The sequence below is a fragment of the Clostridium aceticum genome, assembly GCF_001042715.1.
GTDB lineage: Bacteria > Bacillota > Clostridia > Peptostreptococcales > Natronincolaceae > Andreesenella > Andreesenella acetica.
In genome coordinates this window covers 1,901,330-2,016,672 of the sequence record NZ_CP009687.1, presented here as the reverse complement: position 1 = coordinate 2,016,672, position 115,343 = coordinate 1,901,330, and the positions used below count along the sequence as shown (strand labels likewise).

Annotated in this window: 112 protein-coding genes and 1 riboswitch (2 of these 113 running past the window's edge); of the genes, 35 read left to right on the top strand and 77 right to left on the bottom strand. The window is 34.8% G+C overall.

All coding sequences use genetic code 11. The features are described from left to right. The 8 genes from mutL to CACET_RS09425 all read left to right on the top strand — a co-directional run. On the top strand, positions 1–1,423 hold the 3' portion of the coding sequence (mutL, locus tag CACET_RS09460) for a DNA mismatch repair endonuclease MutL (RefSeq protein ID WP_044822887.1). Its footprint begins 437 nt before the window's first position; 1,423 of the gene's 1,860 nt are visible here — the last part of the coding sequence; its start codon lies off the left edge, out of view; its stop codon occupies positions 1,421–1,423. 12 nt (positions 1,424–1,435) lie between these two features. Next, the gene (gene miaA, locus CACET_RS09455) at positions 1,436–2,377 is read left to right on the top strand and encodes a tRNA (adenosine(37)-N6)-dimethylallyltransferase MiaA (RefSeq protein WP_044822888.1); all 942 of its coding nucleotides are present in this window, start codon (positions 1,436–1,438) and stop codon (positions 2,375–2,377) included. A gap of 82 nt (positions 2,378–2,459) precedes the next feature. After that, positions 2,460–2,702, top strand: coding sequence for an RNA chaperone Hfq (gene hfq, locus CACET_RS09450; protein WP_044822889.1), 243 nt, complete (start codon positions 2,460–2,462; stop codon positions 2,700–2,702). Between the two features lie 107 nt (positions 2,703–2,809). Continuing rightward, on the top strand, positions 2,810–3,775 hold the full coding sequence (locus CACET_RS09445; protein WP_044822890.1) for an AAA family ATPase: 966 nt from the start codon (positions 2,810–2,812) through the stop codon (positions 3,773–3,775). Next, entirely contained in the window at positions 3,772–4,377 is a 606-nt protein-coding gene (locus CACET_RS09440; RefSeq protein WP_044822891.1) for a GTPase, read from the top strand. Before CACET_RS09445 ends, CACET_RS09440 begins: the two co-directional genes overlap by 4 nt. Next, positions 4,358–4,921, top strand: coding sequence for a hypothetical protein (locus CACET_RS09435; RefSeq protein WP_044822892.1), 564 nt, complete (start codon positions 4,358–4,360; stop codon positions 4,919–4,921). The genes CACET_RS09440 and CACET_RS09435 overlap by 20 nt, the downstream gene beginning before the upstream one ends. A gap of 16 nt (positions 4,922–4,937) precedes the next feature. Further along, positions 4,938–5,120, top strand: coding sequence for a hypothetical protein (locus CACET_RS09430; RefSeq protein ID WP_044822893.1), 183 nt, complete (start codon positions 4,938–4,940; stop codon positions 5,118–5,120). A gap of 32 nt (positions 5,121–5,152) precedes the next feature. Then, positions 5,153–6,436, top strand: coding sequence for a methionine gamma-lyase family protein (locus CACET_RS09425; protein ID WP_044822894.1), 1,284 nt, complete (start codon positions 5,153–5,155; stop codon positions 6,434–6,436). 307 nt (positions 6,437–6,743) lie between these two features. On the opposite strand, the gene CACET_RS09420 is transcribed toward CACET_RS09425, so the two are convergent. Genes CACET_RS09420 through CACET_RS09410 form a run of 3 tightly spaced genes read right to left on the bottom strand, consistent with a single transcriptional unit; the run spans position 6,744 to position 10,506 of the window. Then, positions 6,744–7,859: a Ger(x)C family spore germination protein gene (locus CACET_RS09420; RefSeq protein ID WP_044822895.1), complete on the bottom strand. Its 1,116-nt coding sequence runs from the start codon at positions 7,857–7,859 to the stop codon at positions 6,744–6,746. Continuing rightward, entirely contained in the window at positions 7,843–8,949 is a 1,107-nt protein-coding gene (locus CACET_RS09415) for a GerAB/ArcD/ProY family transporter (protein WP_044822896.1), read from the bottom strand. Before CACET_RS09415 ends, CACET_RS09420 begins: the two co-directional genes overlap by 17 nt. 18 nt (positions 8,950–8,967) lie before the next feature. Then, positions 8,968–10,506 carry a spore germination protein gene (locus CACET_RS09410; protein WP_044822897.1) on the bottom strand — a complete coding sequence of 513 codons (1,539 nt, stop codon included), beginning with the start codon at positions 10,504–10,506 and terminating at the stop codon, positions 8,968–8,970. A gap of 367 nt (positions 10,507–10,873) precedes the next feature. On the opposite strand from CACET_RS09410, the gene CACET_RS20925 reads away from it, so the two are divergent. Continuing rightward, entirely contained in the window at positions 10,874–10,984 is a 111-nt protein-coding gene (locus CACET_RS20925; protein ID WP_242846858.1) for a putative holin-like toxin, read from the top strand. 189 nt (positions 10,985–11,173) lie between these two features. On the opposite strand, the gene lexA is transcribed toward CACET_RS20925, so the two are convergent. The 6 genes from lexA to CACET_RS09380 all read right to left on the bottom strand — a co-directional run bounded on the left by lexA (position 11,174) and on the right by CACET_RS09380 (position 17,313). Next, positions 11,174–11,800 (bottom strand): transcriptional repressor LexA, encoded by a 627-nt coding sequence (gene lexA, locus CACET_RS09405; protein WP_044822898.1) that lies wholly within the window; start codon positions 11,798–11,800, stop codon positions 11,174–11,176. Positions 11,801–11,886: 86 nt separating this feature from the next. Beyond that, positions 11,887–13,005 carry a tyrosine-type recombinase/integrase gene (locus CACET_RS09400; protein ID WP_044822899.1) on the bottom strand — a complete coding sequence of 373 codons (1,119 nt, stop codon included), beginning with the start codon at positions 13,003–13,005 and terminating at the stop codon, positions 11,887–11,889. 94 nt (positions 13,006–13,099) lie between these two features. Beyond that, positions 13,100–14,182, bottom strand: a complete 1,083-nt coding sequence (locus CACET_RS09395; protein WP_158386029.1) for a GerAB/ArcD/ProY family transporter — start codon at positions 14,180–14,182, stop codon at positions 13,100–13,102. Between the two features lie 63 nt (positions 14,183–14,245). After that, on the bottom strand, positions 14,246–14,452 hold the full coding sequence (locus tag CACET_RS09390; RefSeq protein ID WP_044822901.1) for a hypothetical protein: 207 nt from the start codon (positions 14,450–14,452) through the stop codon (positions 14,246–14,248). A gap of 13 nt (positions 14,453–14,465) precedes the next feature. Continuing rightward, positions 14,466–15,650 (bottom strand): Ger(x)C family spore germination protein, encoded by a 1,185-nt coding sequence (locus CACET_RS09385; RefSeq protein ID WP_044822902.1) that lies wholly within the window; start codon positions 15,648–15,650, stop codon positions 14,466–14,468. A gap of 145 nt (positions 15,651–15,795) precedes the next feature. Then, positions 15,796–17,313, bottom strand: coding sequence for a spore germination protein (locus tag CACET_RS09380; protein ID WP_044822903.1), 1,518 nt, complete (start codon positions 17,311–17,313; stop codon positions 15,796–15,798). A 429-nt stretch (positions 17,314–17,742) separates the two neighbouring features. After that, positions 17,743–17,934: riboswitch (cobalamin riboswitch) on the top strand. Positions 17,935–18,012: 78 nt separating this feature from the next. Between CACET_RS09380 and thiC the strand changes: the two genes are divergently transcribed. From thiC to pdxA, 8 genes are all read left to right on the top strand, one after another. After that, entirely contained in the window at positions 18,013–19,317 is a 1,305-nt protein-coding gene (gene thiC, locus CACET_RS09375; protein WP_044822904.1) for a phosphomethylpyrimidine synthase ThiC, read from the top strand. Between the two features lie 121 nt (positions 19,318–19,438). Continuing rightward, positions 19,439–20,725, top strand: a complete 1,287-nt coding sequence (gene bzaB, locus CACET_RS09370) for a B12 lower ligand biosynthesis ThiC-like protein BzaB (protein ID WP_044822905.1) — start codon at positions 19,439–19,441, stop codon at positions 20,723–20,725. Between the two features lie 62 nt (positions 20,726–20,787). Further along, on the top strand, positions 20,788–21,858 hold the full coding sequence (cobT, locus tag CACET_RS09365) for a nicotinate-nucleotide--dimethylbenzimidazole phosphoribosyltransferase (RefSeq protein WP_044822906.1): 1,071 nt from the start codon (positions 20,788–20,790) through the stop codon (positions 21,856–21,858). Then, positions 21,851–23,377, top strand: coding sequence for a DUF2284 domain-containing protein (locus CACET_RS09360; protein ID WP_044822907.1), 1,527 nt, complete (start codon positions 21,851–21,853; stop codon positions 23,375–23,377). Before cobT ends, CACET_RS09360 begins: the two co-directional genes overlap by 8 nt. Positions 23,378–23,381: 4 nt before the next feature. Next, positions 23,382–24,704: a B12 lower ligand biosynthesis radical SAM protein BzaD gene (bzaD, locus tag CACET_RS09355; protein WP_044822908.1), complete on the top strand. Its 1,323-nt coding sequence runs from the start codon at positions 23,382–23,384 to the stop codon at positions 24,702–24,704. A gap of 1 nt (position 24,705) precedes the next feature. After that, the gene (locus CACET_RS09350; RefSeq protein ID WP_052661186.1) at positions 24,706–26,208 is read left to right on the top strand and encodes a B12-binding domain-containing radical SAM protein; all 1,503 of its coding nucleotides are present in this window, start codon (positions 24,706–24,708) and stop codon (positions 26,206–26,208) included. 269 nt (positions 26,209–26,477) lie between these two features. Then, a complete protein-coding gene (locus CACET_RS09345; protein ID WP_044822909.1) occupies positions 26,478–27,764 on the top strand; it encodes a four-carbon acid sugar kinase family protein in 1,287 nt (428 codons plus the stop codon). A gap of 5 nt (positions 27,765–27,769) precedes the next feature. Next, on the top strand, positions 27,770–28,765 hold the full coding sequence (gene pdxA, locus CACET_RS09340; RefSeq protein ID WP_044822910.1) for a 4-hydroxythreonine-4-phosphate dehydrogenase PdxA: 996 nt from the start codon (positions 27,770–27,772) through the stop codon (positions 28,763–28,765). A 262-nt stretch (positions 28,766–29,027) separates the two neighbouring features. Here the strand turns inward: pdxA and larA are convergent, their stop codons facing one another. Together larA and CACET_RS09330 are read right to left on the bottom strand one after the other, a co-directional pair. Continuing rightward, complete coding sequence (gene larA / locus CACET_RS09335; protein WP_044822911.1) at positions 29,028–30,302, bottom strand: nickel-dependent lactate racemase; 1,275 nt, start codon at positions 30,300–30,302, stop codon at positions 29,028–29,030. Positions 30,303–30,356: 54 nt separating this feature from the next. After that, on the bottom strand, positions 30,357–31,304 hold the full coding sequence (locus CACET_RS09330) for a 2-keto-3-deoxygluconate permease (protein ID WP_044822912.1): 948 nt from the start codon (positions 31,302–31,304) through the stop codon (positions 30,357–30,359). A 315-nt stretch (positions 31,305–31,619) separates the two neighbouring features. Here CACET_RS09330 and CACET_RS09325 point away from each other — a divergent pair, with 315 nt between their 5' ends. Beyond that, complete coding sequence (locus tag CACET_RS09325; RefSeq protein ID WP_044822913.1) at positions 31,620–31,949, top strand: hypothetical protein; 330 nt, start codon at positions 31,620–31,622, stop codon at positions 31,947–31,949. A 68-nt stretch (positions 31,950–32,017) separates the two neighbouring features. Here CACET_RS09325 and CACET_RS09320 read toward each other — a convergent pair whose 3' ends face one another. Beyond that, entirely contained in the window at positions 32,018–34,762 is a 2,745-nt protein-coding gene (locus tag CACET_RS09320) for a YheC/YheD family endospore coat-associated protein (RefSeq protein WP_052661187.1), read from the bottom strand. A 383-nt stretch (positions 34,763–35,145) separates the two neighbouring features. On the opposite strand from CACET_RS09320, the gene CACET_RS09315 reads away from it, so the two are divergent. Continuing rightward, positions 35,146–35,685 carry a nitroreductase family protein gene (locus CACET_RS09315; protein WP_044822914.1) on the top strand — a complete coding sequence of 180 codons (540 nt, stop codon included), beginning with the start codon at positions 35,146–35,148 and terminating at the stop codon, positions 35,683–35,685. Between the two features lie 88 nt (positions 35,686–35,773). On the opposite strand, the gene CACET_RS09310 is transcribed toward CACET_RS09315, so the two are convergent. Further along, a complete protein-coding gene (locus CACET_RS09310; protein WP_044822915.1) occupies positions 35,774–36,547 on the bottom strand; it encodes a helix-turn-helix domain-containing protein in 774 nt (257 codons plus the stop codon). A 200-nt stretch (positions 36,548–36,747) separates the two neighbouring features. Between CACET_RS09310 and CACET_RS09305 the strand changes: the two genes are divergently transcribed. The 10 genes from CACET_RS09305 (at position 36,748) to CACET_RS09260 (ending at position 50,264) form a co-directional block, all read left to right on the top strand. Next, positions 36,748–37,695, top strand: a complete 948-nt coding sequence (locus CACET_RS09305; protein WP_044822916.1) for an ABC transporter permease — start codon at positions 36,748–36,750, stop codon at positions 37,693–37,695. Continuing rightward, positions 37,692–38,642, top strand: a complete 951-nt coding sequence (locus CACET_RS09300) for an iron chelate uptake ABC transporter family permease subunit (protein ID WP_044822917.1) — start codon at positions 37,692–37,694, stop codon at positions 38,640–38,642. Before CACET_RS09305 ends, CACET_RS09300 begins: the two co-directional genes overlap by 4 nt. Further along, positions 38,639–39,394: an iron ABC transporter ATP-binding protein gene (locus CACET_RS09295; RefSeq protein WP_044822918.1), complete on the top strand. Its 756-nt coding sequence runs from the start codon at positions 38,639–38,641 to the stop codon at positions 39,392–39,394. Before CACET_RS09300 ends, CACET_RS09295 begins: the two co-directional genes overlap by 4 nt. Positions 39,395–39,509: 115 nt before the next feature. Beyond that, positions 39,510–40,484 (top strand): siderophore ABC transporter substrate-binding protein, encoded by a 975-nt coding sequence (locus CACET_RS09290; RefSeq protein ID WP_044822919.1) that lies wholly within the window; start codon positions 39,510–39,512, stop codon positions 40,482–40,484. Between the two features lie 328 nt (positions 40,485–40,812). Beyond that, positions 40,813–42,792, top strand: a complete 1,980-nt coding sequence (locus tag CACET_RS09285) for a toprim domain-containing protein (RefSeq protein ID WP_044822920.1) — start codon at positions 40,813–40,815, stop codon at positions 42,790–42,792. A gap of 30 nt (positions 42,793–42,822) precedes the next feature. Then, the gene (locus CACET_RS09280; RefSeq protein WP_044822921.1) at positions 42,823–45,009 is read left to right on the top strand and encodes a DNA gyrase/topoisomerase IV subunit A; all 2,187 of its coding nucleotides are present in this window, start codon (positions 42,823–42,825) and stop codon (positions 45,007–45,009) included. A gap of 89 nt (positions 45,010–45,098) precedes the next feature. Beyond that, on the top strand, positions 45,099–46,541 hold the full coding sequence (locus CACET_RS09275; protein WP_082058062.1) for an MATE family efflux transporter: 1,443 nt from the start codon (positions 45,099–45,101) through the stop codon (positions 46,539–46,541). A 34-nt stretch (positions 46,542–46,575) separates the two neighbouring features. Next, positions 46,576–48,357, top strand: a complete 1,782-nt coding sequence (locus CACET_RS09270; RefSeq protein ID WP_044822922.1) for a sigma-54-dependent Fis family transcriptional regulator — start codon at positions 46,576–46,578, stop codon at positions 48,355–48,357. A 131-nt stretch (positions 48,358–48,488) separates the two neighbouring features. Continuing rightward, positions 48,489–49,826: an L-cysteine desulfidase family protein gene (locus tag CACET_RS09265; protein ID WP_341412466.1), complete on the top strand. Its 1,338-nt coding sequence runs from the start codon at positions 48,489–48,491 to the stop codon at positions 49,824–49,826. A 234-nt stretch (positions 49,827–50,060) separates the two neighbouring features. Then, positions 50,061–50,264, top strand: coding sequence for a hypothetical protein (locus tag CACET_RS09260; RefSeq protein ID WP_044822924.1), 204 nt, complete (start codon positions 50,061–50,063; stop codon positions 50,262–50,264). Positions 50,265–50,355: 91 nt separating this feature from the next. Here the strand turns inward: CACET_RS09260 and CACET_RS09255 are convergent, their stop codons facing one another. Together CACET_RS09255 and tnpA are read right to left on the bottom strand one after the other, a co-directional pair. Beyond that, positions 50,356–51,453, bottom strand: coding sequence for an RNA-guided endonuclease InsQ/TnpB family protein (locus CACET_RS09255; RefSeq protein WP_201774978.1), 1,098 nt, complete (start codon positions 51,451–51,453; stop codon positions 50,356–50,358). Positions 51,454–51,457: 4 nt separating this feature from the next. Beyond that, positions 51,458–51,856: an IS200/IS605 family transposase gene (gene tnpA, locus CACET_RS09250; protein WP_044826404.1), complete on the bottom strand. Its 399-nt coding sequence runs from the start codon at positions 51,854–51,856 to the stop codon at positions 51,458–51,460. A gap of 275 nt (positions 51,857–52,131) precedes the next feature. Between tnpA and CACET_RS09245 the strand changes: the two genes are divergently transcribed. Together CACET_RS09245 and CACET_RS19855 are read left to right on the top strand one after the other, a co-directional pair. Next, positions 52,132–53,673 carry an LTA synthase family protein gene (locus CACET_RS09245; protein WP_052661287.1) on the top strand — a complete coding sequence of 514 codons (1,542 nt, stop codon included), beginning with the start codon at positions 52,132–52,134 and terminating at the stop codon, positions 53,671–53,673. 38 nt (positions 53,674–53,711) lie between these two features. Further along, entirely contained in the window at positions 53,712–53,861 is a 150-nt protein-coding gene (locus CACET_RS19855; protein WP_479722665.1) for a PEP-utilizing enzyme, read from the top strand. A gap of 194 nt (positions 53,862–54,055) precedes the next feature. On the opposite strand, the gene CACET_RS09240 is transcribed toward CACET_RS19855, so the two are convergent. Then, the gene (locus tag CACET_RS09240) at positions 54,056–54,385 is read right to left on the bottom strand and encodes a hypothetical protein (RefSeq protein WP_052661286.1); all 330 of its coding nucleotides are present in this window, start codon (positions 54,383–54,385) and stop codon (positions 54,056–54,058) included. Between the two features lie 1,006 nt (positions 54,386–55,391). Between CACET_RS09240 and uvsE the strand changes: the two genes are divergently transcribed. After that, positions 55,392–56,366: a UV DNA damage repair endonuclease UvsE gene (uvsE, locus tag CACET_RS09235; RefSeq protein WP_044824031.1), complete on the top strand. Its 975-nt coding sequence runs from the start codon at positions 55,392–55,394 to the stop codon at positions 56,364–56,366. Between the two features lie 168 nt (positions 56,367–56,534). Here uvsE and CACET_RS09230 read toward each other — a convergent pair whose 3' ends face one another. Then, positions 56,535–59,630 carry an efflux RND transporter permease subunit gene (locus tag CACET_RS09230; RefSeq protein ID WP_044824030.1) on the bottom strand — a complete coding sequence of 1,032 codons (3,096 nt, stop codon included), beginning with the start codon at positions 59,628–59,630 and terminating at the stop codon, positions 56,535–56,537. Then, the gene (locus tag CACET_RS09225; RefSeq protein ID WP_044824029.1) at positions 59,627–60,790 is read right to left on the bottom strand and encodes an efflux RND transporter periplasmic adaptor subunit; all 1,164 of its coding nucleotides are present in this window, start codon (positions 60,788–60,790) and stop codon (positions 59,627–59,629) included. The genes CACET_RS09230 and CACET_RS09225 overlap by 4 nt, the downstream gene beginning before the upstream one ends. Before the next feature lie 167 nt (positions 60,791–60,957). On the opposite strand from CACET_RS09225, the gene CACET_RS09220 reads away from it, so the two are divergent. After that, entirely contained in the window at positions 60,958–61,584 is a 627-nt protein-coding gene (locus CACET_RS09220) for a TetR/AcrR family transcriptional regulator (protein ID WP_044824028.1), read from the top strand. Positions 61,585–61,667: 83 nt separating this feature from the next. On the opposite strand, the gene CACET_RS09215 is transcribed toward CACET_RS09220, so the two are convergent. The 6 genes from CACET_RS09215 to CACET_RS09190 form a co-directional block, all read right to left on the bottom strand. Further along, positions 61,668–62,954 (bottom strand): FAD-dependent oxidoreductase, encoded by a 1,287-nt coding sequence (locus CACET_RS09215; RefSeq protein WP_044824027.1) that lies wholly within the window; start codon positions 62,952–62,954, stop codon positions 61,668–61,670. 18 nt (positions 62,955–62,972) lie between these two features. Further along, on the bottom strand, positions 62,973–63,905 hold the full coding sequence (locus CACET_RS09210) for a sulfide/dihydroorotate dehydrogenase-like FAD/NAD-binding protein (protein ID WP_044824026.1): 933 nt from the start codon (positions 63,903–63,905) through the stop codon (positions 62,973–62,975). Between the two features lie 310 nt (positions 63,906–64,215). Further along, positions 64,216–65,325 (bottom strand): D-alanyl-D-alanine carboxypeptidase family protein, encoded by a 1,110-nt coding sequence (locus CACET_RS09205; protein WP_044824025.1) that lies wholly within the window; start codon positions 65,323–65,325, stop codon positions 64,216–64,218. A gap of 147 nt (positions 65,326–65,472) precedes the next feature. Next, complete coding sequence (locus tag CACET_RS09200) at positions 65,473–65,895, bottom strand: MazG nucleotide pyrophosphohydrolase domain-containing protein (protein WP_044824024.1); 423 nt, start codon at positions 65,893–65,895, stop codon at positions 65,473–65,475. 115 nt (positions 65,896–66,010) lie between these two features. Next, positions 66,011–66,484, bottom strand: a complete 474-nt coding sequence (gene ytfJ / locus CACET_RS09195; RefSeq protein ID WP_479722664.1) for a GerW family sporulation protein — start codon at positions 66,482–66,484, stop codon at positions 66,011–66,013. Then, a complete protein-coding gene (locus tag CACET_RS09190; protein WP_044824022.1) occupies positions 66,468–67,070 on the bottom strand; it encodes a DUF2953 domain-containing protein in 603 nt (200 codons plus the stop codon). The genes ytfJ and CACET_RS09190 overlap by 17 nt, the downstream gene beginning before the upstream one ends. 331 nt (positions 67,071–67,401) lie before the next feature. Between CACET_RS09190 and speD the strand changes: the two genes are divergently transcribed. Continuing rightward, positions 67,402–67,815, top strand: coding sequence for an adenosylmethionine decarboxylase (gene speD / locus CACET_RS09185; protein WP_044824021.1), 414 nt, complete (start codon positions 67,402–67,404; stop codon positions 67,813–67,815). A gap of 74 nt (positions 67,816–67,889) precedes the next feature. Here the strand turns inward: speD and scpB are convergent, their stop codons facing one another. From scpB to steA, 17 genes are all read right to left on the bottom strand, one after another. Then, the gene (gene scpB, locus CACET_RS09180; RefSeq protein ID WP_044824117.1) at positions 67,890–68,456 is read right to left on the bottom strand and encodes an SMC-Scp complex subunit ScpB; all 567 of its coding nucleotides are present in this window, start codon (positions 68,454–68,456) and stop codon (positions 67,890–67,892) included. Positions 68,457–68,475: 19 nt separating this feature from the next. Then, positions 68,476–69,219: a segregation and condensation protein A gene (locus CACET_RS09175; protein WP_044824020.1), complete on the bottom strand. Its 744-nt coding sequence runs from the start codon at positions 69,217–69,219 to the stop codon at positions 68,476–68,478. A 12-nt stretch (positions 69,220–69,231) separates the two neighbouring features. Then, entirely contained in the window at positions 69,232–69,852 is a 621-nt protein-coding gene (locus CACET_RS09170; protein WP_044824019.1) for a site-2 protease family protein, read from the bottom strand. Beyond that, positions 69,845–72,466: a CBS domain-containing protein gene (locus tag CACET_RS09165; RefSeq protein ID WP_044824018.1), complete on the bottom strand. Its 2,622-nt coding sequence runs from the start codon at positions 72,464–72,466 to the stop codon at positions 69,845–69,847. Before CACET_RS09165 ends, CACET_RS09170 begins: the two co-directional genes overlap by 8 nt. A gap of 116 nt (positions 72,467–72,582) precedes the next feature. Continuing rightward, positions 72,583–73,752: a D-alanyl-D-alanine carboxypeptidase family protein gene (locus CACET_RS09160; RefSeq protein WP_044824017.1), complete on the bottom strand. Its 1,170-nt coding sequence runs from the start codon at positions 73,750–73,752 to the stop codon at positions 72,583–72,585. 106 nt (positions 73,753–73,858) lie between these two features. Further along, complete coding sequence (locus tag CACET_RS09155; protein ID WP_044824016.1) at positions 73,859–75,184, bottom strand: pyrimidine-nucleoside phosphorylase; 1,326 nt, start codon at positions 75,182–75,184, stop codon at positions 73,859–73,861. Further along, complete coding sequence (locus tag CACET_RS09150) at positions 75,181–76,011, bottom strand: purine-nucleoside phosphorylase (protein WP_044824015.1); 831 nt, start codon at positions 76,009–76,011, stop codon at positions 75,181–75,183. Before CACET_RS09150 ends, CACET_RS09155 begins: the two co-directional genes overlap by 4 nt. 18 nt (positions 76,012–76,029) lie before the next feature. Next, positions 76,030–76,851, bottom strand: a complete 822-nt coding sequence (locus CACET_RS09145) for a purine-nucleoside phosphorylase (protein WP_044824014.1) — start codon at positions 76,849–76,851, stop codon at positions 76,030–76,032. A gap of 40 nt (positions 76,852–76,891) precedes the next feature. Next, positions 76,892–78,061: a phosphopentomutase gene (locus CACET_RS09140; protein WP_044824013.1), complete on the bottom strand. Its 1,170-nt coding sequence runs from the start codon at positions 78,059–78,061 to the stop codon at positions 76,892–76,894. Positions 78,062–78,347: 286 nt separating this feature from the next. Further along, positions 78,348–79,232 (bottom strand): site-specific tyrosine recombinase XerD, encoded by an 885-nt coding sequence (gene xerD, locus CACET_RS09135; RefSeq protein ID WP_044824012.1) that lies wholly within the window; start codon positions 79,230–79,232, stop codon positions 78,348–78,350. A 122-nt stretch (positions 79,233–79,354) separates the two neighbouring features. After that, positions 79,355–79,990, bottom strand: coding sequence for a stage II sporulation protein M (gene spoIIM, locus CACET_RS09130; protein WP_052661285.1), 636 nt, complete (start codon positions 79,988–79,990; stop codon positions 79,355–79,357). Positions 79,991–80,062: 72 nt separating this feature from the next. Further along, positions 80,063–80,602 (bottom strand): NUDIX hydrolase, encoded by a 540-nt coding sequence (locus CACET_RS09125; RefSeq protein WP_044824011.1) that lies wholly within the window; start codon positions 80,600–80,602, stop codon positions 80,063–80,065. 52 nt (positions 80,603–80,654) lie between these two features. Further along, positions 80,655–81,743: a DUF3866 family protein gene (locus CACET_RS09120; RefSeq protein WP_044824010.1), complete on the bottom strand. Its 1,089-nt coding sequence runs from the start codon at positions 81,741–81,743 to the stop codon at positions 80,655–80,657. 28 nt (positions 81,744–81,771) lie between these two features. Beyond that, positions 81,772–82,587 carry an MraY family glycosyltransferase gene (locus CACET_RS09115; protein ID WP_052661284.1) on the bottom strand — a complete coding sequence of 272 codons (816 nt, stop codon included), beginning with the start codon at positions 82,585–82,587 and terminating at the stop codon, positions 81,772–81,774. Positions 82,588–82,610: 23 nt separating this feature from the next. Next, positions 82,611–83,288, bottom strand: a complete 678-nt coding sequence (locus tag CACET_RS09110; RefSeq protein WP_044824009.1) for a glycosyltransferase family 2 protein — start codon at positions 83,286–83,288, stop codon at positions 82,611–82,613. A gap of 15 nt (positions 83,289–83,303) precedes the next feature. Continuing rightward, on the bottom strand, positions 83,304–84,188 hold the full coding sequence (locus tag CACET_RS09105; RefSeq protein WP_044824008.1) for a copper transporter: 885 nt from the start codon (positions 84,186–84,188) through the stop codon (positions 83,304–83,306). A gap of 12 nt (positions 84,189–84,200) precedes the next feature. Beyond that, entirely contained in the window at positions 84,201–85,322 is a 1,122-nt protein-coding gene (gene steA, locus CACET_RS09100; RefSeq protein WP_044824007.1) for a putative cytokinetic ring protein SteA, read from the bottom strand. 206 nt (positions 85,323–85,528) lie between these two features. Between steA and CACET_RS09095 the strand changes: the two genes are divergently transcribed. Further along, positions 85,529–86,188: a RecX family transcriptional regulator gene (locus tag CACET_RS09095; RefSeq protein ID WP_044824006.1), complete on the top strand. Its 660-nt coding sequence runs from the start codon at positions 85,529–85,531 to the stop codon at positions 86,186–86,188. Positions 86,189–86,245: 57 nt separating this feature from the next. Here the strand turns inward: CACET_RS09095 and CACET_RS09090 are convergent, their stop codons facing one another. The 36 genes from CACET_RS09090 to CACET_RS08915 all read right to left on the bottom strand — a co-directional run. Next, on the bottom strand, positions 86,246–86,821 hold the full coding sequence (locus CACET_RS09090) for a 3'-5' exonuclease (RefSeq protein WP_052661283.1): 576 nt from the start codon (positions 86,819–86,821) through the stop codon (positions 86,246–86,248). 360 nt (positions 86,822–87,181) lie between these two features. Beyond that, on the bottom strand, positions 87,182–88,003 hold the full coding sequence (gene spo0A / locus CACET_RS09085; protein WP_044824005.1) for a sporulation transcription factor Spo0A: 822 nt from the start codon (positions 88,001–88,003) through the stop codon (positions 87,182–87,184). Between the two features lie 112 nt (positions 88,004–88,115). Further along, entirely contained in the window at positions 88,116–89,435 is a 1,320-nt protein-coding gene (gene spoIVB, locus CACET_RS09080) for a SpoIVB peptidase (protein WP_242846892.1), read from the bottom strand. Positions 89,436–89,683: 248 nt separating this feature from the next. Beyond that, positions 89,684–91,405 (bottom strand): DNA repair protein RecN, encoded by a 1,722-nt coding sequence (gene recN, locus CACET_RS09075; RefSeq protein WP_044824004.1) that lies wholly within the window; start codon positions 91,403–91,405, stop codon positions 89,684–89,686. Between the two features lie 14 nt (positions 91,406–91,419). Beyond that, positions 91,420–91,869, bottom strand: a complete 450-nt coding sequence (locus tag CACET_RS09070; protein WP_044824003.1) for an arginine repressor — start codon at positions 91,867–91,869, stop codon at positions 91,420–91,422. Between the two features lie 151 nt (positions 91,870–92,020). Beyond that, positions 92,021–92,836, bottom strand: a complete 816-nt coding sequence (locus tag CACET_RS09065) for a TlyA family RNA methyltransferase (protein WP_044824002.1) — start codon at positions 92,834–92,836, stop codon at positions 92,021–92,023. Positions 92,837–92,852: 16 nt separating this feature from the next. Beyond that, a complete protein-coding gene (gene dxs / locus CACET_RS09060) occupies positions 92,853–94,751 on the bottom strand; it encodes a 1-deoxy-D-xylulose-5-phosphate synthase (protein ID WP_201774915.1) in 1,899 nt (632 codons plus the stop codon). 5 nt (positions 94,752–94,756) lie between these two features. After that, positions 94,757–95,389, bottom strand: coding sequence for a hypothetical protein (locus CACET_RS09055; RefSeq protein ID WP_044824001.1), 633 nt, complete (start codon positions 95,387–95,389; stop codon positions 94,757–94,759). 756 nt (positions 95,390–96,145) lie between these two features. After that, positions 96,146–96,595 carry a divergent PAP2 family protein gene (locus CACET_RS09050; protein WP_044824000.1) on the bottom strand — a complete coding sequence of 150 codons (450 nt, stop codon included), beginning with the start codon at positions 96,593–96,595 and terminating at the stop codon, positions 96,146–96,148. Positions 96,596–96,612: 17 nt separating this feature from the next. Further along, positions 96,613–97,500 carry a polyprenyl synthetase family protein gene (locus tag CACET_RS09045; protein WP_044823999.1) on the bottom strand — a complete coding sequence of 296 codons (888 nt, stop codon included), beginning with the start codon at positions 97,498–97,500 and terminating at the stop codon, positions 96,613–96,615. A 2-nt stretch (positions 97,501–97,502) separates the two neighbouring features. Next, the gene (locus CACET_RS09040; protein WP_044823998.1) at positions 97,503–97,730 is read right to left on the bottom strand and encodes an exodeoxyribonuclease VII small subunit; all 228 of its coding nucleotides are present in this window, start codon (positions 97,728–97,730) and stop codon (positions 97,503–97,505) included. Next, a complete protein-coding gene (xseA, locus tag CACET_RS09035; protein WP_044823997.1) occupies positions 97,711–98,943 on the bottom strand; it encodes an exodeoxyribonuclease VII large subunit in 1,233 nt (410 codons plus the stop codon). The genes CACET_RS09040 and xseA overlap by 20 nt, the downstream gene beginning before the upstream one ends. A gap of 11 nt (positions 98,944–98,954) precedes the next feature. Then, positions 98,955–99,926: a Kae1-like domain-containing protein gene (locus tag CACET_RS09030; RefSeq protein ID WP_044823996.1), complete on the bottom strand. Its 972-nt coding sequence runs from the start codon at positions 99,924–99,926 to the stop codon at positions 98,955–98,957. Then, positions 99,919–100,338 carry a transcription antitermination factor NusB gene (gene nusB / locus CACET_RS09025; protein WP_044823995.1) on the bottom strand — a complete coding sequence of 140 codons (420 nt, stop codon included), beginning with the start codon at positions 100,336–100,338 and terminating at the stop codon, positions 99,919–99,921. The genes CACET_RS09030 and nusB overlap by 8 nt, the downstream gene beginning before the upstream one ends. Positions 100,339–100,678: 340 nt before the next feature. Then, on the bottom strand, positions 100,679–101,065 hold the full coding sequence (locus CACET_RS09020; RefSeq protein WP_044823994.1) for an Asp23/Gls24 family envelope stress response protein: 387 nt from the start codon (positions 101,063–101,065) through the stop codon (positions 100,679–100,681). 110 nt (positions 101,066–101,175) lie between these two features. Next, entirely contained in the window at positions 101,176–101,940 is a 765-nt protein-coding gene (locus CACET_RS09015) for a SpoIIIAH-like family protein (protein ID WP_044823993.1), read from the bottom strand. Between the two features lie 15 nt (positions 101,941–101,955). Beyond that, entirely contained in the window at positions 101,956–102,546 is a 591-nt protein-coding gene (gene spoIIIAG, locus CACET_RS09010; protein ID WP_044823992.1) for a stage III sporulation protein AG, read from the bottom strand. A 16-nt stretch (positions 102,547–102,562) separates the two neighbouring features. After that, a complete protein-coding gene (spoIIIAF, locus tag CACET_RS09005; protein WP_044823991.1) occupies positions 102,563–103,183 on the bottom strand; it encodes a stage III sporulation protein AF in 621 nt (206 codons plus the stop codon). Between the two features lie 4 nt (positions 103,184–103,187). Further along, positions 103,188–104,360: a stage III sporulation protein AE gene (spoIIIAE, locus tag CACET_RS09000; protein ID WP_044823990.1), complete on the bottom strand. Its 1,173-nt coding sequence runs from the start codon at positions 104,358–104,360 to the stop codon at positions 103,188–103,190. Positions 104,361–104,372: 12 nt separating this feature from the next. After that, positions 104,373–104,759 (bottom strand): stage III sporulation protein AD, encoded by a 387-nt coding sequence (gene spoIIIAD / locus CACET_RS08995; protein WP_044823989.1) that lies wholly within the window; start codon positions 104,757–104,759, stop codon positions 104,373–104,375. Positions 104,760–104,771: 12 nt separating this feature from the next. Continuing rightward, positions 104,772–104,975 carry a stage III sporulation protein AC gene (gene spoIIIAC / locus CACET_RS08990; protein WP_472234734.1) on the bottom strand — a complete coding sequence of 68 codons (204 nt, stop codon included), beginning with the start codon at positions 104,973–104,975 and terminating at the stop codon, positions 104,772–104,774. 22 nt (positions 104,976–104,997) lie between these two features. Continuing rightward, positions 104,998–105,519 carry a stage III sporulation protein SpoIIIAB gene (gene spoIIIAB, locus CACET_RS08985; protein ID WP_044823988.1) on the bottom strand — a complete coding sequence of 174 codons (522 nt, stop codon included), beginning with the start codon at positions 105,517–105,519 and terminating at the stop codon, positions 104,998–105,000. A 1-nt stretch (position 105,520) separates the two neighbouring features. Further along, positions 105,521–106,540: a stage III sporulation protein AA gene (gene spoIIIAA, locus CACET_RS08980; RefSeq protein ID WP_044824110.1), complete on the bottom strand. Its 1,020-nt coding sequence runs from the start codon at positions 106,538–106,540 to the stop codon at positions 105,521–105,523. A 122-nt stretch (positions 106,541–106,662) separates the two neighbouring features. Continuing rightward, positions 106,663–107,088 carry a CD1247 N-terminal domain-containing protein gene (locus CACET_RS08975; RefSeq protein ID WP_044823987.1) on the bottom strand — a complete coding sequence of 142 codons (426 nt, stop codon included), beginning with the start codon at positions 107,086–107,088 and terminating at the stop codon, positions 106,663–106,665. 69 nt (positions 107,089–107,157) lie between these two features. Next, the gene (gene efp / locus CACET_RS08970) at positions 107,158–107,715 is read right to left on the bottom strand and encodes an elongation factor P (RefSeq protein ID WP_044823986.1); all 558 of its coding nucleotides are present in this window, start codon (positions 107,713–107,715) and stop codon (positions 107,158–107,160) included. A gap of 26 nt (positions 107,716–107,741) precedes the next feature. After that, positions 107,742–108,809, bottom strand: coding sequence for a M24 family metallopeptidase (locus tag CACET_RS08965; protein ID WP_044823985.1), 1,068 nt, complete (start codon positions 108,807–108,809; stop codon positions 107,742–107,744). Positions 108,810–108,833: 24 nt separating this feature from the next. Beyond that, entirely contained in the window at positions 108,834–109,268 is a 435-nt protein-coding gene (gene aroQ / locus CACET_RS08960) for a type II 3-dehydroquinate dehydratase (RefSeq protein WP_044823984.1), read from the bottom strand. Between the two features lie 109 nt (positions 109,269–109,377). Continuing rightward, positions 109,378–109,641, bottom strand: coding sequence for a late competence development ComFB family protein (locus CACET_RS08955; RefSeq protein WP_044823983.1), 264 nt, complete (start codon positions 109,639–109,641; stop codon positions 109,378–109,380). Between the two features lie 66 nt (positions 109,642–109,707). After that, positions 109,708–110,313 (bottom strand): hypothetical protein, encoded by a 606-nt coding sequence (locus CACET_RS08950; RefSeq protein WP_044823982.1) that lies wholly within the window; start codon positions 110,311–110,313, stop codon positions 109,708–109,710. Positions 110,314–110,328: 15 nt separating this feature from the next. After that, positions 110,329–110,829 (bottom strand): PilW family protein, encoded by a 501-nt coding sequence (locus tag CACET_RS08945; RefSeq protein ID WP_044823981.1) that lies wholly within the window; start codon positions 110,827–110,829, stop codon positions 110,329–110,331. 16 nt (positions 110,830–110,845) lie between these two features. Next, positions 110,846–111,268, bottom strand: coding sequence for a PulJ/GspJ family protein (locus CACET_RS08940; protein ID WP_082058132.1), 423 nt, complete (start codon positions 111,266–111,268; stop codon positions 110,846–110,848). Beyond that, positions 111,264–111,701 carry a type II secretion system protein gene (locus CACET_RS08935; RefSeq protein ID WP_044823979.1) on the bottom strand — a complete coding sequence of 146 codons (438 nt, stop codon included), beginning with the start codon at positions 111,699–111,701 and terminating at the stop codon, positions 111,264–111,266. Before CACET_RS08935 ends, CACET_RS08940 begins: the two co-directional genes overlap by 5 nt. A 166-nt stretch (positions 111,702–111,867) precedes the next feature. Next, complete coding sequence (locus CACET_RS08930) at positions 111,868–113,184, bottom strand: hypothetical protein (protein ID WP_044823978.1); 1,317 nt, start codon at positions 113,182–113,184, stop codon at positions 111,868–111,870. Next, positions 113,171–113,734, bottom strand: a complete 564-nt coding sequence (locus tag CACET_RS08925) for a PilN domain-containing protein (protein WP_044823977.1) — start codon at positions 113,732–113,734, stop codon at positions 113,171–113,173. The genes CACET_RS08930 and CACET_RS08925 overlap by 14 nt, the downstream gene beginning before the upstream one ends. Before the next feature lie 20 nt (positions 113,735–113,754). After that, positions 113,755–114,870 (bottom strand): type IV pilus assembly protein PilM, encoded by a 1,116-nt coding sequence (gene pilM / locus CACET_RS08920; RefSeq protein WP_044823976.1) that lies wholly within the window; start codon positions 114,868–114,870, stop codon positions 113,755–113,757. 59 nt (positions 114,871–114,929) lie between these two features. Next, positions 114,930–115,343, bottom strand: partial view of a prepilin peptidase gene (locus CACET_RS08915; RefSeq protein WP_242849933.1) — the 3' portion only. It continues 324 nt past the right edge of the window; only the last 414 of its 738 coding nucleotides appear in the window; its start codon lies beyond the right edge, outside the window; it ends in the stop codon at positions 114,930–114,932.

The following is a 115,343-nucleotide window of genomic DNA, read 5'->3' as shown; positions in this document are numbered from 1 at the left end:
CATTATAAAGAACTTATTCTTTAATACACCAGCTAGACTAAAATTCATGAAAACTCCTCAATCAGATACAACGAAAATAGGAGAAATCATGTCGAGACTTGCCTTAAGTCAACCCCATATAGCCTTTAAATATATTAACAATAACAATATTATGTTTACTACCTCTGGTGCAAATCATCTGGATCAAACCATTTTATCTATACTAGACAAGGAGCTATTTAAGAGTCTTATACCCATTAAGGCTGAAAAGCAAGACATGGCATTAGAGGGGTACATAAGTCAACCGACTTATGTTAGAGGAAACCGAAATTATGAGATTGTTTTTGTTAACGGAAGATATATTAAAAGTAAGTTTCTTTACAGATCTATTGAAGAAGCTTATAAGGAAAAGCTGCCTATTAATAAGTTTCCTGTGTGTATTTTAAACTTAAAGATTCATCCAAGTTTCATTGATATTAATGTTCATCCAACAAAAACTGAGATAAAATTTCATAAGGAAGAAGTGGTCTATGATCTAATTTATCATAGTATCTCCTCTTCTCTAGTGAAAAGCACTTTAGTACCTAAACTGCTTTTACAAAACAAACAAAAATCCCCAACTGTAGACACAACTTTTTTAAATCCTCCCCTTAGAGAGAATAAAAGCATCTATAGTACACATAATAACAACAAACCCAATAGTTTACAGATTTCCTTTGAAGAAAAAGAAGATAAATACGAGGTAAATGCTGAAAAACCAGTTATCCCCACTATCAAAAGTGCTTCTTCTACTTTACAAAAAGACTTTGTGTCTCTCCAAGAGGATGAGCTTCATTTGGAAACTACACAAGAAAATTTTCTTGGTAGTTTATTAAATAATTATAAAGTTATAGGACAACTGTTCGACACCTATGTTATTATAGAAAAAGATCTTTGCATGTATCTCATTGATCAACATGCTGCCCATGAAAGACTGGTTTATAATAAAATGCTACAAGCGTTTCATCGTGATCAAGTTCCTACCCAAAGCCTGTTGGCACCAAATGTTTTAGAGTTGTCTCATGAAGACTTTCTCTTTATCACACAATATATAGACGGGTTTAAAAAACTTGGTTTCAACATAGAGATTTTTGGCAATAATACAATCCTTATTAGAGAAGTTCCTTTAATTATGGGGACACCCAGAGATTTTGACTTTATATTAAAAATCATTGATGAATTAAAGCAAGATCATCTCAATGAAGATTATTTTAACGAGACGATTATTAGAAAATCCTGTAGAGAGGCCATTAAAGCAATGGATAAACTGCATGTTTCTGAAATCAATGCATTGATCAAGGATCTAAGCACAATAAAACCTCCTTTGACCTGCCCACATGGGAGACCAATTTTATTATCCTTAACAAAATATGAAATTGAAAAACATTTTAAAAGAATTCAATAGGGAGGAGATGTTTTGAAAAAAAAGCTGTTAATTCTTGTTGGTCCCACTGCAGTTGGTAAAACGGATACCTCTATAGCATTAGCTATGAAACTAAAGGGAGAAATCATATCCGCCGATTCCATGCAAATCTATAAACATATGAATATTGGGACTGCAAAACCTTCTATAGAAGAAATACAGGGGATTCCTCATCATTTAATGGATATAGTAGAGCCTAATGAAGATTTTTCCGTTGCGGCATTTCAGCAGAAGGCTAAAGTAGCTATTGAGGAAATCACTTATAAAAATAAACTGCCCATCATTGTAGGGGGTACTGGTTTATATGTCAATGCTATTATTTATAACATGGACTTTACATCGACTATTTCCAATTGGGATTTAAGAAATCAATTACAGGAAGAAGCCGATAAGTACGGAAATGAATACCTCCACGATAAACTAAGAGAAATTGATCCTGACGCGGCTGAAAGAATACATAAAAATAACGTTAAAAGGGTTATTCGTGCTATTGAAATATTTCATGAAAGTGGAGAAAAAATAGGAAATTTTCGTGAAGATGTTCAATTGACAAATGAGTATGACTTTCTTTTAATAGGACTTACTCGAGACAGAGAGGAGTTATATGATAGGATTAATAAGCGGGTGGATATCATGATGGAGGAAGGTTTGATAGAAGAAGTAAAAAAGTTGCTAGAAATGGGCTATCCTGAAGATCTAGTAGCTTTTAAAGGACTAGGCTATAAAGAAATCATTAGTTATTTAAACGGAAGTATTCCTTTAGAGGAAGCTATTACTATTCTTAAAAGAGATACCAGAAGGTATGCAAAAAGACAATTAACTTGGTTTAGACGCTTTGAAAATATTCAATGGTATAATTTATCAGAATATCCTTCAAAAGAAGAATTAATTAATAATATTCAAGAATATATAGAAGGACATTTCAATGTCTTATAGAATACTAATACAAAAGGTCATAGCAATTAAATAGAACATCTTACATGAAGTAAATTTTAGAATAATTCGAGGAGGGTAAAACATGAAAAACAATATTAACTTACAAGATATCTTTTTGAATCAAGTAAGAAAAGAAAGTATTCCAATAACTATATACTTAGTGAATGGATTTCAGTTAAAAGGCTTGGTAAAGGGATTTGACAATTATACGATTGTACTAGATACTGATGGTAAACAACAATTGATTTATAAGCATGCAATCTCCACCATCGCGCCTAGTAGTGCTATCAACTTTATGCAAAATGCTAAACATCAAGCAGAATAAAATATAAATCACTAAACTTCTCTACAAATATTTGTAGAGAAGTTTTTTTGTCACTTTTTTTCTTTACAAGGAATATGATAATATAGTATCTATTTTGAGGTGATATCATGACAAATAAAGTAAAAAAAGAAGTGGATCATTTATATCAATTGGTTAGGAATGGCAGTATCGGCAGCAATGAATTTTTAAATCATTTAATGAATCAGTCCCAAAATCTAAAAGAAGGATCTAAAACTAGTGAGAGAAATAATGTGGAATCCTTAGAAGAAGTTATCAAGGAGTTAGAACAATTGATAGGGCTTCATGATGTAAAAAATATGGTAAATGAAATTATAGCCTATGTTGAAATACAGCAAAAAAGAAGACTTCAAGGATTAAATGCCTCACCACTTGTATTACATATGATTTTTAAAGGAAATCCTGGAACAGGAAAAACCACCGTAGCCAGATTATTGGGGAGAATATTTAAAGCAATGGGTCTATTGGAAAAAGGTCATATGATCGAAATTGAAAGGGCTGACTTAGTTGGAGAATACATTGGACATACAGCTTTGAAGGTTCGGGAACAAGTAAAACAAGGTTTAGGAGGTATTCTTTTTATAGACGAAGCATATTCTTTAGCAAGGGGAGGAGAAAAAGATTTTGGCAAAGAAGCCATCGATGCATTAGTAAAGGCTATGGAAGATCATAAAGATGAATTTATACTGGTTTTAGCTGGGTATCAAGAAGAGATGGAAAATTTTCTAAGTATTAATCCCGGTCTGAAATCAAGATTTCCTATACATATTGACTTTAAAGACTATTCTATCGATGAATTGGTAGAAATCGCAGAATCAATGGTAGATGAAAGACAATATACTATTTCTAAACCTGCCAAAGCAAAACTTTATCATATCCTAGCCTCTAAACGGAGAAGTGATGAGCGATATGCCGGAAACGCACGTTTAGTAAGAAATTTGATTGAAAAGTCTATTCGAAAACAAGCAGTTCGATTAAAGCCCCAGTCATTTTGTACTAGAGAAGATTTAATGCTTTTAAAAAAAGAGGATTTTATGGATGGTGAGAATCAATGAGCAATTGTATATTATTAGGCAAGCCCAATGTGGGAAAAACATCTTTCTTTTTAAACTTTGCTGAATTTTTAGGGATAGATAGGTGTATGCTGGAGTTTATAGATTTTGAAGGAAATGTCTTAACAAAGCACTATTCTGTCAATACAGCAAAGAACTATCTGATAAGCCCTTCACCCTTTAAGACAAGGGATGTATGCAAAATCAAATTATCTATCCCCATCTATAAAGGTAGGTCAGATTTTTTGTTGCATGATACAAGTGGTTTAATGGATGGCATTAATAAAAATGAGCATGTAAGAAAATCTATGGCAGAAACCCTCAAATACTTATACTTATCTAATATCGTACTGCATATGGTGGACACCTCAGCTATATTTACAAATCAAATCAGCACCATAAGTGAAATTGACTATCAAATCAATAAGTATGGTAATAGCAAAGGCTGTTACTGCATTTTAGCCAATAAAATGGACCTAAAGGAGGGGGCGAAGGGGCTTCAATTCCTTAAAAATGAATTTAGAAATACCTACATTATTCCTATGTCTGCTATAAAAGGGATGGGATTTAAAGAGGTGAGGCAATTTGTTGCTAGAAATATTTAAAAGATACATAGGCATCCTATTATTAGGAGTAGTAATCAAATTATTAGACGATGATGTTGATGGAGATAAAAACCAAAAAACACTTTATAGCAAGATTTATAGCGACCTTGCAGAGTATAAACTACCCTATTGTCTCCTATTTTTATCTTTATCCATGCTTTTAGAAACCTATCTTGTTTTTTCTTTGTTTACCTGTGCCTATATCATTGGCATGTTTCATTTCCCTAGTCAAAAATTGCCTTTACACTTAAAAGCTTATCAAGAAATGGCTTTGCTCATCATCGTCAATCTTTTACTAGTACCTTTAGAAATCTTCTCTTTTGCTTTTATTGCTATCCTTTTGATTCAACTGATAGATGATTTGATGGATGAAGCCTATGACTTTAAATACGGCTATAAAAATCTTGTAAATAGCTTCGGAAGAGGAGAGGTAATTCTTACCAGCAGTATTTTATTGATTTTGTGCTTAATGCTATCTTGGACAAACACAGTTATTGTGTTATCCTGTAGTTTTTTAATAAACTACTTGTATTCTAAATTATAGGAGGTATATAATTATAATGTTGCATGGATATATACTGATTTCTTGTTTAATATTACTTCTGATAGGCTATAGTATTGGACGAAGAGTAGGAATCAAAGAAGGGGATAAAAGAGCTGTAAATCATGCAGTAATTCAACTAAAACTAGACTATTATAATCATAAAAAGTGTCCTATTTGCTCCAATCATTCTGAGAAGTGATAGGACTCCTACGAAAGAGGAGGAAAACATAAATGCACTACGACAAAGAAATACTACATAATCTTTTTGGTATTGACGAGGATCTTCTTGATAAAATGGAAAAAATAGAGAAGGATTTAGATTCCACATACAAGCAAGTAGATAGGATTAAAAGTTTTAATCAATATAAGATATTATCTGCTATGCAGGAGGCAAGGCTTAGTGACCAACACTTTAATTGGACAACAGGTTATGGCTATAATGATTTGGGAAGAGATAAATTAGAAGAAGTCTATGCCAAGGTTTTTAAAGCAGAAGATGCCATCGTCAGACCAACCATTGCCAATGGGACCCATGCTTTAACCCTATCCTTAACGGGTCTGCTTCAAGCTGGAGAGGAAATGGTAGCGGTTACTGGAAAGCCCTATGATACACTAAATGAACTAATTGGCATCAGTGGTGACTATAGAGGCAGCTTTAAAAACACCAATATCAGCTATAAACAAATCGATATTTTACCAGATGGAGAAGTGGATTTTGAGTCTATAGAAAGGGAAGTGACAGAAAAGACAAGACTAGTCTATATTCAAAGGTCTACTGGTTATGGTTTTAGAAGGGCTTTAAACATTGAAACGATAGAAAAAATTGTTGGTTTAGTAAAAAGCAAGTTTCCTGAGATTCTATGTATGGTGGATAATTGCTACGGAGAGTTTCTTGAAACGAAAGAGCCAACAGAAGTGGGTGTAGATATTTTAGCAGGTTCTTTAATTAAGAATCCTGGTGGGGGACTGGCTTTATCTGGAGGCTATATTGTAGGCAAAAAAGATTTAATAGAATTGATTTCCTATAAACTAACTTCCCCAGGAATAGGCAAGGAATGTGGCCTTACTTTTGGTCTATCTAGAACCATGTTTCAAGGACTATTTTTAGCTCCCCTTATTGTAAGCGGTGCAATAAAAGGTGCTATCTTTTGTTCAAAACTATTTGAGGAAGAGGGCTATGAAGTGCAGCCTAAATATAAGGATCAAAGAAGTGACATTATACAGGCAGTAAAGTTGGAGAGTGAGGAAAAGGTATTAGCTTTTTGTAAAGGAATTCAAGCAGCAGCTCCTGTAGATGCCTTTGTGACCCCAGTTCCTTGGGATATGCCGGGATATGATCATCCTGTTATTATGGCTGCCGGTGCTTTTGTGCAAGGCTCCTCTATCGAACTCAGTGCCGATGCCCCCATAAGACCCCCTTATATCGTCTATTTCCAGGGAGGGCTGACCTACGAACACAGCAAACTAGGGGTGTTGAAGGCACTGCAAAATATAAAAGACTTGTCACGTGAATAGTATTGGTAAATACAAGAAATGTTTGATAAAATAGTTCGAGACTCATTGACGCTTAACCTTTATAAACTATCCCCAAATACCTTATTATCTATATAAATGATATCTCCTCTGTTTAATATTACGGTTGACAAACTCGCTTTATTTTATCAGCTGGAGATATTTTTTCTACTTATAGCCGTAAGTTTTTTGGCACGCCTCCATAGCAGGTGGTATTCGACAGTACAGTAAAAGCTCCTTATGATGTAGGAGTTTTTTTATCATTGTCGTTAGGCTTTTTATAAATTACAGTTCCTCGATTAGATATACACTATCGCATTGTGCCTACCATCTGAATTCTCACATTAGGTTTAATATGAATAACAGCTTGTGAGAATTGTTCATTCCAATTATCACCATCAAAAGATTCGGGATGGTTTACCTTCACATAACGTCCATACCCGATATTATCATTTTTATATTGACTTTGTAACTTGCGTATTAATTTATCACAAATAGCTTCTAAATGAAGATTAGCAGCCTGTTCCATACTTTTAATAATCTTTTCACCAAAAACTGATTCTGAGGAAGTATACTCAGAAATATGAGTTGTAAGAGAAATTTCGTGATAAATATGAAATTTCGAATCTTTGATTTCCGTTCTAACTTGACTTTTGTTTCCAATTACTCTTAAACTTAATACTGGATGCTCATCCATATCCCCTAAGGGATAGGACAGAGTCATAAAACCGTCTTGAATCTCACCTGTTAATACCATAAAGGTAAAACTTTCAATTCCATCTAGTTTGCCTATCATTTTATCCTGATTAAATAGACTAATGTTATTAATTAGAAATTCACTAGGCTTATTGCCATACTTGAGAAAAGGAATAACAGGTTCAATTCCATCTGTTTTTAGAGCATTGTTAAAGCGTCTTAAAGTTGTAAAGGGAATTGTCGATGTCTCATGACCTTGTCGCAACATATCAGCTATATAAAGACTGACCAGGGGGGTTGCTGGTGGATCTATTTGCATTAAATCAACAGCTCTACCCTCGGATACTAATAGCCTAATAGTACCTCGACCTTCTGGATCTCTTAGCAAAGAATCTATATGTTTTTCTATACCTCTTTTTGCTGTTTCTTCACCAATAAAAAATATCTTAGTATTGGCATAAGTAATGCGTCTATTTGCCTTATTTTGGATATTGTCTTGAGCATTTCTAAGAGAAGTTCCTTCGCTAGAGATTTCTATTTTAGGCTCTTTAGCTTCGGGGTGGATAGTTGGTGCTGCTATGGTAACTAGATATCTTGCTGGGTTTTCCTGACTAATATCTATTCCAATACCATAAACCAAATATAAATCATCTAGTTTCTTTGCATCCCAGCAAGAGGACATAAAGCTACATATAAGCATTAATAATAGCAATTTACATGCTTTCTTCATGGTTAACCCTCTTTCTTTTTACAAGATACATAAGCAACAGTAAAATCGGAAGAATGACACCAAAGCCAATGTTTGCTTTCCCTATCATCTCACTTAAGGATGCCACCTGCGCAGAATTTTTAGGTAATAGGGAGAGAATGAAAACTACTGGTGCTAATACATATACGAAGGTGTTTGTTCTTTTTGTCTTTAAGGTTGACTGAAAAGCAATACATCCAACTATATATTGTATGGTAAGGGTACCTAGCACTGCAAAGGTCCAAAAAAATGTGAAGAAAATTTCGATTCGTTCAATAATAGGAAAATCTAAGACGTCAAGGTAGTTGATAAAAGAATATAAGATATCAGTAATTTCTTGGTAACCAAATAGGGCAATTTGACTGGCTACAATACTAGTATATAGTAATGTTACAAAGAAAATAGATAATACAGAGTACTTTAAGTTATTTTTATTCTTATTTGCTATATACGGATAGATAATTAGTAGAACCTCATAACCAGCAAAAGCGTAAAAAGAAGGAGTTATCCCTTTGACGATATTAACAAATCCACTTCCTCCTACAGGCTTTAGATTAAGCAAAGAGGCTTCTGTAAGAGAGGGAAAAATCAAGAATATAAATGGAACAATTGAAAAAACAACAATTTCATTAAAACGGGCCACAAGAGTGAGTCCTTCCTTTGTAATATATATAAGAGTCAATACAGTAATCAAGGAAACCACAAACAATGGAGTTCGAGGTAAAAACCATGTACCAACCATTTCACATAGGAATCTAATACTTAGTGAAGTAACTAAAGTGGCGTAAACTCCGTATAGGAAAACGATGACAAGAGCAATAGGTTTTGTTAATAGGATAGAAGTAAATTGTAAGAAAGTAATCTCTGGAAATTTACTTTCTAACAAAACAATTAAGCCCACTATAAAGCTAATACCTATTCCATTAAGAAGAATAGAAATCCAAGCATCCTGTTGAGATGCCTCGGCAACAGACCTGGCTAGACCTAATACACCAGTTCCCACCATCATACTGATAAGCATTATATAACATTGACCTGATGATATTTCTCCAGTTCCATACTTTCTAATCATTGAGTTTATCCTCCGACCTTATTTTCGTTTCTTATTATTGCTAGATGCGGGTGTAGGGCGGCTCACAAATCCGCCGATAGGCACACGAAGAGCTGCGTCCTTCATATCTTTCATGTTGATTGGAGCAAAGGGAGCTAAAAAAGGATAACCAAAGGAATTCAGTTTGCACATGTGGGCGATAATCCAAGCCCAAGTAATGACTATGCCAAAGGCTCCAAAGGTTGCTGCCATTATAAGCATAGGAAGCCTTATAAAACGAACTGAGTAGGAAGTGCTAAAGTGTGGAAATATATAAGACCCTATAGCAGTAATTGCTACCACAATAACCATTACAGGACTGATTATACCAGCTCTTACTGCAGCATCCCCTATCACAAGTGCTCCCACGATACCAATGGTTTGTCCTATTCTAGATGGGAGTCGGGCACTAGCTTCCCTTAGAAGTTCTATTGTCCCTTCCATTAGAAGAGCCTCTACTATTGGAGGAAAAGGAACTTCAATCCTAGATTTTGCAATGTCTAATACAAAATCAGCCGGTAATAAATCCTGGTGAAATGTAGTAACTGCAACATAAATAGCTGGAAAAGTTGTAGCTATAATGAATCCGATGAAGCGAATAAAGCGTACAATATTTGCAAAAATGAATCTTTCATAATAATCTTCAGGTGATTGTAGAAATTGTACTAACCCGACAGGGAATATGAGGGCATCAGGAGTTCCATCAACTAAAATAGCCACTCTACCTTCTAATAAATTTCCACAAACTTTGTCGGGACGCTCTGTGACTTGTATTTGAGGAAAGATAGAAAAAGTACTGTCCTCAAGGAACTGTTCAATATAACCTGAATCAAAAATACCATCTATATTAATTATTTCTAGCTTCTCCAAAGCATATTGAAGAACTTCTTTATTGACAATATCTTCTACGAACATCACTGCTACACTAGTTTTGCTTCTAGAGCCCACCTTTAAGTCTTTAATTTTCAAATTAGGATCTTTAAGTTTTCGCCTTATCATAGCTGTATTAGTGCGAATATCTTCAATAAAACCTTCTTTAGATCCTCTAATAACGCTTTCTACTGAGGATTCTTCCACAGCCCTTGACTCCCAGCCACGGGTACTTAGTAGAAGTGCTTCATCTGAGCCATCTATTAACAACACTGTATCCCCAGATAAAATACTATTGATAATTTCATCAAATTTTTTTGTGGTTTTTATGTTATTAGTTAAAATAATTTCTTGTAATAGGGTGATATTTATGCAATCCTGTTTTCTTAATTCTTTGTAAAAGCTAATTGGCTTAATAATATTTTCGTTTACAGTTGAACTATCAACCAAACCATCAGTGAAAACTAGAAGTATTTGAGCAGATTGATTTGTAGAAAGATTTCTTTTTAACTCTCTAAAGATAATATCACTACAATCTTTAAATCTGTCTTTAAGATAAGTAACGTTATGGTGAATTTTTTTAGAAATATGTTTACTAGTTTCATCATTAGATTGATGATTTTTTTCAGAACTTGATTTAATCTTTTTAAACTTATTAAACAAACTCAATCTATACCACTCCAATTAGTAATGAGAATATATATATTATTGATATTACTGTTAAAAATATGCACTTAAAAACAAATCGATATTTTGTCAAATGGAGAAATTGGTTTTGAATCTATTGAAAGGAAAGTTACAGAAAAGACTGTTCTATATTCAAAAGTCTACTGACTAAGGAGTAAACAGAGCCAAAGAAGGGCTGACCTACGAACACAGCAAACTAGGGGTGTTGAAGGCACTGCAAAATATAAAAGACTTGTCAGGTGAATAGTATTGGTAAATACAAGAAATGTTTGATAAAATAATAATAAGGGTAGTCGGATAAATGCAGGTGTGATTACCACCTTACTTTCGGATGAAAGGAGGTGGTGCGATGGATACTTACCAAGCAGTTTCGCTAATGATAATGTTTGGAATGTTATTAGTATCGCTTATCTCCTTAATTGTGAGTCTTTCAAAGGATAACAAAAGAGGAAAAAAATAATCACCCTGCATGGCACTGCAGAGTGATTAATAGTACTTAAATCACCAGTGGTAATCGCATTTTGCCAAGCCGATTACCTTTATCTATAGTATAACATATATTTAGAAAATTAAACAAGCTTTCATATGCACTATTTTTTTCCCTTATCGTAGGAATATGCAGCTTTTCAAAGTATAGAACACACAGCCTTTACATCTTTCGAACAACACCTATGACTTTTCCTAAGATAGCAACGTCCTTCACAATAATAGGTTCCATATATTTATTTTCCGGCTGTAGTCTCACATGATCGCCTTCATGATAAAACTTTTTTACAGTAGCTTCATTGTCTAACAAGGCTACTACGATATCTCCGTTGGCAGCATGGGATTGTTTGCTAACAACCACATAATCTCCATCTAATATCCCAGCTTCAATCATACTTTCACCTTTAATGGATAAAATAAAAACATCTTCATTGCTGTTCCTTAGAAAATCTATAGGTAAAGGAAAAGTTTCTTCAATATTTTCTACTGCCAAAATAGGTTCTCCAGCTGTTACCTTACCAAGGATAGGAACATGAATAATCTCTTTATGTAGCTTTACATCATAACTATCACCGCTATTTAATATTTCTATTGCCCTAGGTTTTGTAGGGTCTCTTCGGATATATCCCTTTTCTTCTAACTTGTTCAAATGACCATGTACTGTTGAAGTGGATCTTAAGGCAACAGCCTGACATATTTCCCTTACAGAAGGCGGATAACCCTTAGAACTTATTTCTTGTTTCATATATTGTAAAATTTCTAATTGTTTACTACTTAGATCTTCATACATACAAGCAAAGGCTCCTTTCTACATCTCTAGTTACCTTTTATTATAGCATACAATTACAATATTACAAAACGTTTGTTCGTAATTTTCTATTCTTCTTCTATCCATTCAAAATTCTTAACGATTTCTCGTTTTACATCTATTTTATGAGCAGCATACAACTGAGTGGTGGTGACATTATCATGATCTAGAAGATTTTGTACATCATAGATGGAAAATCCCTGTTGAATCAATGAAGTAGCAGCCGTTGCCCTTAATTTATGGGGACTATAGCCCTGTCCACGACTTGTACCTAATGCCAATGCAGTATATTTTTTTACCAAATTTCGTATAGCTCTAATGGTCATCCTCTTATTTTGTAGAGATAAAAATAATGCATCTTTGCTCATCTCATCCAAAGAAGTCTCCGTAGAACGTTCCTTGGTGACATATTCTTTGATCACCTTTTCGCAGGTTTTATTTAAAGGCATAAGCACCTCTTTACCACGTTTTCTATAGATTTTAAAATCTCCTCTATTGAAGTTAAAGGAGGAAATATTCAGCTGTTGCAGTTCACTTACCCTCAATCCATAGGTGACAAAAAGGACAATAATAGCTTTATCCCTTAGCTTCGTTTTTTCCCAATAGATCTTTTCTTTATCGGTAAATACTTCTCCGGTTTCTACAATTTCCAGCATCTTTGCCACTTCATCGATTTCAAGACGTTTGATAGCGTCAGGTTGTGGTTTGGGAAGACGGATGGGATTAAAGCCATCCGTAATATTTTTTTCAACAATTTCATCTCTAAACAAAAATTTAAATAATACCGATAAAGAGGATTTTTTTCTTGCTAAGGCTCTATTATGATTTTCCATGACTTTGATATATTCACTATTTTCCATCGTATAGCGTGAACAATAGTCTCCTAAAAATCGATTAATATCTTTAGCATTGATCTTATTAAATTCCTCTATTGAAATCTCACTGATAGTATTGGCTTGAGATAAAGAAGATTCCTGCACCAAGTATCTGCAAAAGAAGAAAATATCTTCTAAGTAAGCTAGGCGGGTAGATAGGGCTACACCATTCTTTAAATATAAGAAAAAGTCCCTCATAAAATCAGGCAGCTGTGCCTCGATCTCTAAACATCTTTCAATGATTTGATTTTCTTTTAATACGATATTATCTGGCTTATCAGATTTGTTATGTATAGATAGTTTGTTTTTCATTGTAAAATCACCCCTTGCTAGTATCTATTTTAAGGTGTTACTAGGGTAAAGGCAAGAATATTATGGCAAAAAATATTAGCAAGGTGAAGGACATTCACTGTTTTTTAAAATTAGCAGGTAGATTTTTCTTTATGACGGAAATCATTAGCAAAATGATTGGTATAATGATTTGAAAAGGAATTGAGTAAATTGGCCACATTTCTATAGCCACTGTAGCTTGCTCCAAAACACTGCCATGAACCATCATAGATAAGGAAACAGTAAATGCACCTAACGGTAAAATAAATATTTTATAATCTGAAAGACCAAAAACTTCAGCGATTAACTTGCTTGCCGCATAAATACATATACAGGTTTTCACTACACCTGCCATAATAAGATTCATATCTAATAGTGGAGCTACATCTATTACGGGTATAAGTCTAAATACAATATGAGAAGGAAAGATATCTCTAGCCATCATATCAGCTCCCAGCACTAAAATATTTCTACATACTACAGTAAATAATATACAACCAGCTATTAAATAAGCAAGGAGAAAAGTTTTCTTATAGCTTTGCTGGTGATTGAGATTGGGTAAGACCATTAAAAAAATAAAAAATTCACCAAAAGGTAAAATCATTGTTGCCACCCCGCCTTTTAGTATAGGATCAAGTCCTTGAGACAATATAGGTTGAAAATTGTTTATATTGATAGAGGTCAAGGAGGCTGTAAAGGTGAAAATCAGAACGATAACGATAAAAGGAACAAAAATTTCGCTGATTCTACCGATGGTTTCTATGCCTATTTTTAATGCATAGATGACCACCAAGGTATAGGAAATCGAAAAAAAAAGCAGTGGGGTTTCTGGATAAGTTACAGTTGTTGTGTAATTAGAGTAAGTTCGAATCACCTCTGCTGCCAGATGTACAAAATACCATCCGTAGATGATTGCTATAAGCTTACCAAAGAAATTCCCAAAACAATCTATTAATATCCCTACAAAAGACTTGGTGGGATGTAGCATTACAATTTTTATAATAATAAATAGCAAGATCATTCCACCTCCCCAGCCTAGTAGAAAGGCTAACCATGCATCATGTCTTGCTGCAATGGCAGGGTTTACTACCAAAGCGCTTCCTGCCATGTAAGAGATGATCATCATTCCTAGCTGATAAGGGGATATTTTTTCCTCCATCATTTTAATTCACCTGCTGTTCTAAGTATTTTTAAGAAAATTATGGCATTTGTTTTGAAGTATTTATATTTTTTTAATGAAATTTCTTAAGATCAACATAGGACCTGGAATAAACTCCACGAATATCTGTAGAACACTAAGGAAAAAACCAAGGAGCACCAGTGTAAAATAGACAGCAATGTATTTTCTTCTATTATTATGTTTAAGCAGTTTAGGAAGATCAATGAAAGAGATAGTGATAAACACAATTAAAATAGCTATAAGTTTCATCAGATCACTCCTTTTATTGAACTCTTACAGGTTCTTTGATCAGTCCTGCTCCCTTAAGAGTAAACTTCACTTCAATATCTATCGGGGTGTTGGAGAATATATCCTCCCAATCCTTCTCAATTTTTACCCATTCCTTATATTGTTGTCTATAAAGCTGTGCCCCAAATCCAAATATATCACTCCTATATTCTTTTTGAGCCACCTTGACTACTTGATTGATCTCCTTTTTAATACTTTCTTCTATATTTCTTTCTAACTTATTTAACAAATTAAATCGTGCCAAATCTTTTTCTCCAATAATCTCTCCCAAATTTCCTGTTGCTACCACTTCAATTTTTAATGTTACTTGGTCATTATCAAGCTTTGCTGTGATATTGCCTTTACTATTAAGAACTTCTACTGCAAAAAGCTTCCCTAAGTGTACTGGATTAGGAACAGTAAGAATAGCACTTTGTATTTTGTCATCAGCAAATAAAAACCCTCTAGTCTCGATTGGTGTGAGAAAACCTATTAGTTTGGCTTGTTTAAAAACACTACTTCCTTGAAGTTGCATTTCCTCTATATAAACTTCTTTGGAGCTGGTGCTGGGATCTATTATACCTATTACTACAGAACGCTTAGGTTCATGAAGTTGCTGAATAATATCAAAGAGAGTGATTTTTTGAATTCTCCCAATAGCCTTGCTGGCCTCTAAACTTTTCATAAGATGTATAGAGGATAGTGGTTCGATATGGGTTTTAGCTTCAAGGATTTCTTTAGCTGTTCCACCCTTTACTATGAGAAAGTCTACTTTTCGTTTTGGTTCATGGTCACGCTCCCAAAAGTCTATTATCTCGATTAGCCCTTTTTTTGCAAGAGATTCTCCAATGAGGACTACCTGCATATGAGAAAACAACATTTTTTTACTAGTGTTACCGATTAAGTTCCTAGCAGCATCAAAAACTGTTACACCTGTAGCAGATATTTCAACACTGGCTTCTATATTGCCGCCACCCCCCACACCTTGGTCTGATTGCATTGCTGCAGGGTTTACCAGTTGAACAGTAAGTTGAATTTCTTCTCTATCTGTTAGATCAAGGGCTATTCCTACGGCAATAGCGATATCGGTAATGTCACGATTATTCCAACAAGAAGTTGTTAAGGATAAGCTTAAGAGGATTAGCAATAATAATGTTTTTTTTAGGATTTTTTTATTCATTGAGAGATCATCATCCTAGATTTTAGTATTTTTAAAAATAAAAATATAGTTCTATATCTATCTCATTAGCGTTAGCCTAACACAGTTATTACGAAATTTCTCTCCAAATGTCATCCTGAGGGTAGCGAAGGATCTTGGGATTCTGTCATGTTTTCCTGATAAAGGATTTGGGCTTTACTAATAGCCTCCAGATAGGATAACGAACAAAACTATCTTTTAGATCTGCCATTTCAAGGGGAGTTACAGGAGATAAATAAGGTACTTGGAAGGATTTTAAGCTGCACATATGGATGAAAAGGATCAGTGTACCTACTATAATTCCAAAAATTCCTACGATATTGGCAGCAAAGAGCAGCAACAACCGTATAATTAATAAACCTCCGGAAAGCTGAGGAATAATAAAGCTAGTAATTGCTGTAATAGCAATTACTACAACCATAGGAATGCTTACAAGCCCTGCTCTAACAGCTGCATCACCAATTACTAAAGCACCGACAATACTTACTGCCTGCCCGATAGGTCGAGGCATTCGAACCCCTGCTTCCCTTAATAGTTCAAAGGTGAAAATCATTAACAAAGCCTCTAAAAAAGCTGAAAAAGGAATACCTTCCCTTGAAGCTGCCATGGTCAGCAGCAGTTTGAAGGGAATTACATCTTGGTGAAAGCTTATTAAGGCTACATAGTAGGCTGGTGTCATGGTAGTAATCATAAAGGCCATCAATCGAATAGAACGTACAAGCAAAGAGTAAATCCATCTTGAATAATAATCCTCACCGGCTTGTAACACTTCAATAAACAGATGAGGAACGGTTAAAACAAAAGGTGTACCATCACAAAGAATGCCTACTCTACCCTCTAATATTTTGGCAGCAACAATATCAGGTTTTTCACTATTTGCTACCGTTGGAAATATAGAAAAAGGTGCATCTTGAATAAACTCCTCTATATATCCAGACTCCAAAATACTCTCTGTAGTAATCTTCTTTAACCGATTCTTTACTTCTGCAATGATTTCATTATTTGCTATCCCTTTAATATAGCAGATATTAATTTCAGTTTTAGTTTGATTTCCTATGGTTAAGGATTCAAATCTAAGATAAGGATTTCTAATTTTTCTCCTTAATAGAGAAGTATTTGTCACGATTGATTCAGTAAAGCCCTCTCTTGGTCCTCGAACCACGGACTCTGTTACAGGTTCTTCTACACTCCGCATATTTCCTCCCTGTACACTTATCTTTAGGGCTTTTTTTACACCTTCTACATATACAAGAGCGTTTCCACCTAGAATACCATCAATACTATCCTGAAAACTTTCTACCTCTCTTACATCACAATTGAAAACAATACTTTTTTTCAAAAATTCAAAAGAAGTAAAGCTCTCTTCCTCCAAAAGCGGCTTTATTACAGTATTATTGAGTAACTGTTTATCTATCATGCCATTAATAAAAACAATTATTACTGAAGCGGAAGGGTTTTTTCCAAAAAATATTCTTCTGATAATAAAATCACTGCTTTTTTCAAATATATTTTCCAATAACTTTTCAATAGCTTTTATCTCCTGTGGGATTTCTTGTGTTGGCAAAGTGATTTCCTGTGTTTTCGTGGATATCTCAGATTTTTTTTTGCTTAGGTATTTCAAAGGCCTTTTTATATTTCTAGACATGGTTTCCTCCATAAATAATAAATAATAAAGTTACTAAGTTACTAAGTTACTATTATGATGTCTACCTAACGAATATATTATGCAAACTCAAAAGTATAGCAATGTTTATAGATAAACAACATCAGGACTTAATTTTGATATATTAAGGGCTACATTTGCAGCCCACGGTTTTGAGGCGAAACCGTAGACCGTATATATCAAAATTAAAGTTTGAGCTTGCTTATCTATAGATATCCAACCCAAGATCTTAAGTTATACATTTAATTATTTGTAGTAATTTCAATGAGTTATCCTATAAAAATTTATAGATATAATGTAAGTTTTTAACTTGGATATCTATATAACATAGCATAAGGAATGAGTTATAAAATACTATTTATATATTGACAATCTTAAAAATCTGATTTATAATAATTTTCATAATCCAATAAAAAAGTTCAGTTATCAGGTGCCTCTTTATGAAGAGGAGAATAGGAAATCGGGTTAAATTCCCGAACGGTCCCGCCACTGTAACCGAGGAGTCTCTTGCATGATGTCACTGTTTATTTACAAATAAATGGGAAGGCGCAAGTAAGACTATGATCCGGAAGTCAGGAGACCTGCCTGGTATAAAATATTCTTATGTGAATCATGGTAAAGTTCGCGGTCATACGACTGTGGACTTTTTTTGTTGTCAATTTTATAAAGGAGGAAGATAGTATGACTTTATTAGAAAATGCAAGAAACGGTATCATCACTGATGAAATGAAACAGGTAGCTATAAAAGAAGGGGTGAGCGAAGAGTTTATCCGTCAAGGAATCGCTAAAGGGGAAATCGTATTGCTAGGAAGTAAGCACCACAAAGGTGTATGTCCAGTTGCAATAGGTACAGGACTATCTACCAAGGTCAGTGCCAGTATCGGTATGCATGGTGCTGAGGATAGTATTAGCGGAGAAATTGAGAAGATGATGACAGCAGTGGCAGCAGGAACAGATGCCCTTATGGATTTAAGTATAAGTGGAGATATAGATGGCATGAGAAAAGAAGCTTTAGCTGCTACGCCAAAACCGATTGGAACTTTACCCCTATATCAGGCTTTAGCTGATGCCAAGAAAAAACGAGGCTCTTCCCTCAAAATGACAGTAGATGATTTATTTGAGGTAATTGAAAAACATGCTGCTGAAGGAATAGACTTTTTGGCATTACATTGCGGTACCACGATGGATATTGTTGCAAGAGCAAAGCGTGAAGGAAGAATTGATCCTCTAGTAAGCTTTGGAGGTGCCCATCTAATTGGCTGGATGATCCACAATGAAGCAGAAAATCCTTTATATGAAAATTTTGATAGGCTGTTGGAAATAGCAAGAAAGTACGATGTAGTTTTAAGCTTTGCTGATGGTATGAGACCGGGATGTCTTGCAGATTCTTTAGATGGAGCACAGGTTCATGAACTTGTAGTCTTAGGAGAGTTGGTAACCAGAGCAAGAAATGCAGGGGTACAGGTGATGGTAAAAGGTCCAGGACATGTTCCTATCGATGAGATAGAGACAACAGTAAAGCTGCAAAAGAGCCTATGTAAAGGTGCCCCTTATTTTGTCTTTGGTCCGCTGGTAACAGATAGTGCAGTAGGTTTTGATCATATAAGTGCAGCTATAGGTGGTGCCATTAGTGCCTTTGCCGGTGCAGAGTTTTTATGCTATGTTACCCCAGCAGAACATGTAGGTTTACCTAATAAGAAACAGGTTTATGATGGTGTGATGGCTTCACGAATTGCTGCACATGCTGCAGATGTAGCTAAAGGGTTAGAAAAAGCTATTCAATGGGATTTAGAAATGTCACAGGCTAGAAGAAACTTAGATTGGGAAAAACAAATGGAATTATCCATCGATCCCGAAACTGCAAGAAGAATGTGGAAGGAAAGAAGCGATGACTTTTCTTCAGAATGTACCATGTGCGGAAAATATTGTGCTATGAAGATCGTATCACAATTCTTAAATAAGGATAACAATATGGCCACTGCTTAAAAACGGTAGGGATAGACTTAAATTGAAGTATCAAAGAGATCAATACAATGCTGTTAAACATAGCAACAATAGCATAGATGAGGTATTTAAAATAAAGTGAGTAAATCTAGGAGGGAAAAAAATGAATCAAATAGATGCGGCAAGAGCAGGCAAGGTTACAGAAGAAATGGAAATCGTTGCATTACAAGAACAAGTTGAAGTGGAATTTGTTAGAAAGGGTGTAGCAGAAGGAAGAATCGTTATACCTAAAAATAGAGTAAGAAACCGTTCGAAAATATGTGGTATTGGTGCAGGTTTAGATATTAAGGTGAATGCCCTCATCGGTACCTCCAGTGATCGAGACCAAATGGATATGGAGATGAAAAAATTAAGGATTGCTGAAGAAGCCGGCTGTCACTCCTTTATGGATTTAAGTACCGGAGGAGATATAGACGGTATGAGAAAACAAAGCTTATCTTTAGCCAACGTAGCTGTAGGGAGTGTACCTGTTTATCAAGCAGGGGTGGAGGCAATAGATAAAAAGGGTAGTATTGTAGGGATGACTTCTGATGATCTTTTTGAAACCATAGAAAAACACGCAGCTGACGGTATGGATTTTATGGCAATTCACTGTGCATTAAACTTTGATATCATCCATACCCTTCAAAAAACAGGAAGGGTAACAGATGTAGTAAGTAGAGGAGGGTCCTTCCTTACAGGCTGGATGCTGCAAAACCAAAAGGAAAATCCTTTATATGAAGAATTTGATAGGCTGTTGAAAATCATGAAGGCTTATGATGTAGTTTTAAGTATAGGAGATGCTATAAGACCAGGATCTACAGCAGATTCATTGGACCAATCCCAAATCAAGGGTCTGATGGTTGCAGGGGACTTAGTAAAAAGAGCTCTTGCGGCAGGGGTTCAAGTAATGATTGAAGGTCCAGGGCATGTGCCACTGAACCATGTAAAAACCACCATGGAACTACAGAAAAAACTATGCCATAACGTTCCTTATTACATATTAGGCTTCCTTGCAACAGATGTTGCTCCAGGTTATGACAATATCACAGGTGCCATCGGTGGTGCTTTTGCGGGAATGCACGGTGCAGACTTCCTTTGCTACTTAACACCTGCAGAACATTTAGGCTTACCTAATGAAGATGATGTAAGAACAGGGGTGATCTCTACAAGAATTGCTGCACAGGCGGCAAATGTTGCTAGAAAACGTGGTCATGTCATCAACAACGAACTACAGATGGCGAAGGCTAGAGTAGGAATGAACTTAGAACAGCAACTTCAAAGGGCAATTCATCCAGAAGTATTGAAGGCGGCAATGAAAAACCAGAAAAATGATAACCATCACTGTAGTGCTTGTGGGGATGATGATTGTGCGATGCAGGTGGCGGCGAAATACTTCGGTATTGCATAGATGCTGTTATAAACTTTTATGTTGAAGATAAGGAAGTCCCAATGATGAAAGGATGATGATCTATGTCTGCTAAATTAGCTGAAATAATTCAAGAAATTCAACCCAGTAATAAGGCGTGGGGATTGAAGGCAAAGGAATATTTAAATAATCTAGCAACACCTCCAGGAAGTCTGGGGGAGTTGCTTACGTTGGCAGAGCAATTGTCAGCAATAAAGGAAACCTTAAAACCTTCAGTAAAAAATAAAATGGTTATCGTCATGGCAGGAGACCACGGAGTAGTGGAAGAAGGGGTGAGTGCTTTTCCACAGGAAGTTACGCCTCAAATGGTGGCAAACTTTGTAAAGGGTGGAGCCAGCATCAATGTATTATCAGAAGTGGTAGGAGCAAAGGTTGTTGTAGTGGATATGGGGGTAGCAGTAGATTTGACGGACTTCGTTGAAAAAGGTAACGTGTTACCCTATAAGATAGATTACGGAACAAAAAATATGACAAAAGGACCGGCAATGACGAAAGAACAAGCGGAAAAAGCACTTTTAGCAGGAATCGAAGTGGCTGGCAAAATGATTCAAGAAAAGGGAGTAGAATTAATTGCCACTGGAGACATGGGTATAGGCAATACCACCCCTAGCAGCGCCATTGTGTCAGTGATGACAGGTAAAAGTGTTGTTGAAGTTACTGGTAGAGGCACTGGTGTAGACGATAAAGGGTTAGAAAATAAGGTTCTCGCCATAGAAAAGGCAATAGAAATCAATCATCCCGATGCTAAAGATGCTTTAGATGTTTTATCCAAAGTAGGAGGCTATGAAATAGCAGGAATAGCTGGGGTGATTTTAGGAGCAGCTTATCATAAAGTGCCAGTTGTTGTTGATGGTTTTATCTCTACTGCGGGAGCTTTGATTGCAAAAGGGTTAAATCCAAATGTAGTAGATTACATGATTGCCTCTCATAAATCTGTAGAAGTAGGTCATCAGCATATGTGGCAGGCGTTGGGCTTAAACCCTATACTTGATTTAAAGTTTCGGTTAGGTGAAGGTACTGGTGCTGCTATGGCGATGAATGTTGTTGAAGCTGCTGCTCAAGTAATCAATAAAGTACTTACCTTTGAAGATGCAGGGGTTAGCAAAGATGCTTAATCTCTTCTATGACCCTCAAAAATCTGGTGCCCAGTATTTAGAGGATTTAGCTTGCAGTTATTGGAATTCACAGGTAATCTTTACTGCTGTAGAGTTGGAATTGTTTGCCTACATAGGAACAGGGTCAAAAACCTTAGCAGAAATCACCCGTCACTATGCCAGCAATGAGAATGCAATGGATCGGTTTCTCAATACTTTGACAGTTCTAGGTCTGCTGGTAAAGTATGAGGCGTGCTATTATAACAGTCAGTTGGCTTCAGAGTACTTAATAAAGGATAAGGAATTGTATCAGGGGGATTCAATTTTATGGAGGAAAGAACTGCATGCTAACTGGCAGGATTTAAAGGAGACCTTAATCCACGGAAAACGTCTCAACTATATTCCTAATGAAGATGAAGAGGTGCTTAAACAGAGAACAAAGAAATATATCAGAGCAATGGACTGCATAGCAAAGTCTAAGGCAAAGGAAGTTGTCAAGTTCTTTGAAGGGTTACATTTAGAGGGCAGCCTTTTAGACGTTGGGGCAGGGTCCGGTGCCTTCTCTGTAGCTTTTCTAGAGGAATTTGATGGGATGAAGGCCACTCTTTTTGATTTAAGTTCTGTTATTGAAATAACCAAAGGAAATTTAGCAGATACGCAACCTAATATTTCCTACCATCAAGGAAATATATTAGAGGATTGGGATTTAGGAACAGAAAAATTTCATGTAATCCTATTATCCAATATTCTTCATGCCTACTCAGAGGAGGAAGTGGAGCATATTTTAAGCCAAGCGGCAAAATGGATTGATCCAAAAGGATTCATCGTTGCACATGATTTTTTTATGGAACATCATTCCCTAAAGGCTCGATTGTCTGACTTAAATATGATGGTGAATACCTATAACGGCAAGGTGTTTGAAGGGGATTGGGTATGTAAAACATTAAAAAACTTGGGGTTTTACAATGAAGGGCTTTTACCATTGGAAAGTGATACAGCCCTCATCATCGCCTCAAAGGATAAGGAACTTTTAAAAGAAATTCACAGAAATCCAAAACAAAGTCTGATGTTAAAGCTGAGAAGCCTTAACTTTAATAATTTACAACTTCTATCCACCGAAGACATAGCCTTCACTGAAGCAGCGGCGGTAAAATGTCAATTTGGTTGTGAACATTACGGATTAGGAAAGTGTCCTCCCAATAGTCTGCCTATAGAAAAAACAAAAAAACTTTTAGAAGAATTTAAATATGCCTTACTGCTAGAGGGGGAGCCCCCTACAAAGGATTTTCAACTTAAAATATTGGCAGCTGAAAAAGAGGCCTATCAGCAGGGATTTTACAAAGCCTTTAGTCTTTGGGCCGGTCCCTGTTGTCTATGCAGTCAATGTAAACCCAACAGCACTTGTCCCCAGGCAAGACCCTCTATGGAGGGATCAGGTATAGATGTTTTTCAAACAGTAAGAAATTTAAAGGGAAATCTTGAAACATTAAAAAATAAGAATGACTACGCCAAATATTTTGGTTTATTATTATTGGAGTGATTACATGAAGGTATTATTTATACAAGCCATGTCTACAGAGGCTGCTACATCTGAGATGGTCTATCCTATAGGGATTGTTACCTTAGCTACTTTGCTTAAAGAGGATCATACTATTGAGATTTTTGATATGAATATTCAAGAAGATCCCTTTAGTCAGTTAAAAGAGAAGCTGCAAAGCTACCCTCCAGAGGTAATCTGTGTTTCCTTAAGAAACATCGACCCTCTAGGAAATAAGATGACCTCTCTGATGCCTCCCTTTGTAGCCACTGTAAAGATGATTGCTGCCCTTGTCCCCAAAGGAAAAATTATTGTGGGGGGCACTGGATTTTCTCTTTTTCCTAAAAGAATCATGGAGGAACTACCAGAGATTCAGTATGGCATCATTGGAGAAGGGGAGAATACATTACCTCAACTGCTGGAGAACTTAGAAAATCCATCTCATCTTAAGGGATTATGCTTCAGAAAAGCAGGGGAGATCGTGATACTCAATCCCTCTAGGGAATTAGACATGGAATATGACTACATTCAGCCGGATAGAAAATTATTGAACCCAGAGCTCTACAATAGTAGAAATAGTTATGTGCAGGCTATGGGGGTAGAGACAAAAAGAGGTTGTCCCTTTCATTGTAGCTACTGCGTATATCCTAATCTACAGGGAAGAAAACTTCGCTGTAGAGATCCTAAACAAGTGGTGGATGAAATTGAATTGCTAAGTAAAGAATATGGTATCGAGAGAGTACACTTCACTGATCCAGTGGTAAATATACCAAAGGGGCATTTGGAGAGGATTTGTTCTCTATTAATAGAGCGAAATGTACAAGTAAAATGGAGTGGATTTTTTCGAGAGGATTACTTAGACGAAAAGAATATGATGCTTTTTAGAGATTCTGGTTGTGAATGTTTCTCCTTTTCTCCTGATGGTCTTTCTCAAGAAGCCTTAGATGTTTTAGGGAAAGGGCTAAAGATAGAGGATATTATAAGAGCCGCAAAGCTGTCTGCCAGCACAGGTGTTCTTAGTGTATATCATTTCATGGTAAATGTTCCAGGAGAAAGTGAAGCTACTATAAAAAAAGGTATGGAATTGATTGATGAAATCTATGCTATTCATCAAGAAACAAAAAGCCTAGGGACAGTTGTTCTAAACAATGTCAGGCTTTATCCAGATACACCTATTTATGAAATAGCTAAAAAGCAAGGTCTTCTTTCGCCTTCTACAGATCTGCTTTATCCCGTTTACTATAACCCTGAACCTTTTAGTAGTATTCGCCATCGCTTGGAAACCCTCCATTTATGTAAAAACATTTTTATGTGGCAGGAGTTGAAATAAAATGAAAATCCTATTATTAGAACATCCTCGACAAATTGGAGAGGAAAACATCAATGATATCGCCAATGCACCACTTTCCTCCTGTTTGTTTACTGGATATATTGCAGGGGTGCTAAAAGAACAAAGGCATCATGTAGATATAGTTGAAGGTTATTTAGAGAGACGCTGCTATGAAGAAATCTACCAAATGATTAAAGCCTTCAAACCAAAGGTACTAGGGGTTCATATGGTATATCAATGGAAGGCAGACACAGAGCTTTATCAGTTGTTAAGGCAAGTGAAGGAGGAGGGCTTGGTATCCTATATCACAGCCTACGGTTATTACCCTACCTTTGCTTATGAAGAAATTTTCCAAGAGTGTAGTGCCTTGGATTCTATTATTCTTGGAGAACCTGAAATGACTTTTTTACGGCTTGTTGAAGAATTAGAGACCCATAGTACACATCATCAATTGAAGGGAATTGTCTATAGAACATCATCAAACCAACTGCATATAGAGTATGCTGAAGCCTTCGAAGCTTTAGATCATATTCCTTTTCCCGAAAGAACTGCTGCCTCTCTATCTATAGGAGAAGTGAATATTATGGGCAGCAGAGGGTGTTACGGCAGCTGCAGTTTTTGCTATATTAATCCCTTTATTGGCAGTGGTTGTTCTAAATGGCGGGGAAGAAGTCCTGAAAACATCGTAGAAGAAATAGATGAAGTTATCGCTAAAACCGGTATGAGGTCCTTCTACTTTACAGATCCTAATTTTTTTGGTCCCGGAAAACAGGGTCAGGAAAGAGCCATAAAGTTAGCTTCTTTGCTAAAGTCTAGAAATATACAATTTGGCATAGAAGCAAGGGTTAATGATATCCACGATACATCTATAAAAGCTTTAGTAGATGCTGGATTAAAACATATCCTGGTTGGACTTGAAAGTGGTAAAGAAGAAAGCTTGAAAAGATTGAACAAAATGACCACTGTAGAACAAAACGAAGAAGCTTTAAAAATCTTAAGAAGTCACGGCATAAAACCCAATATAGGTTTCATCATGTTTGAGCCAGATTCTACAGTAGAGGATTTGAGGATCAACTATGACTTCTTAAAAAGAAATGAAATTCTTAACAGTCTTGATATTACCGTCAACGTTCTTTACCATCACCAGATTATTCTTCAAGGAACAAAATCCTATAAAGAATTAAAAGAGCAGGGGAGACTAAAATTATCTTCTTTATCCACCTATGAAGGAAGTGCTGATTACAAAGATCCTCAGGTAGCTGCCTTTGCCGCCATCATGCGGGAGATAACAAATTGTATTTTTGGTTGTTATAAAACATTGTGGTGCAACGGTACCTATAGTGCAGAAGAAATGAAGGAAAAGTATGATAAAGTCAACACCATGCTAATCGGTGTGTTTGAAGAAACTTTAACCCTATTGGAAAAGGGAATTTCCATCGAAAATCACTATAAATCAAATACTGTCAAGGTTTTAAAGGAATATGTTTGTAACACATTGAAATAAATTTTCTACTACTATCTCATTAGCATTAACTTAAGCCATAATTTGTCATTAATCCAAGATCCTTCGCTACCCTCAGGATGACATTTGGAGAGAATTTTGCTAATAATTGTATTAAGTTAATGCCTATGACTAACTACCTATAATTAGGAGCTTTCTAAAGAGAGCTTCTTTTATTTTATTAGAAAAGGAGTTCTATAAGTAGGATTATTTGAAATAGTATAACCTATAATGGTATGATAGATAATATAGATAAGATAGGAGTTGATAGAATGAAGAAAAAGCTCGCCATTATTGCGGATGACTTTACAGGTTCTAACGATACCGGTGTACAATTTGCAAAAAAAGGGTTAGAAACTGGTGTTCTAACTGACCTTGATAAAATTGAAGAGGCACTTAAAAATTTAGATGTAGTGGTAATAGATACTGAAAGCCGTTTTGATTCAAAAGAAACTGCTTATGAAAAAGTAGCAAAAGCCGCCAAAATCCTTTATAATAATAAAATTGATTATATTTACAAAAAACTAGATTCTACCCTCAGAGGAAACATTGGAGCAGAAATTGAAGGAGCAATGAATGCTGTAAAAGCAAAGCTAGCTATTGTAGTTCCCAGTTTACCCAAGAATGGTAGAAGGGTTGTAGGGGGAATCCATTTGGTCCATGATGTTCCCCTTGAAAAAACAGAATTTGCAAAAGATCCTATGAATCCCACACATTATTCTTATGTCCCAGACATCATCGCACTTCAGACAGATAAAAAAATAGATATCATCCATCTTCAGACGGTACTAAAAGGTCCTGAAGGCATTACAAGCAAAATAAAAGAACGCATTAAAGAAGGTATTGAAATTATCGTGATTGATGCAGTAAGCAGCGAAGATCTAATGAATATATCCCGTGCAATTTTAGGAATTGAAGAGAAGTTTATCTTTGTTGGTTCTGCTGGACTTGCTGAGTTTCTTCCTGAAACTTTAGGCATCATAAAAAAGGACGTAGCTAAAGTAAAAAAAGGAAATGTGGTGGTGGTGGCAGGAAGTGTAAGTGATGTTACCAGAGCGCAAGTAAACCATGCTGCCAAAAATTCCTCTGTAAAGGTTGTCGATATTGATATTGAGCATGTTTTTAACAGTCCTCAAAAGGAAAAGGAAAGTATCTTAAAGCTTGCCAATGATTATTTAGAAAAAGATCAAGACGTAATCATTCGATCAGCTAAAACCAGAGAAGCTGTGGAACAGGCTAGGGAAGTAGGCATAAAAAATGGCTTGTCAGCTGCCGATATAAGCAAAAAAATTGCTGAGTTTTTAGGGGAGGTAACAAAAGAAATTTGTACAAAGTTAGAGATAAAAGGGGTATTATTAACGGGAGGAGATATTGCTATTAAAGCAGCAAAACTTATGGAGGTTTCAGGAACAATTATTGAAGATGAGCTGTTGCCCGCCATCCCTATAGGAAGGTTCATCAGTAAAGAGTTTGGTCACATAGCTATTGTAACAAAAGCTGGAGCCTTTGGAGAAGAAGATGCTATTTCAAAAATTATAGAATCCTTAAAGAAAGGGTGATACATATGACAAAAAATAAACCGATTATTGGTATTACCATGGGAGATCCTGCAGGTATAGGCCCTGAAATCATATTAAAGAGTGTGAAACATAATAAAGTGAAAGATTGTAATTTAGTGGTTATCGGTAATATGGATGTAATGAGCAAAGTAAAAGACCTGATTAAAATAGAAGATGTTCAACTAAATAAAATAAGCCAAGTTTCTGAAGGAAAGTTTCAAGAAGGTGTCCTCGATGTGCTTCATATGGATAATATCAATATAGATGAATTAGTTCCAGGAAAAGTACAATCTATGGCAGGTAATGCTGCTTTTGAATATGTGGTGAAGGCGGTGGAATTGGCTTTAAATAAAGAAATCGTTGGGATTGCCACAGCTCCTCTAAATAAAGAGGCAATGAAGGCAGCCGGTCACCACTTTCCAGGTCATACGGAAATATTGGCCCACTATACCGACACCAAAAACTATGCGATGCTTCTTTATGACGAATCATTAAAAGTAATTCATGTCTCCACCCATGTTTCTTTAAGAAAAGCCATTGACACTTTGCATAAAGATCGAGTAGCTTCTGTTATCGAGATTGCCAATGAAACTTTGAAAAAACTAGGTTACGATTCTCCACGAATTGGTGTAGCTGGCATCAATCCTCATGCTGGGGAAGGGGGCTTATTTGGAGATGAAGAAGAACAAGAAATCATACCTGCTATTGAAAGAAAACAAAAAGAAGGGGTGCAGGTGGAAGGACCTATCTCACCAGATACCATCTTTTTAAGAGCAAAACAAGGAGATTATGATATCGTAGTGGCTATGTACCATGACCAAGGACATATTCCCCTAAAATTGATAGGATTTCACAGTGGTGTAAACGTAACAGCAGGGCTTCCTATCATAAGAACATCAGTAGACCATGGTACTGCCTTTGAAATAGCATGGAAGGGTATAGCCAATGAGGAAAGCATGGTACAGTCTATTGAACTGGCTAAGATTTTGTCAACCAAGTAAGCAACATGAAAAAAGCATCATCCCTTAGACCGATAGCTGAACTTATTTCACTGAATTGAAATATACACTTAAAAATAAAATAAGCTAATAGAATACCTAAACTTATTCTATTAGCTTATTTATTTTTTGGGCTTTGCTAACACTACTGTTGACTTTTGACTAGATAATTATAGTAACAACTGATGGCGACTTTGTCATCCTGAAGGAACTGAAGGATCTTAGCTATCTTATTAGCAACTGCCAATCAATTTATGATTAACTTCTAAAGAACGATGACAGATACACCATCAGGAATAACAGTGATTTTTGCATCTTCCTTTGCTAAAATCTTATCTGCCAGTTTTATAGCTTCTTCTACAGAAGCAGCAGGGATCATATGTAAATCAGAAACCATCTCGTCTGGAGCTTCCGACACATAAATAACTTTTGCATTTTTAAGGACTCGTGCGAATATCTGAGATTGCCATTGATCTGGAATCGTCTTCTCACTTGGTGTGGCTAAAAATGCATCCATCATTTTGCTTACATCTTTTTCTTCTTTGAAGGTCTTATGAAAATGATCTCCACCATGACCATCATTGGACTTTGCAACCATGATAATGATACCACCTTCATTCACCGTGGCCTCAGCTGCTGTCATTCCCTTGACTGCCTGATAAATGTTTTGATCTAAAGGGTATCCTCCGTTTGTTACGATTACTATATCGGAAGGAACACTATCTACCTTACAGTAATCATTTAAAAACTTACAACCCTCCTTATGAGCTAAATCACAGTCACCAGCCACCGCAAAAATGACTTCCTTTTCAGAGTTGATAACAACATTTACTATAAAGTCTAATCTTGCCGCCCTTGCAGCATATAGCATATCTGTTTGAATTGGGTTTCCATCAATAATACCAGTTCTTGCTTTTTCATTGTCTATAAATTCCGCATTATGATTATACATAACAGTAGCTCTGCTGGCGACTCCAGGTAACACACTTTTTCTTCCACCAGAGAAACCAGCGAAGAAATGGGGTTCTATAAATCCTTCAGAAACAAGAAGGTCTGCCTCTACTGCTAATTTGTTAATAATTAATAGTCCACCAGAGGGAAGTACACCTATATTCACCAGCATACTTTCATCATCACAATCATGAACATATATTTTTTCATTGGCTATGATTTCAGATCCAAACTTAGCTTCTAGTTCCTCTTTCGTTGTTTCCCTATGGCATCCAGTGGATATTAATATTGTAATATCAGCATCTGGATTACCTTTTCTTATTTCCTCCAACATCAAAGGCATGATGATCTTACTTGGTACTGGTCTTGTGTGGTCACTTGCTATGATAACCACCTTGTTTTTTCCCTTAGCCATTTCCTTTAATCTTGGGGTTCCTATGGGATTTTCAAGAGCCTTTTTCACCTGTTCTATTTGGCTTAGTTCTGGTTTGTACTCATGCATTTCAGATACTAAAACTGCATTCAGTCTTTCTTCTGGTATTTTAACATTGATATGTTCTTTTCCATAGGGCAATTTAATCGTTGTCATCATTTATTCCTCCAATCTCCATGCTTAATATGTTTATTTTACCATTATTTTACATTACTGCATAGCTGCCTTAGCTTCTTCTCTCCTATGTAAGTAGTTTACCAGTATAGGACATAGTATTGCAGTAACAATGATGGCTGCAGCGATTTGAACTGTAGCTGTTGGTGCAATGGCTGCTAAAGATTCATCCACCGTTGCTAAAGCTGCTGGTGTTGCAACCGCATTTCCTGCTGTTGTACCAATCGCTGCACCAATTTGAGGACGTTTTGCTTTAAGAAGCTTCATAGTAAAATATCCACCAATACCTGTTATTAGAGTAGATGCCACTCCTAAAATAATACCAGGAAGACCTGCTTCAATAATCTGACCAAAATTTAGAGCTGCCCCTAATGGAAAGGCAAAAAATGGTATAATTAATGCTGTTCCAGGTGCTAAAAACTCTCTTAAATTTTCATCTAGATTACCTAAGATAAACCCTATTAGTATAGGGATAATAGTAGCTACCAGGGCTATGATGGGTACAGTAGCTATTCCCGTTATACCAAATGCCAACATGGTAAAGAATGGTCCATCATTTAAAGAGAGTATAGATATTGCTCCAACGTCTGTTGAATCACCAAACTCTCCAGCTAAAGCTGCGTAAAGTCCTCCGTTTGAATTGGTCAATGCTCCAATGACCGCAAGTGAAGAAATTCCTAAGACACCTGCTTGACCGAATAAGTTGTTCACAAGAACACCTAATACTGCACCAATAAGTACTTTTGATGCTGTCAAAGCCACCCCTTTTACTAAGGGAGAGCCTACTTGCTTAGCATTTATTTGTGCACCATTACAAAATAGAAATACTGCTAAAATCGGCATTGCACCTGTTTTAAATAAATGCGTTGTAAATCCACCTATTTCCAATGCTTCTGGGAAAATTGTATTAATTAATGCACCCAGCAAAAGCGGAACTACCATCAACCCTCCTGGAACTTTCTTAACAAATTTTAAAATATCCATTTATTCCTCTCCTTTACCTTTATGAAAATTTTAAGAAATAATACTTTTTTTCTTGCCATCACTATTATTCTTTTTACTAATATCCTTTATTCTTTTATTCTTACTTTTAACGTATTTTAGCCTATAAGAGAAAATTTTATACTTTTTTAACTTTTTCATCAAACTCTTCTTTATTACAATAAATATACCTGAAAAACTAGCATTTGAATCATAGGGCGAAAGATAGTTAGATGAAGGCCTCGAACTATAAAAAATTAATAAAAAATAGACTAGAATGATTCCAATAGGTAATACTAGATTTGGAGGTGTATGCAAATGCGATTAATAGCAAGATTTTTAGACCAAAGAGAAGCTAGTGGCCTTATAGATAGTCTTCGTATTGCAGGCCTGGACCGTAAAGACATGATTGTCAGCAGTTTTGCTAAGGAAGAGAAGTTCCACAGCTTTGAAGCTGCAGCTGATGAAGTAACTTTTATTAAAACTGAAAGAGATGGACTAGGTGAACTGGGTACCTTTGTAGAAGGAATTTCTGGCCTAGAGGGAAATACTGGTATTGTCGTTGCAGTAGAGACATCTAAACATGATAGCAACCGTATAAGAGAGATTATGGAGCAGTCAGGGGCTGAAGAGATTATCCAAGATTAGCACTAGATTAAAAGAATTAATATTAATAAAAGACTCATAACGAAATCGTTACGAGTCTTTTATCAGTACTAGTCAATTATATTGTTATACATACGTTTCACTAAAAATTCTGCATAGTCTAAAGGAAGACCATAAACTTCTGAGCAGACATCTTCTGTAGTTAATTCCCTATAGCCAATGGTATTAGGTTTGCTATTAGCTTCAATTAGCCAGAGGTTTCCTTGCATATCTAAGCCTACATCCAATCCTATTTCACCCATAGATCCAAAGGTAGCTTCTAAAGCCAACAAAACCTTATTGGTGAAATCAGTTATAGATTGCCAAGATAGAGAAGGGTGCAGCAAATTCTCACCAGGAACCACCAAGATCTCCTCAGCTCCAGCGGAGTAATTTGTAACAACACCACCAATAGGTGCAATCCTGAAGTCAAGAGCAGTAATTTTCCACTTTCCTCTATTATCTTTTTGACACAGTATTCTCATATCAAATATTCTATCACCAATCTTTGCTAAAACGATTCCCTTCTGCAAAATCGCTTTAGAATCTAGTTCTTTTACTAAAAACTCATATAATGTGGTGATATTGTAAAATTCCCATTCTTTTACTCTAGATCCTCCTGTCCGACATAGATAATTCCCTTCTTTTTCTTCAATTCTTATTACCTCTTCACCAAAACTGCCATAGTTACTCTTTGCAAAAATAAAGTCATAGTTATCTAAAAAGGATTTTAAAGCTAAAGGAGAGAGCAAAGTAGTTTCTGGAATAAAGTGTTTTATTTCCTCAAAAAAAGTTATGGCGTTGCATGTTTCCCATTTTCCTAATGAACGTACTGCATTAATAACCTGCAAATCATAGTTTTTACGCATCCTCTTATTAGCTTCTTTAGCCTCCAATCTTTTTTCTATATCAAAGGGAAATGTAGCCATGTCGTAAAGAACTTGAGGGAAAGGAAGGTATTCTTTAACCCAAGATTTACTAATAGGATTTAAATAATGTGCAAGAACTAGTTTTCTGTCCCAATCAATTTTGTCTAGAGTAAAATAATAAAGGAAAATACCTTTTTCTAACGCAAGTAAAGAAGTTTTTTCAAACTCGTAGGTTTCCTCTAGATAATCTCTGCTATCTGCCGAGATCGTCATTCCTACAGTAGGCTGTAAAACCAAGTGACAGTCGGAAACCATGATTAGAGAAACACCTTCACCATAGTAGCATGGCAGTTCATCAAAGGCAGTATTGGATACATACATGATACTAGAGTCGGTATCCATTTCTTGTTCTCTGACCTCTACTTCCGCAGAGGACACACCTACTTGCAGGACAATTTTTTGCCCTGACTTAAACATGAACACTTTCATCTGTTGAGGATTTAGAAAAAGCACTCTTTCAAAACATTCATCATCAAATCTTTTTAAGAAATAAAGCCTATAATATCTAGAGGACAAAAGCTTTATTTTAGGAGCGATATCAAACTTACATAAGGAGAAGCTTAAAAACATCAGACTTTGATGTATTACATTTGTAATCGCCTTATCTTTTAGTGCAGCAAAACTTACCTTCAGAGGCCTGCCGTTAACCTCAATAAGCCATACCTTTCCATTAACATCAATGCCTAGATCTATACCTAACTCACCTAAAAATCCATATTTTTCTTCCATTTTATAGCCTATTTTTATTGAAAGTAATTCAATCTGTTCTATGATTTCATGTTCTCTTCCAGGAAAGGACATAGCTAATACATCTTTTATTTTCAGCACCTTGCCCCCGCTACGGGGACCTGTAATAACACTTCCCTCAGAGGCTATACGGGCATTTATTCCAGTAACTTCCCAAGTTAAGGGTTCTTTTTTTTGCAGCATTACCCGTATATCGAAGCGGTTACCTAAAAAAGTTGCAAGCTGGATGGGAGCCTGCAGCACATATTTTTGATTTTCAAATAAAAGGGAAGTTAGCTGTTGCACCATAGAATGGCAGTCTTTACAAAAAATTTTGTTATTAGCATCTTCTTCACGGAATGCGATTAGAAAATTACCTTTTTTCCGTGTTACCTTCATTACACCTTTTCCTTTATAGAGCTTGTCAGGCTTAATATATACAGACTTGAAATCATTTATAAATTGGATAAGGTTTTTGACACTATAGGGTGCAAAAATGGGTAAGTGCTTGTTTATTTGAGGATAGTTAACTAGATGTTCATACGTATCACGTTTACATACTTTTATAACCTCATTAAACAGCTTTATAGACAACCCTTTGTCAGCAATGGTTTTCCTTAGAGTATAGGCATTCTTTCTGCCCTGTTCTCCAAAGCACCTATCATAAATCGTTTTAGGCAGGGGATAAGAGGATTTAGTCCAAACATTATTAATATCCCATTGGTATCCATATACCTTTAATTGATCCCAATCAATGTCAGAAAGTGTGAAGAAATAAACTATGCTGCTATATTTGATACCTATATTTTGAAAGAAGTAATAAACACTATCCCATCCACCGTTTTTAAGATATTCAATTTTCTCTTGTTTGATAAATATCCCTATTATTGGACCCAATACTAGGGTACTACTGTTAAATTTTAAGTTAAGTCTGCTTCCTGAAGGAATACATAAATCTTCAAGAAGTTTTTCACTTAAAAAGAAAATATTATTTTTGTGATCTGTATGATTAATTCGAATGTCAGCAGAAGTTGTAATCATTCCTGCTTTTAAAATATACTTACCGCTACTCATGTCAATATAAGAAGAATCAGAAGATAATTCCAGGTAGTTTTCTTCACTTGATGTCCCTCTAATTTCAATATCTTTTATTAGCTCCAATATAACTCACCTCCTGATTCCTATATATGCAAACCAATTACTTAAGTGAGTATATGAAAAATCAATATTTTTTTATGTTTTTTAACGCATAAATTCATTTTATTCATATTATAAATTCATTACAACTTTTTATGTAAATTTAAAGCTCACAGCAATGTTTGAAGCTGTCTATTATTTTTAGAGAAGAAGTGCTAGGAAGTTCTTCTTGGAAGCCCATGGTTTTAATTATGAAATAGAGCATCAGATTGATAAAGGAACAAAAGTTTGAGTAGAGATTATAAATTAGGATAATTTATTAAAGGAAATAGATAAGACAATAAAGAATAGAAGATTAGAAGAGATGTTAAAAGTTTAAAAAAGAAAAAGGGGAGGGTACTACTTTTATGATGGATCAAATCAATATGCGTAGAAGTGTACGAAAATATGCTGATAAACCAGTAGAAGAAGAAAAACTCGTGGAACTCTTTGAAAGTGCAAGACTTGCTCCTTCTGGTCGTAATACTCAGCCTTGGCATTTTATTATAGTAAAGTCTCAAATGACGAAGGAAAAATTAGCCGAATTGTCTCATAACCAAAAGTGGATGCTAACAGCACCAGTTTTTATTGTATGTGTTGCAGATCTACGCTCTAGAATACAAGGAGAAGCAGAATTACTTATCGATGAAAGCAGTCCTCATGAAGAGTTAAAACAAATTATCAGAGATACATCTATTGCTATTGAACATATTGTGTTAGAGGCAGAAAACTTAGGATTAAATACTTGCTGGGTTGCATGGTTTACTCAAAAAGACATTAGACCCATTCTTAATATACCTTCTGATAAGTATGTAGTAGCTATTCTTACCCTTGGTTACGGGGAAGAAATCCCTCAAGCAAGACCACGGAAAAAACTTGAAGAAATAGTACATTATGAAAATTGGTAAAAAATTATGGTTTGTAGGGCTGATTGCAAAGTCCACTGAAGTAATAGATATAATTTTTCAGTGGACTTTGACTACAGCTCTTATTTTTTTAGGAATGAGAAATTGAAATTCTATTAACCGTGTTCTTAAACTGAAGAGGTGTCATTTTAGTAAGTTTCTTAAAAATCATATTATAATAGTTTTGATTGTTATAACCTACAGAAATAGCAATATCTAGAATAGACTGATTTCCCTTTAGCAGCAACGTCTTACTTTTCTCTATTCGAATTTCATTTAAAACCTGTGTAAAGGTTTTAGTAGTTTCCTTTTTTAAAATAGAACAAAAATAACATTTGCTAATCCCAAGATAATCTGCTACATAACTTACGTTTAAAGCAGTGTTATACTTAGCATCCATATAGTCTAGGGCTTTTTTTACATATAAACTGTAGGAGCTTAATTTTTTTTGTCTTATAAAATCACTATCTTCTGCAATATTACGTAATAAAGAAATAAGATGAGGTATACAACTATCAGGCTTATATAAGATTTCTCTATCCTGCTCAGGCTGAGTTCTATAGGGGCCAATAATATAAACGCCTCTATGAACATTTCTAGGACAAATATAAAAAACTGTGAAATTTATGGCATCAGAGGAGAGGGTAAAGGTAGAGGAACTATCCTCTTTATATAATTCTTCTTCAGTTTTTTCAAAAACCTTTTGATATGTATAAATATCCTCTAATCTTTCATTGTATCCTACAGTATGTATAAGCTCTCCCTCATAAGTAAGAGCTTTGATGGGTAGATGAGTACATAAAAAAAACTTCTCCATGTTATCCAAAATATGTTTTTTACCAGCAGTGCTATAGACAACTTCCATAATCCTTCAACTCCTTTTTGAAATCTTTTTTAAAACGCAAAAATATAGTTATAAAAATATAAATATACTTAAGAACCATTATCTTTTAACTGATATTATTATTGAGAAAGAAAATCAAATTCAGTTGATATATTTTATTATAACAATGACTTTAAGGAGGTGTCAAATAAAATACTTCATCACTTTAGCAAGGAGGCGACATGAAAAAAAGATACTTAGTTTATGCATTGATTATACTCTCTATTTCTTCTATTTTTATAGGAGTAAAAAATATTAGTTTCTTAGATATCCTGCATTTTAATGAAGAAAAGATTCAAATATTAGTATTGAGTCGATTCCCTCGATTGATTAGTATTATCGTAGCTGGTATAGGCATGAGCATAAGTGGTTTGATTATGCAGCAGATTACCCGCAATAAATTTGTATCACCAACAACAGCTGCAACAGTAGATAGTGCTAGATTAGGGATTTTGGTTTCTCTTTTACTCTATTCTTCTGCCAGCAGTCTTCAAAAAATGTTGATTTCTTTTGCTTTTTCCTTAGGAGGAACATTTCTCTTTATAAAGATTTTAAAAAGAGTAAGATATAAGAACGAAATTTTTGTACCACTTGTTGGTATTATGTTAGGCAATATTATAGATGCTGTTACCACCTTTTTTGCCTATAGGTATGACCTTGTACAAAATATTTCCTCATGGTTGCAAGGAGACTTTTCTATGGTGATCAGGGGCAGGTACGAACTACTGTATTTCAGTATCCCTCTTACCATCATGGCTTATTTATATGCTAATCAATTCACAGTAGCAGGAATGGGAGAAGAGTTTTCTACAAACCTAGGACTGAATTATAACAAAGTTGTTAACATAGGCTTGATCATTGTGGCCTTATTAACTTCACTTGTAGTGATTACTGTAGGGCGAATACCCTTTTTAGGATTGATTATTCCAAACATTGTAACCATTTATCAAGGGGATCACTTAAAAAAGAATCTTTTACCCACCGCTTTACTGGGGGCAGTATTCTTGCTGTTTTGCGACATCCTTGGGCGAATCATCATTTATCCCTATGAGGTTTCCATCGGACTGACCACGGGTATATTGGGAAGCCTGATATTTCTCTATTTATTGGTAAGGGGGAATAAGCGATGAGTTATAGAAAAAAGATTGGGTTGCTTACACTTTTGTTAGTTGTATTAACAGTACTTTTTCTAGGAATTGGTCTCAATAGTAATAATTGGAGCTATGCACTTTCCAGACGAATTCCAAGGATTGCAGCAATCTTATTAACAGGTTCGGTCATTGCCTTTTCCACCATGGTTTTCCAAACCATTACCAACAACCGCATATTAACCCCTAGTGTTTTAGGGTTAGATGCTCTATATATCTTCATACAAACCTTGATTGTTTTTATCTTTGCCGGCAGAAGCTTAACATTGGTAAGCAGACATACAAACTTTCTATTATCTGTCTTACTCATGATTATTTTTTCAAGTATCCTTTATAAGTTTCTGTTTAAAAAAGAACAACAGAATATTTACTTTCTTCTGCTGATAGGCCTGATATTCAGCACATTATTTCAAAGTCTATCTTCTTTTATGCAAATGTTGATTGATCCAAATGAATTTGGCATTGTTCAAAGCAGAATGTTTGCTAGCTTTAACAACGTAAATACAGACTTGTTGTATATTGCTATAGGCATCATTTTATGTGCAGGAGTTTATACTTACCCCTATATAAAGATCATGGATGTGTTATCCTTAGGACGAGAAGAAGCTATCAATTTGGGGATAGACTACGATAAATCTGTCAAGAGGATGTTGATCGTTGTTGTTATCATGGTATCTGTAGCCACTGCATTGGTTGGGCCGATTACGTTTTTAGGTTTATTGGTGGTAAATCTTGCCCGAGAACTGTTACATACGTACCAACATAAATACTTAATTACCACATCTATTTTAATTAGCGGCATTGCCTTAGTTGGAGGGCAATTGATGGTTGAAAGGGTACTAAATTTCAAAACACCTTTAAGTGTTATTATTAACTTGGTGGGAGGATTGTATTTCATATATTTATTGTTAAAGGAGGGTAAAGAATGATAGAGGTAAAAAATCTAGTGAAAAAATATGGTGAAAAAACAGTGGTAGATAATGTATCTCTTAAAATACCCAGTAAAAAAATCACCTCTTTTATTGGCCCCAATGGTGCTGGAAAAAGTACTTTATTGGCTATCATCAGTCGCTTGAATAAGAAAGATGCTGGCAAAGTCTTCATCGAAGGTAAAGAGATAGAAGCATGGGAGAGCAATGAACTTGCCAAGAAAATCTCTATATTAAAGCAATCAAATCATATCAACATCCGTCTAACCATAAAAGAACTGGTGAGTTTTGGACGTTTTCCCTACTCTCAAGGAAATTTAACACAGGAGGATTTGGAATATATTGATAGAGCTATGGCCTATATGAAACTGGAGGACATACAAAATAAATATTTAGATCAGTTAAGTGGAGGGCAAAAACAAAGGGCTTATATCGCAATGGTGATTGCTCAAAATACAGAATATATTCTTTTGGATGAACCATTGAACAACTTAGATATGAAGCATGCTGTAGAAATCATGAAGATTTTAAAGTGGCTAGTAAAAACGCTGGGTAAAACGATTGTTATAGTGATTCATGATATCAATTTTGCTTCTTGCTACTCTGACTATATTGTAGCTCTAAATGAAGGCAAAATAATTAAGGAGGGTAATGCAGAATGTATTATTGATGAAAAAATCCTTGGTGGGATCTATGACATGGATTTCAAGATAAAGAATATTAACAATCAAAAAATTTGTGTTTATTTCTAATAAAAGGCTTCGTTAAAGATCTAGAGATGTTGTAGAAAGTTATTAAAAAGTTGATATAAAATCAGTAATAGGTTTTAAAACAGCTAAAAAATAAAAAAATAGGAAGGTGAAATGAATGTTTAAAAAGAAAAGTTTGATTTTATCGGTATTATTATTAATGATTTCTGTAGTAGGTCTAACTGCTTGCAGTTCTACAGAAAGCACAGGAGCTGAAGAGGAAAAAGAAGAGGTTATTGAAACAGCTGCAGAACCAAAGATTCTCACGATTACCCATGAATTAGGTGAGGCTACTTTAGAAAGGAATCCTCAAAGAGTAATCGTCTTTGATTATGCGACATTAGATTCTTTAAATCAAATGGATATAGAAGTGATAGGTTTACCTAAATCTAATATTCCTCAATACTTAGAGAAGTATAATGACTCTCAGTACACTGATGTAGGCACCTTATTTGAACCTAACTACGAAAAAATTTACGAGCTTCAACCAGATTTAATATTAATCTCTGGAAGACAAGCAGATTTATATGAAGAGTTTGAAAAAATTGCTCCAACGGTATACCTTACCATCGATACACAGGATTATCTTGGATCCTTCAGTAGCAACCTAACAACCTTAGGCGAAATATTTGAAAAAGAAGATTTTGTACAGGAACAATTACAAGTTATACAACAGAAAATTACTGAACTGAAGCAATTGGTGGTGGACGCTGAGAAAAAAGCATTAATTATTGCGGCCAATGACGGGGCTTTAAATGCCTTTGGAAAAGGGTCAAGATTCAATATCATACATAATGAATTTGGTTTTGCTGCAGCAGATGAAAATATCGAAGTGGCGAATCATGGCCAAAGCATTTCTTTTGAGTACATCGTAGAAAAAAATCCTGAAGTTATCTTCGTTATTGACAGAGCTGCAGTAACTGGTGGAACTGCCGCAGCAGAACAAGTATTAGACAACGACTTAGTAAAGATGACAGACGCCTATAAAAACGATGCAATTCACTATTTAAGTGCCCATGTTTGGTACGTAGCATCTGGTGGCCTGGAAGCAACAAATATTATGATCCAAGAAGTACGAGGGGCTATTCAATAAAAAAAGATCAAAGTAAAGGTACAGCAGACTAGACTGTACCTTTATTTGTTTTTGCATCTTTTTTCATGTGTTGTTATAATACTTGTATAGTGAACTGCCATCACCTAATTATGTTGATATTATAAACAGACCCACTGAGGATAGATTTTTTCGTTTTTTTTTACAATCTTATCCAAAACACTTGTTCGACATAGCCCCCTTTGATATACTGTTTTCTATATGAAACAAATTTAAACCCTATTAAAATATAAAACACAAGATAAGTCAATAAAGCAATGATTTATGGTATTATTATGTGTAGTATCCACAAAAGAAAAGAGGAAGTAAAATGACTATAAAAAAACAACACAACTATGGTAATGACAGTCTTTCAACCTTACAAGAGAAAGATAAGGTTAGGCTTAGACCGGGAGTAATCTTTGGTAGTGATGGTATAGAGGGGTGTTGCCATACCCTTGTGGAGATTGTAGCAAATGCTAGGGATGAAGCACAAGAGGGTTTTGGTAGCCTGATAGAAGTATTTCGCTATAAGGACCGCTCTATAGAGGTAAGAGATAGGGGGAGAGGTATCCCTCTAGAATATAATGTGAAGGAGGAGAAATATAATTGGGAGATTGTATTTACCATTCTTTACGGTGGAGGAAAATATAACAACAATTCTGGCAGTAATTATCAGTATAGTATCGGACTAAACGGTCTAGGTACTGCCGCCACACAGTTTGCCTCCGAGTACATGGATGTAGAGGTCTATAGAGATGGACATAGATATCAGCTGCACTTTGAAAAGGGAGAGGTTATTGGTGAATTAATAAAAGAAAAATATGACCATCAATACACTGGTACAAACATTAAGTGGAAGCCAGATCTAGAGGTTTTCAATGATATTGACATCTCCTTAAGCTTTTTTAAAGAAGTCCTCAAAAGACAAGCAATCGTAAATAAGGGAATTACCTTTAAGTTATATGATGAAGAAACAGATGAAACTTTTCAGTATTACTATGAAAATGGTATTATAGACTATGTAAAAGAGATCAACGGAGAAAAAGGATTTACTGAACCTCAGTATTTTGAGCTTGAAACAAAGGGGAGAGATCGTGAAGATAAAGAGGAGTATAAGCTAAAAATCGAAGTGGCTTTTGTCTTTAATAATGAACATAATCTCCTTGAATATTATCATAATTCCTCCTTTTTAGAGTATGGAGGAGCTCCAGATAAGGCTGTAGATAGCGGTTTTTCTTCCCAAGTTCATAGTTTTATCAAGGATAAGAATAAGTACACTAAGAATGAAAAAAGAGTAACATTTACTGATATCAAAGATAGTCTTATTCTGGTGACCAATACATATTCTACCATCACCAGCTATGAAAACCAAACAAAGAAAGCTATCACCAACAAATTTATTCAAGAAGCGATAACTGCTTTTTTAAAGGAAAAGCTTGAAATTTATTTTACAGAAAACCAAGCTGATTTAGAGAAGATTGTAGATCAAATACTAATTAATAAGCGAAGTAGAGAAAAGGCAGAACTAACTAGGATAGATGTTAGAAAAAAATTAAGTAAAGGTATTGATAATTTTTCTAACAAGGTCAAAAAGTTTGTAGACTGTAGAAGCAAAGATATCACTAAGAGAGAATTGTTTATTGTAGAAGGAGATTCTGCATTGGGCTCAACCAAAATGGGTAGAGATGCGGAATTTCAAGCTATTATCCCTGTCCGTGGAAAGATATTAAATTGTCTAAAGTCCGATTATGATAAGATATTTAAAAACGATATTATCGTAGATTTATTAAAAGTATTAGGCTGTGGCGTTGAGATCAAAAGTAAGCATAGCGATTTAAGCTTTTTTGATATTGACAAACTTAATTGGAGTAAGATTATTATCTGTACCGATGCGGATGTAGATGGATTTCAGATTAGGACGCTGATTCTGACCATGCTCTATGTCCTTACGCCTACGCTAATTGAAAAGGGGTGTGTCTATATAGCGGAATCCCCCTTATATGAGATTACCGATAGCAAAGACAATACATTTTTCGCCTATTCAGAGGGAGAGAAAAATACTATAATAAAGAAGCTAAAAAGTAATTATAAGATTCAAAGATCTAAGGGTTTGGGAGAAAATGAACCTGACATGATGTGGCAAACCACCATGAATCCAGAAACAAGAAGGTTGATTAAAGTCACTCCAACAGAAGCACAGGCCACCAAGGAAGCCTTTGCTCTGTTTTTAGGAGATAATTTACCCGGCAGAAAAGAATATATCTCAAAGCATGGTTCTAAGTATCTTGACCAATGTGATGTTGTTTAGAAAAGAATATAAACCTAGGAGAGAAAATTAATGCAGTCTAAATTAAGCCACTTAAATGTAATAGAAACCTTAGAAAAAAACTATATGCCCTATTCCATGAGTGTAATCGTCTCAAGAGCATTACCTGAAATCGATGGCTTAAAACCCTCCCATCGTAAATTACTCTATACAATGTTTAAAATGGGGCTGCTAAAGGGATCAAAAACCAAATCAGCAAACATTGTTGGTCAGACTATGAGACTAAATCCCCATGGAGATGGTGCCATCTACGAGACAATGGTGCGTCTAACCAGAGGAAATGAAGCACTGCTGCATCCTCTTATTGATAGCAAAGGAAACTTTGGAAAAAATTATTCCAAGGAAATGGCCTATGCAGCACCACGATATACTGAAGCAAAGTTAGAGGAGATTTGTGAAGAGCTTTTTAAGGATATCCAAAAAAACACAGTGGATTTTGTACCTAACTATGACAATACCATGGATGAGCCTAAGCTGTTACCTACTACCTTTCCAAATATTCTTGTCAATCCTAATGTGGGGATAGCTGTAGGTATGGCAAGTTCTATATGTAGTTTTAATTTACAGGAAGTATGTGAAGCAACGATTGAATTCCTTAAAGATGAAAATGCCCCTATTGGCCAATATTTAAAAGCCCCTGATTTTTCTTCAGGAGGAGAATTAATTCTTAACAAATCAGAACTTGAAACCATTTACGACACAGGAAAAGGTAGTTTTTATTTAAGAGGAAAATACCGATATGATAAGCAAAATAACTGTATAGAAATCTATGAAATTCCTTATACCACAACCATAGAAGCAATTATTGAAAAAATTATTGATCTCGTAAAATCAGGAAGAATTAAGGAAATACATGATATAAGAGATGAAACAGATAAAGAAGGTCTGAAAATCACCCTAGACTTAAAAAGAAATACTGATGCCGAACACTTAATGAATCGCCTATATAAACTAACAACCCTACAGGATACATTCAGCTGTAACTTTAATATTTTAATTCATGGAAATCCGATGGTTTTGGGAGTAAAACAAATCATTAAGGAATGGACACTCTTTAGAGTCGATTGTATCAAAAGACAACTAACCTTTGATATTTATCAAAAACAGCAAAGGTTACATCTGCTAAATGGTCTAGAAAAAATTCTTTTAGATATAGACAAGGCAGTGAAAATTGTTAAGGATACAAAAAAAGATAAGGAAGTTGTGCCTAATCTGATGAAGGGGTTTGAAGTGGACAAGGTCCAAGCTGAATTTATTGCAGATATTAAACTGAGAAACTTCAACCAAGAGTATATCTTAAATAAAACTAAGGATATTAAAACCCTAGAGAGAGAAATTAAAAGTCTTGATGCTACCTTAAAGAGTGAGAGTAAAATTAATAAAGTCATTATCAAGGAGTTAGAAGAGGTAGCTAAAAAATATGGTAAACCTAGAAAAACAGAGATCATTGAGGAAAAACTCATAGAGGTGGTTACAGAGGAACTTTTTATTGAGGATTATAGTCTAAAACTGTTTTTGACCAATGAAAACTATCTTAAAAAAATATCTTTGGCTTCTCTGAGAAGCAGCAATAATGGGCATAAGTTGAAGGATGACGATTTTATTGTACAAGAAATCGACGGTACTAACAAATCAGATGTACTACTGTTCTCCAATAAACACACAGTGTACAAGGTTAGATGCTATGAGCTGGAGGATAAAAAGGCCAGCAGTTTAGGGGATTATTTAAAAAATCTATTAAATTTAGCCGATGATGAAAAAATCATTTATATAGCAGCTACAGAAGACTATCAAGGGCATATGTTGTTTTTCTATGAAAGTGGTAAATGTGCTAAAATAACTATGGAAAGTTACAAAACAAAGACCAATAGAAAACAACTGGCAAATGCTTATTCTAATGAATCTAAATTAGTACATCTTGAACTTATTAAAGAGGATAAGGAGTTAGTGGCAATAAGCAGTATCCAAAAGGTATTGGTTTTTCATACTAGTCAAATTCCTATAAAAACAACAAAAAACTCTATAGGGATTCAAGTATTAAAAGCTAAAAACAACAGTACTTTATCAAAAATCAAAGCCTTGGAGGATATTACTTTTACAGATGTCACATACTATCGAGGTAATATACCTGCTATTGGTACTTTTCTTAAGAAGGAAGATCTTTTAGAAAAAGAGCCAACAAATCTAAGTTTTATATAATTTAACTTCAGCTAGGCGTGGCGAAAGAGCCCCCCTAGCTGATATAATTTGCAAATAACAAAAACTTTAAAGAAATGGGATATTGATTTATGAGGATAAAAAAAGAACCTAAAGAACAAGGTCAACAAAAAGAACAAGGTCAACAAAAAGAACATGAAAAAGCTGCTACTAGTATAGATCCTGCTAGAGAATCTTTTCTTACGGCTCCATTGGGTGGTCTTATCATCAAGAACGCGCTTCCTGCCGTGGCATCTATGGTGTTCATGGCGCTCTATCAAGTAGTAGATGGTATTTTAGTAGGCAGGCGGTTAGGTCCTGAAGCACTGGCATCGGTAAATATACTTTACCCTGTTTTAGCTTTGTTTATTGGTATAGCTGTTATGATTGGAATAGGTGGAAATGCTCGGATTGCTGTTCTCTTAGGGGCAGGAGAAACCCATAAAGCTCGCCGTGTTTTCGGTCTTGTTGTTACACTGGGTACAATACTTGGTATTTTCGGAAGTTTGATAGTTATTTTAGCATTTCCAAGGATACTATCTTTTCTTGGAACCTCAGGAGAACTAGGACATTACGCAGGAGAGTACTTAAAAGCTTTATATCCTTTTTTCACACCTATGATCCTATTGTTTATCTTAGAACAATCTGTACGAAATGATGGACGCCCTAATATGGCTACTATTGTTATGGCAGCTATGGCAATATTAAATATCTTACTGGATTATATTTTTCTTTTTCCTCTTAACATGGGCATTAAAGGAGCAGCTTTGGCAACAGGGCTCTCTCAAAGCATAGGTGCAACAATCTTTTTTATGTATTTTCTTCTTAAAACCCTCAGTGGTCGTACTGGTTTGAGCTTTGGTGTGCCAGGAGGAGGACTTACAGTTATAGGTGCTATCGTAACCAACGGTTCATCGGAATTATTTAATAATATTGCAGCAGGCTTAACAACTTTTCTATTTAATCGAATGATTCTCAGTTATGTAGGTTCTTTAGGTGTGGCAGCCTTTGCATTGGTTCACTATCTGCTGACCTTTGGTGTGATGATTTTAATAGGCATGAGTAATGGAACGCAACCAATTTTAAGTTATAATCATGGGGCAGGTCTTTCTTATCGAGTTCAAGGCACTCTTAGACGACTATTAGTTTCTTCCTTTATAATAGGAATCATTTTCTTTATGATTCTTCAGTGGCAAACAGAAACATTGGTAACTCTTTTTATGCCGGAACATCCTGAAGCTTTAGATCTGGCTCTCGGTGTGACAGATATTATCAGTTGGGCTATGCTTTTTATGCCTATAGGGATAGTAGGCTCTGTCTTCTTTACGGCTATGGAAAAGGCAGGAAAATCCTTAGTGATAGCAGTATCACGAGGACTTGTATTTATTCTACTGGGTTTGGCAGTATTTCCTTCATTATGGGGAACTTTTGGTATCTGGTTTACTCCTGTTTTTTCTGAAGGTGCAACAGCATTGGTAACAACTTTCCTAATATACCAATGGATGAAAAAGAGAGATGCTAGAAACAACAACTAAAAAATAATTTATAAAAATTAGAGGATGGTTGCTTATGGGTTTAATGACGATTGCTTCTAATGTCCAAAATATTTCTGAGGCTATAGCCAGTGTAATTAAAGTAGATGTGACAGTGGTAGATAATGAATATAAAAGAATTGCTGGCACAGGGTCCTACCGTGAGAGAATAGGAGAAGAGGTAAATCAAAACTCCGTATTTGGTGTGGCGATTAAAAAAGGAGAAGGTTTTATTATTGAAAACGCTGGCCAACATGCTGTGTGTTTACAATGCGTAGATGCAAAAGACTGTAAAGAATATGCTGAGGTCTGTTGTCCTATTAAGGTCAATAATGAGGTTGTTGGAGTGATAGGACTAATTGCTTTTGAGGAGAAGCAACGGGATGAAATTTTACACAATCAAAGTAATTTGATCAAATTTCTTAATAAAATGGCAGATCTAATTTCTTCCAAACTACTAGAGCAGAAGAACACAGATAAAATCCAACTTCTAGTAAAAGAGCTTGAGGTTGTTTTAAATTCCGTTGATAAAGGAATCTTAGCGGTGGATGACAAAGGAAGAATATTACGCTATAACGAAAGAGCTCTTAAACTTTTTCAAACTAGTGAAAAAGAAATCATGCACAAAAATATAAAGGACTTCATTGGTATGGCTACCTTTCGGTCTTTGGCTAAAGAAAAATACAAGATAAAAAACGGGGAATTTGTTTATAAAAATAAAGAGTATCATCTTCGAGGTGTTTTTGATACGAATCCTATTAGTATTGATCATGAAAGCTTTGGTATAGTATTTGTATTTAGCAAGCTTTCAGATATATTAAATACTGTAAATGATATTACTACAGGAACAATAGCTACCGATTTTGATGAAATCATCGGAGATAGTTTGATTTTTAGGGAAGTTAAACTTGAGGCAAAAAAAGCCAGTCAATCCACCTCGACTATTCTGATTCAAGGTGAAAGCGGTACGGGCAAAGAACTATTTGCAAGGGCTATTCATTTTCATAGTGATCGAGTTAAAGCCCCATTTATTCCAATCAATTGTGCAGCGATTCCTGAGCAGCTTCTAGAAAGCGAGCTTTTTGGTTATGAAGAAGGAGCCTTTACGGGAGCAAAGCGGGGAGGCAAAGCAGGAAAGTTTTTACTTGCAACTGGAGGAACTATCTTTTTGGACGAAATTGGAGACATGCCTCTTCACCTGCAAACTAAGCTTCTACGAGTTTTGCAAGAACAAATGATAGAAAAAATAGGAGGGAAAGAGCTGATTCCTATTGATGTCAGGGTGGTTGCAGCCACTAACCAGGATTTAGAAAGAAAGGTTTTAGAGGGGGAATTCCGTCAAGATTTGTTCTATAGAATTAACGTTATTCCTTTACAGATTCCACCCTTACGGGAAAGAAAAGAAGATATTTTTACATTGGTAGAGTATCTTCTAAGCAAGTGCAACATCAAATTAAGAAAGCATATTAAAGAAGTAGATCCTCAGGCATTAGATATCTTCATGCATTACCATTGGCCTGGAAATGTCAGGGAACTGGAAAATACCATTGAATATGCTGTAAATATGTGTAATAGCAGTGTTATTAAAAAAGAAGATTTGCCTAAGCGTTTAATAAGTAGAGATATATCATTAAGTCCCTTCAAACAAGAAAGGATTATCCCCATCAGAGATTTGGAAAAGAGGGAGATACAAAAAGCAGTTGCCTACTACAGTAATAGAAAGCAAAATATTGCTGAAGCTGCTGAAGCTTTAGGGATCAGCAGAGCTACTTTATATAGAAAAATAAAAGAATATGATATTAAAATCGTCTCAAAATGATATTTTTTCTCTTTTTGAGACGATTTTTCTGTTTGAAATCTCATTTTGATACAAAACTATCCTTACGGGTAAATAAAATCAACCTTTCTTACATTGGCATGATTTTTGCAATTTAATTATTGTATATAATTATGAAAAGTGGAGGGACAAACATGAGACTAGAGGATTTAATTGTTGAAACCTTAAAGAAGGAAGTAGTACCCGCAGTGGGATGTACAGAACCGGTTGCTGTCGCTTTAGCCTGTGCAAAGGCGAAGGAATTATTAAATAACAAAGCAGTACCTTCTGAAGTGGTTTCTATAGAGGTACTTGTTAGTCCAAACATATATAAAAATGGATTAGCTGTAGGCGTTCCCCCCACCGATGAAGTAGGACTCCCTATTGCAGCTGCCCTAGGGTTTATTGGAGGAAGAAGCCACAAGGGATTGCAGCTGTTGGAGGAGATTGAAGAAAAAGAAATACAGCTGGCAAAAGACCTATTGAAATCTGAGAAGATATCAGTAGATATAAAGGATACCAAAGATAAGGTGTATATAGAAGTAAGACTTTATTTAGAAAAAAACGCCTCTAAAGTAATCGTCAAAGGAAAGCATGACAAATTTGTATACCTAGAAAGCCAGGGCCAAATCATCCAAGATCTGTTGGAAGAAAACACCGAAATCATAGATCACGAAAACACTTTATACAGTCTCAAAATAAGATCAATTATCGAAGCAATAGAAAAGATACCCTATGAATCTATTTCCTTTATGTTAGATGGGCTAGTCATGAATGAAAAGGTAGCTATGGCAGGACTACATAAAAAGGTAGGTATGGGGGTAGGGTATACCTTTTACGAGAATATGAGAAAGGGCATCTTATCTGATGACTTTATGAACCATGCCAAGATGCTGACAGCAGCAGCCTCAGATGTACGAATGTCTGGCTTAAAGCTATCTGTGATGAGCAGCAATGGCAGCGGAAATAATGGTCTCACAGCTATATTACCCATTGTAGCTTATCGTAGAAAATTTTATGTATCTGATGAAAGACTAGCCAAAGCTTTGGCGATGAGTCATATTATCAATAGCTATATCAAGAGTTATATTGGTAGACTATCTGCCCTTTGTGGATGCGGAGTTGCTGCTGGAACAGGAGCAGGAGTAGCGATAGCTTGGTTAATGGGAGGAGAAATACAACAAATAGAGGGTGTTATTAAAAACATTTTAGGAGATATCAGTGGAATGGTCTGCGATGGTGCAAAAGTAGGTTGTGCTTTGAAACTCTCCACTTCTGCTTCGGCTGCCATTCAAGCTGCTTTATTAGCCATAGATAATCATATTATTCCTGCCGGCAATGGAATTATTGCTGAGACTGTAGAAGATACCATTCGAAATTTAAGTGTATTATCTAGTGAAGGCATGAATGGAGCCGATGAAGTAATCCTTAAGGTAATGCAGAGGATGCAGAGCATAAGGGCAGCCATATAGTGCCATATGTCATATAATGTATAGAAGAAAATTGCTATACTTTATTAAACAAATACTAAAATTTATGTTAAAATAAAATCAAACCTTTTTAATTTTAACTAAGTTTAAGAACCAACTTCGGCAATTTACTTATCTAAAAGCCAACTATGGAAGTTATAGTTTATAAGTATTGAGAAAGTAGATCATCCGATACTAGCTACCAAACTATGAAACCAACTTAAGGAGGCACTTACAATGTTACTACATGGCATTTCTAGAAGTAATGACTACAAGGATATAAGTTTATTTACTATAGGTACACTCTTTAAGCTTTTTGTATTACACTATTTTATGGGGCTTGGAGAAGGACTTGTTCTGGTCACATTAAAAAATTTCTTTATCGTCATTGCAATTTATTGTTTATTGACACTCCCACAGCTAAAGCAGTGGGATTCTTGAGTGATTAAACCGAAGTACATTTCTGCTATCGGAGTATGACCTCAAGCTTAGGGTATGCCATTACCCCTCCTAGAGCAGTACATATAGTACCCTAGGCTAGTAGACTTTTACCATCTACTACAGGTGCATTAATTATATTTATAGCACCTACTCTATCCCTATGTGTTTTAAAACCACAGGAGCATTTATATTTTCTATCTCTTGCTTTATTTAGTTTCTTACATTCAGGGCATATTTGAGAAGTGTATTTAGGATCAACATATTCAACCTTTATCCCCTTCAATAGTGCCTTATACTCTATGAATTGAGCTAGACGATAGAATGACCATGTATGTAGATTTTTTTCGTTTTTACGGCTTGTTCTTGCCGTGTTTCTGATATTCGTTAATTTTTCAAGCCGAATATCAGAAACATTATTATTTACTGCAAAATTAATTATTTCTCTACTTACTTTGTGGTCTTGGTCTGTCATCCAACGTTGTTCTTTATCATCAAGCTTTTTAATGACTTTAAGCTTCTTGGCTTTTCCAAGTTTTTTACGTTTCGCTTTATATTTACGTTTGACGTATTTATTTTGCCTACCGTTTCCAAAAAAAAACGTTTTTCCTGAATCGGTTACAGCTACAGCAGGAACTTTTAGGCCTAAGTCAACACCCATTACAACATCACCTTTAACTATATGAGATACTTTTTCAACACTTATTTGAGCGATATATTTATTGCTTTTCTTAGTTATACGCAATGCTCCCAAATGACCTTCTAGTTGTTTTAGCTGATAGTCTGTCATGATAGTTCTAGTTTGAATACGCTGCGATTTCCCATCTATAATAACGGGAAAACTAAGAATACCGTCTTTAAGTGAATAATTTTGATTATTCCATATACAGACAGGTTTTTTAAGGGTAGCTACATTGATTACTTTTTGTTTATCAGTAGGCAGTTTGGAATTAGCCTTGATAGCTTTCTTGTACTTAGTACAGATACTTTTGGCATCTCTAATAGATTGATTTTTCACTGCACTTGGCATATTTGCAAAAACATCTTTAGATGATAGCTTTACTCTTTCTTCTGATTGGAGCGTAGATGAAACAAGGCTATTAACAGTATGGATATATTCTTTTGATATAGATTCTATTAGTTGTACTTGTTCTTTTGTCAAAATAATATTAAATTTTACTGTTATCTGCATTGTTTCACCCCCTTGTTTTTTGTTCTTCAACATATCGTTTTATAGTTTCACTTGATACATTTCCTGCGGTAGATACAAAATAGCTTCTTGTCCAAAGACTTGGCAAATGTCGCAGATGTTTAAATTCCTGCCTTAATAATCGAGAAGTCACTCCTTTCACTTTTGCCATTATGTCTGCTGGACTTAAATGAGGAAGTGCATTGACAAAAAGATGGCAGTGGTCTTTATCACATTCTATTGCCAAAATTTCTATTTCAATGTCTTTACAAATCTCATTGAGAAGCTGTTTAAATTTTATTTCAACTTCTCCAACTAGAACTTTACGTCTGTACCTTGGACAGAAAACAAAATGATAGTTTATTAAAGATACTGTTGTTTGTGTTCTTCTATAATCTTGTCCCATATATTTATAGTATCAGTTTTAAACTGAAACTGCAACAAGAAGATTAAAAGAAACGCCTTTCATCCCACGATTGAAACCGTGGGCTTTCAGGCGAATTTACTGTAAGTCTAGCTAAAGAAAATAAAAGAATACAAATTTTTCTTATAATAAATATTGCTTTATCAATAATATTTTTTATAGACACTATGTATTATAGCCATTTTTTCACACTGATACCTACTCATAGCATATATCAAGTCGGACAGCTTGGACCTGTTTCTGGGAGTATTTTTTCTTTGATTCGATTAAGGTATTTCTTATTCTTCACAGATTCTTTACTTTTATGGAGATATTATAAAAAATACAAGGAAAATACTGACAGAGAAACATCTAAGTATAACAAAAGACAAAGAATAGCACTTTTAATAACATTTTTTATACTAACCTCCACAACAGTAGGTATGAACTATAAAATTGGTAAGGATGCTAATGGAAACTATACACCTCATAATTTAGGCGTTATTAATTATCATTTATATGATATGGTGAGTCTTTTTGCTAGAAGCACCTTAGATATCAGCAGGGTAGAAGGCATTGTTGAAACCATTAGCACAGAAAACGGTGATAGAAATAAATTTGCATTGGCAAAAAATAAAAATGTCATCGTCATACAGGCGGAATCAGTACAAGGTTTTGTTATCAATAAAGAAATCGAAGGACAACCTATTACTCCTGTATTAAATGAACTTATTAATAATAACAGCATTTATTTTAGTCAATTTTATGAGCAGGTAGGATGGGGGAATACCTCTGACGCTGAGTTTGTATCTCATAATGGCTTTTATCCTTCTGTTAAAACCTTCAGTTATAAAGCGTATGAAGATAACGACTTTACTAGTCTGCCTATATTATTAAAAAACCAAGGTTATAGCACCATTGCCTTTCATGGTAATGAAGCGAACTTCTGGAATCGTGAGAGCATATATCCTTCTCAGGGATTGGATACTTTTATTAGTATAGAAGAACTACAGCAAGATGAGTTGATTGGAATAGGATTAAGTGATGGGTCGCTTTTTAGACAATCCATTAATTATCTAAAACAACAGACAAAGCCATTCTATGGATTTTATATTACTTTAACCTCACATCATCCATTTATTATGGAAGAACAATACCAGGGATTAGATATCCAAGGAGAATATAAGGATACCTTATTAGAAGACTACTTGCAAACTGTGCACTATCTAGATAAAGAGATCGGGAACTTTATTAAGATGCTGAAGGAAGCAGACCTCTATGACAACACAATGATTGTCGTTTACGGCGACCATCAAGGATTAGATATGCGTAATGAAGAAGCAAATGAACTTCTTACTTCTTTTTTAGGTAAACCCTATGAAGAAGATGAGATGTTCAGAGTTCCCCTTATAACCCATATACCTGATAGCAGCTTGCAAGAAGAGATTACTACTGCTGGAGGGCAAATCGACTTTTTGCCTACTATGGCAAATTTATTGGGATTAAAAGTAGAGCCAGACAAAACACTAGGTAAGGATTTGTTGAATATAGATGATGGTTTTGTAGCAAAGCAAGTGCATGTAGCTAGAGGTTCCTTTATAGATCATGAAAAAATATTTATCATGTCTAATGACGGCATTTTTGAAAACAGCAGAGCTTGGAACATCCATACAGGAGAATCTGTAAACCTAGAAGAATGTAGAGATGGATATGAACGGGCTTTAGCCGAAGTAAATTTATCTGAGTATGTCTTACAAAATAATTTAATACCCTTAGTTAAAGAAAAGGGGTTAGAATACATTATTAAGCATCGTCTTTAGACGGTGCTTAATTTTAGTTTGCTATAATCCGTAAAGGTTTGATCACAGAAGTCGGAGGGGTTATGACACATGGAGCAGTAATTACACGAGAATATGGTATTCCTTCAGTTGTAGGCATGGACAATGCCACAAAACTAATAAAAGACGGACAAAGCGTTTTAATTAACGGGACAGAAGGGTATGTGTAACTCCTGTGATAGTTTCATAAGCGTTAACTTAATATAATTATTACCAAAATTCTCTCGAACTGTCATCCTGAGCGTAGCGAAGGATCTTGGAGCAACGAAGGACTTTACGATTGTCAGATTGTACAGATTCTTTTACATAATCGATAATTAAATGGCTAAGTACAATGAATAAAGTAAAATAAAAGGCAGTAGCACTAATTGAATACCAGCCATAAGACTCCCCCCTCAAGCACAAAATTACCAAGTTTATTGTCAGGTCTACAGGACGAATTTTGGTGAAAGGAACTTTTACTGATGCCTAATTTATCTGCTCCAGATTCATAAGATTTAACTTTGTCATAGAGTTGAATTGCTTCCCATTGTTTATCGCTCCAATCATTAACAATAGCAGCGATAAGACCATAAACGAGGTTGAAAATTTTATTTAGTTCATATTGTGAACTGTGAAGTAATACACAATATTTTTTTTTGTTTTTAAGTTCTTCTAGTGCATGCCTTGCGTTAAGAAAAGCTTGCCCATTCATGTTCCATGAATCAGAGGGTGAATTATCACTACTAAGAAAAGAGGAGATTTAGGAGATAAAAAAGAAGAGAGAAAGCATTATGATTTAGCCTATGACTCTTTGAAGTTGCAATTACAATTGTTTGATAAACTACTATAGGAATAAGCCTAAAGAAAATATTTATAGTGTTCTATAGAAATACTTAGGGAATGGATCTTATAATAATATCTTCAAAAAACATAGTTATTTGGCCAAACAACAGAAGTACGTGTCATTGGACAGAAATACTTAAAAGCTAGTCAATATATTTAAACCTTACATACTATTCCCTAAATATACATTTAAAGAATAGTTAAACAGATCTTCCCATAGAGGTTTGATTTGATACTTTTACCATTATTTCTTACTAATATTTAAACATTTAAACATTTAATTTAAATCATTTTAAACTAATAAATTTTTATTTGAATTTTTATTGCAGCTAAACTTTTGGAATCTATTTAATCTATTTATAGTGATCACTTAGATGATTAGATAAATTATCTATTGAGCCAATCTATCAGTCTAATCGACGTTGACTTAACTTCAGATCATTTGTTTTTTATTTACTAACCTAAATTCAAGCCAACTTGATTGCTTTTTTATTAAGTTTCTGCTTGTAACTATTCGACTAATTTTTCAATTGATTTTCGACAGCACTTTATTGACTTTTGTCAAATCTTGATGAACTATTCTTTACTATATTCGACAATATCTTTAAATATATTTCCGTTAATTAATGCAGCATTCGACTTTATTTACTGGATGTTTATACAACAAACATTAGTAAATATTTATGTATATTTATTCAATTGTATTTCCCAGCATAGTTCTAAAGATGTAAAATTCATATGTATTTATTAAATGATAATATATATCATATGATACCGTTGAATTTTCAATATTCTCAATGGCGTTGTCCTATGTATTATTTTGTATTACTGTTTTTCAATAGATTTGGGTATATTATAATTTGAGGTGATGCAATTTGAAAATAAGATTTGGCTATGTCGCCATAGCTTTAAATATACATGAGGGTTCTCCAAATAAAACGATAACCTATAAAAGTTTCTCGCAGCTTCCTGACGATGAAACAAAATTATACAAGCTTAAATCCCTTACAAAGCAAAATTTAGAAACAACCAAAAGGATTTTAATCTATAATAAAGCTCATAATATTATGCTCTACCGATTTACTTCTAAACTTGTGCCTCTGGTCACCCACCCTGATGTACTTAAGTGGGATTATACCTCTGAGTTTGAAGACCTTTATAAAAGTATAGGTGAATTTGTGTTAAAAAATAATTTACGGGTAAGTGCTCATCCTGATCACTTTACTTTAATCAATACACCTAATGACAAAGTATTATCTGCCTCCCTAGAAGACTTAGAATATCATACAAAAATATTCGAAGCTATGGGCTTAACAGAAAAACATGCAAAATTAGTGCTGCATGTTGGCGGTACTTATAAAAACAAAAAAGAATCTATGGAAAGATTCATAAATAACTTTAATCATATTGATGTAAGATATAGAAATCGTATTATTTTAGAAAACGATGATAAATCCTTCACCGCTAAGGAAGTTTTAGAAATATGTCAGCAGTTGTCCATTCCTATGGTATTGGATATCCATCATCACTGGTGCAACCATCATGGTGAAAATATTATAGAATTGCTTCCTTCTATATTTGATACTTGGAAAAATGAAATTGTTCCTCCTAAAATTCATGCCTCCAGTCCTAAGGATAAAAAAAATATTAGAGCCCATGCTGACTATTTAGATTTACCTTTCTTAATGGACTTTATTTGTAATGCTAAACAATATGATCGTGACTTTGATATTATGATTGAAGCCAAGAAAAAAGATCTCGCCCTTTTAAAATTAATGGAAGATCTTAAAGAAGAACATCATCGTAGCAGCATCAATCTTTTAGATGAAGCATCTATAGAATTAAATTAACAGGGTATCCCCTACCCTGTTAATTTACCCTTTAATTAATTTTTTCTCTCCCCTCCCCTTTTATCATGACTTTGCTTTTGGGATATAGGTCCCCTGCCTTTAAACATTAGCAGGCAGGATCCTCAATCAAGTGAAGTAGACTTTCAGCTGATTCTCCGATGTTCAGCTTTAATTGGAGGAATTCACAGGTTTAGGAATCCAAATATGCTTCCCTCTAATAACAAAGTAGGCACAGGGGATGATAAACAATGTTAAGATAGAAGAAATCAGCATACCAAAAATAATTGATGTTGCCATAGGTGCCCATAATGCTCCACCAGACTTTGCTAAAGGAATGAGGGAAATAACTGTAGTAATCATTCCTATCATGATAGGACGTAATCTAGTTTTACATGCTTCAACAATGGCTTCTTTTATGTCATCATTTTCTTTTACTAAAATTCTAATATAGTCAAGTAGTACAATTCCATTATTAACAACAACCCCCATTAAGCTTACTGCTCCCAAAAGAGCCATAAAACCTATAGGATAGTTCATCCATTTTAATCCCCATATGATACCTATAAATGATAAGGGTATAGTTCCCATAATGATTAAAGGCATTCTTAAACTACCAAATTGTATCACCAAAATAAGATAAATGATTGCAATAGCAAGAACAGTAGGTATCTTCATAGAGGCAAAAGCATCATTACGCTCTTCACTTTCCCCGCCAAAGACCATAGTATATCCATCTGGCAGTACATAATCCTCCAAAAGCATCTGGCAGGAGGATATAATTTCATTTGAATTGTAGCCTTTTTCCACAAACATGCCTATAGTAATGGTTCTTGTGGTGTTTCTTCTTACAATTTTATTTAAAGAAGAATTTGTCTCTATCTCAGCGATTTGGTGAATAGGAACGTTCTTGCCTGTAATTTGAGAAGTAACAAAGATAGCATCTAAGACATCTCTATCCCGTTTCTTTTCATCAGGAATTTTCAATATAATAGGAAGGGCCTCCTTCTCGATATCTTCTTCTTTAAACTCTGAAATCTCTAGTCCATTTACAGCCATCCTTACAGTACTGGCAATATCATAGTTTGTAATACCTACTAAATTCGCCTTTTCCTCGTTTACCTTTATATTCAGTTTATAAGAGTCGTAACCATAGTTGTCCTCTAAATTTTTTACCCCAGGCACATCATAAATGATTTCTTTTATTTCCTCTGCTATCCTTCTAAGTTCTGCTATTTCAGGACCCGATACCCGTACCTGCACTGGATAGGTTACAGGTACCGCCGTTTCCAGCTCTCTTATATTAATGGAAACCCCTGGAATTTTACTACCTAATTCCTTTTCTATCCTGTCAGCTTCACTACGATCCCCATTTACAAGGAATTGTGCTTTGTTAGAAGCACGATCATTCGGAGTAAATGTGATATAGTATTTCAGCATACCGTCACCTACTTTGTAGGCAAAGTTTTCAATAGATGCTTCTTGTTGTAATAGTTCACCTACCATAGCAGCTATTTTTTCAGTTTTTTCTACGTCACTACCGTCTTGTACCGCCACATCAATAACATATTGATCTCTTTCTACAGGTGGAAACAATTGCATGCCTAGAGATGGTACCATCAATAGACTGACAACAAAAATTCCTACAAAAGTCAATATAACAATCAAAGGTATGTTTAATGCTGCCTTAAGAAGTTTACCATAAAAATTAACGATACCTCCAGAGATGTCATCCACCTTCAAAACTTTCCTTATTTTTGTTTTGAATTTTCTTTCCTCTACATCTTTTTCCTTCGGTTTTAAAAGTTTGTATCCTGTTGCTGGAATAACTGTTAATGCGGTTAAATAAGAACCCATCAAGGCAATAGAAACTAATATGGGTAAGCTTTTTACAAACTTTCCAGCTACACCCTGCATCATAGCCAAAGGAAGAAAGGAAGCTACTGTCGTAAGAGTAGAGGTTAGTATAGGAATTTTTACCTCCTCAACTCCCTTGATACAAGCAGTAACCCTATCATACCCTTTTTCCAGATAAACATTGATATTATCATTAGCAACAATGCCGTTGGCTACTAATAAGCTAAGAGATATGATGAGGGAGGCTATTGAAACTTGGTGCAGGGGAGTATGTGATAAATACATAAAGATAAATACCATAACAATGACAAGGGGTATAGGTAAAGATACTACAACCGCACTTCTGACACCCATTGTTATCAAAACTACAATTACTACCAATAAAATAGCAGCAATAAGATTGTATTCAAATAGGTTTATGGCATCCCTTGTAAACTCAGCTTGATCTGTCAGTTTAATAAGTTCCATATTTTCATAAAGCTGATTTTCTCTAAACTTATGAATTATCACCTCCAGCCTCTCACCTATGGCAACGATATTTTCTTCCTCCATATACTTTACACCTATCAGCAAAGCCTTTTCATTATTAACAGAAGCAAATACCTCCTTTTTCTCTTGCACTATTACTACATCCGCAACATTCTTTAGGTAAATTGGCGTACCGGTTTCTGTTGAAACTGCTATAATGGTATCTTTGATTTCTTCAATATCTTTGTACTCTCCTGATACTTGAACCGGTATTTTTACTTGGTCAATCACAAGATTTCCGCCAGGAATATTGATATTTCTAGCCTTTATGATGGTAGCAATTTCTGTTGGAGAAACACCATATTGTTCTAACTTAACCATATCAAGATAAATATGTACTTCATCATAAATCTCACCATCAATATCAACAGCCTTTACACCTGGATCTTTGCTCAACTCCTCCTTCAGTTTATTAGCAACACTACTTAAATCTTGGTAGGTATAATCTTGAGAAGTAAGACCTAAAATGATGCCATAGGAGCTGGCGAGATCAGTTTCTATCGTTGGCTCATAGGCACTTGATGGTAAAGTGGACTTTACTATATCTAGTTCTTCCTTTATGTCATTCCAAGCTTTATCAATTTTTTCATCGCTAAGATCCTTTAAGGTTACTTTAACAATGCCAATACTATCCATAGCAAAGCTTTCTATTGTTTTTATATCAGAGATTTTATTGATTTCATCTTCAATTGGCTTGACAATCAACTTCTCTATATCTTCAGGAGTAGCACCTGGATAGATGGTTTTGATTACCGCTATTGGCCCTGCAACTGTAGGGTTTTCTTGTCTCTCCATAGCACCATATAAAAATCCACCAGCTATCAATATTAAAATTGCAAATAGTAGGATAATACTTTTATGTTCTACACTCCACTTTATCATTCTACCATCTCCTCTGCCATCACCTGCTCACCCTCACGAAGAAGAAACTGCCCTTCAACAACGATTTTTTCATCAGCTGCTAATCCTTCAAGAACTTCAATCTTATCCTTTATAATTTCTCCAGTTTCGATGATTCTTAAGCTAACTGTTCCAGTTTCATCTGAATAAACATAAACTGATGACCCAGCGGATAAATGCATAACACTGGACAAAGGAATAAGTGTCTTTTCCCCATTGCTTAATTGAATGTCTACCTTCGTAATCATTCCTGGTTTTAGTGCTTTATCAGAATTATTTATTAGAATCTTTACAGGAAATGTTCTAGTTTTCGTATCTGCCAAAAAAGCGATTTCATCAATGGTTCCCTGTATAGATTGATCTATCCCATAAACATATACATTTGCTTTTTGACCAGCCTTTAAAGTATTGATATATTCATCAGGCACACCAATTTCAGCCCAAACTTTGTTTATCTGACCAATGACAACTACAGGATATCCAGCACTTGTTGTTTCTCCAGAGGTCATGACTTTTTGTAAAATCACACCATCTATAGGGCTGTAGATAGTAGTATCACTTATATTAGCATTAGCTAAATCCAACGCGGCCTCCGCCATTTGAAGTTTTGTTTCTGCTATGATTTTTGCATCCATCGCTTGATTATAAGTACTTTCATCTAGAACCAGCTTAGCAGAAATTTCATCTAATTGAGATCGGGGAGCTGCTCCCTCTTCATACAAGGTCTGCACTCTATCATAGGTAAGCTTTGTAAGTTCATATTGTGTTTTTGCTTGATTAATTTTTGCTGGAATTTCCGTTTCAATCTGTAGTCTAGCCGCATTTAATTCTGCTTCTGCTGCTCTAACCTTGATAGCATAATCACTTTGATCCATTTGAGCGATAGCCTGACCTTTTTTTACAAAATCCCCCTCGTTTACTAGCACGTGAGAAACTACACCTGAAATCTTAAATGATGGTCTAACAACTTCTGTGGGAACAATATTGCCACTTAAAGTTAATTTGTTGGCATACCCTGAAGCACTTATGGTTTTAGTGTAAACCTGCCTAACCCCTTTGCTTTCTACTATTTCTTCTTGCTTACTAGTACAACCCATTAGTAATAGAAAGCAAATGAGTAAAATTGATGTCACTTTCTTCACATCTATACCTCCTCTTCATTAATAAACACATGTAGATTAACTTTACATGTGTTTATTAATAATTTATACTTAAAGGAAGTAATTAGCAAGAAACAAAATCCTGAATATGTAATTTACTCTACATATCCGAAAAATTGTATATTATTTTTTAAGAGGGAGATTAAGTTATGTGTGAGAAGCCACTAGAAGAAAAAAAAGAGGATTTAAGAGTACGAAGAACTTATAAACTGCTATTTGATGCACTTACTAGCTTACTTGAAGAAAAATCTTTTGAAGAAATCAGTGTTACAGACCTTTGTGCTAGAGCCATGGTACATCGTACCACCTTCTACAAACATTTTAACGATAAGTATCATTTATTAGAAATAGGTATAGCAATCCTTATTAAGAACTTTAATCAAGCCAGCCTCAGTAGTCAAAAGTTTGATCATCCTAAGCAATACTATATGTCTGTCATTAGACATGCTCTGGAGTATCTTTCAGTTAATAAAAAACTATCTGCACTACTTTTGATTTCTGGTGGCAGTAGTTCCTTTATAGCAATTCTGCATAAGTTACTTGCCGAAGAAATAAGATTCAAGCTAGAGGAAAATGAAAAAAAAGGCATTGTTTATCATGTGCCTATACCTATTATTGCAGAGTTTCACGCTGGCGCATTAATTTCTTCGGTAAAATGGTGGCTTGAAAATAAGATGTCTATTTCAGAAGAAGAGATGGTTCAATATGTAGATTTAATGATTAATGGAGACAACTATGTATCCACTCCAGATGATCTAACGCTATCCAAAGTTTAAAAAGAAGCCCCTTAAGAAGATACTATTGTCTAAAACATCATTTTCTTAAGGGTTCTTCTTTTAACTCAAAACAATTCTCTGACTTATACTAGTTTTTCATTATATATATTTAACAAATTCATTCTCTCTATTTTGTTCTTTAAAGAAGTTCTATCTATTGTATACAAGTTTAACTCCTTCATCCTCTTGAAGTAATCGGCTCCTGCAAAAGTGTATCTTCTTTTTAGACCTTCTTCTTTTAAAATTTCCTCATTAGCATAAGCAATCAAGTCACCACAGGCTAGGTTTCTAGGTAATTCTAATAATGGCATACCTAATAAAACCCTAATACTATTATGTCCTGCTAAACTACCCGTTACCATTGCTTCTGTATGTCCGACAAAGAGTCCACCCTTCTCTCCTGCACACAATAAATTATCTATTCCCTTTACCTTCATACCATTATTACGAGGAGCTATAGATAAGTATCTAATAGAATTCCCTACACCTCCAGCATAAGGGTCTTCGAATCTAGCATTTTCAAACCCCTTTAATCTTCGCAATTTTTCTAAAGGATAGAAGGGTGCCATGAGTTTTGCATGCCCTGTATCTAATAGAATTAGATTTTCTGCATATTCTTTTAATGCATACTGCTGACATACCTTCATATTTAATTTATCCATATTGATATCTTCTTTAGGTACTGCAAGAATATATACACCTTTGCTGTTCAACGCATCTACTATTTCTTCAGATAAAGAATCTTTGTTGAGCTTACAAGAGCCACTAAAGGCACCAAAAGAACCATTCGCCCTTTGACCCAATATATCTTCTACTCCAGCCTTATGACTTAAACTAACTCTTGGTCCAAAGGAAGGGCATCTTAATATACACATAGCACATCCATTACCATACTTTAAGCAGTTTCCCATAGGTCCCGTTGAACCTGTTGTTTCGATGAATACATCTCCATAAACAGTACTCTGATCCTGCAACTGAATAGCTTTAATTTTATTTCCTTCTTTTATAATATCTATTGCTCTATACTGAAAATACAGTTCAATCCCTTTATCCTGCAGTAATCGTCTCACTTTAGGTTCAATAATAGTTACATCATATAGGTTAGCATGTTGATGTCCTGGAAATTCAATGTTTTTATGCCTTGAACATTCATCACATAGCTCAAATAATTCATTGCCACCTAACAAGATGTTCTCCTCAGCAGCAGTGTATCGACCGTTGTTCCTCATAATACCGCCAACATTACCCAAACCTAATAGCATATCTGTACGTTCATAAATCACTACATTTGCTCCTGCTTTTTTAGCAGTAATGGCTGCTGCACACCCTGCCCAGCCACCGCCAATAATAACTACCTTAGGTTTTACCACAAGAAGTCCCCCCTGTCTTTAACCTTTTATAAACTGAGTTTTACAAGTACGAATAGGAATTCCATTCATATCATAGATCGTACAGGAACCACAAATCCCTTCGCCGCAGCATATCTCATTATTATTTGTTGTTACAACTTTTTTCTTTTTTAATTCTTCAACAGAATCATACAATCGTTTTTGCAGGTAATCAGAAGCTCCTATAAAAATAAGGTCATAGCTTTTTTTATCCATTATTTCTTGAAGAAGTTCTATCCCTTCAGGCTCATATAAATCACATTTTCCCAAGTTTTTCACCTTGCAAAATTCCTCTATAAAGTTATAGTCAGTAGAGCCTTGGTCAATGAGGACATCAATAGCATTGTTATTTCTTAAGAGATAGTTGGTAACTAGGATTGCTGGAGCTTGAGCAATGCCTCGTGTAACAATGAGACAATTAGCATTTTGTGCTTGTTTTAAATGCTCCAAGCCAAACACACCATTCCAATAGGGTCCTCTAATACTCATGCTGTCTTCCACATTTTTAATAGTTTTTGTCTTCACCCCATGAATTTCTACAGCTATTTTTATGAGATCTTTTTGACCATCGACATACATCACAGAAATAGGAATGTCAAAATATTGACCAAAGTCTTTATTTCGTATAAAAATATAAGAACCAGGTTGATTTACCTGTCTAGCAAATGAGTGGGGTACCCTTAATGTAAACACAATTATTTTATCGCCAAGTTCCTTGCGTTCAACAATCTCAGCATGAAAATCTACTCTAGGATCTTTTTTTCTATTACCTTCAAATGTAAAAGATTGATATATACATACGCCTCGCCAATCACAATCACAAAATTCTTTTCCTTTTAAGTGCGAACAAGTGATACAGTCCATTGTTTCAGCTAAATAACAAGGACAATAATCACTCCCAGCATCAATACATTGCCATCGGTGATTATTCATGCTTTCCCTCCTTTTTTGGTCAAAAGCTTTAGTGAAAATATACTATAATATTAGAATATTTTTTTTTACCAATATTGTTACAAAGTTTATACGAAAAACACTAAAAAGTGGTAATTTAAATTACCACTTTTTTAAACAATTACTGTGTATATAAGTTGCAGCGAACTCGTTTTAGCAAGCTGAAATATCGAGGAATCAAGTAGAGAGTCTATGTCACCCTGAGCGTAGCGAATGGGTCTTAAAGGTCTAAGACACATGATTCTTCACTGTCTTCAGAATGACAAAAACACGATTTGTATCCCCATATATATCACTTATCTAATCTAAAGAATCTAAGAATTTTTTCTTTGGTAGTTAGTTGATCAACATGTTCATTGGTAAATATGTCTGTTGTATTGATTAAGTTCCCATCAAGATAGGTTAATATCTGACCTACCTTTTGTCCTTTGATTACAGGAGCTTGTAAAACCTCTGGTGCTTTGATCACAGATATTATTTTGTCTTTTTCCTCCTGCTTGACGGGAATCACTAAAGTTGTCGGCACATTTATAGAGAGAAGGTCTTTTTTTCCATCTTCTACAGAAACATGCTTCACCAAATCATCTTTTTCAAAAACTGTATAGGGCTCATATTCCTCAAAGCAACGGTTAATCAATTCATTCGTTGTATTAAACCAATCACCATCGTTTAATGTTACTGCAACAAACTGCATATTATTTCTAGTAGCAGAGGAAACCAAGCATCTGCCTGCCCTCTTGGTAAAACCTGTTTTAACTCCGTCTCCCCCCTCACAAATACTTAAAGTTTTATTTTTATTTGCAAAATGTTTATAACCATCCCTCTCAGCTGTCCAAAATTTTGCTTTTACTACTTCTTTAAATACTGGATTCTTTAAGGCCTCTCTAGTGATCAAAGCTAAATCATAGGCGGTGGTATAATGGTTTTCATCATGCAACCCGTGGGGATTAACAAAGTTTGTATGTTTTGCTCCTAACTCCTTTGCACGGGCGTTCATAAGCTGTGCAAATTCTTCTATAGAACCACTAACCTCATAAGCAATAGCGCCAGCAGCATCATTACCAGATCTCAGCATTAGTCCATACAATAGGTCGATCATTCTTACCTTTTCATTTGCTTCTAAGTATATGGAGGAGCCTTCAATACCTTGTGCTTTTGGATGAACTTTAACTTTTTTATCTGAAGGAATATTTTCAATAGCCAGTAAAGCAGTCATAATCTTAGTAGTACTGGCCATTGGTAATTGTTCATAAATATTGTTTTCATAGAGTACTCTGCCGGTTTCTACGTCTATAACAATGCTAGACCTGCCATTAGCATACACATCTTCTGAAAATCTATAGAAGTTCACTGATAATAGGGTTATGAGAATGAATGAAAATATACCTGCTTTTTTTAACATATATTTAACCTCATTTCTGTTTAGTAAATTAGCAAATAGAGTATTCGTAAATTATTATAAGCAAAATCTTAAAGAATCATTCAATAATCTCATTACTCGTTAGAGGATTTTCAATAATAGAAATAAAAGATGATAAGTAAAGTAACTCTACTTATCATCTTTTATTTCATCAAATTCATGTTGTATATCACAGCCAAATTCCTTTGCTAATTTTTCCGCTTCTTTAATATCCTCTGCTCCCCATATAGACCATCCACCTTTTAATATGCCATTTACATAAATTTCAACTTTATCATTTTTAAATATCATTGTTTTATTATTTCTTTTTTTCATTTGTTCAACTTGCTGATTGACAGCTTCTACAACATCCACTTCTAATACCTTCATGGCTATGAATAGACAGGACATTGCATCCTGTAGCTCTCGTTTTGTCTTATTTAAGTCCCCCTTCATTAGTGCTTTTAAGGACTCTGCAACCTCTTCATTCAAATGACTGATAGCAGTTTTAGGGTCATTGGTACTATACTTTCTATTATTCCATATCATTTCTATAGCTTCTCTGATATCCATACTGTCCCCCCTGTTTTCTGTACTTACTCCTACTTAATCTAATTATACCCCTATACTCCAAAAGTTTCAAATTCTACAAGCATAAAAAATGAATAGAGGATATAAAGCATACCCTCTATTCGTAAGTAATTATATTATCCGAACCATTTGATCCTTGTTTTTTATTAAACATACTTTGAATACTATGAATTACTTTTGGTGTAGTATTGATTAAATTATCAATCATATTCGCTCTTTGATCAACTGGCATAAGCTTAATTTGTCCATTACCTACCACCATAAAGGCTACAGGTTGTACAGAAACACCTGCTCCTGCACCTCCAGCAAAGGGGAATTTTTCCTTTCCTCCACCATTGCCACCACTGCCTTTTGTTTCTTCTTCACCTTCCTCTTCAGAGGGTTTTTCATTTATATAATCTCCTCCTCCAGAGGCAAAACCAAAGGACACTTTAGAGATGGGTATAATTACTGTTCCATCTGTTGTTTCAACAGCATCTCCTACAATCGTATTTACATCTACCATTTCCTTAATGCTTTCCATTGTAGTTTTCATTAAAGCTTCTATTGGATGTTCATTCAATGTTTTCACCACCCTTAATTTTTGTTGAAAGTAATTTTATGCCCGCAATTATAATATATCCTATTTTCAAAGTCACTATACAATCAAAAATTACACCGAATTTTTTTGAAACATAGCAAGGAACAACATCTATATAAATCCTTTGTGGTCTTAGCTTTCTTTTTAATAATGTCATAAGATTTGACTTAATGCCCCACAGTATCCCGCTAATGATGGCCGTATCTGCAGCGTCTTCCAAGCCTATATTGGTTTTCCACAACACCTTATTAATGGTGATTCTTTTATGAATATAGTGAAGCACCTCACAGTATTTTTTGTAATAGTAATGTCCTTTTTTTATAATGATTTTTATTTCATCATAGTTGAATTCCTTTTCTTCTTTTTCATCTTCAATAGCGTTGGTATTTGATACTTTAGCTTTTTTATAAATATTGGCAGTGATTATATTTCTACCATTATTTAAAAAATCTATAAAAGGAATTGTTGTTTTATATTTTAATAACCCTTTTAGTATGGAAATAGTAATATTTAATTCATCATTTTCTCCCTCCCTTATAAATCTTACTTCTATTTTTAGATCTAAAAATAATAGCAATAGTATACATCCTAAGAACAACATAAAAAAAGTAAAAAAATAGTAAGTCAACAAGCTTAATCACCTCTAAGTTATAGTATTACTATTTTTTCCATTTTTAATGATAATAGACTTATTTCAGGTAATCAATAAAAGAAATTCTTTTTTGTAGATCATAAACATGAAATTTTTTCGAACGTTTTTTACGAAAATCTATGAAACCTATTGACTTTTTTTCAAAAATCTATATATTTAATATAGTTGAAATCATTAGTGATAAATCAATATCTGCTACTTGGGTAAGGAACCCATCATCATTTAAATTGCAAAATACGAAGGGAGATTGATCAAGATGAAAATGGAACAATTGGGGAGACATATTTTAGCGGAGTTTTATAATTGTGATTCAGATATTTTAAATGATCATAAATTAATTGAAAAATACATGGTAGAGGCTGCGGAAGCGGCTAATGCTACAGTAGTCACCAGCAACTTTCATATGTTTAATCCTTGGGGAGTAAGTGGTGTTGTTGTCATTCAGGAATCCCACTTAACCATCCACACATGGCCTGAATATGGTTATGCTTCTATTGATGTTTTTACATGTGGTGGTGAAGTAAACCCTTGGGCTTCATTTGATTACTTAAAGGAAAAGTTAAAAGCAGAAGTAACAGATACCGAAGAACTTCCTAGAGGTATTGTTTCTAAAATAAGAAAACATTCAAAAAATAACTATACAGATATCAAGTACAAAATTTCTGTTTAGGAGATGTAAAGAGCCACACTTTTTTTATAATTAGATTCAATTATATCAAAAGGTGGCTTTTTTAATGTTTATATTTATTTGCTAAAAAGATCTTTATCATCATCTATGTCGCTACTTTCAGCCAATAATTTAAATTCTTTAATATCCGGTAAATCTTCTATAGATTTTAGTCCAAAGACTTTTAAAAAATTGATGGTGGTACCATAAAGAATAGGTCTACCTATTTTTTCTAGCCTTCCCTGTTCTTGAATTAATTCTTTTTCTTGTAGGGTGCTCAATGCTTTATCACATTTCACACCTCGTACATCCTCGATCTCCACCTTGGTAATAGGCTGTTTGTAAGCAACGATTGCTAAAGTCTCTAAAGCTGCTTGAGTTAATCCTTTATGTTCTTTTGGTTCCAATAATTTTCTTATATAAGGATAGTACTCCTGCCTTGTAGCCAATTGATAGTAATCATTCATTTTAACAATCTGTATTCCTCTTTTATGAAAATTAAAATGATCTATCATTTCTTCTAAAATTTTTTTTATTTCTTTGCTTTCTATGGATAAGGCTCTGCTGAGTTCTTTGATAGATATAGGCTCAGACCAAGCAAAAAGCACTGCTTCTATGGCACATTTCATCTCTTCCCTATTCATTTCATCCATTCCTAGCACCTCAATTACTTATTCCTTCTATAATAATTCCCTCAAAGCTTTTTTCCTGTAGTACTTTTACTTTTTTTTCTTTTATTAATTCTAACAAAGCTAAAAAGGTTACAACTACCTCCAGCTTCTCTTTAGCCAATGTAAAAATACTGTCAAAAGTAATTTTATTGTGATTCCTTAGTATATTTAAAATACTGCTGATTTTCTCTTCAATCGTATAGGTTTCTTTAGAAATATGTCTTATTTTATAACTTCTATCCTTTTTATTACCTTGATAATTTAATAAAATTTTCTCAAAAACCTTTACCAAATCATCAATCTTAAGATTTTCTAGAACTACATCATCATTGGTGGTCTCCAAAATAATTTCTTCTTTTTGTTTAAAATATAATTTATTATAATGGTCTTCCCTTTGTTTTAATTCTTCTGCCACGACTTTATATCTTTTATATTCTAATAATTTTTCTACCAATTCACTTCTTGGGTCAAGTCCCTGATCTTCTGATTTGTCCTCTGCTACAGCTTCCTTTGGTAACAACATCTTAGATTTGATTTCGATTAAAGTAGATGCCATAATTAGAAATTCACTGGCAATCTCTAGATCTAATTTCTCCATTTGATAGAGATAATGAAGGTATTGTTCTGTTATTTCGTTGATAGGAATATCATAAATATCTATTTCATTTTTTTCAATAAGATGAAATAATAGGTCAAAAGCCCCTTCAAAAGCTTGAATTTTAATGGTACAACTCATGATACTTCCCCCTTAAACCAACACTAGCCTTAGCAGTACATTTAATGCATAGTATACCATAGGGAACAATACTCTATTGATCACTCTAAGATATACTAATAAAAATAATAAAATATAAGTATACTTCTGTAATTTATAGTAAGTCTTTTCAAAACTACTAGGTAACACGCTTAGTAAAATCTTCGATCCATCCAGAGGAGGAATAGGAAACAAGTTAAATATGGCCAGTACTAAATTAATGAATATAGAAGAATACAGCATTGTATAAACAAACTCCCCTAACTGTAACCTTAAGGCTAGAGCAAAGCACAGGGTAGAAAGAATCGCTAATAGAATATTAGACAAAGGTCCAGCAATAGACACCAAGAAATACCCTAGTTTTCTACTAGAAAAGTTGTTAGGATTAATTGGAACTGGTTTTGCCCATCCAAACCTGAAGATCACCAGCATGATAAACCCCATCAGATCAATGTGAGACAAAGGATTTAAGGTTAATCGTCCATATTGTTTAGCAGTATCATCCCCTAGTAAATAAGCACTATAGGCATGAGAAAACTCATGAACCGTCAAGGCCACCAAAATTCCTGGTAAGGTTAAAAGAATGGCAGTAATATCTAAATCTAAACTAAACATTTTCTTCTCCCTTCATTTCCTTATATAAGCCATAGGCATAATCAATCTCATCACTTTTAGTATAAATCTCTCCAGATATCTTGGCCTTAAGTACACCCTCTAATACCTTTTTATAGATGGGTCCAGGCTTTATATTTAACTTTAGTAAATCTTCACCAGACATACTTAATTTGATATTTTTTAAATGCAACATATAATATGTAATATAATGCTTTATGTAAGCCTCTTCACAGTCATTATAATAAAATACAAGGTCCTCTAGGCTGTGTTGGCTTAATGTATTATATAAGGTGAATCTATCTAAATCCTCTGTAGTTAAAAGCTGATAAAGGTCTTCTTTAGCTTCTAAAGTATAATAAATATTATCCGCTAATAGCTTATTAACAACAAATTTTCCAAGAATATCATAAAGCCTATTGATAGGAAAGTCCCGAAAGATTTGTGTGATAATGATCCTTTTTATATCTGGCTGCTGGGAAGAAAGTTTACCAAATTCATCCATAGTCTCTTGGATACCACCAAGCTTTCTCATGGTTTCCTTTGTCACTTTTAAATCAGTATCTATAGCTTCAAATAAATTAAATGTTTGCATAGTTATAACATACTTTATAAAGTTTTCATCCTCTAACATAGGACTAATTTCTTCACGGATTCTATCATCACTAACTTTTGTAATCATCTGATCTCTGATGGCTTCCATGATAAAGTTCTTCGTTTCGTTTTCAATAGAAAAACCCATTCTAGCGGAAAACCTAATCGCTCTCAAAATTCTAGTGGGATCTTCAATAAAACTTAAATTATATAACACTCTTATTTTACGATTTTTAAGATCCTGCAATCCACCAAAATAATCGATCAGTTTTCCAAAACTTTCCGAATTTAATTGTATCGCCATACAGTTTATTGTAAAATCCCTTCTAAAAAGATCATTCCATAAGGAGCTTTTCTCAACCTTCGGTAAAGCAGCCGGATACTCATAATACTCCCTACGGGCAGATACAATATCAATCGTATTATTATTTTGCAACTTAATAGAGGCAGTGCCAAACTCCTCATGGGTCAACAACTTTCCCTTCAACTCTTGGTTTAATTCCTCAGCAAATAATACCCCATCCCCTTCTACAACAATATCAATATCATCATTATCTCTTTTTAATAATAAATCCCTTACAAATCCTCCTACTACATAAACCTTCTTGTCCAGTGTATCCCCTATTTTTCCCACAAGTTCTAGGAAGTCGTAGGTTTCTTCTGGGAGATGCTTCATTCTATCCAAGCATTTTATCTCTGTTTCCTTCTCATTAAAGTTTTGCTTATACCAATAAGGATGATTATTACCATGTAACATTCTTAACAAATCTGTTCTTGTGACGATACCAATAACTTTATGATCCTCTATAACCGGCAAGCGACCGATATTGTTTCTAACCAGCAGATCATTTATTTCACTAAGAGAGGTTGTAGGACTGATGGTTTTTACTTCTCTTGTCATAAAACCCTTCACAGGGGCATGTCCTAATCCATGCTGCATGGCTTTATCCACATCTGTTCTAGAAATAATCCCGATGATTTCATTCTCCTTAATGACTGGCATACCTGTATGGCCATATCTCAGCATGATTTTACTTACCTCTTCAATATTCATATCCTCAAAGACAGTTTTGACAGGGTAATTCATAATGTCTCTTGCTATGATTTGTGGCTTGATTTTCTTATGTAATGCCTCCAACAACCCTTCTTTTAAAACCTCTACCTCTCCATTTTTTACTACAGCTGATGCGGCTTTATCATGTCCTTTTCCGTTAAATTCCTCTAAAATATAAGGAACATTGATATCATCCTTTAAACTCCTGCCCACTAAATAACAGCGATTTTCCATTCTTACAAGTAAAAATACTGCATCACAGTTTTTAATCTCCAACATTTTACCAGCTATATATCCTAATTCACCAATAAAATGATCATTTTCATAAACAGAAAGGATAATTCTATAGTTATTGACTTCTATGGTTTCCATATTTAATATGAGGTCTAAAAACAACTGATCATGTTCATTACCAAAGGAGGTCTGAATAAAGCTGTTAACAATTTCTAAATCCGCTCCTTTTTCTAATAAATATGCCACTGCTGCTGCATCCTGTGATTTGGTGCTGGAAAATGTTAAACAATTGGTATCTGTATATATTCCCACAACAAATAAAGTAGCTTCAAAGGAAGTAATAGGGATATTCTTTTCCTTAATCAGCTCTACTAAAATTGCTGTACAAGAACCATAGGGCTTCATTATCTTGTGAGCCTTGGCAATGGTATCTTCTGTTTCTTTATGATGATCATAAATGGTAATAGGGATCTCCTGATTCACTACTTCTTTAAATTTTCCTATCCTTTTAGAACTATTTACATCTACAATAATTAGTTCTTTAATCCCTGCAAGATCAATTTCATTAGCAGATTTTATTGGCAAAATATTTTTATACAAACTATGGAATTTTTTAACATCATTGTTGATTCGACCGCTGAAAACTACAGTAGCTTCAGGGTTTAATTTGGAACATGCTATCATACTGGCAATTCCATCAAAATCTAGGTTTTCATGACTAACGATTACCTTCATAACATCTCCCCTTCTCAGATTTTACCTTATTCATTATACCACACATGCATATCATTAAAAAGTAAAGTAGTACATCGCTGTACTACTTTACCAGTTGACTTTTATTTAAGGGTTTTCTAATGACCAAGCATTCTTTGAAACATTCTTCCTAGTATATCTATAATAGAAGCAGATTCTATAGTTTCTTCGCTTACAATATCTATCTTTCCAATTTCCTTTCCTTCTAAAGTAACAACAACCTCACCTATTTTTTGCCCTTGCATGATCGGTGCTTTTATGGACTGAGGAATGATAATTTCCTTTTTAATCTTGGATTCCTCTCCCTTTTTTGTTAACACGCTTAAATCATCGTTTGCCACTACATTAGCTTGAGGAACTTTTCCTTTCTCTACTAGCACACTTCCTAAACTGCCGCCTTTTTCAATCACCTTTGTAGTACTATAGTTTGCAAAACCATAATCCAACAGTTTTGCCGCTTCGCTAAAACGTATAGGTGAAGTGGGTGCTGTTAGAATTACCGCTATAAAAGTAGTGTTTCCTCTTGTTGCAGAGGCAGAAAGACAATACTTTGCCTCTGAAGTAGATCCTGTCTTTATTCCATTAGCTCCCTTATAGGTTCTTATTAATCTATTGGTATTTACCAATTCTTGTGTAGAAGCATTTTTTATTCCTACATCGACAGTATCCATCCAAGTAGTTAACCACTTATGTATTTCCTTATGTTTTAAAAGTTCTCTTGACATCAAAGCAATATCATATGCGGAAGTAACATGTCCTTCTGCTGGTAGACCATTGGTATTAACAAAATGTGTATTCTCCATACCTAATTCCTTAGCTCTTGCATTCATCTGCTCAACAAAACCTTCTTCACTTCCAGCAAGATGTTCACCAATGGCTACACAAGCATCATTAGCAGACCGAATTGCCATTCCCTTGATTAAATCCTCTACTGTTTTCATTTCCCCTGGTTCTAGGTAAAGCTGCGTTCCTCCCATGGAAGAAGCCCTCTCACTGACCACAACTTTATCCTGTAAAGTAATTTTATTCTCTGCTATTGCCTCCATGGTTAATAGCATTGTCATGATCTTTGTGACACTGGCGGGAGGTAACGCTTCGTGTATATTTTTCTCATACAGTATTGTACCTGTTGATGCATCCATGAGTATAGCTGCTTTTGCATTTACATCAAATGCTTGATTTTCTGCTGCTGCTACCACTATACAGTTGCTAAAAATCATAGTAATGACAATTGAAACAAAGATGGCTTTCATAAAAAATTTTTTCATAGTTCTCCTCCTTGTACCTCTTTTTAATCTTAGGTTTTCCATCTACCTAGTTCCTTATACAAGAAGGCCTTTACCAAAAACATACTAAAAATTTTCAAGCTTCATTCTATAGTCTCTGAATACCATTTTTTGTTACAATGCCAAAAATCAGCGGTCTATATTCTGGTTGAGTATCTTCTATTTCATAAGCAGTTAATAACTGCTCTATAGCAAGATCTCTTTTGACTGCATCATTGTTATAAATATAGGCCAACACCTCACCTTTTTCTACATAGTCTCCAATCTTTTTATTCAGCAGGATTCCCACGGATAAGTCAATTTCACTGTCCTTTGTATCTCTGCCGGCTCCTAAGGTCAATGCACTTACGCCTACAATATCACCCTTGATCTTATGTATATAACCACTCTCACTGGCCTTTAAGGGATAAATTTCTTGTGCCTGGGGCAATAAGTCAAGATTCTCTATGCAGCTTATATCGCCCCCCTGTCGTTCAATAAAGCCTTTTAGTACCTTTAGTGCTTCACCAGAATCAATTGCTGCTTTCATCAGCCTTTTTCCTTCATATTCTGTACCAACCTTTTTCGCCAAGATCAGCATATAGGCACCTAATGTGATACATATCTGCTCCAGGTCCTCAGGACCCTTTCCTTCTAATAGCTGAACTGCTTCCTTTACTTCCAAGCTATTACCTACAGCATAGCCCAAAGGCTGGTTCATATCAGTAACAATAGCTACTGTATCTTTGCCTACGCTTTGACCAATATCCACCATTTCTTTTGCTAATAAAAAAGCTTCATCAATATCCTGCATGAAAGCACCACTGCCAGTCTTGACATCCAAAACAATGGCATCTGCTCCAGAAGCCAACTTTTTGGACATAATACTGCTGGCGATCAAAGAAAGATTATCCACTGTAGCCGTTACATCCCTAAGGGCGTAGAGTTTTTTATCAGCAGGTGCTAAATTAGCCGTTTGTCCTCCTATAGCCAATTTAATTTCATTTACATTGTTGATGAAGGTTTCCTTTGTCATCTCCACACAAAATCCTGGAATAGACTCTAGCTTATCTATCGTTCCCCCCGTATGTCCTAGACCTCTTCCCGACATTTTTGCTACAGGAATACCACAGGCTGCTACCATCGGAGCCAAAGCTATGGTGGTTTTATCCCCTACGCCTCCTGTACTGTGTTTGTCTACCTTAATACCTTCGATGCTTGAAAGATCAATCATCTTTCCTGAATGCATCATGGCCTCCGTGAGGTATACGGTTTCTTCCTTATTCATTTTTTGAAAGTATATTGCCATTAATAGTGCTGACACTTGATAGTCTGGTATAGAACCGTTGGTATAGCCCTCTATGAAGAAATGAATTTCCTCCTTTGTCAGCATTTCTCCTTTTTTTTTCTTTAATATGATGTCATACATCCTCATGAAACTACCACCTCATTAAGAATTCCTTTGACCAAAGAAATAAATTTAGGTTTGGTTTTATTGGCTACCTCCATTACTTCCTCGTGACTGATGGATTCCAATTGGTCTGGTATTGCCATATCTGTCACACAGGATATGCCTAAAACCCTTAGTCCACCATGTCTAGCTACAATCACTTCTGGCGCTGTGGACATCCCTACTGCATCTGCTCCCGCTGTTATCACCATTTTTAACTCTGCCTTGGATAAATAATTGGGTCCACTGATGGCTATATAGACGCCTTCATGGGTTTCTATAGATAAACTTTTCCCTACCTTATGTGCTAACCCTATTAGATCTTTATCATAAGCAGAGGACATATCTGGAAACCTTGGACCCAGTTCATTATAATTTGGTCCCATTAGAGGATTAGCTCCTGTAAAATTAATATGATCTTGAATCATCATTAAGGCTCCCGGATACAACTTAGGATTTAAACCGCCGCAAGCATTGGTAACAAATAAGACTTTGATACCAATAGCTTGCATCACCCGTACAGGAAATGTCACCTGCTGCATCGTATAGCCTTCATAATAATGAAATCTCCCCTTCATCACAACAACTGCTTTGCCTTCTAGCTTTCCTATCACCAGCTCTCCTGCATGACCCTCCACAGTAGAAAGAGGAAAATGAGGTATTTCTTTATAATCAATGACGGTGGCACCCTCTACTTCCTCTGCTAAAGTTCCTAAACCTGAGCCTAAGATCAGCCCTATCTCTGGAGCAATATTGATTTTCTTTAAAATATAATCCTTCGCTTCTGTTACTTTTTGTAATAAATCCTCCATTTTTCCCTTAACTCCTCCTTATATACTTTTTATGATTTCCTTGACAAAAGCCACGAATTGATGCGTAACCTTCTGTGCAGTTTCTATAACTTCTTGATGGTTTAGTGGCTGATCTAATATACCGGCTGCCATATTGGTGATACAAGAAATCCCCAGTACCTTTGCCCCCCCATGCCTTGCTACGATAACCTCAGGAACTGTGGACATCCCCACCGCATCTGCTCCTAGCCTACTGATCATTCTGATCTCTGCAGGAGTTTCATAGGTAGGTCCTGTAAAGTAAGCGTATACTCCCTGTTTGATATCTAAATACATTCTTTTAGCAACAGATCTAGCCATGTCTATTAAATCTTTATCATAAGCACTGGACATATCAGGAAACCTCACACCTAACTCAGGATCATTGGGACCTATCAATGGATTATTAAAGGCAAAGTTAATATGGTCTTCAATAAGCATCAAGTCTCCAGCAGAAAAACTTTTATTAGCACCTCCTGCGGCATTGGTGACAATGATTGTCTCCACTCCTAATGCCATCATCACTCTTACAGGGAAAGTTACCATTTCCATAGAATACCCTTCGTAATAGTGGAATCTCCCCTTCATCCCCACGACCACTTTCCCTTCCAGCTCTCCTATTACCAATTCTCCCGCATGACCCTCCACAGTAGACTTAGGAAAATGAGGTATTTCCCCATAGGGTATGATTTGAGCATCCTGAATCTCATCCCCTAAAACCCCTAATCCAGATCCTAAGATCAATCCTATGGTAGGAGAATTTTCTATTCTAGAAGAAATATATTTTACAGCTTCTGTAATTTTTTCTATCACCCTCATCATTACAACTCCTTTATTTAAGTATTTTATCAACTTAAGACTTCTACATCATTAAACTTTTAAAACTGTCCCCTTTACCAGTACTAGGAATCCCTAAAATATCTGCAATAGTAGCTGCAATATCTGCAAAGCTTTTTCTTGTTCCTATATTTACATTAGGCTTAACAGCTTCACCATAGATCAAGATAGGAATGTATTCTCTTGTATGATCTGTACCCTTAAAAGTTGGATCATTACCATGATCTGCCACAATCATGATCATATCATCCTTTTTTAAGCTTTTTAGCAGCTCTGGGATGCGCTGATCCATATCCTCTAAAGCTTGTTTATAGCCTTTGGCATCCCTTCTATGACCGTACTTTGAATCGAAATCTACTAGGTTAGTAAAAATAATTCCTTTATTTTCTTTATTTAAATAGTTTATGGTTTGATCGATACCATCCATATTATCTTCCGTATGTACAGCCTCCGTAATACCTTGGCCATTGAAAATATCTTCTATTTTTCCAACAGCAATCACATCAAAACCTTCTCTTTTTGCAATATCCAAAACAGTTTCTCCAGGGGGGTTAAGAGAAAAATCCCTCCTATTAGAGGTTCGATTAAAACTTCCTAATGTTCCCACAAAGGGTCTGGCTATGATTCGAGCCACCGCATGATCCCCCATCATGATTTCACGGGCGATTCTACACATTTTATAAAGTTCTTCTATAGGAATGACTTCTTCATGGGCGGCTATCTGAAATACGCTGTCCGCAGAAGTATATACAATAGGATATCCAGTCTTAAGATGTTCTTCCCCTAGCTCTTCTATAATAGCTGTTCCAGAAGCAGCTTTATTTCCTAGTATTTTTTTCCCAATCTTTTCTTCAAATGCCTGTATCACCGACTCAGGAAAACCATCAGGAAAGGTTTTAAAGGGTTTTGTCAGGTGAAGTCCAGCTAGTTCCCAATGCCCTGTAGTAGTATCCTTTCCTTGAGATACCTCATCTGATCTTCCATAGGCTCCAAGAGGACTTTCTATTGGGTCGATGCCTATAATACCATCGATGTTCCCTAATCCTAAGCTGATTAAGTTAGGTAGATGAATTCCTCCTTCAGCTTTAATGATATTACCTAATGTATTTGCCCCCACATCACCAAACTCCTCAGCATCAGGCAAAGCACCAATTCCCACACTATCTATAACAAACAGCACCACTCTATTCACCATAAAATTCCTCCTTAATTATAAAATTTAGTCATAGGCGTTAACCTAATACAGTTATTACCAAAATTCTCTCCAAATATTATCCTGAGTGTTATTATACCCGTTAATAGAGATAAAAAAATAAAACTTTTACACAAGATTCTTCACTGCCTTCAGAATGACAAAAAACCCCGGAGTCATGGGGACGGTTCATCTGGCACGTACGCTTTTATGTGCCTGAGGAACTGTCCCCGTGGCGTAGCGTATGTAAGATATTTATTACATCTTACATATAAAAATAGGACCTATCTTAGGCCCTAGGGTGTGTCTTATCATATACATCCTTAATCTTATTCTTCGTTAAATTCGCATAAATCTGTGTAGTGGATATATCAGAATGTCCCAACATTTCCTGAACAGATTTTAAATCAGCACCATTTTGTACAAGATGGGTTGCAAAGGAATGTCTCAGTGTATGAGGGGTAATGGTTTTTGCAATACTGAGTTGTTTCGTATAAGCCTTTATAATTTTCCAAAAACCTTGGCGGGTTAATTGTCCCCCTTGCATATTTAAAAACAGCAGCTTTTCCTCCTCATTTTTAATAAAACAACTTCTAGCATTTTCTAAATAATTCTTCAAAGCCTGTAAAGCTACAGAACCTACAGGAATCACTCTCTCTCGATTTCCTGTGGTGCATTGTACAAAACCCAACTCTATATTGATGTCTTCTATCGTCAAAGAAATTAACTCCGAGACCCTAATCCCTGTTGCATATAGAAGTTCCAACATAGCTTTGTCTCTTTTACCTTTATAAGTGCTGTCTTCAGGTTGATTCAACAAAGCATCTACCTCGTTTAAAGTCATTATATTAGGTAGTTTTTTCTTGGTTTTTGGAGATTCTAAATTTAAAGTAGGATCCTTTAAAACAATCTTACTTTGAAGTAAATATTGATAAAAACAACGAATAGAGGCTATACTTCTTGATATAGTAGAGACTGCTTTCCCTTCATTTTGCAAATAAACTAGATATGTAATCACATTTGTTTTACTGGTATGAGCAATATTATCGATTTCATTCTGATTTAAATAAGTCAAATACTGCTTGACGTCTCGTACATAAGACTCTAAAGTGTTGTGTGACAATTGTTTTTCATTTGTTAAATAGTCTACATAATTCAAAATGAGTTCATTCATAGTGTAATTCTCCCTTTAACCCTTCAACTATTACTATAGAAAATATTCAACAAATGATCCCTAATTCCTGCAAGAAAATAAAATTTCTAGCAAATTCTTTTCAAATCTCTTAATAACTTAATTTAAAGAAGATTCCCAGCAATGAGTCTAATCAAAAATGGAGCTATATAGGACTCTATAAAACATGCAAATATAATCATGATGATCAAAATCCCATATAAGCTGCTATAGGGTAAGAGCTGTTTTAAGAATCCTGTATTTTTTATTTTTTTAAGCTTGATCTTTATAAAGGCTGCAGAGAAAGCCAGAGAAAAAACTGCGGCAAAAATAAAAATTGGTATGATAATGAGATTTTGAGGAAAAACTCCAAGTAAAAATAATAGAATTCCCCAGAATTTAAATTCTTCTATGAGCAGTGCCACTGTAAATCCAATAACAAAACCTTTAAAAGATACAATCAGCAGCACAAGAGGTGCTAATATAATCAATAAGCCTAAGATCCAACTTAAAGTAAGTAGCTGAAAATTATTCATAAAGGATTGTCTAAAAATACTACCACCACTTAACTCATTGGTATAAAACAACTGAAAAAAATCTCTTAAATAATAGAATAATTCTTCCTTTTGATGTTTGTCTACTATTTTTACAGTAAAGGCCCCTACAGAAATCCCAATCAAGAAACATAAAATGACGATAGAATAAATCAATATATTTTCTCGTATATGTTTTTTCAGATAATCCATCACCTTATTAAACACAAAACAACCTCCATTCGCTTATTAATGATATTAAAATCATTATGCCAATTATGGAGGTTTTATGCCATGTCCTTAAATCATATTCAACATATTTTTATAGGCTAAGACTGCAATCACTGTCTTAGCATCCTTAATCTCACCTTTTGCGATTTTTTCAAGAGCATCATCTAAAGACATATGTAAAGTTTCAACATATTCACCTTCATCAGGATGGGCTACCCCTTCTTGTAGATCCTCTGCTAAGTAAATATGTAGGATTTCATTGGTAAAACCAGGACTAGAATAAAACTCCAGTAACTTTTTTACCTTCGCAGTTGTATATCCTGTTTCCTCACTCAACTCTCTTATAGCACATTCTGCAGGATTTTCCTTTGCCTCCAGCTTACCAGCAGGAATTTCTAGTATAGTTTCTTCAATAGGCTTTCTAAATTGCTTGACAAGAACAATTTTTTGATCCTCCGTCACTGCTAAAATCCCTACAGCACCCGCATGTTCTACGATTTCTCTCTTGGAATACTTTTTTTGAGGTAATTCTACCGTGTCTACTCTTAAGTTAACAACTTTTCCTTCATATATTCTCTCAGACTTTAAAGTTTTTTCTTCAAATGACATAAATATTTAACCCTCCTTTGATAATTACTTAATACAGCCATAGCATACAAATTCATTTTCTATTATGATTTTTAAGAAGATCACAACTATGTACAGCAGCAGCACTACATGCTAAAAAGAAAGCAACATCATCTTTAAAGCCTCGTCCCATTGTTTTAACGGACAAACCGAAATAATCTAATACCTTAGAAAGTATGCTACCATCTTCTTCAATAATAGTATGTTTTCTATGAATATTCAAGTACTCTAATTGTTCATATAAAACTTTTTTCTTATCAGCCTCCAAAAAAGGTAGGATAATCTTGAAGCTGGTTTTAGCAATTTTACTAAAAACAGTTAAACTATGGTGACTTATACCATAGTGTCGCTCTCTTTCATCACTAAAACTAATCCTAGGAACTGCTATAGCAGCTCCTCCTAAATCTTCTACTGCATCTAGTATTTGTCCTTGCTCAATACCAGTAAAGCCATAGGGTGTACCGGTCCCCACAATACCAGGTCCCATTGTTACAATAGCTATATCACAATGAGTAATTTCTTTAGCTGCAATTAATCCATTATATATATTTACTGTTTCTAAGTCTCCACCAAAAGCGTGTCCTATAGTAATAGTGTGATCAATGATTCCCTTCTCCTTTAATTGATCCACTGTATCACTAAAATAAATTGGCAGTGCGGCTGCATCTGTCATAATATAAGTAATTTTTATGCGAGGATTTATATACTTTAAGGTTGCTGCGATGGGGGTCAACATACTGTGCAGGCTACCTACAATCACAGGTAAATTATTTAGAGACTCAAAGGCTAGAAACTTATGATGATTTGGATGGTCTTGTTCCTCAGCAGCAAAAACCTTTAATTGCAAAGGTGTATAACGCAGTTTCATAATATGGCCTTCTTCCTCTAAAGGGACAATCTTATTATCAAGATTATATAATACAAAATGATAACCGCCTGTACCTAAGTTGAGTTCAATAGCTGTTGTATTTAGTACTACCTCATCGCCTACAGACACTTCACCTGTCATCAAATTATAATTGAAAGCTTTTTCTTCTTTTCCATTGATTGCTACAATTAGTTTTGTTTTTTCTTGGGATTTACTTAAGATTTTTATAACTTTGCCACGTTTTATACTTATCATAAACTTATAGCACCTCAAATCATCTTCATTAGTCGCGACCAAATTCGTCTAAGTAATTTAAAAGGTAATTATTTTTAATAATTTTAGATAAGGAGTATTTTTCTGATATCATATGGATCAACAACAAAATAATCAACCATACAAACTTTATCTCCATTGAGAAGCTTACTGCAGTGATGATCCCTAAGGTAATCCCCAAGGTATTGGAACCTACATCCCCCATCATACTCTTTGCTCTCAAATCCTGAGGCAGATAGCCGATACAATACCCAATAATACTAAATAAGATTAATCCTATTGTATCAGTGATACCTATGAGGATAAAGATCCCCGACATCAACAAGTAAGCCTTTAGGGCTCTACCAGGTCTTAAATCTAATAAATTCATAAAATTTGTAAAGAGTGCAATAATAAAGGCATTTACAATAAATTCTATTACCCCTGATGAATAAAGCAAACTAATTAACAAAGCAATCATCCCGCCTATACCAGCCTTCAACATCCCTGTAGTGAGTTCACCCTTAAGAAAGCGTGAAAAATGTCCTTTGAACCCAGAAGCTGTCCTATTTCCTATTAAGTCATCTATTATTCCAGCAAAGCCCATGGTAGTAATTCCTGCTAAAAATATGAAAATTACCTCTGATAATTCCTTAAAAAATAAAAGTATTAGTAAAAAATTCATTAGCATTACTGGGATAAAAGTAATTCCCATACCAATAGGGATCCTATCTCCTTTATAATTTTTAGCAACTACATTTGCCTTTAGGAACATATGCCTCATATAAGGTAATGTGATTTTAGTAATAAAAATACTAACCAGCATAACTATTATCGATACCATCATCTTGTTGTCCTCCAAGACTAAAATCATTTTGTTTTCTTTAAGAATACCTTTAGTATCTGAAAAAACTGCTTTCCCCTATGGAGAAATCCCTGTAAATCTCTACCAGTTTCATTATGAAACATGTTTACTTCTACTTCCTTTATAAGATAACCTTTATTTAACAAATCGATGGTCATGCCTAATTCAACACCATAACCCTCATAATTGAATGTTAGATTCTCTAAAACCTTTTTCTTAAAAGCTCTTTGTCCTGAAAGAACTGTATCTAATTTTTTGCCTGTATTGATATATACACCGTATCTAGCAAGCTTTTTTACTAGTCCAAAACCTCCTTTTTTCTTAGCTGGCGGAAACTTCGCAACAGTTACGTCAGCTTCATTATCTACTATAGGCTTAATCAATTTTTCTACTTCTCCAGCACTTTCTTGAAGATCTGCATCCAAAAAAACGATGATATCAGAGGAAGCAAGAGCTGCTTTAATTCCTGTCTTTAATGCTTGACCTTTCCCCTTGTTCTTCATAGATTTTATTAGACATAAGTCTTTGACCTTTGCAACTTTTTCAGCTGTTGCATCTGTAGATCCATCATCTACAACATAAATCTTATATAGAGGATTTATCTCCTTTAAGGTTGTGAGTGTTCTTACTATTCTCTTTTCTTCATTATAAGCAGGTATAATAACAGCAACTTCCGCCTCCAATTCCTTTCCCTCCCTTTATTCATACCCTCCTATAGGAACCAACTGCTCTGCATGTTCCCTTTCTCCAAAAGATCCTTCTCTACCAGCCATTGCCAGAATCAGTGCCATACGTCCCATTAAAGTATCAACATTATCTACTGTTGATATACCACTGTTTTTATAAGAAGGTATATAAGAATGAGATATATCTAGCCTTTCTACCCCTACTGCCTTCATATTTTCATTTTGTATTTTATCAATGAGGTCTAGGTCCACAGCTTTTAATATGCCACTATTTTCTTTTTGACTTCCACCTGCAATGACAATTTGATCTACTTCATGGTCATATAGATCGTATTCTGTTAATCGTATAAACTCATTTGTTATAAGATAGTTTAACAAATTGGAAGCTTCTCCACCTTGCAACAACGCTAAAACATCATGATTTGTTTGCTTGAAAATCTCTTCTTCTGTTAAAGTTACACCAAAGGAATAGTTGATATCTTCTAGTTCTTCTTCTGTTAAATGAAGAAGTTTATTGGTATAAATTAGTTGTACAGGAACAATTCCTCCTGCCTCCTGCAAAGCATCTTTTAAGTCATCATAGTAATAGTCTTCTGAAGTTTGTATAATAGCTATGCGAAAGTTAGCTAGTTTACTGTCAATGATCTCATAATAGGCTCTCTCAATAAAATCTTCATGTTTTTCTTTTTCTAGCTGTAATTCTTCAATATTTTTTTGCAAATCCTCCCTCTCTAATCTAAACTCTCCAAATCTGTTTTCCAGACTATCTATTAACTGTTGCTGCTGATTTAAGTAAATTTCCCCTCCATTCATATTGAATCCGATAAAAATACCAATCCCAAGGGAAATAAATATAGCAGCGATTGTAACCATATAATACTTTATGTCAAATACCACTTTGTACCCTCCCTATATACCTAAGAGTATTCTAAATCTAATCATCAGAAGCTTTAACAAATTTCTTACTGGTTGAGAGATAGATAAAGTAATGATGATTGGGGTGAGGGCTGCAAAAATCATCCATAAAATATGTTTTGCTGTAATTCTCCTATGATATAGCTTGCTCACTCCCCTAGCATCTACAAGCTTCGACCCTACCTTTAATCTAACCAAAAACGTACTTGCCATTCCTTTTCTACCTTTTTCCAAAAAATCTATCATATTTGAATGGGTACCTACTGCTACGATAAGATCTGCTCCCTTCTCATAGGCCAATAGCATGGCAATGTCTTCACTGGTACCTGGTGCAGGAAAGGTTATCCCATTAAGGTTCAGTTGTTGTACACGTTCCAGTCCAGGTGCTTTTCCGTTTGGATAAGCATGCACAATAATCTCCTTACACACCTTTAAGCATCGATCTGTAACACTATCCATATCTCCTATGATGATATCCGGTGCGAATCCAAACTCCAATAAAGCATCTGCCCCTCCATCAACCCCTATAAGAATTGGCTTCATTTCTTTAATATAAGGCAAAACAGCACTCAAATCCTTACGATAATCTTGTCCCCTTACAACCACTAAAACCTGTTTGTCTTGTATCACTGTATTAATCATAGGAATATTTAATTTACCTAAAATAAAGTCCTTTTCTTTATGGGCGTAGGTTAGGGTATTGTCAATAAACTTTTCAAGCTCAATTTCTAAATTTGTTTCCGCCATTGCCAACAACTGAGAAATTTTAGAAGAGGTTAATTCTAACAAAGTAGCTATTTCTCTGTCTTCAAAAAATATTTTATCCCCCTTAATTATGATGCTATCTCCATCTTTTAATACATCAAACAAATCCCCTTTAATCACATCATATATATTTACCTTCGCTTTCTCCAACATGCTAGGCCCGAGGTTTGGATACCTTCCACTGATAGACATTTCACAGTTGATTACCGCCGCCACTTTCTTATTAATCAAGGAGTTTGCAGCTACTTCATCAAGGTCTCTATGATCAATAATAGCAATATTTCCTTCTTCAATCCTTCCAGCTAAATTTTTCGTTTTTTTATCTAACTTTACTGGTGCTCGAATGTCCATATTCTACTCCTCCATAAACTGCTTTCTTATAGTATTTGTATAAATGATAGAAAAATGTTATGATTTTTCTATCATTTATTTTAGACACTCAAGACCCATTCGCTACCCTCAGGGTGATAATTCTCACGTAGTCTGACACGTGTGTTTTTCATGTGCTAGAGAAACTGTCCCCGTGGCGAAAAAAACAGAGAGGATGGATCAGCAAGATGCATAATAATGAATATAAACAAGCCTTTCGTTCATCACTAAATTATTTATCCTACAAATTAAGAAGCAAGAGTGAGTTGGTTTCTTATTTGTCTAGTAAAGGTTATCCTTCTACTTGCATTGTTATGGTTATAGACAAATTAGAAAGTCTGAATTATTTAGACGATAAGAAATTTGCAGAAATTTTTGTTAAGAATATGATAGAAAAACAAAAAAAAGGAAGGGGTTTTGTTAAGAAGGAACTTATAGAAAAGGGGATTTCTGACCCCTTCATTACAGACGCCTTAGCTTTATTTCCTTTAAAAAAGGAGATAGAAATAGCACAAAAGATTACAGAAAAGTTTTTTCTTCAGAAAAAAAACTTGCCCTTTAATCAAATTAAGATGAAATTATATCCGTATCTAACACAAAAAGGATTTACCAAAGAAGCTATCAGCCAAAGTCTTTTCTACTTAGAAGAGGAAAAATTTCAATCTATCGTTATAGCACAGCAAGATTTATATCAAGCTGATGCTACAGATTTAGCTAAGAAATATTATGAAAAGTATATAAAAAAAGAACCCAATCCCTTTAAGTTAAAACAAAAAATTTATGCTCAACTTATGAGAAGAGGATATAATTTTGATCTTATTCAGTGTGTTGTGGAGGAATTATTCTAATAAGCGTTTATCATTTATGATAAGGTTTGTTATGATATAATCCTCCTTGTGGTCTTTCTAGTTTTTTGGTTCTTTTAGTACCTTGAGTATTTTAGCTGTATAGATAGCATCATTTAGTGCCTTATGGAAGTCTCTATCTATGTCTATCTGTAAAGCCTCTATTGCCCTTTTTAAACCAACCTGTTCTCCTCTAGGCATAGCTAAGTGTCCCGTACATATTTTTTGCACATCACAATGCTTTTTAATCCAATTGGTCTTTATATGAAAAAAATCACAATTTCTTCTTAACTCATTTATATCGTCTTGTCCCCAAGAACACATAACTACCTCATCTGTACCAAGCCACTGGGTAAATAATTTCATTGCACTTTGAAAAGCTAGACCTTCTGCTAAATCTTCTTTGGTTATTTTGGTTTTCTTTTTTACTTTTGGATGAAGTTTTGTATATAGTTGGGGCTTTACAAATGTTTGAAAGGTATCTTCTATCTCAAGTTTTGTGTTTGCCTTCACTGCTCCTATTTCAATAATCTCCTGAGGGCACAAGGGATTGGCATTACCTTTTATAAGTTTTTTTGTCTTTCTATCAATCTTAAAGGCTGAGTTAAACTCCAAGTCAAATATAATATATTCCATGTACTATAGTCTCCTACTCTTTTACGATTTTTATTTTTTTCTATATTATTATATTATTTTACCCTTATGAATATATCATACACCGTAATCATGCTTTCATCAAAGGCTGTATATTAGTCTAACATATTTTAGCATTTTTTTCTATATCATGATTATCATTTATGATAACATTTTTTATGATATATGTACCCTGCCAAAATATCATAGGTATTAACTTAACACAATTGTTACCAAAATTCTCTCCAATTGTCATCCTGAGCCTAGCGAAGGATCTTGGAGTGCTCAGGATGACAAATTATGTATTTTAACATAAAAAATTCCCCTCCGATTTTTTTAATCGAATGAGAATTCTTTATATTGTTACCCCGCTCTTTTTTCAAGTCTTAGTTTATCCGCCACCATCGCTATGAATTCGCTGTTTGTGGGTTTACCTTTGTCATTATGAACAGTATAGCCAAATAAGTTATTAATGGTATCTATTTTGCCTCTACTCCAGGCTACTTCAATGGCATGTCTGATGGCTCTTTCTACCCTGCTTGGAGTTGTGTTGAAGCTTTTTGCTATAGATGGGTACAGTTCTTTTGTAACCGCACTTAATAACTCGATGTTTCCTATCACCATCGTAATCGCTTCTCTTAGATATAAATACCCTTTGATGTGGGCAGGTACACCAATCTCATGAATAATATTAGTGATCTCTGCCTCTAAACTATTATTGTTAGTAATAAGACCCGTTGAAGTTGCAGAAATTGGTCTCTTTTTACTGTGTGCACTGGAAGAGCTTCCTGCCATTTGTCTTATTCTATCGATAAAAACCTCAAAATCAAAAGGTTTTATGACATAATAATCAGCTCCAAGGCTAATTGCCCGTTGTGTTATTCTATCCTGCCCTACTGCTGACAATATAATTACTTTTGGAAATGTAGCTAGATTCATGCTGTTTAACTTCTCTAATACCCCTAAGCCGTCTAAATGTGGCATAATAATATCTAAAACTACCACGTCTGGTGTTTTTTCACCAATTTGCTCAATGGCCTTTAGTCCGTCCTGTGCAATACCAATTACCTCTATATCTTCCTGTCTTTCAAGATATTCGCTTAAGATATCACAAAAATCCTCATTATCGTCTACGATTAAAACTCTAATTTTTTCTTTTATCACTATAAACCCCCCTGAAACCATTTATTTTATTTTAAATTTTTAGTCTTATTAACTATTCGACAAGTGAATTTTTATTCCTTCCCACATTGAAAAAAACTTCCAAGTTTTTCAATATTTCGTTCTCTTATTTCCTCTAATTTTCTACAACATTTTTAAGATTTTTATCAAATATCCCCGACTGTTCTATCATCCATTCGATAAAAATACCATAACCTTTTGTAGGATCATTAATGAGGACATGGGTGACAGCACCTATTATTTTGCCGTTTTGAATGATTGGACTGCCGCTCATTCCTTGAATAATGCCTCCTGTTTTTTCCAACAGTTTTTTATCAGTTACTCTAATAATCATACTTTTTCCATCTACTTTTGTTTGGTTATTAATTTTTAATATTTCAATCTCATACTTTTCAATTTTATTAGAATCGGTTGTAGTTAAAATATGAGCAGGTCCTTCTGTAATTTCGTGTTGATAACCCACCGTTATAGGCTTTTGATAATGTTCATTATCGATACCTTTTAATAACTCCCCATATACACCATAATCTGTATTTTTTTCTAATTTACCAATAGGATCATTGACATCGTAAAAAACACCTCTTATTTCTCCCGGTTTTCCTCTCTTTCCAGGTTCTATAGAAATTACCCTTGATTTAATAATTTCTCCGTCTTTGATAGACAAAATTTTTCCCGTATCAATATCTGTAATAGCATGACCTAATGCACCAAATTTTTGGGTTTCAGGATGATAAAAAGTCATTGTTCCTACACCAGCAGTCTTGTCCCTCACCCAAAGTCCTAGTCGATATTGTTGGTCCTCTATGGATTTTACTGGAGTTAATACTGTTGTATATTCTTTTGCATCCCTTTTAAGAGTTAATTCTAATGGCTGACCTTTGCTTTCTTTTATGATATCCCCTAAGTGAACTGCATTTTCTACTTTTATATTATTTATTTTTATTAAAGAGTCTCCTATCCTTACTCCACCAGCTTCTCCTATATTGTGACCCTTTCCATCAAGATCTGTTATTTGAGCAAGTCCTACTACTAAAACCCCATCTGTATTTAATTTTACACCAATAGAGTGTCCTCCCGGAACTACTTGCAGCTCAGGGATTACATTAACTTTAATATTTTTATAGGGAACTAAACCAAATACTTTTAGATAGAGACTAGCTGTTCCTTTGTCGATGGTTTTTACTTGGATACTTCTGCGGAGATTAAAATTAGAATTCTCTAACTGCGTAATTTGTATGATAGAGTCTTTATCAGAATCTAAACTAGAAAGTAATAATGGAAACCTATGACTTAATGTATAATCATCTCCAATAGATATATTATATTCTTTATTTAAACCGCCAGTAATTTCTATTAAAAAAGCATATAAGCTAAAAATCAACACAATACCAGCAACTATCATGAGACTTTTTCTATATCTAAATTTGTCAATCAAAAAAATCACTCTCCAATCCAGCATAATCTAGTTCTTCATAAATTTCCTCATTCCCTTATTGAAGTTACTATGATTAATTTGGCCTTTTCTTAGAGTGATTATAATATATAAAATATAATAAAGATGTAACTATCATCCTTTTTTGGTTTTTTTGAAAAAAATTTTTAAAATTCTTCCTCCTTGCCGCCCTATTTTTAAATAAAGAAGGATAAAGCGGCACTTTAGGAAGTAAGTTGACTGCTAGAAAATCACAAAGTTACATCATCTTTTATTTTTTTGTGGGCATGATGAATCATTTCTTCAGCATGTTTTAGTGTAATTTCTGTTATTTCTCCACCTAGTAATCGCCCTAATTCATATAGGCGTTTTTCCTCATCCAGCTTATTAATTTGAGTGATGGTTGTGTTTTTTGTTGTTTCCTTTTCAATTAAAAAATGTGTATCCGCCATAGCTGCTATTTGAGGCAAATGTGTAATGCATATCACTTGACGTTTTTTTGAAATATGATAAAGCTTTTCACCAACAGTTTGGGCAGTAATCCCACTAATTCCAGTATCGATTTCATCGAAAATCAAGGTAGGTATGCCGTCCACATGGGCTAAAATCGTTTTTAACCCCAGCATGACTCTTGACATTTCACCACCAGAAGCCACCTTAGAAAGGGGTTTTAATGGTTCCCCTGCATTGCTAGATAGCATGAATTCCACCTTATCTATGCCTTTAGAAGTAAGTTTATAGCCTCCATCAGCGTCTATCGGCTGTGTAATTTTAACAGAAAAAGATACTTTCTTCATGTTTAGACTTTGTAAAATTTTTATAAGTTCCTCTTCAAAAGATCTAGCAGCATTTTTTCTTAAAATGCTAACCTCTAAGGACAGATCTTCTAATTCTTTTTTTTCCTTTTGAATTTCTTTTTTTATTATTTCTACTTTTTCTTCACTATGGGTATAGTCATCTAATTCCTGTTGAATTTTTTCTCTATAATCCAAAACTTCTTTGATAGAAACTCCATACTTTCTTTTTAAGTTATTGAGAAGGTCTAGTCTTTTTTCAATTTCTTGTAATGTTTCTGGTTGAAAATCAATACGATCTTTATAATTTCGCACCTCCATCATCATATCTTGAAGTCTATATTGGAGATCCTCTAATGTAGTATAGAAATGGTTTAAGTCCTCATCTAATAATGAAACACTTTGCAGTGATTTAACATTTTTTGAAATATGGTCTAACACAGAAGGTTGTATTGTACTATTATAAAAGTCTTCATAAATTGTAGCCAACGTAGTATATATTTTTTCACTATTACCCAAAAGATTTTTTTGCTGAAGCAGGTCTTCTTCTTCTCCTACTTTTAGTTCGGCGTTATCTATTTCTTCAATTTGAAACTTTAGTAAATCAATTTTCCGCTCCCGTTCCATCTCATCATAACAAAATGAACCAAGTTTTTTTTGTAAAGATAAATATTTTTTATGTTTTTCAGATAAGATTTTTAACAAATCATGAATCTTTTTACCTCCATAAGCATCCAATACATCGATGTGAAAATCAGAATTTAGTAAGGACTGATGTTGATGCTGACCATGTATATCAATCAATTTTTCTGTGATTAGTTTTAGTACACCTTGATTGACAATAATACCATTGACTCTACTGACACTCCTACCATTTGCATAGATTTCCCTAGTGACAATCAGACTCTGCTCTTCCTCCCAATCTATACCATAGGCTTCCAATATAGTGCTTAAGTCCTTCACATCCTCCGTAGAAAAAATAGCTTGTATCATTGACTTTTTACTGCCGGATCTTACATAGTCCCTATCTGCCCTCTCACCGATGGCCATATTTACCGCATCTATAATGATAGATTTTCCTGCCCCCGTTTCTCCCGTCAGTATATTTAAGCCACTATCAAAGTGCAGGTTTAGCCTATCAATTAAAGCAAAGTCTTTTACCTCCAGCTCTAAAAGCATAAAGGCCCCCCATTCTATCTCATTAGTTTTCTAAACTTATCAATCATTTCCTCCATCTTTGTTGCATCCCTTATCACAACAAAAATAGTATCATCCCCTGCAACTGTACCTACAATATCCTCCATATTTGCCGCATCTATAGCTGATGCCGCTGCCTGTGCTGCCGCCGGGATCGTTCTTAATACCAGGATATTGCCAGCGTGATCATAGGATAGTATAGCGTCCTTAAATAATCTTATCAATCGATCAGATAAAATATTTTCCTGACTATTTAAAGTAGCATATTTATATTTCCCGCTTTTAGACATTACCTTAATGAGTCTCAACTCTTTAATATCTCTTGATACAGTGGCCTGGGTAACGTTTAGTCCCATCTTCTTCAATTCCTCTGATAATTCTTCTTGGGTTTCGATCTCTTTATTATCTATGATTTCTAAAATTTTTGCATGCCTAGTATACTTCATAGACAACCTCCTCAAATGTTTAAAAATAATCATCTCTCATCATTAATAAAAGCATGTATATTTATTTATAAAAAGCAGTATATATACTCTATTCTTCAAAAAAAAATTTTTTCCTCCCAAGAAAACACATTATTCTTATTGAAAAAAAATCTTACATTCCTTCTAAAGATTGGTGAGATTCATAAATAATTTTATCAACCTCTTCTGGCCTTATCCCTTGGTCTTCTTCAACATTAGTTTTCATATGTAATAAATATTCAATATTGCCCTCTGGCCCTTTAATAGGGGAATAAGAAAAGTTTTCTATGTGAAGTCCTATAGATTTTGCATAATCTATAATATTATCAACAACTTCTTTATGAACATTAATATCTTTTACCACTCCTTTTTTCCCTACCTTTTCCTTACCAGCCTCAAATTGAGGTTTTACCAAAGCAACAATCTCTGAAGAAGGGCTTTTAAGCAGCGTCTTTACCACCGGCAGTACAAGTTTTAAGGAAATAAAAGATACATCTATAGAAGCAAAATCCCCCAATTCCTGTAACTCTTGTGGTTCTACATAACGAATGTTTCTTCGCTCCATCACAACTACTCTTGGGTCTTGTCTTAGTTTCCAGTCCAACTGACCATAACCTACATCTATAGCATAGACCTTTGCAGCAGCATTTTGCAGCATACAGTCTGTAAATCCACCGGTTGAAGCACCAATATCTAAACAAACTTTATCCTTTAAGTCGATACCAAATTCCTTCATAGCCTTTTCAAGTTTTAACCCGCCCCTACTGACATAAGGAATAGCATTGCCCTTTACTAAAATCTCACAGGCACTATTTACCTTTGTGCCTGGTTTGTCGATTTTCTGATGATCTATAAAGACTAAGCCCGCCATAATAGTACGCCGAGCCTTTTCTCTGCTATCAAAATATCCTTTTTCTACTAAGAGTGTATCTAATCTTATCTTATCCATCAACACATTGCTCCTATTAACGTATTCTAATATTTTTGATAATTTTCGATTCAAAATCTTCACTTATTTTTTTTGCAATTTCTTCTATACTTAAACCATAAAGATGATATAAAGTACTGACATCTCCATGCTCAACAAATACATCTGGCAGTCCTAATGTATACACTTCTTTAAAAATTTTATTGTTATTAAACATTGCCTGTATTTGTTCTCCTACTCCACCGATCTTAGCATTATCCTCTATCACATAAATCTTTTTATGGTTTTTCGCCTGCTTTATCAGCATAGCCTCATCCATAGGCTTGATAAATCTAAGGTTACATAAAGTACTTCCTATCTCCTTCTCTTTTAACGCCTCACAAATTTTTAATGCAGAAGTATTCATATGGCCTACTGCTATAATCAAAGCATCCTTGCCGCCTTCGTACAGAATTTCAGCTTTCCCTAAAGCAATAGGGTTATTTGTGACATTCTCCATCGTCATAGCAGACCCTCTAGGATACCTTATGGCTATCGGACCATGATACTGCACAGCAAATTCTATCATCTTCTGTAACTCCCATCCATTTTTAGGAGCCATAATTGTCAAATTGGGAATTGGTGATAAAAAGGAAATGTCAAAACTTCCATGATGAGTTTCCCCATCATTTCCTACTAAGCCCGCACGATCAATTAAAAATACTACTGGTAGGTTTTGAAGACATACATCATGAATCACCTGATCATATGCTCTTTGTAAAAAAGTAGAGTACACAGCAAAACACGGTTTGTATCCTGAAGCCGCCATACCAGCAGCAAAAGTGACTGCGTGTTGCTCTGCAATACCTACATCAAAAAATCTTTTTGGAAAACATTTTGCAAAGTTGGATAAACCTGTCCCTGCAGGCATGGCGGCAGTAATCGCCACAATTTTTTTGTCCTTTTCAGCACAGGCTACTAAAGTATTGCCTGCAACCTCCGAGTAAGAAACGCTTGTGCTGGCAGATAGGGGTTGACCTGTTTCAATCTTAAAAGGATTTACCCCATGAAACTTGTCAGGAAACTTCTCAGCTAAAGGATATCCCTTACCTTTTTGGGTCATAACATGCAACAATATAGGCCCAGAGATATTTTTACAATTCTTTAAAACCTTGCAAATCTCACTATAATTATGGCCATCTATAGGCCCAATATATTTAAAACCCAGTTCTTCAAACAAAGCCCCTGGAACGAAAAGATATTTAATACAGTCCTTTGCTTTTCCAGCAGTTCTGATAACAGTCTTTCCTATGGCAGGTATGTTTGTAATTAGGCTTTCTACATCTCCCTTCACCTTAGAATAGACAGTATTGGTTCTAATTTTATTTAAATAATTTGATAAGCCTCCAACATTTTGAGATATGGACATTTCATTGTCATTTAAAATAACAATAAGATTTCTTTTACTTTGCCCCGCATGATTTAAGGCCTCAAAAGCCATCCCCCCCGTTAAAGCACCATCACCAATTATCGCTACTACAGAATACTTGTCTTTACTTAAATCTCTAGCACTGGCCAAACCTAGTGCAGCTGAAATAGAAGTACTACTATGTCCAGTATCAAAATGATCATGGGGACTTTCATACCTCTTAGGAAACCCACTAATCCCTTTATATTGTCTAATAGTATGAAATTGACTTTTTCTATCGGTTAATATTTTGTGCACATAACTTTGGTGTCCAACATCCCAGATGATCTTATCTTCTAAGGTATTAAATACTGTATGCAAGGCTAACGTTAGTTCTACTACACCAAGGTTGGAAGCTAGGTGTCCTCCTGTTTTAGAAACAGAATCAACTAAAAACCTCCTAATATCTTCTGCTAAGATTTTCATTTCATTGCTTTTTAACTTTTTTAGATCCTCAGGAGAGTTGATTTGTTCTAAAATTTTGTACATGCGGATCATCTCTCTTTCCTATTTTTTTTATTTGATTTAGAAAATAAATGAAGATTAAACTTATCGTCTAAAAAGTTTAAAACCTTGGCTGTACTAAAAACGATTACATGGGATTGTAGAATCGCGACGCTTTTGCCGATAGCCTTTCCCCCAACTGTTAAGGATGCTATAAAACCACTCATAATGACGGCCAAGAGGGTCCTGCTAATAGGTAGAAAAGATGCCTCCAACTGCAATACAATGTTGATCCCTGCAGCCCCACTAACAATGCCGCAAATATCTCCTATTACATCATTACAAAAATTTGATACTGGCCCAGCATTTTTCAAAAGTTTGATAGCATATTTTGCTCCTTCTACCCGATCTGCCGCCATTGCATGAAAGGGTCTTTCTGAGGCCACAGTAACTGCAACACCCACCATATCACTAGTAACACCTATGAGGATAATCCCAATAAGAATAATAAAGGCAAATACAACTCTTGTATTAATAAAGACCATCTCTGCTACTATTGTAATCATAATAGTCAATATAAATGTCCAAATGGAAACAATAACTACCCACTTCAAATTATATTTTTTCCAAATATCACTGATATCATGACTTACTTTTTTTCCATTTTCATTATTTTTAGACAACGATAACCCTCCAACAGTATAAATAAGCAATTTAAAGACCTAACAAAGTTCAACTGATATGTATTCTCCACATAATAGAGAGATATACTTTGTTATAAACTTAAAGCTGATAGCACACTGGCTATCAGCTTCAAGTCGTAGTGGTAGCATAATAAGTAAATTTTACGGCTTAGGTCCAGTAGGATTTCCCAGATCAATACTGCCTGTCGCCATAGCAGCGGTTTCCCTTTAAATCAATCTCTGTTTTGTCACCATAAACAGGACTGGAGTACCACTTAGTCCGCACTGTAATCCTTATTACGCTTCTAAATCGAACAGTCTAGGAGTTTTCCTCAACAGTTTTCATTAACTCTTAGCCTCTTTTGCAGAATAGATTTCAAGTAGCAATGATTTTCTCCATCGGGCCCTGATATCAAAAACCTGATCTACTCATCTCCCTATTCCACGCAAGGCAGGCTACGCTATCGTTCGCACTCTCCGCACAAACGTATAGGTTTCTACCACTTGAATTTAACCTAAATTGCAAAGCGGCCTCCACGGAGCGAGGGTCAACGCCCGCATGCCTTTGCGGATCGCCCCCATCTCCTTACTCCCAGAAACGACCCCCGACTGGGCGTCAGAAGCCGAAACCAAGAACTTCATCGATGTGCCCTTCAACGGATTTTTAGGCCCGTCTTCCAAGTTAATTCAACTGACTAGAATACTGTACCACTAACGATAATATAGCAAACATTATAGCATATGCTAACACATTTATCAAATCATTAACTTTCCTATTAGGATGCCTAAAATTGCCCCTACCACCACCTCAATGGGTGTATGCCCTATTAGCTCCTTTAATCTTTGTTCTCTAACCTTTTTTTCCGTTTTATGATGAATTCCCTCTATAAGTTTATTAATGATGATTGCTTGTTTCCCTACAGCATTTCTCACACCAGCTGCATCATACATAACAATTAAAGAAAATGCAAGACTAATGGCAAATATTGTTGAATCCCATCCATGGGTTTTTCCTGTGGCAGTGGTCAAGCTCATCACAAAGGCTGAATGGGAGCTGGGCATTCCCCCAGAACCTACAAATCTAGAAGCATTAAATCGCTTATCTACAATAAATGTATGTATCACCTTTAAAGATTGTGCTATAAACCATGCCAAGACAGAGGTCCATAATATTTTGTTGTTAAAAATTGAATCTAGAAAATCCACTTATTTACCTCCTTGTATTAAGACTCCCTATGAACTAAGTAATTACTTAGTTCATATAAAAACTTAGATCGACCAACATATTGATTCATCTTTTGATTCGCCTCAGAGGTTAACTCGCTTACCTTGTTTTTAGAATATTCCAAGCCATAGATTGCTGGATAAGTAGCTTTATTTTTATTCTCATCACTACCCACCTTCTTACCTAACTTTTCCTGTTCTCCTTCAATATCTAAAATATCGTCTCTTATTTGAAAGGCTAATCCTAAAATCCTTCCTATGTTTTCCATATTTTTTATGTCTTCTTCCTTTGCTTTTCCTATAATTGCTCCTACTTTTAAAGGTGCTGTTATTAATGCTGCTGTTTTATTTAAATGTATATAATCCATGGTTTTAGCATCTATTTTTTTGTTTTCACTTTCAAGGTCTACTACCTGTCCACCAATCATACCATTGATCCCTGCCGCTTCAGCAATTACTTTTATACTTTCCACATAAGGCTGTATAGGATCCTTTTTTACTGCATCCTGTAACATGATTTCAAAAGCATAGTTTAACAGTCCGTCTCCAGCTAAAATAGCAATACCTTCTCCAAAAACCTTATGATTGGTCAATCTTCCTCTACGATAATCATCATTATCCATGGCTGGTAAGTCATCATGAATCAAAGAATAGGTATGAATCATCTCTATACCACAGGCATAGGGTAAAACCTCCTGTAAGTTATCATTAAAAATCTCATAAGAAGCCAGTGCTAATATGGGCCTTAGTCGTTTTCCCCCTGCCATTAAGCTATAGTCCATCGCCTCCATCAAGGTTTTATTTTTATCATTCTTTCCCTCTAAATATCTCTTCAGCTCCATATTCACTGTATCTATATAATGATTTAATTGACTTTTCCAATCCATGATTAGACCTCCATATCTGTAAATGGAATATTTTTAATTTCTCCGTTTTCTTCAAGAATTATCATAACTTTTTCTTCTATTTCATTTAATTTTGTATTACAATTCCTATAAAGATCTATGCCTTCTTGAAATAGCTTCAAAGAATCTTCTAAAGATAATTCCTTATTTTCCAATTGTTGAACTACTTCCTCCAAACGTTTTATTGATTTTTCATAGCTTGTCTTTTTCACGAGACCTGTCCTCCTTTTTTACCTGCATAACCTTTGTCATGATACTTCCATCTAATAATCTGATTTTTATAAGTTCATCTTCCTGTACTTCAGTAATACTTTTAATGTTTTTTCCTTGAGGGTCCGTGACAACAGCGTAACCCCTTGAAAATATTGAAAGAGGATTTAGACTATTTAATCGCTCTACTGTGTTTCTGAGATTTTCTTTATTTAAAAATATCTTCTGACTTATAGCTCTGTTAAGGTTTTTATAGAGCTGATCTATATATTGTTTTTGATCATACACAGAATTCAGCGGATACTTAAAATAATAATTATTTTTGATGGTCTCAAGCCTTTGCTTTTCCTGTGACAACCTTGTGTTCATTGAAAATAACAGTCTTCTCTCAAGGACATTTAAGGTTTCCATGACATCCCTCCATTGAGGCAGCACCAATTCTGCTGCTGCGGAGGGTGTCTGGGCTCTTACATCAGCTACAAAGTCAGCTATAGTAAAGTCTGTCTCATGCCCAACCGCCGATATAATTGGAATCCTACTATGAAAAATGGCTCTAGCCACAACTTCCTCATTAAAGGCCCATAGTTCCTCTATAGAACCCCCACCTCTGCCTAAAATAATTACCTCAATATCTTCATAAGTATTACAAAGCTCTATAGCCTTCACAATGGAAGCTGCTGCCTGATCCCCCTGCACCAATACAGGAAATATAGATAAGTTCACCTTTGGAAATCGTCTTTTAATAATAGATAACAGATCTCTTATAGCAGCACCAGTAGGAGAAGTAATAATGCCTATTTTTTGAGGAATAAAAGGAAGGGTCTTTTTATATTTAGCATCAAAAAGTCCTTCTTTTTGAAGAGAATCCTTCAGTTGTTGAAAGGCTATATGTAAGTTTCCCAGACCAGCAGACTTCATTTCTTGAACATATAGTTGGTACTGTCCATCCCTTTCATATAAAGATATATACCCCTTAATCACAACCTTCATTCCATCTTTAGGACTTATTTTTAAGTGATCAGCATTAGATTTAAACATAACACAAGGAATCCTGCTATAAGGGTCCTTCAAAGTAAAATATATATGCCCGCTGCTATGGAGTTTGAAATTTGATATTTCACCTTCCACATGAATATTACATAAAATAGGGTCACTGGTTAATAATCTTTTAATATACTGCGTTATTTCTGAAACCGATAAGGTCTTTACCTCCATTTTTTATCTCCTTAAACGAAATCATCTTTATTATACAAATAACTTTGTAATCCTAAAACCCCTATCCCTACAGCGTTGTCTGAACAGTATTTAGGATTACCAAAATTTAGTTTTACATTTTCCCCTCGTAGTTGATCTTCTAGAAAAGCTTTTATTACCTTATTGCTAGCTACCCCGCCAACCAACAATACTTGCTGATAAGGATATTTTTTTAAAGCATTTTTTATGAGTTGCAGTAAAGATTTTGCTATACATTGAAAAACAGAGAACGCAATTTGTGAAGAAGAAATGTTCTGTTCTAATCTTCTTTGAAGAAAGGTTTCAGGACCAGAAAAGCTGAGGGTAGTACCTTTTACAGATATGGGAATGTTGATATCTCCTTTTTCCCCTTCCGATAACAAGGCTTCTAAATAAGCTCCAGCAGGAAAAGGGAGATTTAGTTTTACACCTATACGATCGATAAACTGCCCTGCACTAATATCACTACTACCTCCAAGAATATCAATTTCATAACCTACTGTTTTAGGTGTTACCTTTAAAAGTTCTGTTGTTCCACCAGATAAATGCAGTGCTAAGAAAGGTTCTTTCATCTTTAAATCTAGGGACCATAAGCCTGCCTCGATATGTCCCTCTTGATGACTTAGTTCATAAAAAGGCACTCTCCACAGGCTGCTCATTGTTTTTCCAAAGGATTCAGCTGCTAAAAATACTGGCATATAAGATTCCTCTAAGGGTCTTGGTTTTGTAGCACTGGCAATTGCAACAACTTGGCAGGAAATATCTTTACTAAGAGCCTCTACTAAAAGAGGCATATTCTTCACATGTTGAAACAAAGCCTCTGATTGTCTTAACCCTAATCTTCCCTTTTCTACCGGTAATAACTGTCTTTCTTCTTTCATCAACTTCCCCTGGAGATTAATTAGGGCTAAAGAGGTAGTGTAATTACTGGTATCCAAACCCAATATTACAGCTTCCTTAATCATTTTTCTTGATACCTTCTTTTTCTACAAGTTTTCCTAAAATACCGTTAATAAAAGAGGTGGATTCACTGCCGCTATACTTCTTTGCCAGCTCTACAGCCTCATTAATGGATACATTATAAGGTATATCTTCAATATATAAAATTTCTGCCAATGCCAATTGTAAAATTGCTAAATCTACTTTCGCAATACGATCTAAAGTCCAACCAATAGCATATTTTTCTATCATGCTATTTATCTCTTCTAGATGATCCACCGTAACTGTGATAACGCCTCGTATATAAGCTGCTTGCAGCTCCTCTATCTCTTCTTCTTCTGATAAATAGTTTTTTATTAGTTTTTCATCATACTCTTTATTCATAAGCATTTCAAAGATGGCCTTCATACATAATTCTCTAGCTAATTTTCTATTCATAGGGATCTTAGCCTCCTGTAGTTATTCGTTCTTCTATAAAAGTTTTATTAGCGTTAACTTAAACCATAATTTGTCATCCTCCGTTATTCCAAGATCCTTCGCTACGCTCAGGATGACAGTTCGAGAGAATTTTGGTAATAATTGTGTTAAGTTAACGCTAATGATTGTATATTGCTATTAATGATAGTATCCAAAAGCAGATACTTTTATAACGTATCTTATTTAAGTTATGTCCTCCTTCGCTAAAACCCATTGAAGATCAACTACTAAAGTCTTCAAAGTGAAATTCAAACTAACCCTCTGAATTCAGAGGGTTAGTTATGAAAAAAAGTATTCAATTTCAACCTTTAGGAACTGGAACTTCTTCAGTTGTTTCTTTAGGAAAATTAACGCCTTGTATATGAATATTTACGTCAATGACCTTTGTACCGATCATGCTTTCAAGTGTATTTTTTACATTATCTTGTATTTTCCAAGCTAGATCTGGGATTTTTACACCATAATCTACAATAAGATATAAATCTATCGTTACGCCTTCTCCTGTTACCTCTAGCTTCACACCTTTAGATAGATTTTTTTTACCTAAAATTTCAGCAATACCATCTACTAGGCCTCCACTCATGCCGCATACGCCAATTACCTCTGTTGCTGCAATTCCAGCTATCGTAGCAATCACCTCATCTGCTACTTTTACTTCTCCATACTCTAGTTTTTCAATTGCATCCATTGGTATACCCCCTACATCTATGGCTACTTCCCAGTATTTCAAATTTTTAAACATATTTCAATTTTTATTATACCAAATTCACGCTTTAATGACAAACACTTCTATTACTTCTATTTTTTATTCATAATGGTTATACCCTGCATACCTATGGTTGTTTCCCTTCTTATGATATCAACAATTTTTGCTACATCTGTTTCTGTTAGTGCATCAGCGTTTACTACAACATTAATAGATTGATCCGTTAAGTATACAAGAGCATCATTAAAACCTTTTCCTACAATCATATTCTCTATTAAAACTTCTTTTTCAGTACTAGAAATCATATCTAATTTTACATTTTGTGCTTCTCCTCTAATCTCCTCACTGGTTAACTGGTTATTAATAATATCATTTAAGTAGCTGATCATTTCACTACGCTTTTTATCTCTTTCTAGTCTGCTTTCAATAAAATATGTATTTCTTTGCATTGCTTCTCTGTTGGTAATGGTTTGGGCTATCTCTGTATTTGTTTCTTCCACTAGACCTACTACTTCATTATAACTCCTACTGTCCACTACTTGGGCTGTTTCCAATTCTTCTTTTGTTACATCTTCTGTTTCTTTTTGTTCTTCAACATCTTCCATTGCCTCTTCTTCTGGATTTTGATCTTGATTCTCTAATTCATCTTCCTCTGCCAAAGCATCTTCTTCTAATAGATCCAGCATCATACCACTTTCCTCTAACATTGTCATTCTATACTGTTCCAATTCGCTGGAAGTCTGCAATAGAGATTGTCTATTGAGGCTATAATTTATATATCCGATCAATCCCAACATAATCACCAAAGAAAAGATAACAACATTTTTTCTTCCTACATTTGAAAGCTTTAATTTCATTTTTATTCCCCCTTACTATTTTTTTGAATACACTTCAACCTTATGTCCTGGCACTTGCAGAACCGTTTTTACAGCTTCGTACAATTTTACTTTTACCTCTATATTTTCTGCTCCTTCAGCAACCACAATCACTCCATTTACCTGTGGCTTTATTTCCTTTAGAACCAACGGTTTGTGCCCATTGCCTTCATTAGCAACAACGACTGTTTCCGTAATATTTTCCGAAGCCACAACCCTTGTTCCTCCTCCAGAATCCTTCTCCTCTGTTGTATCTGTAGATTTTGTGGTATTTGAAGCCGGTATAATTTCTGTTCCCATTTCAAAGGTAACCATTACCTCAACTTCTCCAACCCCCTGAATTTTTTGCAAAATTTCCTTTAACCTATGTTCCACCACTTCCTCCTCCATCATGGGTTGATTATTTTGTTGAACCAACACATTCTCAGTAGGATCACTGTAGATATTCTTTGTCCTAGTGTCCTTCATAAAAAAGTTACTGGAAACAATTAAGGCCATAACACCTATTGCCATAAGAACCAAAAGATTAGCAATATACTTTTTCGATAGCAAGCTTTTAAATAGACCTTTAAGTTTGTCTTTATCCATTTTTATCCTCCTTTTTTCACCTATCCCTGTGTATATAAATATTTATGTTATCCTTTGGTAGGTTATAGTAAGTACTAAAGTCATTTTTTATACTTTCTCCTTCATTACTTATCCATATGCTCTGAGCTTCCACAGTATTATTACTTTTATTCAAAGCTACATCAATTTTTATGGGCTCTATTCCTTTTTTTATACTGGTGTCTTCCCCAGCTTCTCTAATCACGATATCTATTCGATGAATCATCCCAAAGTCCTCAGTATTTTCTTCTTCTATTTGCAGCTGAAGATCCTCCACAACATAGGAAGAAATACTTTCCAACCTTTTTTTCATCTGTTGTTTTAGCTGATCTTTGTACAGGGCAACAACAACTTCTGTTTGCATATAATCACTTTGTTCTATTCTATTTTGTGCTGTTCTGTACTCCATATGATTTGAAGCCTGTAGAATTCTCCCTCCTAGATCCATTTCTCCTTGAAGCAGTCTCATAACAGGGTTCAGTATTACAATCATAATCAGCAGTCCAACAACCACATTAATAAACCTTTTATTATCGGAGTCTGGTATAAGGATCTCTACAAAGGTTACAAAGATGATGACCGATACAATCGTAATAATCCATTCTCTAATAATCTCCACCCTATCACCTCATCATTACAGTAATATTTCCTGTGCTTACAATAATTGTTATTGTAAGAAAAAACATGATTGCTACCGAACTGACTGTTGCAAATAAAAGGGTTAATGCGCTACTCATGCTGTTTAAACAATCTACTAGTCCATCTTCTGAGATGGGTTCAATCAGTGCTGCACACAGTTTATAAACAATAATTAGGGCAAGGATTTTTATCATAGGCATCAAACACAAAACAAAGATGGACAGGAGCCCGATTGCTCCTACAGCATTTTTCAGTACTAAAGAACATCCAATAACTGTATCCATAGCTTCTGATAAAAAACCACCTACGATTGGAATAAACTTGTCTACTGCAAATTTAGCGGTCCTGATGGTTACCCCATCTACAGTAGAGGCGGTAATTCCTTGGATAGAAATGATTCCTACAAAGGTGGTCAATATAAAACCTAGTGTTACTACCGCCGCTTGTTTTAATAACCCCGCCAGCTTTGTCACTTGAATCTTAGAAGATAGATTATTTACGATTGCCAGCACTGCAGAGAATAAAATCAACGGTAGTATGGTGACTTTGATGATGGTTCCCACAAATCCAATAGCTCCTAATAAAATAGGATGTAAAATCGCTGAAGTTGTTATGCCGCCTATCGCCATCAACATTGCTAGAAGCACTGGCATCAAAACCTGCATAAAACTTACCATCAAATCTATGGTTTCTTTTCCGATACCAATAGCGATCATAAAACTTTTAATAGTAATGCTAATGATCACCAAGTAACACACATTATAGGCTAGTTTTCCTACCACTTCATTTTCAAAGGCACTCTGTAGATTTCTTAAGACTGCGCATATCGCTGCTAATACAATAATTTGTGCCAATAGCTTCCAGTTGGCAACCACCTCTTTAAACAAAACCCTGGTGCTGCCTCTTACAATATCACCTAAAGATAATGTAGCTTCTCCTCGTATAAGATTCATAATAAACTGTCTTATATCCACTCTAGGCATATAATCTTCTAAATCTCTATTCATCACATCCATAATATCCTGTAATTCTTTTATCTCCAGCTTTTCTATCTGATTTTGTATGATTCCCTCTGGTGTTAAGCCTTCTTCTTGTCCCCATACCATAGAAGTCAGTAAAAAGTAAATCACCATGCTTACAATAATAGTTTTTTTCATAGATATCACATCCTAAGGTACTATGTTGATAATCAAATCCATTAAGGACACTAAAATAGGTACTGACATCACCATAATGAGTATTTTTCCAGCAAATTCTATCTTAGATGCAATCACTCCTTCCCCTGCATCTTTACAAACCTGTGCTCCAAACTCCGCTATGTAGGCGATACCTACAATTTTTAAAATTGTAGATAAATAGATATCATCAATATTTATTTTATTGGCCAATTGGTTAAGAATTTCAATCACTGACTGTAACTTTGTTACAATAAACAGGAATATAATGATTCCTGTGGCTAGACCAATATAAATGCCTATTTCTGGTTTTTGATGCTTTACCAATACCGATAGAACAGCTGCAACCAATCCTATTGCTACAATTTGAAAAATTTCCATTTTATCACACCCTTAGTACAGTTGAAACATTGTTTTTACTGTGTCAAATAGATTACTTACCAAATTGATGACCATCATCAGCACTACCACAATCCCCACTAAAGTTGTCATCATAGCCTGCTCCTCCCGCCCTGCTCTTATGAGTACTTGATTTAGTACAGAAACCAAAATACCAATCGCTGCAATCTTAAAAATTAAATCCACATTCATGATCATTCATCTCTCCCCCTTAAAATAGTTAGAAAAAAACAATTACTATAGTAATTCCTACTAAAAATCCTAGGTTTCTATATAGCCTAACACTTTTACTTTGGACTATAATAGACAGCTCATAATTTCTTTTTATTTCTTCCATGGTTAAGCGTATATGCTTTACTTGATCACTAGTATCAGAGATTCCTAAGGTATTTCCGAGATTTAATAATAGATCTAAATCCTCCTTAGCAAAAACTGTTTCATCTCCTACTCCTTCAATGGCTTTTTTCCAGGCCTCAGGAAATAAATAACCTTCATTTCTCCTTAAAATTTCTGCAGTATTTTCTAAGATCCTACCCATCTCAGTTCTACTTTTTCTAGCTACTTTGCTTAAAAGTTCTGGTAAAGGGGTTGCACTAAAAACAATTTCTGTTTCTAACATTTGTAAAGTAGATAGGACACTGGCCAAAAGTTTTGTTCTCTCTATAAAGGTATTGGCATAGATGATGCCGATTAAAGAACTGCATCCTATGATGATAAAAGAAATTATTAGTTTTATTACCATATTAATCCGCCACCTTATTTTGAATAGGTAACTTTAGTAAATCTTTAAAGGTATGTCCATCTATAATTTTTTCTACGGTTCCGACACCTTTACTGTTTGATAAGATCATAATCCTCTCAAAGGTTCCTTCTTTTACCAATCTTCCTATTACCTTTTTGGACATTATATCCTCTAGGGAGTTTCCGTGAACTGTAGTAATCAGCTTAATCCCTGCTAGTAGTGCCTCTTGTATTGCCACACTATCCTCCTCCCTTCCAATCTCATCTGTTGCTATCACTTGAGGCGACATGGCTCGAATCAGCATCATCATTCCCTGTGCCTTCGGACAAGCATCTAATACATCGGTTCTTATACCTAAATTATTTTGAGGTATTCCTTGAAAACAAGCTCCAATCTCTGAACGTTCATCCACTACACCCACTTTTAAACCCTTAAACCTTAAGTTAGGCACCCCATCACTTAGATTTTTAATTAAATCTCTTAACAAGGTGGTTTTTCCACACTGGGGAGGAGAAATAATTAGCGTATTCATAAACTCTTTTTTATCATTAATAAGATATTTAAAAACACTAGAGGAAATCCCCAACTTCTCCCTTGAAATTCTTATATTTAATCCAGTAAACTCTTTGATGGTTTTCACACCACTACTGTCATGTAAAACCTTACCTACAATACCAACCCTATGGCCCCCCTGCACAGTGATATAACCCCTTTTTATTTCTTCCTCCACCGCATAAATAGAATAATTAGTGATAAATTGCAGGGTGTTTTCAATATTTCTTTTAGAAATTCTATAGCCATTTTTTTCTTCCAATAATAATTCTCCCTCTTTACTTACAAAGTAATCTTGATTATTGGCGTAAATCATTAAAGGTTGATGAATCCTTAGCCTTATTTCCTCCATTGTACTTTTTATATCCTTTGGAATCTTACTTACCAGTTCCCTAACTTCAGGACATAAAAACTTTTCTAAGTGGAGGACTGTATTTTTTTCAATAAAATTAGTGTTTTGACTATTCATTATCACAACATGTCCCTCCTTATATATAATAGATATTTACGTTACAGCCAAATTATTCTTAATTCCAAAAAAAAAGAAAAACCAACAATAAGTTTGTTGGTTTTTCAAGAGTTACACACTTCTTACTCATGATGGTGATGATTACATCCCCCATGATCACATTCATTTTCTACATCGATTTTTATTACTTCGCTGCAACGAGGACATACTACCTCTGGATCTTCATCATAGAATAAGTCTTCGTCTACATAGATTTCTTCATCGCAGTTTGGACATTCAATTTCCATGAAGTCGATATCTTCATCTTCATCATCCTCGTCATCTTCTTCAAATAATTCTTCTTCCACTTCTGCTAAATCTTCGTCTAAAGCCTCAACATATTCGGTTAAATCTTCTTGATCTTCATTCATCATAACAATAGCTTCTGCAAAATCGTCTAAAGCATCTATAATGCCTAGTATAATTTTGCCATCTTTAGAAGACTCTTCAATATTTAATCCTTCAGCTAAGCCTTTCAAATAAGCAACCTTTTCAAATAAGTGATTCATAGTTCTTCCTCCTTTGATTAAGATAGTACAAATACAACTACCTTATATTGTTTACCAAAAATTGTGCATTTATACTCTTGACATATACTCTCCTGTCCTAGTATCTACACGGACCTTATCTCCTTCGTTTACAAATAAAGGAACTTGAATTACCGCTCCAGTTTCTAAGGTAGCAGACTTAGTAACATTAGAAGCTGTATCTCCTTTTACTCCAGGATCTGCTTCTGTTACTTGTAACTCAACAAAGTTTGGTGGATCTACTTGGAAAGGTCTCCCTTGATAGAACTTCATAGTGGCATTTTCATTTTCCTTTAAGAACTTTATAGCATCCTCCACTTCCTCAAAGGTTAAAGGTGCTTGCTCAAAGGTTTCATTGTCCATAAAATAATACAACTCACCGTCATTATAAAGATATTGCATTTCCTTTGTTTCAATATGAGCACGTGGAAATTTATCAGAAGGGTTAAAAGCTTCTTCTCTAGTAGCTCCTGTTTTTAAGTTCTTATACTTGGTTCGGACAAAAGCTGCCCCTTTTCCAGGCTTAACATGTTGAAAATCCAAAACTACAAATGGCTCTCCATTCATTTCGAATGTAACGCCTTTTCTAAAATCTCCTGCTGAAATCATAAAATCCCTCCATTGATCTTTAAATATTATATTTGAATTTCAATCAACTCTTTTGGAGTTTTCGATAGAACTTCATAGCCATCATCTGTTACTACTACCAAATCTTCAATTCTAACCCCACCAAAATCAGGTATGTAAATACCAGGTTCTATCGTAATCACCATACCTGATGTCATCGAAAGATTTCCTATCATATTTACATGAGGCAACTCATGGATTTCTAAGCCTACACCATGTCCTAATCCATGCCCGAAATACTCACCGTAACCTTTATCTCCAATGACTTTTCTGGCTATGCTGTCTAATTCCTTACCTGTAAAACCTGGTCTTACTGCCTTAAGAGCAGTTTCTTGAGCTTCAAGCACAGTAGCATATATTTCTTTTTGCTTATCATTAGCTTTTCCAACAACAACAGTTCTAGTCATATCAGAACAATAACCTTTATAGATACATCCATAATCTAATGTAACAAAGTCTCCTGCTTCAATAACTTTTTCTGATGCAACCCCGTGAGGCAATGAGGATCTTACTCCTGAAGCCACAATAAAATCAAAACTAGCACCAATAGCACCATTCTTTCTCATAAAAAACTCTAACTCCAATGCTATTTCTGTTTCTACTACTCCTGGTCTTATGAGGGGTAAGACATGATGAAAAGCTTCATCCGCCAATGAAGCAGCTTTAGCGATACAGCTTATTTCCTCCTGAGACTTAACAGCCCTGATCTTGGTTAAAGCCCCCTCTAAAGCCTCTAACTTAACATCCTTTAACTTTAATAAAAAGTCTACAGCATGCCCATAAGTAAAAAACTCCTCTTCAATCCCTATCGTCTTTAGATTCATTTTTTCAATAATCGTCGTTAGAGGTTCTAATCTGCTGACTTCTACGATTTCATAGCCCTTGCACTGATTTTTTGCTTGTTCAACATATCTGAAATCCGTAATAAACTTTGCCTCTGTATTGGTAATAAGCACAAAGCCTGTGGTACCTGTGAAATTAGAAAAATATCTTCTGTTTTCTGGTTTAAAAACAAGTACGGCCTCTAGTTTTTTTTCATTCAATACTTCTCTTAACTTATTGATTCTTTCATTCATTAAGATAAAGCCTCCTACACTAAGCTATAATTGGTTATGATGAATAAGTGCATAGAGTCCTAATATATAACTATGATATCCGAAGCCGCTGATTTGACCAATACAGGCTGCTGCTGTAACAGACTTTTTCCTAAACTCCTCCCTGCTATGGATATTGCTTAGATGTACTTCTACTACAGGGACACTGATGGATTTTATGGCATCATGAATAGCAACACTGTAATGAGTATAGGCGGCTGGGTTAATAATCACACCCTGTAGACTCCTGTGCTTATGTAATAAATTAATGATTTCTCCTTCATCATTACTTTGAATTATGTCCAATTCTACACCGTTTTTTTCAGCCTCCGCTAATAATCTTTCATTCACCTGTTGTAGAGTCACTGTACCATAAACCTCTGGCTCTCTTGTTCCAAGAAGGTTTAAATTTGGTCCATGAATTACTAAATATTTTTCCAAAGTTTCTAAACACTTCCTTTATGTAAAATTCTATATTATCATACCACATTTTTTTCTATTTGAATAGTTTTTTGATTTATTTTAACCATGCTAACCTTTTCTATCCCCACTAGTGTCTAGGGTTATTCTTCACTTTATTTATAGCCTGAATAACAGCATTGGTTACATCTGCTTCAAACTGTACTGATAACGCATTGACTTTTTGGTAGAGTTCTCCTGATTCAGTTGCCACATACTTTGGTGGTAGAAGATTCAATGTGATAGCTTTTATATCTGCTATACACCTATCACAGCCACATATATCTTTATAACGTTTTAAAATACCAGGTAACAATTGGTTTACTACAACTTCCATATAATTTTTAACTTCCATCAATTATTCCTCCTTACAAATTCCATTATTATAGTAAGACACAAGCTTTTTTATATTTTACAAAACTTACAAAACAATTTGATGATATCCACTGATTTTTAATGGATATATTTTGGTACTGGGCAGGTCATAAGCATCTATCCCCTCCTGTATTTGATAGGGCAGTACTAACTCTAACTTCACCTTTTTTCTGGCATTGTTATATATACCTGTACCTTCTATTATAACTATCTTTTGTAATACATCATATTTTAAATCAACTTCATATCTGTGGGAATGTCCATAATCTAAGAAAGGATGATTGTTTTGCTTCTTATAAGTTGTTAATTTATTGATTAAGTGACTTTGTAAATAGTTATTAAAAATCAAAGGATGATATTCCTGATAAGTTTCTTTTCCTTTGTCTTTTAGATAGTTCACTTTATGTTCTTTTAAGTCCGAAAAATATAGAAAAATTAACGTCTCAGTAGTCTTCATGATCTCCCATAATGTTTCTTCTACTGCTATCTCTGCTAAATAGTATGCTTTTACGGCATCACCATTAGATATCACAGCAATAAAATCATTGGTATAAATCGTTAATGTTGATATAGCCAGCATAATTACAATTGTACCCATTATAAAACAAAAAGCAATAATGGACCCTTTTGAATTTTCTAAATGTTTTTTCATGCCATCTACTCCATACTAATAACGTAATCTTAGCTTTGTTTTTACTGAATAATCCATATCCGCTCCAATAACTTCTATTTCTATTAGGCTTCCTTCTATAATCTCTCTAGCAATAATATCTCCAATTCCTATAGCTAAAACATTATGCTCTTTATTTTTATTGACTCTCAATTCCCCTCTAGCCCTATTAAAATAGAGGAGAGTATTTTTGTCATATCTTATATTGCCGCTTAAATCAATCCAAACCTCTTCTTTTAAGTTATTTTTCCCTTCTATCGTTTGAGTTTCAGCATGATAAATGATTTCCTGATGATTACATTCTCTGATACGCTTTTCAATATAGTTTAAAGTCAAACGTATGTTTTGCTTGGTGGCTAGTATTTCTTGATATTCTCTGCAATAATTAATATTCTGCATTAAAATTATGATTAAGCCCATCATAATCATAGCAAATAAAGTCATTGCCAATATCGTCTCTAGCAAAGTAATCCCTTGATTACTACAAAAAATTTTCAAGTTTATCTCCCTCTTTTTAATCTAACAATTCCCAAGGCTCTATAGGTATTTCATAATAAATTTCTCTAGCTATGACATCCCTATCCTTAACGTAACCATATAATAGATACTCAGTACTCAAGGAGACATGTTGCAGTTTCAATCTAATTCTATAACCCTTTTTTATAGCATCTATTTTTTCTTTAGTTATTTCTATAGCATAGTTCTCCTCATCAAAATCTTTATCCTCCAAAACTTCAGCAAAATTTAGTTCTTCCATTACACTTTGTGCTATTTTACTGATTTCGTAATGTGCTACACTTCTTTGATGCATTCTGTTAATACTCATAAGTATAGAAAATATACTGGTAATCATTATTCCTGCTAAGGTAATAGCCACTAAGACCTCTATCAAGGTAAACCCCTTCTTACTTTTTACCCCACTTTTCTCCTCCTTAATAAATCTTCGATACCCTCGCTCTACCGGTTCCTAACATAGTTTCTATATAAATCTTTTCTCCCTTTTTATTTCCTAGTACAAATTTGCTATAGCTGCTTGTCCCATGACAATTATAAGTGGCATCACTGCTATAACCTGGCAACACCTTAATGGTTTCATCTATTTTCTGTCTATAAACAACCCTCCCTCCAAATTTTTGCTCCCTTACTCTAAAAATATCTTGAAATAGTTCGAAGCAATAATCCCTTGACTCATCTAAACTATATTGCTGCGCCAAATAAAGGGCACTCTTTATTTCATTAGCAGTATTTTGCAAAAGAAATCTATCGTATACACCATTATAGGTAGGAAAAGTCACTGAAACTAAAATTCCTAAAAGAAAGAGGGTAATGACCAACTCTATCAAAGTAAAACCCCTTTGATTTCTAAGCATTTTTCCTTACCCACCTCCATGAAAACGGTTTTTATCTAAATATTACAATAATTTAAATATTCGTCACATTTTTTCTATACCCTTCTTAAATTGGAAATATTTGTATTATCGTGAAAAAAATAGGACTTAAGTAGGAAATAACCTACAAGCCCTATTTTCTTAAAAACTACTTTGGATAGTCAGAAGTACTAGCATAAAGAACTTCTAATTTATCAAACAAAAAGCTTCCCTTCAAATGATCTAAAGTCTCGCCCTGCTCTATATAAATCCTTTGAATTTTTGCTGGATAAACGATTCCTGCAGGTAAAGTTCTTTCTATCGTACGCCATCCTCCCCAATCAACCCCATATGCTAAAGGCACATTAAATTCCCCACCTGATACATCAACCAATATAAAGCCTATATTATGATAGTTGGTCTCATAGGCATAAACAGATATTGCTAAGATTTCCGGCTGTCTTGCAATCGTGATGGACTCTTTTTCAAGAATTAAGTTAGCAGCATTGTAATCTCTATCTCGTATGAAATCATATTGTACTTTTGTAGAGTAATTTCCCTGTAAGGAAGTTGTAAATAAAGAAGCATTACCAACAATATCCCGTGGAACACCTGCAAAAAAGGAATTGTTGCCTTCAAAATTATAAAGAAGTGTCCTTGTTCTAAGACTTTCATTGACATCTAAGGCATCCAATTCTTTGCTGCTTAAACCTTCATTGGCTAAACTCTTATTACCTAAGTTATAGGTGTTTAAATTCTTGGGTGCACTGCCTCCTGCTATCCAAGGCACGTGCCCTCCCCCATTAAAAAGATCAAGAACCTTTAGAGGACTCCATATCTTTTCATAGTCAGACTCTGAAAAGCTGGTATAATGTAAAATACTGTTTTCTTTAGGGAAATAATTATTCACCTCAGGAACACTATAAAAATCCAATGAAAGACTTCCAGACAATGGTCCCTGCTGTCTGTTGTTAACTTTTAAGTTCTTTACAATAATTTTTTTATCATACTCTCTTACGGTTTTTAGAAAATCAATTAATCCCCTATAATCCCCCTCGAAACCCATCTGTACTGAAAGGACCTCTGTCTTTATCTGCTCTTCACCAGGGTTTTCTTGATCTTCTTCTACACTGTTCAAATCCTCCAGTGTGGATTTAGAAAAGGACAAAGAGGAGACCTTCATGTTTTTTTCCAAAACAAAGTCACTAAACAATAAAATAACATCTTCTTGTTCAATACTTCCAAAATAACCTTCAGCAAGCCTAGCAATTTCATTATTTAAATCATTTATCTGATTACTTAATTGTGCTTGAGAATCAAGTTTATGCTGTACCACCAAGTATTCAACCTCTGTTTCTTCCTTCTCTAGCTTCACCTGATCCAAAGCAGTATGAAGAGGCATTATTAAAAACCTATAATACGCCCCCAAAATAACAGCACCCAGCAACAAACCTATTAAAACTTTTTCTCGTCTATTCAACATCATCAGCAGTCACATCCTTTGCCTTAAATGTAATGGAAAAACTATAATGACCATCTTTATATGCAATAGAAGGAATAAATACTTCATCAAAATAAGTTGAATGACGTAAGTTGTGCTCAATTTGAGCAATTGGGAACTTATGGCTAGCTCTACCCTGTACCTGAACTGTATTTTCAGTAATATTCAATTCGTCGAAATACACATCATTAGGTACCTCTTGCAAAATCCATTGAATTAGTAAGTCGTTGGTCATTGTTTGACTATTAATCTTAGTTTCCAAACTATTAAAAAGCACTTCTTTTCCCTTTAATTCCATCAGTTGAAGTTCCTTCTGTTCTATCACCTTTAGCTTACTGATGGTTTCTGGGGACTCTATTACTGCATTAAAGGAAAGAACTTTATCCTGCAGTGCCTTCACTTCATAAAGCATCTTTACAGGATAAAAAACAATTATAAAAGCTACAACAACTAAAACAACTAAACCCATTAGACGCTTACTACTGGTTTTTTCTGGCTGTTGTATATATGGTTCAAAAAAATTTAAGTCCCTCATATCCCTTAGACTCCCTCCTTTCACTTTCTAATTAAAGAAGCTATTGCATTAAGATACATTGACAAAGCATCTGCAGTTGATTGATCTAAAACTTCTATACTACTTATTTCCTTCACCTTAACAGTGGTAATACCAAAGACCTTCGTCATATACTGGTCTAATCCCTTAAAGCCAGTGTTGCCTCCATAAATAAAAATGCTATTAATCCTATTACCTGCACTTCTGCTGGTATAATATTTAAATACCCTATTGATTTCATCAACCCAATTATCTAAGCTGCTTTTTACCACATCCAACACAGTATCCGTAGCAATAGACTTTTCTAAAGGTACTGGTTCATTTGAAACAGCCGCTTCTTCCATACCAGCGCTTATATTCTTTATTGCGGCTTTCTGCTTTTGGACTTCATCTAAATCAATATTTAAGTAGTTTGCAATAATCATATCCATACTACCTGAACCTAAATCCATTAGCCTATTGAATTTATAAACACCATTTTCAATAATCATTACATTGATATGACTATGTCCTAAATCAATTAAAGCAATAGTTTTATTTTCAATAGTTTCTGTATTGTTGATCATGATATCGGCATCCAAAAGCTTACAGATGGCATTAGAGTGAAGGTCTAAGGCTACAGGAGATAAATCTAAAAACTCTAGTAATTCAAAATGATCCCATGCTATTTCTATAGGAAGAGCGGCCACTAGTATTCTATACTTATTTACATTTTCCTCCGTAAGCTCTTCAATAATTTTATGTTGTATAACATACTTGTCTAGCTCAATGGGTAAATACTGTTCCACCTCATAGTGAACCATTTCCTTTAACTCTTCCTCTTGAACCACCGGCAGCAAGAGTTCTCTTGTAATAACAAAGGTACTTTCAATAGTACAAATCGTTTCTTTGGTTTTTATCTGGTTTTCTTCTAATGCTTTTTTTAAAGCTTCTTTTAATTCCAACATATTGATAATTTTTCCATCATCATAGCACTCAAATGGTATCGGTATAGTAAAGGCATTATAAATAATTATTTTGTTTTTTTCATATTTGCCCACAACAGCCTTTACACTATGACTCCCAATATCAAGCGCCAGTACTTCTTTATTTTTGCCAAACGACTTGAATCTTTTCAATAGCTCTCACCCCTTTATTTATGGTTCATGGTTGTTAGTTGTTTTATTAAATCATGCTATTACATAAATAAATTTATGTAATGCATTAAAATATAATTTTTATAAAGGATCACAATTAAAGTAGCTATTCCAATGAAGGGTCCAAAGGGTATGGCATCTTTTCGTGACTTTATTTTAGTAGTCAATAACATTATAGAGATAACGCTTCCTATTATAAAAGACAGAAAAGAAATAAGAATAATATCTCGCCAACCAAACCAAAATCCCAGCATGGCCATCAGCTTAATATCGCCTCCACCCATGCCACCATTTGAAATAACAGCAATCAATAAAAAGAATCCTCCACCTGCTAAAAATCCTAATAAACTGTTTAGAACCTCTATAGGTGTACCTACAAAATAATATAAAGCAAGTTTATAGATCAAGCCTATTACAAAACCCAATAATACAAGTCCGTCAGGTATGATCTGATG

Bases quoted from the DNA above. Each gene is read 5' to 3' on its own strand.
- CACET_RS09420 (WP_044822895.1), bottom strand. From the start codon at position 7,859: ATGAAGAAAGCATGTAAATTGCTATTATTAATGCTTATATGTAGCTTT.
- CACET_RS09210 (WP_044824026.1), bottom strand. From the start codon at position 63,905: ATGAATAATCACCGATGGCAATGTATTGATGCTGGGAGTGATTATTGT.
- CACET_RS09160 (WP_044824017.1), bottom strand. From the start codon at position 73,752: ATGAAAAAATTTTTTATGAAAGCCATCTTTGTTTCAATTGTCATTACT.
- CACET_RS09165 (WP_044824018.1), bottom strand. From the start codon at position 72,466: ATGAAGGTAATCGTTAGTCATGAAAACCTAGATTTTGATGGAATTGCC.
- CACET_RS09095 (WP_044824006.1), top strand. From the start codon at position 85,529: ATGCATAATAATGAATATAAACAAGCCTTTCGTTCATCACTAAATTAT.
- CACET_RS09425 (WP_044822894.1), top strand. From the start codon at position 5,153: ATGCACTACGACAAAGAAATACTACATAATCTTTTTGGTATTGACGAG.
- CACET_RS09360 (WP_044822907.1), top strand. From the start codon at position 21,851: ATGCTTAATCTCTTCTATGACCCTCAAAAATCTGGTGCCCAGTATTTA.
- CACET_RS09145 (WP_044824014.1), bottom strand. From the start codon at position 76,851: ATGATGAGGGTGATAGAAAAAATTACAGAAGCTGTAAAATATATTTCT.
- CACET_RS09300 (WP_044822917.1), top strand. From the start codon at position 37,692: ATGAGTTATAGAAAAAAGATTGGGTTGCTTACACTTTTGTTAGTTGTA.
- speD (WP_044824021.1), top strand. From the start codon at position 67,402: ATGAAAATGGAACAATTGGGGAGACATATTTTAGCGGAGTTTTATAAT.
- CACET_RS08925 (WP_044823977.1), bottom strand. From the start codon at position 113,734: ATGAGGGACTTAAATTTTTTTGAACCATATATACAACAGCCAGAAAAA.
- spo0A (WP_044824005.1), bottom strand. From the start codon at position 88,003: ATGGTTTCAGGGGGGTTTATAGTGATAAAAGAAAAAATTAGAGTTTTA.
- CACET_RS09200 (WP_044824024.1), bottom strand. From the start codon at position 65,895: ATGGATATCAGAGAAGCTATAGAAATGATATGGAATAATAGAAAGTAT.
- pdxA (WP_044822910.1), top strand. From the start codon at position 27,770: ATGACAAAAAATAAACCGATTATTGGTATTACCATGGGAGATCCTGCA.
- CACET_RS09275 (WP_082058062.1), top strand. From the start codon at position 45,099: ATGAGGATAAAAAAAGAACCTAAAGAACAAGGTCAACAAAAAGAACAA.
- CACET_RS08935 (WP_044823979.1), bottom strand. From the start codon at position 111,701: ATGCTTAGAAATCAAAGGGGTTTTACTTTGATAGAGTTGGTCATTACC.
- spoIIIAD (WP_044823989.1), bottom strand. From the start codon at position 104,759: ATGGAAATTTTTCAAATTGTAGCAATAGGATTGGTTGCAGCTGTTCTA.
- spoIIIAC (WP_472234734.1), bottom strand. From the start codon at position 104,975: ATGATCATGAATGTGGATTTAATTTTTAAGATTGCAGCGATTGGTATT.
- CACET_RS09390 (WP_044822901.1), bottom strand. From the start codon at position 14,452: ATGAAACTTATAGCTATTTTAATTGTGTTTATCACTATCTCTTTCATT.
- cobT (WP_044822906.1), top strand. From the start codon at position 20,788: ATGTCTGCTAAATTAGCTGAAATAATTCAAGAAATTCAACCCAGTAAT.
- CACET_RS09265 (WP_341412466.1), top strand. From the start codon at position 48,489: ATGAAAAGTGGAGGGACAAACATGAGACTAGAGGATTTAATTGTTGAA.
- xerD (WP_044824012.1), bottom strand. From the start codon at position 79,232: ATGAATGAACTCATTTTGAATTATGTAGACTATTTAACAAATGAAAAA.
- CACET_RS09240 (WP_052661286.1), bottom strand. From the start codon at position 54,385: ATGAATGGGCAAGCTTTTCTTAACGCAAGGCATGCACTAGAAGAACTT.
- CACET_RS09255 (WP_201774978.1), bottom strand. From the start codon at position 51,453: ATGCAGATAACAGTAAAATTTAATATTATTTTGACAAAAGAACAAGTA.
- CACET_RS09385 (WP_044822902.1), bottom strand. From the start codon at position 15,650: ATGAATAAAAAAATCCTAAAAAAAACATTATTATTGCTAATCCTCTTA.
- bzaD (WP_044822908.1), top strand. From the start codon at position 23,382: ATGAAGGTATTATTTATACAAGCCATGTCTACAGAGGCTGCTACATCT.
- CACET_RS09400 (WP_044822899.1), bottom strand. From the start codon at position 13,005: ATGAAAAACAAACTATCTATACATAACAAATCTGATAAGCCAGATAAT.
- spoIIIAB (WP_044823988.1), bottom strand. From the start codon at position 105,519: ATGGTAATAAAACTAATAATTTCTTTTATCATCATAGGATGCAGTTCT.
- xseA (WP_044823997.1), bottom strand. From the start codon at position 98,943: ATGGAGGTAAAGACCTTATCGGTTTCAGAAATAACGCAGTATATTAAA.
- CACET_RS09065 (WP_044824002.1), bottom strand. From the start codon at position 92,836: ATGGATAAGATAAGATTAGATACACTCTTAGTAGAAAAAGGATATTTT.
- CACET_RS09380 (WP_044822903.1), bottom strand. From the start codon at position 17,313: ATGTCTAGAAATATAAAAAGGCCTTTGAAATACCTAAGCAAAAAAAAA.
- CACET_RS08955 (WP_044823983.1), bottom strand. From the start codon at position 109,641: ATGGAAGTTAAAAATTATATGGAAGTTGTAGTAAACCAATTGTTACCT.
- CACET_RS09045 (WP_044823999.1), bottom strand. From the start codon at position 97,500: ATGGATTGGAAAAGTCAATTAAATCATTATATAGATACAGTGAATATG.
- recN (WP_044824004.1), bottom strand. From the start codon at position 91,405: ATGCTTTTAGAGCTGGAGGTAAAAGACTTTGCTTTAATTGATAGGCTA.
- CACET_RS08930 (WP_044823978.1), bottom strand. From the start codon at position 113,184: ATGATGTTGAATAGACGAGAAAAAGTTTTAATAGGTTTGTTGCTGGGT.
- CACET_RS09090 (WP_052661283.1), bottom strand. From the start codon at position 86,821: ATGGAATATATTATATTTGACTTGGAGTTTAACTCAGCCTTTAAGATT.
- thiC (WP_044822904.1), top strand. From the start codon at position 18,013: ATGACTTTATTAGAAAATGCAAGAAACGGTATCATCACTGATGAAATG.
- CACET_RS09220 (WP_044824028.1), top strand. From the start codon at position 60,958: ATGTGTGAGAAGCCACTAGAAGAAAAAAAAGAGGATTTAAGAGTACGA.
- CACET_RS09020 (WP_044823994.1), bottom strand. From the start codon at position 101,065: ATGGATGCAATTGAAAAACTAGAGTATGGAGAAGTAAAAGTAGCAGAT.
- CACET_RS08975 (WP_044823987.1), bottom strand. From the start codon at position 107,088: ATGAATCACTTATTTGAAAAGGTTGCTTATTTGAAAGGCTTAGCTGAA.
- spoIIIAG (WP_044823992.1), bottom strand. From the start codon at position 102,546: ATGGATAAAGACAAACTTAAAGGTCTATTTAAAAGCTTGCTATCGAAA.
- CACET_RS09395 (WP_158386029.1), bottom strand. From the start codon at position 14,182: ATGGAGGAAAAAATATCCCCTTATCAGCTAGGAATGATGATCATCTCT.
- CACET_RS09155 (WP_044824016.1), bottom strand. From the start codon at position 75,184: ATGAGGATGTATGACATCATATTAAAGAAAAAAAAAGGAGAAATGCTG.
- CACET_RS09280 (WP_044822921.1), top strand. From the start codon at position 42,823: ATGCAGTCTAAATTAAGCCACTTAAATGTAATAGAAACCTTAGAAAAA.
- nusB (WP_044823995.1), bottom strand. From the start codon at position 100,338: ATGAATAGAAAATTAGCTAGAGAATTATGTATGAAGGCCATCTTTGAA.
- CACET_RS09125 (WP_044824011.1), bottom strand. From the start codon at position 80,602: ATGTCATTTGAAGAAAAAACTTTAAAGTCTGAGAGAATATATGAAGGA.
- steA (WP_044824007.1), bottom strand. From the start codon at position 85,322: ATGGACATTCGAGCACCAGTAAAGTTAGATAAAAAAACGAAAAATTTA.
- CACET_RS09325 (WP_044822913.1), top strand. From the start codon at position 31,620: ATGCGATTAATAGCAAGATTTTTAGACCAAAGAGAAGCTAGTGGCCTT.
- CACET_RS09440 (WP_044822891.1), top strand. From the start codon at position 3,772: ATGAGCAATTGTATATTATTAGGCAAGCCCAATGTGGGAAAAACATCT.
- dxs (WP_201774915.1), bottom strand. From the start codon at position 94,751: ATGTACAAAATTTTAGAACAAATCAACTCTCCTGAGGATCTAAAAAAG.
- CACET_RS09260 (WP_044822924.1), top strand. From the start codon at position 50,061: ATGTTACTACATGGCATTTCTAGAAGTAATGACTACAAGGATATAAGT.
- CACET_RS09150 (WP_044824015.1), bottom strand. From the start codon at position 76,011: ATGGAGGATTTATTACAAAAAGTAACAGAAGCGAAGGATTATATTTTA.
- spoIIIAA (WP_044824110.1), bottom strand. From the start codon at position 106,540: ATGAATAGTCAAAACACTAATTTTATTGAAAAAAATACAGTCCTCCAC.
- CACET_RS09140 (WP_044824013.1), bottom strand. From the start codon at position 78,061: ATGGTGAATAGAGTGGTGCTGTTTGTTATAGATAGTGTGGGAATTGGT.
- CACET_RS09415 (WP_044822896.1), bottom strand. From the start codon at position 8,949: ATGATTAGAAAGTATGGAACTGGAGAAATATCATCAGGTCAATGTTAT.
- CACET_RS09350 (WP_052661186.1), top strand. From the start codon at position 24,706: ATGAAAATCCTATTATTAGAACATCCTCGACAAATTGGAGAGGAAAAC.
- CACET_RS09070 (WP_044824003.1), bottom strand. From the start codon at position 91,869: ATGAAGTATACTAGGCATGCAAAAATTTTAGAAATCATAGATAATAAA.
- CACET_RS09230 (WP_044824030.1), bottom strand. From the start codon at position 59,630: ATGATAAAGTGGAGTGTAGAACATAAAAGTATTATCCTACTATTTGCA.
- CACET_RS09015 (WP_044823993.1), bottom strand. From the start codon at position 101,940: ATGAAATTAAAGCTTTCAAATGTAGGAAGAAAAAATGTTGTTATCTTT.
- CACET_RS09175 (WP_044824020.1), bottom strand. From the start codon at position 69,219: ATGAGTTGTACCATTAAAATTCAAGCTTTTGAAGGGGCTTTTGACCTA.
- larA (WP_044822911.1), bottom strand. From the start codon at position 30,302: ATGACAACGATTAAATTGCCCTATGGAAAAGAACATATCAATGTTAAA.
- CACET_RS09290 (WP_044822919.1), top strand. From the start codon at position 39,510: ATGTTTAAAAAGAAAAGTTTGATTTTATCGGTATTATTATTAATGATT.
- CACET_RS09430 (WP_044822893.1), top strand. From the start codon at position 4,938: ATGTTGCATGGATATATACTGATTTCTTGTTTAATATTACTTCTGATA.
- CACET_RS09030 (WP_044823996.1), bottom strand. From the start codon at position 99,926: ATGATTAAGGAAGCTGTAATATTGGGTTTGGATACCAGTAATTACACT.
- CACET_RS09330 (WP_044822912.1), bottom strand. From the start codon at position 31,304: ATGGATATTTTAAAATTTGTTAAGAAAGTTCCAGGAGGGTTGATGGTA.
- CACET_RS09345 (WP_044822909.1), top strand. From the start codon at position 26,478: ATGAAGAAAAAGCTCGCCATTATTGCGGATGACTTTACAGGTTCTAAC.
- lexA (WP_044822898.1), bottom strand. From the start codon at position 11,800: ATGTATGAAGATCTAAGTAGTAAACAATTAGAAATTTTACAATATATG.
- hfq (WP_044822889.1), top strand. From the start codon at position 2,460: ATGAAAAACAATATTAACTTACAAGATATCTTTTTGAATCAAGTAAGA.
- CACET_RS09310 (WP_044822915.1), bottom strand. From the start codon at position 36,547: ATGGAAGTTGTCTATAGCACTGCTGGTAAAAAACATATTTTGGATAAC.
- CACET_RS09205 (WP_044824025.1), bottom strand. From the start codon at position 65,325: ATGTTAAAAAAAGCAGGTATATTTTCATTCATTCTCATAACCCTATTA.
- CACET_RS09305 (WP_044822916.1), top strand. From the start codon at position 36,748: ATGAAAAAAAGATACTTAGTTTATGCATTGATTATACTCTCTATTTCT.
- CACET_RS09295 (WP_044822918.1), top strand. From the start codon at position 38,639: ATGATAGAGGTAAAAAATCTAGTGAAAAAATATGGTGAAAAAACAGTG.
- CACET_RS09115 (WP_052661284.1), bottom strand. From the start codon at position 82,587: ATGATGGTATCGATAATAGTTATGCTGGTTAGTATTTTTATTACTAAA.
- CACET_RS09270 (WP_044822922.1), top strand. From the start codon at position 46,576: ATGGGTTTAATGACGATTGCTTCTAATGTCCAAAATATTTCTGAGGCT.
- CACET_RS09170 (WP_044824019.1), bottom strand. From the start codon at position 69,852: ATGTTTAGTTTAGATTTAGATATTACTGCCATTCTTTTAACCTTACCA.
- efp (WP_044823986.1), bottom strand. From the start codon at position 107,715: ATGATTTCAGCAGGAGATTTTAGAAAAGGCGTTACATTCGAAATGAAT.
- scpB (WP_044824117.1), bottom strand. From the start codon at position 68,456: ATGAATAGGGAAGAGATGAAATGTGCCATAGAAGCAGTGCTTTTTGCT.
- CACET_RS20925 (WP_242846858.1), top strand. From the start codon at position 10,874: ATGGATACTTACCAAGCAGTTTCGCTAATGATAATGTTTGGAATGTTA.
- CACET_RS09315 (WP_044822914.1), top strand. From the start codon at position 35,146: ATGATGGATCAAATCAATATGCGTAGAAGTGTACGAAAATATGCTGAT.
- bzaB (WP_044822905.1), top strand. From the start codon at position 19,439: ATGAATCAAATAGATGCGGCAAGAGCAGGCAAGGTTACAGAAGAAATG.
- CACET_RS09120 (WP_044824010.1), bottom strand. From the start codon at position 81,743: ATGATAAGTATAAAACGTGGCAAAGTTATAAAAATCTTAAGTAAATCC.
- tnpA (WP_044826404.1), bottom strand. From the start codon at position 51,856: ATGGGACAAGATTATAGAAGAACACAAACAACAGTATCTTTAATAAAC.
- CACET_RS09285 (WP_044822920.1), top strand. From the start codon at position 40,813: ATGACTATAAAAAAACAACACAACTATGGTAATGACAGTCTTTCAACC.
- CACET_RS08965 (WP_044823985.1), bottom strand. From the start codon at position 108,809: ATGAATGAAAGAATCAATAAGTTAAGAGAAGTATTGAATGAAAAAAAA.
- spoIIIAE (WP_044823990.1), bottom strand. From the start codon at position 104,360: ATGAAAAAAACTATTATTGTAAGCATGGTGATTTACTTTTTACTGACT.
- CACET_RS09445 (WP_044822890.1), top strand. From the start codon at position 2,810: ATGACAAATAAAGTAAAAAAAGAAGTGGATCATTTATATCAATTGGTT.
- CACET_RS08950 (WP_044823982.1), bottom strand. From the start codon at position 110,313: ATGAAAAAACATTTAGAAAATTCAAAAGGGTCCATTATTGCTTTTTGT.